Below are 115343 nucleotides of genomic sequence, written 5' to 3'. Positions count from 1 at the left end.
TCCCTGCGCATCGCCGGCGGCAAGCAGCATATCACCGCGCAGCAAAGGCGCGCGCACGTTCGCGGGATTGACGTCGAGCGCGGCATCCAGCTCTTGCGTCACCGAAGCGATGTCCTTGCGTTGCAGCGCTTCCTGCGCCAGTTCGCAGTGGAACTGAGCAATCTCCTTGCGGTACGACACGGCGGGATCGAGATCACCGAGCATCTCGGCCTCGGTCAGCGCCTTACGCCACTCTTTCTCGATCTGATAAATCGTGAGCTTCGCATGTTGCGCGGCTTTGGCGTACGCGCCCGTATGCAAACGGCCGAACGCCTCTTCGGCACGGTCAAGCAGACCCGCCTTGAGAAAGTCGTGGCCCAACTCGTAGAGCGCATGCTCCTGATCGGCTTGCGGCAAATCGTCACGAGAAAGCAGGTTCTGATGCACGCGAATAGCGCGCTCCGTCTCGCCGCGACGGCGGAACAGGCTGCCAAGCGCAAAGTGCAGTTCGGTGGTTTCGGGGTCGAGCTTCGCGACTTCAATGAAGGCGTCGATCGCCTTGTCGGGCTGCTCGTTGAGCAGGAAGTTCAGACCGCGAAAATAGGATGCCGGCAGATTGCGGCTCTCAGAGAGCAGGCTGCGCAAATCCAGGCGTGCGGCCACCCAGCCGCAGCCGAAAATCACGGGGATGGCTAATAGCCACCAGACCTCGAATTCCATGAATGCGTGTTGTCGTTGAAACAGTCGATGAGGATGGCGAGAATCGTACGCCGCGCCGCCGTCGCCTTAGACCGGCGGCAGCATCGGTGGTTGATCGCTTGCTTCGGTATCACGTTGCGCACGCGCAAGATCGCGGCGCGTGCGGCGCAGTTCAAGGCGTTGGCGCATCAGGCTCGGTAACGTGGCGAGTACACCGATCACGCCACCGACCACGAAAAACGCCAGACCGATCATGATGAGCGGTGCTGTCCACGTATGGCCCAGGAACAGGTTCAACGTGACCGCGCCCGTGTTGGCGAGCGCGAGACACAACAACACCACGAACACGATAAGACGAACGATCCAAACAATCAGCTTCATGCCGAAAGGCTCCTGCGGCAGGCTTGCCGTATGTTTTGCGACTTGAGCGGCCTCGCGCGCACGGTATTGACACCGTCCATGCACCGGGCCGTCACGTGGGCGTATTGTACCGGATGTGCTCCATGAGGCGTCGGTACTGCCGCGCGCTTCACATTTGCGTCACTTGTGCGCACTCGCGTCCGCCAGACGCAAAAAAAGCGCCCGAAGGCGCTTTTTTTGCGTAGTAGATCCCAAAGGGCCTTATTGGTCCGACGCCTTGTGATCAACCCGCTCTCGCAATTCCTTGCCCGGCTTGAAGTGCGGCACGAATTTCTCCGGCACCAACACTTTCTCGCCCGACTTCGGGTTGCGGCCGACGCGCGGTGGCCGACGGTTGAGCCCAAAACTACCGAAACCGCGGATCTCGATTCGATGACCGCGCGCAAGCGCATCAGCCATCGCGTCGAGAATCGTCTTCACCGCGAAATCGGCATCCTTGAGCACCAACTGGGGAAACCGCGCCGCCAACTGGTTGACCAATTCAGACTTGGTCATAGGCCTTGGACCTTACTGATTCTGGCTGTCCAGCTTGGCTTTGAGCAGGGCACCCAGGTTCGTGGTGCCGCTCGCTGCCGAGCTATCCGACGACAGCTTGCTCATCGCTTCTTGCTGTTCAGCCGAATCCTTGGCCTTGATCGACAGGTTGATGTTGCGCGACTTGCGATCGATGTTGACGATCATTGCATTGACGGCTTCACCTTCCTTGAGCACATTGCGGGCATCTTCCACACGGTCGTGTGAGATTTCCGATGCGCGCAGGTAGCCTTCGACGTCATCACCCAGCGACACGACAGCACCCTTCGGATCGACAGCCTTGATGGTGCCGTCAACGATCGAGCCCTTGTCGTGGATTGCCACGAAGGTGTTGAACGGATCGCCTTCGAGCTGCTTGATACCCAGCGAGATGCGTTCCTTCTCGACATCGATGCCCAGAACCACGGCTTCGACTTCGTCGCCCTTCTTGTACTTGCGCACGGCTTCTTCGCCAGCTTCGCTCCACGACAGGTCCGACAGGTGGACCAAGCCGTCGATGCCGCCCGGCAGACCAATGAACACGCCGAAGTCGGTGATCGACTTGATTGCGCCCTTGATCTTGTCGCCCTTCTTGAAGTTGCGCGAGAAATCATCCCACGGGTTCGGCTTGCACTGCTTCATGCCGAGGCTGATACGACGACGGTCTTCGTCGATCTCGAGCACCATGACTTCGACTTCGTCGCCCAGTTGGACAACCTTGGTCGGGGCCACGTTCTTGTTGGTCCAGTCCATTTCCGACACGTGAACCAGGCCTTCGATGCCCGATTCCACTTCGACGAATGCGCCGTAGTCGGTGATGTTGGTGACCTTGCCGAACAGGCGGGTGCCTTGCGGGTAACGGCGAGCGATGCCTTCCCACGGATCTTCGCCGAGTTGCTTGACGCCCAGCGAGACACGGCCCTTCTCTTGATCGAACTTGAGGATCTTGGCGGTGACTTCCTGGCCAACCGACAGAACTTCGCTCGGGTGACGCACACGACGCCATGCGATGTCGGTGATGTGCAGCAGGCCGTCGATACCGCCCAGGTCGACGAACGCACCGTAATCGGTGATGTTCTTGACCACGCCCTTGACGATCGCGCCTTCCTTGAGCGTCTCGAGCAGCTTGGCGCGCTCTTCACCCTGGGTGGCTTCGATCACGGCACGGCGCGACAGCACAACGTTGTTGCGCTTGCGGTCGAGCTTGATAACCTTGAATTCGAGGGTCTTGCCTTCGTACGGGGTCGTGTCCTTGACCGGACGCGTATCAACCAGCGAACCCGGCAGGAATGCACGGATGCCGTTGACCATCACGGTCAGGCCGCCCTTGACCTTGCCGGTGATCGTACCGGTCACGAGGTCGCCCGACTCGAGGGCCTTCTCCAGTTGCAGCCACGAGGCCAGACGCTTGGCCTTGTCGCGCGACAGCACGGTGTCGCCGTAGCCGTTTTCCAGGGCGTCGATCGCCACGGAAACAAAGTCGCCGGCCTGAACTTCGACCTCGCCCTGATCATTCAGGAATTCTTCGATGGGGATGTACGCTTCGGACTTGAGCCCGGCGTTGACGACCACGAAGTTGTGGTCAACCCGCACGACTTCAGCGCTGATGACTTCACCAGCACGCATGTCTTGGCGGGAGAGCGACTCTTCGAAAAGCGCCGCGAAAGATTCGTTGGTCGAGGTTTGCAGGTCGGACATAAATGTGGATTACGCCGCTGACGTCCGTCTCCCGAGGGGGCTGACGATGACGAACAACGGTTGGGTTAAAGGTTAGACAAAACCATGCCGGATGACTGCATGAAACATCCGGTCAGGCGCCTTGCGGGTACTGCACCTGCGCGAACCATTCGAGCACCTGAGCCACCGCCTGATCGACGTTGAGCCCCGACGTGTCGAGCACCCGCGCACCCTCTGCCGGCCTAAGCGGCGCCTCTGCACGGGTACGATCCCGCGCATCACGCGCCTCAAGATCCAGCATGAGACTGTCTATATTAGCAGAAAAACCTTTTTCTATCAATTGCTTATACCGTCTCTCGGCACGAGCCTGTGGCGAAGCTGTCAAAAAGACCTTCAATTCGGCTTCCGGGAAGATCACGGTCCCCATATCACGGCCGTCCGCGACGAGGCCTGGCGGGGTCTTGAACCCACGCTGGAGCGCCATCAACGCCTGCCGCACCGCCTTGTGCACGGCGATACTCGATGCCCGGTTACCGATGGCTTCGGCACGGATCGCGTCGGTAACATCTTCGCCGGCCAGCCAGATGCGCTGCTCCTTGAACCGCACGTCGAGTGTTTCGGCGAGCACCGACAGCGCCCCGGCGTCGTCAGGATCGATCCCGTGACGGGCGCTCGCCAGCGCCGTAAGTCGATAGAGCGCCCCACTGTCTAGATAGTGAAAGCCCAGTGCATCGGCAACACGGTGCGCCACCGTGCCTTTGCCGGATGCCGTCGGTCCATCTACCGTAATGACCGGAATCGAGTCGTCTACTACCGTCAAATCAGGCATCCCTTCGTCTCTGTCTATCCAACACATTAGAAAATAAAATCCCCCGTCCAAATAATAATGATTATCATTTAGATTAAAGCGCTACCGGCGCTACCGAAAGATATGACTGCCATGCAAAGCCGCGATTATCCCTTAGCCGGTCCCGAATGGGTGCCGCCACCCGCCCCGCAAGCTAATGCGCCGCGCCGTGCGCAGCGTTGGATGGGGTTCGCCGGCGCGGGCACCCTCATCGCCGTCGGGTATATGGATCCGGGCAACTGGGCCACGGCAATCGCCGGGGGCGCCCGTTACGGATACACGCTGCTGAGCGTTGTGCTGCTCTCGAGCGTGATGGCGTTGTTGTTGCAATGGTTGGCGGCACGCGTCGGTCTGGTAACCGGGCGCGATCTCGCGCAACTCTCACGTAGCCAGTATAGCCGCCGCACTTCGCTGGCGTTATGGGGGCTTTGCGAGATTGCCATCATCGCCTGCGATCTTGCCGAGATCATCGGCAGCGCGGTGGCGCTGCAATTGCTGTTCGGCCTCTCTCTGCCGGTGGGTGTGGTGCTCGCGGGCGCGCTCGCTTTCGCCATGCTCGGATTGCAAGGTTTCGGACAACGCCGGCTTGAAGGCGCCGTAGCCGCGCTGATTCTGCTCACGGCGGGTTGCTTTGCAGCCCAACTGGCGCTGGCCAACCCAGACTGGAGCGCCGCCGCCGCAGGCCTTCGCCCACGCAGCGAGATCGTCGCTCAGGCGGGCATGCTCTGGCTGGCGACCGGCATTCTCGGCGCGACGGTCATGCCCCACAACCTGTATCTGCACTCGGCGCTGCTACGTGTGCGCGGCGAGGCGATGCCCGAGCGCACCCCAGCGACACTGCGACGCGCACTGCGCGCCACGCACTGGGACACCACACTGTCGCTCGGCTTTGCCTTCCTGATCAACGCGGCGCTCCTGATTCTGGCGGCCTGCGTGTTCCATGCGAGCGGAAACACGTCGGTTGAATCGCTTGGCGACGCGCACAAGTTGCTCGCACCGCTGCTCGGTAACCAATGGGCAGGAGTGATGTTTGCCGCCGCGCTCCTCGCCTGCGGCCTGAATTCGACAGTGACCGCCACGCTCGCGGGACAAGTCACGATGGAAGGCTTCCTCGATTTGCGGATGAAGTCGTGGCAACGTGCGCTGATCACGCGCGCGCTGGCGCTCCTTCCCGCGCTGCTGATCGTCGGACACAACGGCGAAGCCCAGACAACGAACCTTCTGGTCTTCAGTCAGGTTGTGCTGAGCCTGCAACTGCCGTTTGCGGTCGTTCCGCTGGTCCGATTCGCTGGCGACGGAAAGCTGATGGGCGAATGGCGCGTGCGCGGCGCACTGCTGGCCGTCGCCTGGCTCATGGCAAGCGCCATCGTCGCGCTGAACGGCATTTTGCTTTGGCAAACACTGACCGGCTGACGGCACGCGTCCAGCGCTCACCATGCCGCACAGCCTCAATTCACACGATGAGACGATGGCGAATCGACAGGGCTGACAGACTTCTGCGGCAGTTCAGCCGCCGACTGCCCCCCATAAACTACGACGCGATGCGCGCGAACTCTGCGAAATACGTCGGGAACGTCTTGGCAACGCACTTCGGATCGTTGATCGTCACCGGAACACCACCAAGACTCACGAGCGAGAAACACATTGCCATACGATGATCGTCGTAGGTGTCGATCACTGCATTCGGCGTTAGCGAAGACGGCGGCGTGACGCGCAGATAATCCACCCCCTCTTCCACCGTCGCCCCCACCTTGCGCAATTCGATCGCCATGGCGCTCAGACGATCCGTCTCCTTGACACGCCAGCTCGCCACATTACGCAACGTCGTCGTACCGTCAGCGAAGAGTGCGGCAACGGCGATCGTCATCGCGGCATCGGGAATGTGATTGAAATCCATATCGACGGCACGCAGCTTGCCGCTCGGCGTGTCGATACCATGCACCTCGATGGCATCGTCGTGCAGCGTAACGCGTGCGCCCATCGCCGCAAGGGCGTCCACAAAACGCACGTCGCCCTGAATGCTGTCGCGGCCAACGCCCTCCACGCGCATCGGACCGCCGCCAATCGCACCGGCCGCGAGGAAATAGGACGCCGACGAGGCGTCGCCCTCGACCCGGATTTCGCCAGGGCTCCGATACTTCGCGCCATCGGCATCCGCCGCTGGCAGTATGAAGCGCGACCACCCATCCTGTCGCACATCGATGCCAAAGCGCCGGAGCAACCGCAGCGTAATGTCGATATACGGCTTGGAAATCAGCTCTCCCTCGACCTCGACAAGAATCTCACCCGTTGCCGAAGGCAGCAACGGCAATGTCAGCAATAGCGCCGTCAAGAACTGACTCGACACATCGCCTCGCACGCGAATCGGCGTGACGGGTGCCGCCACGTCGGCCGGTTTGATATGCAGCGGGGGATAGCCGGCGTTGCCGAGGTAATCGATCTGCGCACCGAGTTGGCGCAAGCCATCGACGAGATCACCGATCGGGCGCTCATGCATGCGTGCCACGCCCGAGACTTCATAGTCGCCATGGCTCAACGACAGCGCCGCCGTCAACGGACGAATGGCCGTGCCTGCATTCCCCATGAACAGCTTGGCGGTCTTCACGGGAAACACGCCACCGCAGCCTTCCACGAGGTAATCGCGCGAGTTACCGACCTGCGTGCATTTCACGCCGAGCGTCGCCAATGCGTCGAGCATCACCTGCGTGTCGTCCGATGCCAGCAGGTCGCGCACGCGGGTCGTTCCGTGAGACAGCGCAGCGAGCAGCAGCACCCGGTTCGAGATACTTTTCGAGCCGGGCAGGCGCAGCGTACCTTCGGCGTGGCCGTAAGGGCCGAGATCAAGCGTTTCCATTACTTTTCCTGTTGCTTGGCCCAATCCGTTCGCGCCCGACTGGCGCGAGCGAACACGGCCTCGAGACCGGCACCATCACCGGTGTCGATCAATTCACGCAGTGTGCCGAGCGTAGCCAGATAGCCATCGAGTTCGGCAAGCAATGCCTCGCGATTGGCCACACAGATATCGCGCCACATTTCCGGATTCGATGCAGCAATACGCGTGAAGTCACGGAAGCCACCGCCCGCGAAACCGAATTTCAGCGCAGCGTCGGGGGCCTCAAGAATCTGCGCAATGAGGGCGTACGACAGCACGTGCGGCAAGTGACTCACCGACGCAAAAACGCGATCATGTTGTGTCTCGGACATTTCCGAAACACGCGCGCCCGTCGCCTCCCACATCGCCCGCACTTGCGCGACATCCTCGCGGCGATTGTCCGGTTGCGGGCAAAGAACGACGCGCCGGTCGCGATACAAATCGACTTTCGCTGCGTCGACACCCGACAACTCCGCACCGGCAATCGGATGGCCGGGCACGAAGCGCCAAACTTCGTCACCCAATGCTTCCCTGGCGGCCGCCACGGCGTCCGTCTTGGTGCTGCCAGCATCGGTCACGATCGTATTGCCGCCAAGATGCGGACGAATTGCCGCGAGCAAGGCCGGCGTTTGTGCCACCGGTGCCGCGAGCACAACCACATCGGCTCCGGTCACGGCATCGGCCATCGACACGGCAGCGCGATCGATCACACCGAGTTCGCAAGCCCGCGCGAGCGACGCTTCGCTGCGTCCCACGCCGACGACTTCCTTCACCGTCCCCGTCGCCTTGAGCGCACGCGCGAGCGAACCCCCGATCAGGCCGACGCCGCAGATGACGAGTTTATTCAAACTCATGATGTATGGCCTGCCGCTCGTTATGCGCAGCGCGGGTATGACCCGAGCACTTTGCAATAGGCGGCGTTCTGACGCAGGACATCGAGCGCTTTGGCAACATTGGGATCTTCGCGATGACCCTCGAAGTCGACGTAGAAGTAATACTCCCACGCACCGCTCTTGGCCGGGCGCGACTCAAATCGCGTCATCGACACGCCGTTGTTCGCGAGCGGCTCGAGCAGCGCCACCACTGCTCCCGCCCGATTGGGTACCGAGAGAATCAGCGAGGTCTGATCGTGACCGCTCGGCGCCGGGTCCTGCGTGCCGATCACGACGAAACGCGTGCGGTTGTGCGGATCGTCCTGCACATGTGAGAACGCAATTTGCAGTCCATACTGAGCAGCCGCCGACTCGCCCGCGATGGCGGCAATCGCCGGATCGGCTGCCGCCATGCGCGCTGCCTCGGCATTGCTCGATACCGCCTGACGCTCCAGTTGCGGAAAATGCGCTGTCAGCCAGTGCTGGCACTGTGCGAGCGACTGGGCGTGCGAGCAAATACGCGTCACACCATCGAGCGTGCCCGATTGCGTCATCAAATTATGATGAATCGGCAAGGCGATTTCACCGCCGATCGTCAGCGGACTCTGCAGCAGCAGGTCCAGGGTGCGCGACACCACACCCTCGGTCGAGTTCTCGACCGGCACGACACCGAAGTCTGCGCTACCGGCCTCCACGGCCCGGAAAACCTCGTCGAGCGATGGGCACGGCAAACCCTTCACACTCTGACCAAAATAGGTGAAAGCCGCCTGCTCGCTATAAGTCCCTGCCGGGCCAAGATAGGCGACAGTCATGACCTTCTCGAGCGCGCGGCTGGCCGACATGATCTCGCGCCAGATCGACGCCAGATTGTCGCCATACAGCGGACCGTCGTTAGCCTGTTGCAGACGGGAAATCACCTGCAACTCGCGCTCGGGCCGGAACACCGGCGCACCAAAACGTTTCTTGACCTCGCCCACTTCCAGGGCGACGGCCGCACGTTGATTGAGCAGCTTCAAAAGCTGCACGTCGATAGCATCGATCTTCTCGCGCAGAGGGCGCAACGATGCGTTCAGATCATCATCCATGGAGCGTATTGTCTTCTTACGATGGGACATGGTCAGGCAGCTCGCGGTGCGATGTCCCGAAGGACGTCGGAAGGTTCCTGCCGCACCGGCTGTTCGCCCTCGTCAGCCGTGGCTGCGCTCGAATTCGCGCAGATAGTCCACCAGCGCCTCGACACCGGCAAGCGGCATCGCATTGTAGATCGAGGCACGCATGCCCCCCACGGACTTGTGGCCCTTGAGTTGCAGCAGACCGCGCTCGCGGGCGCCGGTCAGGAAGGTTTCGTTCAATGCATCGTCGTGCAGGAAAAACGGCACGTTCATCCGCGAACGGCAATCCTTCGCCACCGGTGTGCGGTAAAAGTCGCTGCCGTCCAGATAGCCGTACAGCAGCTCGGCTTTCGCCTTGTTCCGGGCTTCCATGGCAACCAGCCCCCCCTGACGTTTGAGCCACTGGAACACGAGTCCGGCAATGTAGATGGCGTACGTCGGCGGCGTGTTGAACATCGAGTCGTTTTCGGCAACGATCTTCCAGTCGAATGCGCTGGGTGTGATCGGCAGCGAACGGCCGAGCAGATCATCACGCACGATGACGAGCGTGAGACCCGACGGCCCGATATTCTTTTGCGCACCGCCATACATCACGCCAAACTTCGACACGTCCATCGGGCGCGAAAGAATGTGCGACGAGACATCCGCCACGAGCGGCACATTCGGCAAGCCGGCAGCGGCCAGATCGGGGGTCCAGAAATACTCGACGCCGTGAATGGTCTCGTTCGTGCAGATGTGCACGTACGCCGGGTCCTTCGACAACTGCCATTCGTCCATCTTCGGCAGCCGGGTAAACTTGTCAGCCTCGGTGGTCGCGGCGATGTTGACGTCGCAATACTTGCGCGCTTCCTTCCGCGACTTCTCAGACCACGAGCCCGTGACGACATAATCCGCCGTACGGCGCTCGCCCGCACGCTCCCCGCCCAGCAAGTTCATCGGAACGATAGCGTTCTCCGCCAGCCCCCCTCCTTGCATGAACAAGGTCCGGTAGTTGTCGGGCACGGCCAGCAGCTCACGCAGGTCGGCCTGCGCCTGCGCCAGAATGCTCATGAACTCGCGGCCGCGATGGCTCATCTCCATCACGCCCATGCCGGCCCCATGCCAGTCAAGCATTTCCTCGGCTGCCTGGGCGAGTACTTCGGCAGGCAGCGCCGCCGGACCGGCGGAAAAATTGAAAGCGCGCGTCATTATCGTTTTGCAGCAGTAAAAGTGAAACGCAAGCCGGCGGAGACTGGCCCGTGCGGCTTGCGTTTCACGTCTGACGATCATTCGGCGGTGCGGCAGCAGCAGAGGTCAACTATACCGCCAGATGACCGCCGCGTGCGGCTGCCCGCCGCAATTCGGGCGCAGGACGACTGCATTCCGGAAAATGCTGAGCAGAACCTGCCGATTTCGCCCCTCAATGCAAAATGGCCGTTTGCGATCACTCGCAAACGGCCATTATCGGTCAATCCCGTCGGGACCGGCCGAAATTTACTTCTTGGCCGGCGCCTTCACCGACTTGGCAGCGGCGGCAATCTCGGCGTCAGCTTGCTTCTTCGACGCGTCGATCGATTGCGGCATGTACTTCTGCATCAGGCCACCAACAACTTCTTGACCGACCTGATCCTGGACCTTGATGTACTTCTGACCGACCGGGCTCTTGTAGAACGCCGTCAGGCCCTTGATTTCGTCGGTGGTGTAGTACTTGCCGTAGGCGCTGTACTGTGCCTGAACCGCGTCGTTCTTGAATGCGTCGGAAGCGAAAACCTTACCGGCGTTGTCCACCAGCTTTTGCACGGAGTTCTGCTGCAGAACCGGCACGATCGCCTGCTTCTGCGCATCGCTCAACGTCTTGTTCTCGACCAGTTGCTCCTGCAGTGCACCGATGGCCATTTGCTTGGCCTGCGCCTGCGCGCCTTCGCCGATGGCGGCAACGAGCTTGTTCGAGTCGATAGCGTCGAGCAGATCCTTGATCGCTGCCTTCTTGTCGGCGTCGAGCGGGGCGCTCTGCTGGGCCATTGCCATTGCCGGTGCTGCGAGCAGCAGCCACATCCACTTCTTGACGTTGCGTTGCATAGTAATAGTCACTCCAAAGTTCGTCGGCTTTCGACGACGATAAATAGATGCATCCTCGCCTGGGCACTTCACTGCATCGGGCCAGATTCTACTGACTTTTCGGGGCAATGCACCCGTAGATTACATCGAGTTACGTCAGTATTACTCCGTGACATCCGCTTCCGGCGCCTCGTCGTCGCCCTGTGCTTCGCCATTCTCGGCAACCTCGGCGTCGGACTCAACGATGCGTTGCAGGCCTGAGAGCGTCGTGCCTTCATCCAGGCTGATCAGCGTCACCCCCTGCGTGGCCCGGCCCATTTCGCGAATTTCCGACACGCGCGTACGGATCAGCACCCCGCCAGTGGTGATCAGCATGATCTCGTCATCCGGCTCAACCAGCGTCGCCGCGACCACCCGGCCGTTGCGCTCGCTCGTCTGGATCGCAATCATACCCTTAGTGCCACGGCCATGGCGCGTATATTCGGTGATCGAAGTGCGCTTGCCGTAGCCGTTTTCGGTCGCTGTCAGCACCGACTGCTGCTCGTTTTCTGCGACCAGCAGCGCGATGACCGTTTGACCGTCTTCGAGTTGCATGCCGCGAACACCGCGCGCCTCACGCCCCATCGGACGCACGTCGTTTTCGTCGAAGCGCACGGCCTTGCCGCTGTCCGAGAACAACATGACGTCGTGCGCACCGTCGGTGATGGCCGCGCCGATCAGCACGTCGCCGTCGTCCAGGTTCACGGCGATGATGCCTTTCTTGAGCGGACGGCTGAAGGCCGCGAGCGGTGTTTTCTTGACCGTGCCCAAGCTCGTTGCCATGAACACGAAGCGATCTTCCGTGTACTCCTTGACCGGCAGCACGACGTTGATCTTCTCACCGTCCTGCAACGGGAACATATTGACGATCGGGCGCCCGCGCGAGTTCCGCGAACCCTGCGGCACTTCATAAACCTTGATCCAGTACACACGGCCGCGGTTCGAGAAGCAAAGGATCGTGTCATGCGTATTCGCGATGAACAGCGTGTCGATCCAGTCGTCGTCCTTCGTGGCTGCCGCCTGCTTGCCGCGTCCGCCGCGCTTCTGCGCGCGGTACTCGGACAACGGCATCGATTTGATGTAACCCGAGTGCGACAACGTCACCACCATATCCTGCGGGGTGATCAGGTCTTCCGTATCGAGTTCGGTGGCGTTGTGTTCAATGGTCGAGCGGCGGGCGTCGCCGAACTCGGCGCGCACAGCCGTCAGCTCTTCGCTGATGATGGCCGTCACACGTGCCGGACGCGCCAGAATGTCGAGCAAGTCGGCGATCTGCAACATCACTTCCTTGTACTCGGAAACGATCTTGTCCTGCTCCAGACCGGTCAGGCGTTGCAGACGCATCTGCAGAATTTCCTGCGCCTGCGTCTCCGACAGACGGTACATACCGTCTGCCTGCATGCCCACCGCCGGGTCGAGACCTTCCGGGCGGAAGGCTTCGCGCCCCCCCTGAGACTCGGTCTCCGCACGCGACAGCATGTCGCGCACCACCGACGAATCCCACGCCTTCTCCATCAACGCGGCCTTCGCGATCGGCGGCGTCGGCGCCGCCTTGATGATCGCGATGAAGTCGTCGATGTTAGCGAGCGCTACCGCCAGACCTTCGAGCACATGGCCACGCTCACGGGCACGACGCAGTTCATAGACCGTGCGGCGAGTAATCACTTCGCGACGATGCGCAAGGAAATGCACCAGCATTTCGCGCAGGTTCAACAACTTGGGCTGGCCGTCGACCAGCGCCACCATGTTCATGCCGAACGTGTCTTGCAGTTGTGTGTGCTTATAGAGATTGTTGAGAACAACCTCGGGCACCTCGCCGCGCTTGAGTTCGATTACCACGCGCATGCCGCTCTTGTCGGACTCGTCGCGAATGTCGGAAATCCCTTCGAGACGCTTCTCGTTGACCAGTTCGGCAATCCGCTCGAGTAGTGAGCGCTTATTTACCTGATACGGCAACTCATCGACGATGATCGCCACACGTTGACCGCGATCGATATCCTCGAAGTGAGTCTTTGCTCGCATCACCACACGGCCACGGCCGGTGCGATAGCCTTCGCGCACACCGGAGATGCCGTAGATGATGCCCGCAGTCGGGAAGTCCGGTGCCGGGATGATCTCGATGAGTTCGTCGACGGTGGCATCCGGGTTCTGAAGCACGTGCAGACAGGCGTCGACGACTTCGTTCAGATTATGCGGCGGAATGTTCGTGGCCATGCCAACCGCAATACCCGACGAACCGTTGAGCAGCAGGTTCGGGATACGGGCCGGCAGGATGAGCGGCTCTTTCTCGCTGCCGTCGTAGTTCGGACCGAAGTCGACGGTTTCCTTGTCAATGTCCGCAAGCAACTCATGACCGATCTTGGCCATGCGCACTTCGGTGTATCGCATTGCAGCGGCGTTGTCGCCGTCGACCGACCCGAAGTTGCCTTGGCCGTCGACCAACATATAGCGCAGCGAAAACGGCTGGGCCATACGAACGATCGTGTCGTATACAGAGGCGTCGCCGTGCGGGTGGTATTTACCGATGACGTCACCGACGATACGTGCCGATTTCTTGTACGCCCGGTTCCAGTCGTTGTTCAGCTCGTGCATGGCGAACAGTGCACGGCGGTGAACAGGCTTCAGGCCGTCACGCACGTCCGGCAAGGCGCGGCCGACGATCACGCTCATGGCGTAATCGAGATACGACCGCCGCATTTCTTCTTCGAGCGAAATCGGGAGAGTTTCTTTGGCGAACTGATCCATTATTCGTGTCTATCAAACCCTAATCGCGATAGGCGGCTGCCGGCGATATGATCCTGAGATTCTAACATGCCCGTCATAGGCATCCGAAACGAGCGTGATGCAATGCACAAGACATGTCTGGCATGCCAAAATGTCAGACAACGATCAGAAATGAAACGGTTGGCGAGGGCCCTCAAAAGGTGTTGCGCTCAAACCACAACTGCGCCACGACAGGCAGCAAACTTGGGGTTTTGCTCGCGGCCGGCTGAAGCGCTATGGCAAAATGCCGTGGCATAAGTTAGACATTATTCGAAGTGCATGGGCCATGCTTTCGCGCACTTGCCGATGTTATACTTCGAGCGATGTAAGACTTTGGTTCCGTCGTCTAGGCTCGCAGTAAACCTGCGGTAATCTCATTTCGAGAGGAGAAATATGAATAAATTCGCTAAGCTCGCGATCGTTGCAGCTACCGCAGTGATGGCTGCTTCGGCTATGGCCCAAAATTACGTCCAGACCGCTCCGGGTCCGATCGCGGCCTCGAAGCAAGCAGTCAACGACAACTGGGTGAACGGCAGCGGCGAGTGGGTTTGGAAGAACGGCTCGGACGAACTCTGCTGGCGCGATGCCTACTGGACCCCGGCCACGGCCAATGCCAAGTGCGATGGCTCGATCATCGCTCAGGCTGCAGCTCCGGCACCGGCTCCGGTGGCTCCGGTGGCTCCGGTCTCGCAAAAGGTGACCTATCAGGCCGACGCTCTGTTCGATTTCGACAAGGCCGTCCTGAAGCCGGAAGGCAAGGCTAAGCTCGACGACCTGGCTGGCAAGGTTCAAGCACTGAACCTCGAAGTCGTGGTTGCCACGGGCTACACCGACCGCATCGGTTCGGACAAGTACAACGACCGTCTGTCGCTGCGTCGTGCTCAAGCTGTGAAGGCCTACCTGGTCAGCAAGGGCGTCGAAGCCAACCGCGTGTACACCGAAGGCAAGGGCAAGCGTAACCCGGTTACGACTGGTTGCAACCAGAAGAACCGCGGTCAGCTGATCAAGTGCCTGGCACCGGATCGTCGCGTGGAAGTCGAAGTCGTCGGCACGAACAAGTAATACGGTTCGCCGACTACGAAAAACCCCGCCTCGGCGGGGTTTTTTTCGTCCGTTGCACAAGCGAACCGGTGGCGCCCGGCGATGATCAAGTGCGCCGCCGTCAGGCCTCGCTGCCCAACTGCGGGTACTGACGCTTCACCATAAAGGACAGCAGCGCCTTGACCGGACGGTCACGCCACCACGACCCGGTCTCGAGCGGCTTGAACATCATGCGCGCGGCCGCCTCCACTGGCATGTACTGCTTCATCACGTCGCCCGACATTGCCAGAAACGCATCCCAGGTCATCGGCTCGAACGGCGGCGGCGAGCGCCAGAAGTGATTGAGCGGCTCGAACGCGAACGCAATGTCCTCGTCGCGCACCAGCTCGCTGCGCGCCACCATGGTGCGCAACCGGCTGATGACGCCATGCTGCTCGACAGCGTTATACCTATCGAATGTCTTGCGGAAATAGCGATAGTGGCCGACCTCTTCGTTGCTCAGCTTGTGCATCATCTGCTTGAGTTCGTCGACAGGCATATAGGATTCCAGGCAGCGATAGATCATCGCCGTCTGCGTCTCCGTGACGCATCGTGACAGCGCCTCCAGCGCCAGCGAAGGCCGCATGTACTGCACCTCGCAACGCGGCTTGTAACGGGCCAGAAACGCATCGTAAGCGTTCGCCCAGTCGAACTCGGGCCAGACACGTGCGATATAGTCCTTGGCGAGACGCCCGTGTTCGACCTCTTCGGGCAGCCAGGTATCGCGCAGCCACGTTCTCATCTCATCGTCGTCGCCATACATCTGATTGAGGGTGGAGACGAATTCGGGGACGCTGGTCTCGATGAACGAGACCGTGGCGAGAGAATAGAAGATGAACGCATTGGTTCGGACAGACGGCTCTGCTGCCATGACACACTCTCCTATCGGCATAGGGAATCGAACATGTTTCGCTCAAGCCCGTACGTGCGACCGGGCCGAATGGGCAGACTGACGAACGCGTTGTGCACTGCAACTCGCAGCACCCACGTCATGGGCCCATGCGTCACGTGAAACGTCACACGAAGGTCACCAAGGCATAGTATAGGATTTGGCCAAATATCGCAGCGCGGCAAACAATCGATTACAAATGCACCGTCTTCGGGCGAGTTTGAGCGACGTTTGTCACTGTTGCATCCACTTGAACTCCGAAACGCCATGACGCAACGCTACTGGTTAATGAAGTCAGAACCCGAAGAGGCGAGCATCGACGATCTCGCCAGCGCCGAACATCAGACCCTTGCGTGGACCGGTGTGCGCAACTATCAGGCGCGCAACTTCATGCGCGACAACATGCGCGTGGGCGACGGGGTACTCTTCTATCACTCGAGCTGCGCCGTGCCCGGTATCGCGGGACTCGCCACGGTTGCCTCGACGCCCTACCCCGATCCCACGCAGTTTGACCCGAAGAGTCCATATTTCGATCCCAAGTCGAAGCCGGAATCTCCCCGCTGGTTGCTTGTCGACGTCAAACTCGATCGCAAGACGCGGCTAGTCCCGCTGACCGAACTGCGCCAGACGCCCGAACTGGATGGCATGCTTGTGCTCGCACGCGGCAACCGCCTCTCGATCACCCCTGTCTCCCCCGAACACTGGAAGTTCATCAGCAAGCACTTACTTAAGGCGTGAAGGATGCCGAAGGGAATCTGGGAACCAAAATTGGGGCGATAGCGTCTGTATAACGTTGCCGGCATACGCATAGTACGCGCCCACTTGCCTTTTCATTCGCAGCAGGGTTATGTCACGAAGGCGGTACCGGCGGTCTGTCAAGCGTTTGCCGTTCAGATGCGAACCAACATTCGAAAAAGGACAACACTATGCGCAAATCTCTCGCTGCAGCTCTTTTGATTGCCACTGCCGCCAATGCGGCCTACGCCCAGTCGGGTGACGAACTCAACCGTCAGGTCTCAGGCGTGTTGGGTCTCGAAGCGCATGCCACGAAGGAAGTCGAACAGGACACTGTTCACATCACGATGTCGGCTCAGGAGCAGGGCCCGGACGCCGCCACGGTGTCGCGCAACCTGACGCAAAAGGCGAACAGCGCGATGTCCATCGCCAAGGGGCAGAACGGCGTGCAGGTGCAGACCGGCAACGTCTCCCTCTACCCGACCACCAATCGCGACGGCAAGATCACGGCATGGCGCGGCCGCACCGAGTTGCAGATGACGTCGAAGGATTTCGGCGCAGCGTCGCGTCTCGCGAGCCAGATCTCGAATCAGATGCAGATGGACGGCGTGTCGTTCTCGCTCTCGCGTGAAGCGCAGGAGAAGACCCAGGCCGAACTGACCAATCAGGCCATCCAGGCGTTCCGCGATCAGGCGCAGAACAACACGAAGGCCTTCGGTTACAGCGGCTACACGATCCGTCAGGTGCAGGTCGGCTCGAATGCCCCGATGATGCCGCGCCCTTACGCGATGAAGGCAATGTCCATGGCCGCCAGCGCAGATGCCGCACCGCCGATGCAATTCGAAGGCGGCAAGACGCAAGTGACCGTGACGGTCTCGGGCACCGTGCAGATGAAGTAAGGCATGCCTGCCGAACGGGCGCTACCCCGGCAGCCCGGCTAGCGCACCAACGAAAATGCCGCCCCGGCAAGGGCGGCATTTTTCATGCTCGGGACAACGATGGCACGGGCGCGGCACATCGCCGCATCAAAGCCGGCGACAACGTGTCGCAAAGCGACTACTTGAACCGATCGCGCAGCAGGTTCTTCTGCACCTTGCCCATCGTGTTACGCGGCAATTCCGTGACGACATGCACGCGCTTGGGCACCTTGAAGTTCGCGATGCGCTGCTTGAGCGCGTCGATGACGGTTCGTTCGTCGGGTGCCGGCACACCGTCGCGGGGTACGATCACCGCCACCACCGCCTCTCCGAAGTCCGGATGCGGCACACCGATGACTGCCGACTCGGCCACGCCGTCCATTTCGTCGATGAAGCCCTCGATCTCCTTCGGATAGACGTTGTACCCGCCGGAGATGATGAGATCCTTCGAGCGGCCCACGATGTGCACGTAACCGTCCTCGTCGAACTTGCCCACGTCCCCCGTCTTGAAGAAGCCGTCGCTGGTGAACTCCTCCGCCGTCTTCTCCGGCATGCGCCAGTATCCGGCAAACACGTTCGGCCCCTTGACCTGAATATGGCCGATCTCGCCTTGCGCGCTCGGTTGGCCGTCATCGCCCGCCACGCGAACCGTCACCTCCGGCAGCGGCACGCCGACCGTACCGGCACGACGCACGCTGGGCGCATCGCCGTGATACGGATTCGAGACCAGCATGACCGTCTCCGACATGCCGTAGCGCTCCAGAATCGTATGCCCCGTGCGCTCGCGGAAAGCGTCGAACGTCTCGCGCAATAACGGCGCCGAGCCCGAGATGAACAGTCGCATGTTGCGGCACGCGTCGCGAGTGAGTCCCGGCTCCGCCAGCAGCCGGACGTAATACGTGGGCACGCCCATGAACACCGTGGCGCGCGCCAGTTGGTGCAGCACTTCACGCGCATCGAACTTCGCCAGCCAAATCATCTTGCTGCCCGAGTACAACGCCGCGTGACTCGCGACGAACAACCCGTGCACGTGGAAAATCGGCAGCGCATGCAGCAGCACGTCGCCCCCTTCGCGCTCGCCCCAGCCCCAGAACGTGTGCAGCACGCGTGTGTTGCTCGCGAGGTTGCCGTGCGAGAGCATGGCGCCCTTGCTGCGGCCCGTGGTGCCCGACGTGTAGAGAATCGCAGCGAGATCGTCGGGCGAGCGCGGCACGGTCTCGAAGGTATCGCCGAACCATGCCGCGCGCTCCAGCAGCGAGCCCGTGCGATCGTCCCCGAGCGTGTAGACGTGCTTCGCGCCATTGGTGAACGCAATCTTCGAGACCCAACCGAAATTCGCCGGGCTGCACACCACGACATCCGGCGCCGCGTTTTCGACGAAATACGCGATCTCGGCGTCGCGATACGCCGTGTTGAGCGGCAGATAGACGAACCCTGCACGCAGGGTCGCGAGGTAAAGCAGCAGCGCTTCGGGAGACTTCTCGACCTGCACGGCGATACGCGCGCCGGGCGACAGATCGAGACTCGCGAGCAGGTTCGCCATCCGCGCGCTCGCGTGCTCGAGGTCGTCCCAACTGTAGTAGAGCCCTTCGGGTGTCTCGATGGCACACGCCGATTTGTCGGCAGGAAAACGTTCGGAAAAAAGTCGATAGAGGTTGGCGTCTTGCATCATAAACAGAACCGGATTCGAAACAGTGGATACGTCGTTGCGTCAGTGAAATCGGAAATACTGGGGGTGCGCCGGCACTCAGCGTCCCCGGAAATCGGGCGGCCGTTTCTCAAGGAATGCCGCTACGCCTTCGCGGTGATCGTGCGAGTCCCAATAGGAGAAGGCCTTCTGCCATTCGGCCTCTGACAACGGCGGCAAGCTCGGCGCCAGGCGAGCGATCAGCCACTTGTTCAGTTGCGCCGCGAGCGGCGCACCGGCGGCGACGCGCCGGGCGCAAGTGTAGCCCGCTGCTTCGACGTCCTCGTCGGCAACCACCCGCGTGAGCAGCCCCTTCTCGCGGGCTTCCGCCGCACCGAAGACTCGCCCTTCGAGCAGGATCTCAAGCGTGGCCGCGCGCCCCGCCAGCGCCAGCACGCCGCGCAGTTCGCCGGGTGCCATCGGAAAACCGAGCTTGTTGATCGGCACGCCGAACCGTGCGCCCTCCCCGGCAATACGCAGGTCGCAATGCGCGGCGATCTCCAGACCGCCGCCCACGCATACCCCTTCAATCAGCGCCACGCTCGGATGCCGGCATCGCGCCAATGCGTCGAGCGTCGGCCCGATCACCTCGCCGTGATAGCGACGCAGCGTATCGTAACTGCCGCGCTCAACCGGAAACTCCTCGATATCGGCACCGGCCGCAAAGTTGCCCTGCGCCCCGCGAATGACGATGGCCCGCACACGTGCGTCCTCGTCGAGCGCCTGCAAATGCGCGCGCAACGCGCGCCACATCGCCACCGAAATGGCGTTGAGCTTGGCGGGGTTCGATAGCGTCAGGGTGACCCATCCCTCGTCAAGCGAACTGTCGTCGCGCAGAACTTCACTCACACGTGTCTCCATGATGTTGATGAGCGCTTGCGGCCGCCGCGGCATTCCTATGGCGCTCAGAGCAAGCGCGATACCGCGCGTCCGAGTGCCGGTTCGCCATCGATGAGGCGCTGCAGATTGGCGTCGAGTTCGTCGGGCTCGTAGAGGTAATTGACCATCATGCCGCACGATTGCTTCGCGCCCTTCTTCGAAAGGTCTGCATGCCAGTTGATCCGCTCCACACGCGCACCGTTGCCCAAATGGAACCGCGCCACCGGATCGCGCGGCTGTCCGCGCACGGTTTCGCGCGCCAGATAGTGCGCGGCCAGCGCCTCCCCCAGACTGCGCTGCAACGCTTGCACGCTCTTGCGCTCCGGCGAGGATTGCAGCCAGGTCATCATCTGCACCCCCGAGACGCCTGAGGCCAGCGGCGTTTCCTGTGTCAGCGACTTCACCCGCTTCGGACCGAGCGCCTCGGCAAGTGCCTGCGCCGACAGTTGTTTGAGCCAGTCGTTGAAGCCGGGGATAGGCGAGAGTGTCGCGAAGTTGCGCAGCTTCGGGAAATCGACTTGCAGTTCGTCGATCACGCGCTTGAGCAGGAAGTTGCCGAAGCTCACGCCGCGCAGCCCCGGCTGCGTGTTCGAAATCGAATAGAAGATGGCCCAGCGCACACGGCGCAAGTCTTCCAGCGGGGCCTTCTCGTCGAGCAGCGAATGCACGTCGGCTGCCATGTCGGGGACGAAGGCCACTTCGACGAAAATCAACGGTTCGCGCGGCATGCGCGGATGGAAAAAGGCGTAACACCGCCGGTCGGAGTCGAGCCGGTTGCGCAAGTCGGCCCACGACGAAATCTCGTGTACCGCCTCGTAGCGCATGAGTTTTTCGAGCAGCGACGCCGGCGAATCCCACGTAATCGGATGCAACTCCAGCAGGCCGACGTCGAACCATGTCGAGAAGAGGCTGCCGAGATCCTCTTCGAGGGCCGCGAGGCCCGGCAATGCTGCGCGATGGTGCAGCATGTCCGAGCGCCAGCGCACCAGAAACGGCAGACCGTCGGGCAACGCGTTGAAGCGTTTGAGGAACCGCACGCGCGCGCTGCCCAGTGCGCCCGCCAGTCCGCCGGCGGCGCGTTTGGCGCTGGCGCCGTCGCCGTCCTTGCCCGCGTCGGCGAGCGCATTGCCGTCGCTCGCACAGATATCGGCAACGACGGTGAGCAACGCTAACTGCTCTTCAGGCGACGCCGCGCCGTAGCGCGTCATGAACTCGCGTGCGGCTTCGTTGGCGGCGGAGTCGGTCTGTCGCGCCGACAGGCATTGCGTCAACTGCCGGCGCAGCGCCCCCTCTTCTCTGGGCGACAATTTCGCCGGGGCTATCTTGCCGTCCCCTTTGTCTCCCTTATCACCCTTATCCCCCTTGTCGCCTTTGCCATCCTTCGCCCCCCCCGTCTTGCCCGCGCCACGTCCGAACCACTGCCCGAGGCGCTCCCCCAGCGACGGCTTCGACGACGGCACCGGAGCGCTGAGGTCGGCCACACTCTCGGGGGCGCTCCGCCCCCCTGGCGAGGCCGCCGCCGGGGCCGACGAACTCGGCGATATGGGAACGGACGTGGCTGACATGATCGGCGCATCCTTCATGGCTTCCTCTCTCTCAGGGCTTGCTTTCAAAACAGGTACGACACATCGCCGGGCGATCGGTGCCCGCACGCCACCGCCCGTGCTCATCCCATCAGTTGGTCCGGCAGCCACAGCGACAAACCGGGCAGCAGACAGATGAGAACGACGGCCACCACCATCAACACCACGAACGGCATCACACCCCACACGATGTCGCGCAGTGCGATATCGGGCGCGGTGTTCTTGATGACGAATATGTTGAGACCCACCGGCGGATGAATCAACCCCAGTTCCATGACAATCGTCATGACCACGCCGAACCACACCAGATCGAAGCCCGCGGCCCGGAGCGGCGGCAGAATGATCGGCGCCGTCATCAGAATGATGCTGACCGGCGGCAGAAAGAAGCCGAGCACCACGACCATCAGCAAGATGGCGGCAAGCAGCACCCAGCGCGACAGATGCAGCCCCACGATCCATTGCGCGGCCGACTGGCTGATGTGCAGATAGCTCATCACGTAGGAATAGAGCAGCGACATGCCGATGATGAACATGAGCATGGTCGACTCGCGCAACGTGCCGGTGAGAATCGGGGCAAGCTGGCGCGGCTTCCACATCCGGTAGATCACCGCGATGAGCGCAAGCGCCAGCAATCCGCCAAGACCGGCCGTCTCCGACGGCGTGGCATACCCGCCGTAGAGCGCCGCCATCACGCCAATGAGCAGCGTCACGAACGGCAGCACGCGCGGCAGCAACGCCAGTTTCTCGCGCAGGGTGGCGGGCGGCTCGCTCGGGAACGGCGACGGCGTGCCATCGCGTGCGAGCGCCAGTTGCGCACGCCCGTACTCCTTGCGATAGCGCCAGGCCGCGTAGCACGAGAACAGCCCTACCAGCAGCAGCGCGGGCACGATCCCCGCGAGGAACAGACGCCCGAGCGACTGCTCCGCCGCCACCGCGTAGAGAATCATCGTGATCGACGGCGGAAGCAAAATGCCCAGCGTGCCGCCCGCCGCGATGATCCCGGCGGCGAAGCCCGGCGAATAACCGCGTTGGCGCATCTCCGGAATCCCGGCACTGCCGATGGCGGAACACGTTGCCGGACTCGACCCTGCCATCGCGGCGAACAGCCCGCATGCGAAAACATTCGCAATGCCGAGCCCTCCCGGAATCCGTCGCATCCAGGCGTGCAGCGCCAGATACAGATCCTGCCCCGCGCGCGACTTGCCGATGGCGGCGCCCTTCAGAATGAACAGCGGGATCGACAGCAGCGTAATGCTGGCCATTTCCTCATAGACGTTTTGCGTGATGGTGTCGAGCGACGACGCCGGCATGAAGCCGAACATGAACGCCACTGCCACTGCCCCAAGCGCGAACGCGATGGGCATGCCCGAGAACATGGCGACGAGCGTGGCGCCGCCATAGAGCAATCCGATGCCGAGTTCGCTCATGCGTGTCCTCCCGGGCGATTCGACGCGTTCGATGCGGGCGGTGTGTCGCGGCCCGGCGGGTTCCCCATCTCGCAAGCGCCGATAGCCACTTGCAGCAGCAGTTGCACGGTCAGCAACGTCATGCCGAACGCCATCAGTCCGTAGGGAATCGACAGCGGTGGGCCCCACGTCGAACTGCTGGTCTGACCCTCGGCATAGGCTTCCCAGAACAGCGTCCACGACTTCCAGGCGAAGAAGCCGCAGAACGCGAGCGTGACGATGTCCACGAGCCATCGCCGCACCCGGTTCACACGCGGCGAAAGCAACGTCGTCACGGCTTCGATGCCGATGTGCCCGCGCAAGTGCTGCACGTGCGCGGCAGACACGAAGGTCGCGCCGACCAGCAAGAACACGGCGGCTTCGTCTTGCCAGTCGGTGGCGAGCTTGAGCACGTGCCGCGCGAACACGCTGTAACTGAGCACCAGTGCGGCGCCGACCAGCGCCAGCATGCACACGATCATGAGCAGACGGCTCACGCCCTGCAACAGGGCGTCGAGCCGCCGCAACACGCGAGTGCGCGCCACCGCGGGCTCCGCGCTCACGATGGCCCCGCTCATGCAGGCACCTTCTCGGCAAGCGCGAGCAGTTTCGCGCAGGTGTCCGACTTGCTCGCGTAGTCCTTCCATGCGGTGCGCTTGGCAATGTCGCGCCACTTCATCACCGTCGCTTCGTCCAGGTCGTACACCTTCGCGCCGGCCTTGGTGTAGACGCTGGCAATCTGCGCATCGTCGGCCTTCGCGGCTTCGGTGCCGAACGCCTCCAGCTCCGCGCCCACTTGCAGAATCACCTGCTGCTGATCCTTGGGCAGCTTGTCGAAGATCTGCTTGGACATGAGCAGCGGCTCCAGCATGAACCAGTACGACTTGTTGCGCCCCGTCGTCAGGTGCTTCGACACCTCTTCCAGACGGAACGACATCAGGCTCGTCGACGACGTCATCGCCGCATCCATCGCGCCTGTCTGCATGGCGGCATAGAGTTCGTTCGACGGCAGCGAGATCACGGCCGCGCCGGCCTCCTTGAGCATCATGTCCATTTCGCGGCTGCCGCCGCGCACCTTGAGCCCCTTGGCATCTTCGGGGGTGACGAGCGGCTTGGTGCGGCTCGCGACACCGCCCGCCTGCCAGACCCAGCTCACGATCACGATGTTCTTCTCGGCGAGCACGTCAGTGAGTACCTTGCCGATTTCGCCGTTGCGCCAGGCAGTGCCCTGCGCGTAAGACGTCACGAGTCCCGGCATCAATCCGATATTGAGTTCGCGCACTTCCCCGCCGGCATAGGGCAGCGGATAGAGCGAAAGGTCGAGCGCCCCGCGGCGCAACGCCGAGAACTGTGCATTGGTCTTCATGAGCGAACTGCCCGGATAGACCTGAAACTTGAGCGCACCGTTGGTACGCTTCTCGACTTCCTGAGCGAACTTGCGGCACAGCCGGTCGCGGAAATCGCCCTCGGTGAGGGTGCCGCCGGGAAACTGATGGGAAATCTTGAGCGGACCGCTCTGCGCGAATGCGCCGCCCCAAGGGCTGGCCAGACCGCCGGTCACGAGTGCCGAAGCGGCACCCAGCATGAGTTGCCGCCGCAGCGGGGAAAGGGTTGTCTCCATGGCGTCTCCTGTCACTTCTGTCAGTGGTGAACCAGCGAAACCCGGTGTCTGACATCGCCCGGCCCGCGCGGGAAGACGCGCCCCGGGTGCACCACCGGTTCGCCGGCACTGCATGTACGGATGACTGCTTTAGTTTTAGGTGTTTCGAGTGCGCGAGTTGCCGCTCTCGGATTGAAATCGTATAGTCAATCCATTACGGTGTATACAAAATGGATCCGTAAAAATACATTTTTCGCGTTTACCCCGATCTTCAACGGGGAGTTCACGCGGTACTTTGGCAGCGATGGCCCCCCCCTTCAGCCCCGTTCGACGGGGTCGACACACGACCGAGCGAGAGCGTCATGACCGTAAAACCGAAGCGATCGGAAGCGCTGCGACAGGCAATCGAAGAGAAGATTGCCGTAGGCGAGTACCCGCCCGGCATGCGGCTCGACGAGGTCGAACTGGCGAGCGCATTCGGTGTGTCGCGCACGCCCCTGCGCGAAGCATTGATTCAGTTGGCGTCGTCGGGCGTGATCGACATACGCCCCCGGCGGGGCGCGGTGGTGGCACAAATCGATCCCCAGCGGCTATGCGAGATGTTCGAGGTCATGGCCGAACTGGAGTCGATGTGCGCACGGCTGGCCGCCCGTCGCATCACCGAAGACGAACTGGCGGCGTTGCGCGAGACGCACGAAGCCAGCCGGGCGGCCGCCGAGGCGAGAGACATCGACACGTACTACGAAGTCAACGCGCGCTTCCATGCCCTGATCTATCAGGCCAGTCACAACGCCTATCTGCAGGAAACTGCGCTGCAACTGCACCACCGGTTGCGCGTCTATCGCCGTCTGCAACTTCGTGTACGCGACCGGCCGCACCAATCGCTCGCGGAGCACGACGCCGTGTTTCGCGCCATCGAGGCGGGTGACGCCGACGCGGCGTCGGAACGCCTTCGCGGTCACGTCACGGTGCAGGGCGAGCGCTTCGCCGATCTGATGGCGTCGTTGCGAGCGCTCGAACGCAAGGCAAGCTGAGCGAACACCCGCCCCAAAACAAAAGGGCCGCCGGAGGAGTCTCCGGCGGCCCTTTGCGTTACGGGCTGCGGCGCAGCGTCTGCCGGTGCGTCAGACGTGAGACGCCACCGGCCCGCGGCGATACGACCACACGAGCATGATCACGCCTGCCACCACCATCGGCAGCGAGAGCCATTGGCCCATCGACAGACCGAACGAGAGCAAGCCGAGGAATGCGTCGGGCTCACGCGTGAATTCGGCGAGGAAGCGAAACGCCCCATAACCGACGAGGAACATGCCGGACACTGCGCCCGCCGGACGCGCGCGTCGTGCGAAGAACCACAGCAGCAGGAACAGCGCAACGCCCTCCAGCGCCACCTCGAACAACTGCGACGGGTAACGCGGCAGCCCGTGGAATTGGGCAAACACCGCCGCCATCGCCTGATCGGCCATGGCTTGCGGATGCGTCATCACCCATTGGGCATCTTCCGCCGCCGCTTGCGGGAAGAGCATCGCGAAGCGCGAATCGGGCGACGTCACACGTCCCCACAACTCACCGTTGATGAAATTGCCCAGACGGCCCGCAGCGAGCCCCAGCGGAATCATCGGCGCAATGAGGTCGGTGCCTTCGAGCAGCGAATGCCCGCGGCGGCGCGTGAACAGCCACATGGCGACGAGCACGCCGAGGAAGCCGCCGTGAAACGACATGCCGCCTTCCCACACCTTGAAGATATCGAGCGGATTCGCCAGGTAGAACGACAGCTTGTAGAAGATCACATAGCCCAGACGTCCGCCGAGAATCACGCCGAGCACGCCGTAGAACAGCATGTCGTCGAGATCCTGCGCCTTCCAGCCTTGCTTGGCGATGAAGGGCTGACGCACGCGCAACCGCCCTACGAGCAGGAACAGAATGAAGCCGACCAGATACATCAGGCCGTACCAGCGGATGGCGAGCGGGCCGAGATGAATCGCGACCGGGTCGAATTGAGGATGAATCAGCATGGATCAGAAGAATCGATTCGTGAACAAAAGTTCCGTCGGCGCAATGGCGGCACGCGCTACGCATGCAAAAACCTTGCCGCCATCGCGTGACACGCCAGTTCGTTGCCTTCTCATTGACGCCTGGCCCGGCACGCCTTGGGATGGGCAGCACAATACCACGAGCGCACCCCGTCGCGGCAGGCAGGCGAGCGCCGTCATTCGGACGATCAACTCGACAGCGTCGCCCCCGGCGGGGTGTGCGCCACGCCTCGCGCCGTCTCGAGAAAGCCTTCGAGCACCGGCGTGACTTCTGCGGTGCGCCAGAGCAAGCCCGTCTCGATCAGCGTGCTTGTCTCGCGCAGTGCGCGATAGGTCACGCCGGTGCGTCGCAGGTGACACAGCGACTGCGGCACCAGCGCCACGCCCATGCCCGCCGACACCAGGCTCACGATGGTCTGCATCTGAATCGCCTCCTGCCCCACGCGCGGCGTGAGGCCGAGCGCGGCATAGCAGCCCATGATGATGTCGTAGAACGCCGGTGCCACGCGCCGCGGAAAGATGACGAGCGGCTCGTCGGCAAAGTCGGCCAGACTCACCGGCTCGCCCTGTGGCGCGTCGGCAGCCACGTCGTCGCGCGCGGCGGGGAGCGCCAGCATCAGCGGCTCGCGCACGATGGGCAGATAGGAGAGTTCGTTGGCGTAACGCGCGGGCACCGGCGGAATGAAGAGCCCCGCGTCGATGCGGCCGTCCATGAGCGCCTCGACCTGCACGTCGCTCGTCGCTTCGAGCAGTTGCAGGCGCACGCGCGGATAACGCTCTCCGAACTCGCGCAACAGCGGTGGCAGGATGCCGTAGTCCGCCGTCGAGACGAATCCCAGCGACAGTGTTCCCACCTCGCCGTGCGCCAGTCCTTGCGCAAGCGCGGGCAGCGCGTCGGCGTCGGCCAGAATGCGCCGTACCTCGGGCAGCAGTTGCCGGCCGACGGCCGTCAGCTCTACCGACCGGTTGGTCCGCACAAACAGCGGCGCGCCCAGCGACGCCTCCAGTGCCCGAATCTGCTGCGAGAGCGGCGGCTGCGTCATCGACAGACGCTGGGCGGCGCGTCCGAAATGACGCTCTTCGGCCACCGCGACGAAGTACCTGAATTGCCTGAGATCCATGATATTTTTTTCGACTCAATCTGAGTCAAATAATATATTTGACAAGCATTCAAGGAAAGACGAATCTTGACATCCGGCCGACACCGGTGTGCCCCGTGGCGTGGGCGGCTTAGCCCGCAGACGCTCGAACTCAGTCGAAATAAAGCCTGGCGGCCCCGGTTTTCGTTCATCCCACAAGTACAGCGTTTCAGAGACGATCATGCCTCAATACCGTTCCCGCACCTCTACCCACGGCCGCAACATGGCCGGTGCCCGCGCCCTGTGGCGTGCCACCGGCATGAAAGACGACGACTTCGGCAAGCCGATCATCGCCGTGGTGAACTCCTTCACGCAGTTCGTGCCGGGTCACGTGCACCTGCGCGACCTGGGCGCCGTCGTGGCCAAGGAAATCGAGGCGGCCGGCGGCGTGGCCAAGGAATTCAACACCATCGCCGTCGACGACGGTATCGCCATGGGCCACGGCGGCATGCTGTACTCGCTGCCGTCGCGCGAACTGATCGCCGACTCGGTGGAATACATGGTCAATGCGCACTGCGCCGACGCCATGGTCTGCATCTCCAACTGCGACAAGATCACCCCGGGCATGCTCATGGCCGCGATGCGCCTGAACATTCCGGTCGTGTTCGTCTCGGGCGGCCCGATGGAAGCGGGCAAGGTCAAGTCGGGCGACACTCAGGTGATCACCAAGATCGACCTGATCGACGCCATGATCAAGGCGGCCGACCCGAAGGTGAGCGATGCCGAGGTCGCGGAAGTCGAGCGCAGCGCGTGCCCGACGTGCGGCTCGTGCTCGGGCATGTTCACCGCCAACTCGATGAACTGCCTGACCGAAGCCATCGGTCTCGCTCTGCCGGGCAACGGCACCATCGTCGCCACGCACGCCTGGCGCCGCGGGCTGTTCGAACAGGCCGGCCGTCTCGTGGTCGATCTGTGCCGCCGCTACTATCAGGAAGACGACGACTCGGTCCTGCCGCGTAACGTCGCCACCAAGGCCGCCTTCGAAAACGCCATGGCACTCGACGTCGCCATGGGCGGCTCGACCAACACGGTGCTGCACTTGCTCGCCGCCGCACAGGAAGCCGGTGTCGACTTCACGATGTCCGACATCGACCGTATCTCGCGCAAGGTGCCGTGCCTGTGCAAGGCCGCCCCGGCGACCGACAAGTACCACATCGAAGACGTGCATCGCGCGGGCGGGATCATCGGCATTCTGGGCGAACTCGCGCGCGGCGGTCTGCTCGACACCTCGTGCGGCAACGTGCACAGCGGCACGCTCGGCGAAGCCATCGCCAAGTGGGACGTGGCGGGCGGTGCAGGCACGACAGGGGATCGGGCGCACACGTTCTACAGCGCCGCCCCCGGTGGCGTGCCCACGACCATCGCGTTCAGCCAGTCGTCGACCTACCCGTCGCTCGACCTGAACCGCGAAACCGGTTGCATCCGCGACAAGGCGCATGCCTATACGAAGGATGGCGGTCTGGCCGTGCTGTACGGCAACCTCGCCGAGAAGGGCTGCATCGTGAAGACGGCCGGCGTGGACGAGTCGCAGTGGGTCTTCACCGGCCGTGCCCGCGTGTTCGAGAGCCAGGACGACGCCGTCGAAGGCATTCTGGGCGACAAGGTTCAGCCGGGCGACGTGGTCGTGATTCGCTACGAAGGCCCGAAGGGCGGCCCGGGCATGCAGGAAATGCTGTACCCGACGTCGTACCTGAAGTCGAAGGGGCTGGGCAAGACCTGCGCCCTGTTCACGGACGGCCGCTTCTCGGGCGGCTCGTCGGGTCTGGTGATTGGCCACGCTTCGCCGGAAGCCGCCGAAGGCGGCACCATCGGTCTGGTCGAAGACGGCGACGTGATCGAGATCGACATCACCCAGCGCAAGATGCATCTGGCCGTGCCGGATGAGGAACTGGCCCGCCGCCGCGCCGCCATGGAGGCCCGTGGCGACAAGGCATGGCAGCCGGTGGATCGTCAGCGCGTTGTCTCGCAAGCCTTGCAGGCGTATGCGGCATTGGCCACCTCGGCCGACCGCGGCGCCGTGCGCGACCTGTCGCAGTTGAAGCTGAGCAAGCGCGGCTGATCCGTTGATCGGCAACGACGGGTTCGCAAGGGAGCGGCGGTTCGGAAAGTGCAATGACCGGCCGCTCCCGCGCAAGCTTCGCCATGAAGGGACGTAAGGTGCCGCAGTAACGACACCCGGCGGCGTGGTCGGATTTTCGCCATGCCGCCAGCATGACAGCGTGATACAACAACGGTTGTGCGCAACGCTGCGGTAGCCGGTGGCGTGGCACATCCCCACAGGAGACCGTCATGGCATTCAACCGTCGTTCGCGAAATGTCACGCAAGGCGTGGCGCGCTCGCCCAACCGCTCGATGTACTACGCGCTGGGCTACAAGGAAGAAGACTTCGACAATCCGATGATCGGCGTGGCCAATGGCCACTCGACGATCACCCCGTGCAACGCGGGGCTGCAACGCCTCACCGACGCCGCCGTCGATGCCATCAAGACCCATCAGGCCAATCCGCAGACCTTCGGCACCCCGACCATTTCCGACGGCATGTCGATGGGCACGGAGGGCATGAAGTACTCGCTCGTCTCTCGCGAAGTCATTGCCGACTGTATCGAAACTGCCGTGCAGGGGCAGTGGATGGATGGCGTGGTCGTGATCGGCGGCTGCGACAAGAACATGCCGGGCGGGATGATTGCGCTGGCGCGCATCAACGTACCGGGCATCTACGTCTACGGCGGCACCATCAAGCCGGGCAACTGGAAGGGCAAGGATCTCACCATCGTCTCGTCGTTCGAGGCCGTGGGCGAATTCACGGCCGGTCGCATGACCGAGGCCGATTTCAAGGGCATCGAGAAGAACGCCTGTCCGTCGACCGGCTCCTGCGGCGGCATGTACACGGCCAACACGATGAGTTCGTCGTTCGAAGCGCTGGGCATGTCGTTGCTGTATTCGTCGACGATGGCCAACCCCGATCAGGAAAAGGTCGACTCTGCCGCCGAATCGGCACGGGTGCTGATCGAAGCCGTCAAGAAAGACATCAAGCCGCGCGACATCATCACCCGCAAGTCCATCGAGAACGCCGTGGCACTCATCATGGCCACGGGCGGCTCCACCAACGCCGTGCTGCACTATCTCGCCATCGCGCACGCCGCCGACGTCGAGTGGCGCATCGAGGACTTCGAGCGCATTCGTGCGCGCGTGCCGGTCATCTGCGATCTGAAGCCGTCGGGCAAGTATGTGGCGACGGATCTGCACAAGGCCGGCGGCATTCCGCAAGTGCTCAAGATCCTGCTCGACGCCGGTCTGCTGCACGGCGACTGCCTGACGATCACCGGCCAGACCCTTGCCGAAGCACTGAAGGACGTGCCGTCGGTGCCGCGCGCCGATCAACACGTGATCTTCCCCATCGACAAGGCACTCTATAAGGAAGGCCATCTCGCCATCCTCAAGGGCAATCTGGCCGAGCACGGCGCTGTCGCGAAGATCACCGGCCTGAAGCATCCGGTAATCACCGGTCCGGCGCGCGTGTTCGACGACGAGCAAAGCGCGATGGAAGCGATTCTCGGCGACAAGATCCGGGCGGGCGACATTCTCGTGCTGCGCTATCTCGGCCCGAAGGGGGGGCCGGGCATGCCGGAGATGCTCGCGCCGACCTCGGCCATCATCGGCAAGGGGCTCGGCGAGACGGTCGGTTTCGTCACCGACGGCCGGTTCTCGGGCGGAACGTGGGGCATGGTGGTCGGACACGTCGCACCGGAGGCATTCGTCGGCGGCACCATTGCCCTCGTGCACGAAGGCGACTCGATCACCATCGACGCGCACAAGCTGCTGCTGCAACTGAATGTGCCGGACGATGAACTCGCACGGCGGCGCGCGGCGTGGAAAGCACCGGCACCGCGATACACGCGAGGGGTTCTGGCGAAGTACGCGGCGCTGGCGCAACCGGCCAACAAGGGCGGCGCGACGGGCTGATTTCTTCGCGGCCTCGTGACGGCACACGAGGCCGCGAAGAAATTGCTGGCGGCGTCACTTGCGCTTGCGACGGGGCTATCGACTGGCTCGCTGGCGTCGTTCTGTCTCGCTTTGGCAGCGACGCTTAGGCGACCGGCAGACCAATGCTATATTGCTGCCAGACTTCCCCCCACCACTCTCCGGAAACGAGTATCAAATGAAGGAATTTGCCGGCAAGTCCGCCAGTGCGACGCTCGGGGCTTGGCTGATGATTGCGGCAGGCACCGCGCTCGCGCAGACGAGCGCGCAGGCCACCGACGCATCGGACGCGCACGCGATGGAGAAGTTCGCCCGCGAGCGCAATTGCATGACGTGTCATGCCACCGACCGCACGTTGCTCGCCCCGTCCTATCGGGCTATCGCCAAGCGCTACGCCGGGCAAACCGGTGCAGCCGAGGAGATCGCGCGTTCCATTGCAGACGGCAGTCACGGCAAATGGGGAAGCATTCCGATGCCCGCGAGCCCGCAGGTCGCCCCGGACGAGGCGGCCCGTCTGGCCCGCTGGATACTCGGCATGGCGCGTTAAGCGGTCAGTTCGAGGGCGTTGGCCGTGACCGTCGCGTCACGGCATCTCCGAAGCCCTACCCTTGCGAGCGGACCTGCTTCGCGATCTCTTCGATGACGGCTTGCCGGATACGGTCCGGCAGTTGTACCTGCAAAGCGTCGGCGACCTGTTTGCCGATCAGTTGCACCAGCCACGCGGTCTGGTCGATCAACGCGTCGTGACAGCGGCGCTCCACCATCGTTGTGATTTCATCGGCCAGTTGCAGCGTGAGCCGGGCGCTCACACGTTCCGCGAAGACCGCGACGTCGGCCGGCACGCCCTGCTCGATCGCCGCAGCCGTGGGTGCTGCGTGCTGCGGCGCTGCGGCCTCGCCGGGCGCGAGCACTTCGGTCAGCGTGGGAATGCCGGGATCGGTGCGCTCGGGCTCGTTCGACACGGTCAGCCTCTCTGGTCGTAGTTGTTCAGGGTGTAGCCGCGATCGCGGTAGAAGCGATAGCGCTCCCGGGCGCCGGACAATTCGTCCGGCGTGCCGCCCACGATCTCGACCACCCGTTCGAAACGCGCGAAGTGCGTGGGCACGCCGGCCGCCAGATTGAGCAGCACCTGGTGATGCTGGGCTTCCTCGTCGGGGGCGGCCAGCACTACGGGTGTCTGCGGGGCGAGCGGGTCGCGGGTGAAGCAATGCGGCACGAATTCCAGCGGCGAAAACGTCCACAGCGCCTGATCGAATGCTCGCAGCACGTCGGGTTCGCCGACGACCACGAGCGTCTGCCCGGCCCCATAGACCTTGCGCGCGAACCGGCAAGCGTATTCCAGCCGGTTCGCCACATGCGTGTGAAAGTCGACGCGGGTCACCGGGCCTCGCGATCGATCAGGAACTGCGTGAGCAACGGCACCGGACGGCCTGTTGCCCCCTTGGCCGCACCGCTCTTCCATGCCGTACCGGCGATGTCGAGGTGAGCCCAGTCGTACTTCTCGGTGAAGCGCGACAGGAAGCAGGCCGCCGTTACGCTACCCGCCGGACGCCCGCCGATGTTCGCCATGTCGGCAAAATTCGACTTGAGCTGCTCCTGATACTCCTCTTCGACTGGCAGACGCCACGCCGTATCGCCCGTCGTGCGGCCTGCGGCGAGCAGTTCATCGGCAAGGGTGTCGCTCTTCGAGAACAGCCCCGAGTTCACATGGCCAAGCGCGATGATGCAGGCACCGGTCAGCGTGGCCACATCGATCACGGCGGCCGGCTTGAAGCGTTCCGCGTAGGTGAGCGCGTCGCACAGGATCAGTCGGCCTTCGGCGTCGGTATTCAGCACTTCGATGGTCTGGCCGGACATGCTGGTGACCACGTCCCCGGGCTTCGTCGCCTGACCGTTCGGCATATTCTCCGTAGCCGGCACAATGGCGATGACATTGAGCTTGAGGCCCATCTCGGCGACCGCGCGGATCGTCCCGAGCACGGAGCCGGCACCGCACATGTCGTACTTCATCTCGTCCATGCCTTCGCCCGGCTTGAGCGAGATGCCGCCCGAGTCGAAGGTCACACCCTTGCCAACCAGCACGATCGGTGCCTGCTTGGCACCGCCGCCCTCATACTTGAGGACGATGAACCGCGGCGGTTGGTGCGAGCCACGCGAAACCGACAGGAACGATCCCATCTTGAGCGCTTCGATCTGCTTCGGCCCGAGGATTTCGGACTTGAGCTTGAATTCGCGCGCGAGCTTCTGCGCTTCGCCGGCCAGATAGGTCGGGGTGCACACATTGCCCGGCAGGTTGCCGAGGTCCTTGGTGAGCGCCATGCCGTTAGCGATGGCCGTGCCGCGCTTGGCCGCCAGTTTGGCGGCCTTCTCGTCTTCCCGGGCAACCGCGAAGTAGACCTTGCTCAGCACGGTGGTGGCCGGTTCGGCTTTGCTCTTCATCTGAACGAAACGGTAGGTGGCCTCGCGCAGCGCGAGCACCGAGGCGCGCACGGCCCAGGCGATGTCCTGCTTGGCGATCTTGACTTGCGCCAGCGTCCAGATGGCGTCGGTGGCGCGCGAGGCGAGCAACGTGCGCACGGCGGCGCGCGTGGCTTCGTTGAAACCCTTTTGCGTCAACTTGTCCTCGGGCCCCAGTCCGACGAACAGCACACGTGCCGGGCTCCATCCGGCAACCTCGTGCAGCATCAGCGTGCTGCCGAGCTTGCCGTTGAGTTCGCCGCGCTTGACCATGCGTGCCAGCAGGCCCTTGCTCGCGACGTCGAGCGCCTTGGCAAGCCCCGCGAGCGGCTGCTGCTCGAACACGCCGACCACCAGACACTCCGTTTTGGCGTTGGCAAGGTCGGCCTGTCCCGCCTTGGTCGAATCGAAGGCTTTTGTGCTAAAGTCCATCGCGCTTTCCTCGGGTAAAATTCGTACGAGCCGCAATTATCCGCTTTTTTCCGCGCTCACCCAACCGCAAGAGCACCCCAATCGTCATCACATGATCTTTCAGCGTTCCCTGCAGCGCGAGCTGAACTACACCGCCGGGGCCGTCTTCATGGTGCTGATCACCGTCATGCTCACCACCATGATGATCCGCATCCTGGGCTTCGCCGCGTCGGGGAAAGCCGATCCGCGCGACGTACTCGTGCTCATCGGCCTGGCCGTGATCGGCTACCTCGCGGTCATTCTGATCGTGACGTTGTTCGTCTCGATCCTGTTTGTCCTCACCCGTTGGTATCGCGACTCTGAGATGGTCGTGTGGTTTGCCTCGGGCCTGTCGATCACCAACTTCGTCAAGCCGGTGCTGCGCTTTGCCACGCCCTATCTGGCCGTGATCACGTTCTGCGCGCTGGTCGCGTGGCCGTGGGCAAATCTGCAGATCGCCACCCTTGAAGCCCGCTTTGCCCAGCGAGACGATGTCTCGATGATCTCACCGGGCCAGTTCCGCGAGAGCGCTGCGAGCCACCGGGTGTTCTTCGTGGAGACGGTCTCGCCCGACACCACCAAGGTCCACAACGTCTTCGTCTCCGGCACCGAGAACGGCAAGGTCAATGTGGTCGTCTCGAAAGACGGTCATATCGAGACGACCAAGGACGGCAACCGCTATATCGTGCTCGAGAAGGGCCGTCGCTACGACGGTGTGCCCGGTCAGCCCGATTACCGGGTCATGGAGTTCGAGCGCTACGGCGTGAAGATCGACAACCCGACAGCGGTCGACACCGACAACACCCCGACCAAGGGGGTGCCGACCATGCGCCTGTTCCGTGAGATTCAGAATCCGATCTTCCGCGGCGAAATCGTCTGGCGCATCGGCCTGCCCCTGCTCGCGCTCTCGCTCGTGCTGCTTGCCGTGCCGCTCGCCTATCAGAACCCGCGCCACGGCCGCACTGTCAATCTGGTCATGGCCGTGCTGATCTATCTCGGGTACACCAACTTGCTGAGCCTGTCGCAAGCGTATGTGGCGCAGGAGCGCTTGCCGCTGGCCCTCGGCGTATGGTTACTGCACGCGCTGGCCCTCGGTGTCATCGTGCTGCTTTATCTGCGCCGTGTGCGATTCCGCGGGCTGTTCGGCCGCCGTCGCAACCACGGCGCCGGTGGAGTGCGTGCATCGGGAGGCACTCGCTGATGCGCATCTACGAGAAATATTTCGCGCGCCAGATCTATCTCGCGTTCCTGTTCGTTTTGCTCGCGTTCGTCGGTCTGTTCGTCTTCTTCGATCTCGTGAGCGAACTGGGCGACGTCGGCCGCGGCGGTTACCGCTTCCAGCATGCCCTGGCTTATGTGCTGCTGTTCGCCCCGCAGCGGATGTACGAAATCATTCCGGTCGCCTCGCTCATTGCCGCCATCTATGTCTGCGCGCAACTGGCGGGTAATTCGGAATTCACGATCTTCCGCGTCTCGGGCCTCTCAACCGGTCAGGCGTTGCGTTCCCTGCTGAAAATCGGTTTCCCGATCGTGATGATCACCTTCGTCATCGGCGAGTACGTTGCGCCGAACGCCGAGCAGTTCGCACAGAAGATTCGTCTCGAGGCGCTGGGCAGTTCGGTCTCGGCCGGCTTTCGCTCCGGGGTCTGGGTCAAGGACACCGTCGATCAGGACGGTTCGCGTGTCACCCGCTTCATCAATGTGGGCACGCTCAACCCGGATAACACCATCGCCAACGTTCGCATCTACGAGTTCGATGACAAGCTGCGGCTCGACAGCGTACGGCTGGCGAAGCTCGGGAAGTTCGAGGCACCGAATTTCTGGAAGCTGACCGACGTGTCCGAAACGGTCTTCAGCGCAACGAGCGACGCCACGGCCAGCAACGACCCGTTGCGCGCCCTGGTGCAGAGCAAGCAGGTGCATATCGACACGGTGCAGATGCGCTCGGAACTCACGCCGCAGATTCTGTCCGTGCTGATGGTCTCGCCGGACAACATGGCCATCGGCAGTCTGTACCGGTACATTGGTCACCTGAAGGAGAATCAGCAGAACACCGACCGATACAACCTCGCGCTCTGGCAGAAGCTGCTATACCCGCTTGCCGTCTTCGTGATGATGGCGCTGGCGCTGCCATTCGCCTACCTGCATGCGCGGGCCGGGGCCATCGGTCTGAAGGTGTTCGGCGGGATCATGCTCGGCATGAGCTTCCAGTTGCTCAACAATCTGTTCTCGCATCTGGGCATGCTCAACACCTGGCCGGCGTGGTTCACGGCGGCGTTACCATCGTTGCTCTATCTGGTGCTCGCGATCGCGGCGTTGCGCTGGGTGGACAAGCATTGAGGTGCCGGCCATGCAAGGCAAGCCTGGCGTCATCCTGTTCGCTCACGGCTCTCGCGATCCGCGCTGGGCAGCGCCGTTCGAGCGGCTGCGAGACAAGCTGAGCGCGCAGCGCCCCGATGCCGACGTGCGGCTTGCCTTTCTCGAGCTGATGACGCCGAATCTTACCGACGCAGTGGCCGACATGGCATTGCAGGGCACATCCGAGATCACGCTGGTGCCGGTGTTTCTGGGTCAGGGCGGTCATGTGAGGCGCGATCTGCCCGCGCTCGCCGACGCATGCCGCGCCGCACACCCTGGCCTCGCGCTGCACGTGAGTGCAGCCATCGGGGAAGACGACAAGGTGCTCGACGCCCTCGCCGAGTACTGCGGCAGGATGATCGACGCTCACTGAGCGCGACACGGCGGCCTGCACGGCATCAAGGGATAAAAATACGGCGTCACAGACCACTGTGACGCCGTATTTGCATTGACGCTCGGAAAACGAGGTCCGAGACGATCTCGTTCAGGCGGCCATCGCCGCCTGCGCCGCCCAATCCTGCAACGAGGTGGCATCGGCATGTGCAAACGCCTCGCCGATGAGCAGGACGCTCGGCTGCGCCGCGTCGAACCACGAGGCCGCGCCCCCCTGCCGGACATCGTCCAGCGTGAGACGCACGCGCCGCTCGCGCGGTGTCGTTGCGGCTTCCACGATCGCTACGGGCGTCGATGCCGGTTTGCCTGCCGCGATCAATTCCGTCGCAATGCGCTGAGCGCTGTCACGTCCCATGTAATAGACGAGCGAATCGGCCGACGCCTGCGCCGCGATCTCCGCCGACTCGGGCGCGCGGCTTTGCGTCGCGAAGGCCACGCTGCGGGCCACGCCTCGCAGCGTCAGCGAACGCCCAAGCGCCGCCGCACTGGCCAACGCGGCCGTGATACCGGGTACGACTTCCACCGGGATACCCGCCGCCTCCAGCGCGCGCAGTTCTTCGTCTGCGCGGCCGAACAGCATCGGATCGCCGCCCTTCAAGCGCACCACCAGCGCGTGGGTGCGAGCGTGATCGATCAACTGCTTGTTGATGAAGTGCTGCGCGCTCGAGTGCTTGCCGCAACGCTTGCCGACGGCAATATGCTTGGCCTGCGCGCACAGCGCGAGCATCTCCGGCTCGACGAGCGCGTCGTGAAGCACCACGTCGGCCTGCGCCAGCAGTCGCGCGCCACGCACGGTAATCAGATCGGCCGCGCCGGGACCTGCCCCAACGAGATAGACCTTGCCCGGCGCCTGACCGGCTTGCGAAGAGGGCGTCATCATTACGCCGCCAGTGCGCGAATCATCCCCGCAGCCACCGTGTGGTGCGTGGCCTCGTCGATCAGCACGAACGCGCCCGTGGCGGGGTTTGCGTCGTACGTATCGGCAACCACCGGCTTTTGCAGACTCAACTGCACGCGACCGATGTCGTTCATGGCGAGCGTGGCCTTGTCCGTGCCGTGCGAGAGCGTGCTCACATCGAGTACCGTGTCCACGCTGCCGATCTTCACGTACACCGTGCTGGTCGCTTGCTTGAGCAAGTACTTGCGCTGCGGCGCGAGCGCGTCTTCGTCGAACCAGCAGACGTCGGCAGACAGTTTGCGCGACGGAGCGAGCGCCGACTCGGCGGCCACGAAGGTATCGCCGCGCGACACATCGACATCCTCGGTCAGACGGATCGTCACGCACTGCCCGGCGAAGGCTTCTTCGAGCAGGCCGCGCGGCCCGACGATCTCGGCGACGCTCGCCGAGCGGCCGGCCGGCAGCACGCGCAGTGCCTGACCGACACGCACCGAGCCCGACTCCACGCGTCCCATGTAACCGCGGAAGTCGTCGGCGTGCGAGCCGTCCTGACGCGCCACCAGTTGCACCGGGAAGCGCAGTTCGCCGCCCGACTGGGCGACCGGCAGCGATTCGAGCAGGTCGAGCAGTGGCTCGTCCTGATACCAGGGCATGCGCTCGCTCGCATACACAATGTTGTCGCCCTTGAGCGCGGAAACCGGCACGAAGCGCACGCCTTCGAGACCCAGAATTTGCGCCAGTTCGAGATAGGCGGCGCGAATCGCGTCGAACGTCGTCTCGCTGTAGTCGACCAGATCCATCTTGTTGATGGCCACAATCACGTGTTGCAAGCCCAGCAGCTTGACGATGGCGCTGTGACGTTTGGTCTGGGCGAGCAACTCGGTGCGGCCACCCGCTTCGGTCACGCGCGTGGCATCGATCAGCACGATGGCGGCGTGCGCCGTCGAAGCGCCCGTGACCATATTGCGGGTGTACTGCTCGTGACCCGGCGTATCGGCGATGATGAACTTGCGGCGCGCGGTGGTGAAGTAGCGATAGGCGACGTCGATGGTAATGCCCTGCTCCCGCTCGGCTTCGAGGCCGTCGGTGAGCAGCGAAAAGTCGATGTCTTCGCCGGCGGTGCGCTTGTGCTTGGCGCGAGCGAGCGCGCTGAGTTGATCGGTCAGCACCGACTTGCTGTCGTACAGCAGGCGGCCGATCAACGTGCTCTTGCCGTCGTCGACGCTGCCTGCCGTGATGAAACGCAGCACGCCGAGGTCTTCCTGATGCGGGGTGAGGCTCATGATCTCTTCAACTCGATTGCGTGGCCCTGAGTGCGGCGAATCTGCGCACCCGGCGGGCCGGTGTCTCTGAACGTAGGGAGAAAGGCGGCCGTTGGGCGCCTCAGAAATACCCTTGCTTCTTGCGCTGCTCCATCGCCGCCTCGGACGTCTGATCGTCCATGCGCGTGGCGCCACGCTCCGTAATGTCGGTCACGGCCGTCTCGGCAATGATCTCCACCGGGCTCCCGGCAACGCTGGCCACCGGGCAGGTGCAACTGATGTCGCCAACGGTACGGAAACGCACCGACGCCGTCTCGCTCGACTCGCCGTCCTGCTTGGGCGTGAGCGGCGTAACCGGCACGAGCAACCCGTTGCGGCGCACGATTTCGCGCTCGTGGGCGTAGTAGATCGACGGCAGGTCGAGGTTCTCGCGAGCGATGTATTGCCACACGTCCAACTCGGTCCAGTTCGAGATCGGGAACACACGCAGGTGCTCGTCGCCATGCAGCCGCGCGTTGAACAGGTGCCACAGTTCGGGGCGCTGCGCCTTCGGGTCCCACTGACCGAATTCGTCACGGAACGAGAAGATGCGCTCTTTTGCACGCGCCTTCTCTTCGTCGCGGCGAGCGCCGCCGATCATGGCGTCGAAGCCGTGCTCGGCGATCGTTTCGAGCAGTGTCACGGCCTGGGCTGCGTTGCGCGAATCGGTCTCTCGACGCAGACGAACCGTGCCGCGGCGGATCGAGTCTTCCACGTGCCCCACGATCAGTTCGGCCCCCAGAGCCTTGGCGTGACGGTCGCGGAATTCAATCACTTCCGGATAGTTGTGGCCGGTGTCGATGTGCACCAGCGGGAACGGCAGCACCGTCTTGCGGTTCGGGCCAAGGCCGAACGCCTTGAGCGCCAAATGCAGCACCACGACCGAGTCCTTCCCGCCCGAAAACAACAGCGCGGGCTTGCGGCACTCCGCCACGACCTCGCGCAGGATGTACATCGATTCGGCTTCGAGCCAGTCCAGATGATCCATTCGCGAGCCATTGGCCTGCGCGACTTCGTGCATCGCACCCATAGTGTTCCCTTCCTTAACGATTCCGAGATTCGAATTGCCACGATGTGCCGCCACTCAGGGGCGTCGCATCGTCATATGTCTTTGCCTGATCGCATGATCCGCGTGACGCGCGGGCGCTTTGCCCGCGGCACTCAGTTCGACTTCACCGAGACGGGGATCTTGCTCAGGTTGCCGGCGTGCAGACCACATTCCTTGCTGTCGCGCGACTCCCACCACCAGCGCCCTGCCCGGCTGTCTTCGCCCGGGCGGATGGCGCGGGTACACGGCTCGCAGCCGATGCTCGGGTAGCCGCGCGCGTGCAGCGGATTGACCGGGACGTCGCGAGCTGTCAGGTACGCCCACACCTGCGCTTGCGTCCAGTCGAAGAGCGGGTTGTACTTGGCGATACCGCGGGCGTCATCTTGTTCGGCGAACGCCAGTTCTTCGCGTGTGACCGACTGCTCGCGGCGCTGGCCGGTGAGCCAGGCGTCGGCGTCGGCGAGCGCGCGGCCGAGCGGTTCGACCTTGCGAATCTGGCAGCACGCCTTGCGAAGATCCACGCTCTCGTAGAAGGCGTTCGCGCCATGCTCGGTCACGTATTGCTCGACGGCATCCGCCTGCGGTGCATACTGCACAACGTCGTAACCGTAGCGCGATTTGATCCGGTCGATCATGCCCAGTGTCTCCGCATGCAAGCGACCGGTGTTGAGCGTGAAGACCGTGATCGGCAGTTGCTGTCGCAGAATCACGTGCGTGATGAGCATGTCTTCGGCGGCCAGGCTGCTGGCAAACTTCACGTTGCGATGCGAACCCGCAATGCGTGCCAGGCGCTCGGCCAGCACCGCTTCCATTTCGTCGAGCAGCGCCATGTCCTGATGCTCGGCATCGGTCGCATTCGACGGCACGGCGGCCGGGGTGGGTTCCCAGCGGGATTCGTTTCGCATTTCGCGAACTCCTTATTGTCTGTAGGGGGTGTCAGCCGACCAGCTTCACTGCCGCGAGCGTAAGCGTTGCCGCCAAGGCCCCGCGCACAATGCGCTCGGGCAGATGACGGGTAAGCTTTGCGCCCAGCCAGATCCCGGGCAGCGAGCCGATCAGCAGACTACCGAGCAGTGCCCAGTGCACTGTATCGAGCCAGATATGGCCCAGTGCGGCAATGGCGGTCAGCGGCACGGCGTAGGCAATATCGGTACCGGCGACTTCGGCCGGTTCCAATTGCGGGTACAACATCAGGATCAGCGTGGCGCCAACGGCACCGGCGCCAATCGAGGAAATCGTCACGAGCCCGCCGATCAGCGCGCCCACCATCACGGTGGCGACCGCTTGCGGGCGGCCCGTCAACTGCCAGTTCGGGTGCGCGCGCAACACGGCCAGCAGCTTCGCGCGGAACAGCAGGGAGAGCACGGTGAGCAGGACAGAAGCGGCAATCGTCAGCTTGATGACATGCAGCGCCGCATCGTCGATGCCACCCAGCCGTTTCAGGAAGAGAATCGTCACCAGCGCCGCCGGCAGCGCGCCGAGCGTGAGCCGGCGCACGATGTGCCACTTCACGTGCCCGTGCGAACGGTGCGCGACCGTGCCGAAGCTCTTGGTAACCGCGGCAAACGCCAGATCCGTGCCCACGGCGACCGGGGCGGCGTAGCCAAGCAAGAGCGTGAGCAGCGGCGTCATCAGCGAGCCCCCGCCTACACCGGTCAGGCCGACCAGCAGGCCGACGCCAAATCCGGAAAGGGGTTCGAGCCACAGCGACATGTACGACGCTCCTGATGGGTGCTAAATGCCTGACGGGAATAACGTTATCGAAACAGTGGCACCCACTGTAATGAAAACGCTATATACTTCAAACGAATTAAAAATTGTTTGTATATTTTCTAAAGTTATACAAATGAACTTGCACCAGTTCCGTTTTGTGCGCGAGGCCGTTCGTCAGAATTTCAACCTGACGGAAGCCGCCAAGGCGCTATTTACCTCCCAACCAGGCGTCTCCAAGGCCATCATCGAGCTGGAAGAAGAGCTTGGTGTCGACATCTTTGCCCGGCATGGCAAGCGCATCCGTAATTTGACGGAGCCCGGGCGCATCATCTTCGAGTCCGTCGAACGAATCCTTCTAGAGGTGGAAAGCCTCAAGCGGATCGGCAAGGATTACGCTGCGCAGGATCAGGGCAGCCTGACGATTGCCACGACGCACACGCAGGCCCGGTATTCGCTGCCGCATGCGGTGGCCGAATTCAAGAAGCGTTTCCCGAAGGTTCGCCTCTCGATCCTGCAGGGCAGCCCGACGCAGATTGCTGAGATGGTGTTGCACGATCAGGCCGATCTGGCCATCGCGACCGAGGCGATCGCCGGCTATAAGGATCTGGTATCGCTGCCTTGTTATCAGTGGCAGCACGTGGCCGTGGTGCCGCCGGATCATCCGCTATTGCAATTGCCGTCCGTCGGCATCGAGGATCTGGCGAAGTACCCCCTGATTACCTATGATCCGCAGTTCGCCGGACGCGCCAAGATCGATCAGGCGTTCGCACTGCGTCATATACAGCCGGACATCGTGCTCGAAGCTATCGACGCGGACGTCATCAAGACGTATGTGGAGCTGGGGCTGGGTGTGGGGATTCTGGCGGGGGTGGCATTCGACCCGGAGCGCGACCGCAATCTCCGGGCCATCCATGTGGGGCATCTGTTCGGCACGAACGTGACTCGCGTCGCGCTGAAACAGGGTGCCTATCTGCGCGGATACGTCTTCACGATGGTTGAACTACTGTCGCCGATTCTGACCCGCAAGCTGGTCGAGCAGGCACTGCGCGGCGAACACGAGAGTTACGAGCTTTGAAGTCTTGACGCGCCGCAAAGCGGCCGCCCATGCTGGCGAGCCCTTTCGGCGCGGTGAACGCCATCGAATTCCGCCGCGAAATTGACGCGCGCATCTTCTCTGAGCCCTCTCAAATAGTGAGTCACCGGCGCCCCCGCTCGGTTTGCGGGGCGTTTGCCCGGGTCTCCCCGCATCACCTCGTTGAATGCCTGCTGGATGCTCTCGACCTTGGCCCGCTTTTGCGGATGGTGAAGGTGCGTCGCTCTGAGGTCGTGCAGCGTCGAGCAGATGTAGGCGTATCGGAACTGCGTTTCCGGCGTGTTATCGGACGCGGAGAACGAGCGCATATTGAGATTCTTGATCGCCTTGAAAAGCTGCCGGAACGAACCCATTGTGACGCGACCTTGATTGTTTCGTGCACTCGGGCTGCAACGTGCCGCCACGGTTTCACTCAGGCTCACGAGTTGGGACGAGACAGGGGCACGGGAAAAGAACGTCATACTTGAAAAACTCCATCGAATTTCCAGGGGGATGCGCCTCCGCGAAACGCCGTCTCGGGCGATGTCCGCTAACGACGCGCGCTCCACGGCGACACGCAGGCAAAGACCGGGCCTGTGCCGGTGCGTTCCCGGCCTGACGCGGCCACGCGCGAATCGGGAAATCCCCTGCGTGCGCTCTCTGCGCGGTGCCGTCAGGCGCGGTGAGCCGGACACTATTTTTCTTCGCTGGCCTAACTCAACCTGTGCGGTATGCTTACGCGATTCGCTCAAAAGGAGACCCCATGCGCTCACCTCTTCGCGGCATCCGTTTGTCGGGCGTGCTGCTTGCCATGACCCTGACCGGTGTTGTATCGGCGGCCCACGCCGACATCACCGTCGGCATCGATCTTTCGTCGACCGGCCCGGCGGCCGCCATCGGCATTGCCAGCAAGAACGCCATGCAGCTTTGGCCTGCCCAGATCGGCGGGCAGAAGGCGCACTACCTCTTTCTCGACGACGGCTCCGACCCCGGCACGGCCGTGAAGAACGCGCGCAAGCTCATTAGCGAAAACAAGGTCGACGTGATCGTCGGCCCGAATATCACGCCGAGTGCGCTGGCCATGCTCGATCCGATTTCGGAGGCGCAGACGCCGATGATCACGTTGATCGGATCAGCCGTGGCCGTGGAGCCACAGGATGCCAAGCGCCGCTGGGCGTTCAAGATGGCGGCGAACGATTCCGCCATGGCCGATGTGATGACGCGCTACATGGCGAACCACGGCATCAAGACGGTGGGCTTTATCGGCTTCGCCGACGCGTACGGCGAGAGCTGGTGGAAGGAATTCTCGAAGTTTGCCGAACTGCGCAAGCTGAAGGTCGTAGCTCAGGAGCGCTTCAACCGGACGGACACGAGCGTCACGGGCCAGGTTCTGAAGCTGATGTCGAGCAAGCCTGACGCCATTCTGGTTGCCGGATCGGGCACCCCGGCCGCACTGCCACAGCGCACGTTGCAGGAGCGCGGCTACACCGGGAAGATCTATCAGACACACGGCATCGCAACCTACGACTTCGTGCGCGTGGGCGGCAAGGATGTGGAAGGCACGCTGTTCCCGACGCAGCCGGGCGTTGTCGCCAAGACGTTGCCGGCCGGGCATCCGGCGCGCACGGCAGCGTTGGCCTTCACGAAGAAGTACGAGACGAAGTACGGCGCCGACACTGTCACGCAGTTCGCCGCCGACGCCTATGGCGTATGGGATCTGCTCAACGATGCCGTGCCGCGCGCCGTGAAGGTGGCGGCGCCGGGCACCCCGGCATTCCGCGCGGCGCTTCGAGACGCCCTTGAGTCCACGCACAATCTTGCGATTCCGAACGGCATCATGAATCTGAGCCCGCAGGATCACGTGGGGCTGGATCAGCGCGCCGGCGTGATGGGTCAGATCAAGAACGGCAAGTTCGTCTATGTCTCGGACTGATCGCGGCATGGCGACATACACCGTAGCGTTTATCGGGCTAGGCGCGATGGGGGGTCAGATGGTTCGTCATCTGATGGCTGCGGGACATCGATTGCACTTGTATGCACGCCGGCCCGAGGCCGCCGCGCCTTTCGTCGAGCAAGGGGCGAAGGTGTTCGCCACGCCCGCGCAGGCGGCAGCACAGGCCGACTTTGTCGTCACCAACGTGACGACAACGCAAGACGTGGAAGAGGTACTGCTCGGCGCGCAGGGTGTGGTGCTTGAGGCGCGTCCGGGCACGATCTGCATTGATCACAGCACGATTTCGGCGGAGGCGACGCGGCGCATGGCGGCGCGTCTGGCGCGCCACGAGATCCAGTTCGTGGATGCGCCCGTGTCAGGCGGGCCGTCCCGGGCGGCAGACGCATCGCTGTCGATCATGGTCGGGGCATCGGGCGACGTCTTCGACAAGGTCAAGCCGCTGCTGTCGGTCCTGGGCACGACGATCACGCATGTGGGAGACGTTGGGGCGGGCCAGGTGGCAAAGGCCTGCAACCAGATCGTTCAGGTGATCAATATCCAGGGCATTGCGGAAGCGATGCTGTTCGCAGCGCGTAACGGCGTGGATCAGGACAAGGTCATCGAGGCGATTTCGAACGGACTGGCGGGCAGTCGAATGCTCGACATGATGGGCCCCAAGATGGCGCATCGGGATTTTGTGGCGGGGATCGAGGCACGTCTGCACGACAAGGATTTCTCGATGATTCTGGATGCAGTGGCTGACGCGGGGCTATCGCTGCCCGCGCTGACACTGGTGAAGAGGCAGTTGTCCGTGTTGATGGAGAACGGCTGGGGCCGTGACGACACCTCGTCGCTGCTGCGCGTTCTGGAGGGGCAGCAGCAAGTTCACTAAATCCCGGCGAGGCGGGCTTGTGGCCGGGAGAAATTTCGGTCATAATCTCGCCTTCGTCCGGTGAGCCCTCGGGTTCCTCGTACGAATCACGCTGCGACACTATTCGGTGAACGCACACCCGCCCAGGTGGTGAAATTGGTAGACGCAGGGGACTCAAAATCCCCCGCCGCAAGGCGTGCCGGTTCGATTCCGGCCCTGGGCACCACAAGATCTATATCGCGCAAGGCTTTCCCGGTTGTTTGGCGTAATTCTGGCGTAATGCCACCCCATCAGTCCGCGCAAGGTTTCGCGTCTTGCATGGATTTCATGACATGCAGACTTATATCGCGCCAGATGCGTCACAGTCGGCACAGCGCCCCCCCTTCATGCTCGTATGGCCGCAACGCTGGCGTGCTTGCGTGACAGCGCTCTTGCTCAAACATGCCGAGTCGGAAGGTGACAGGATCAGCCCTAGGTCATGCACAACCTCATCGATTGAAGTCGACCGATAGATGGCCATAGTCGGCCGGTTCAGACATTCCAACGAGACTGGTGAGGTGTTCTCCAAGCATGGAGCGTCACCTTACCGACGATGCCCCAGCGCCGCTTTCGACCATTAGCCCTCAGATATAAAAATGCCGTTCAGCGGCTAAATTGAACGGCATTAATCCCTTGCGGGGAGCCCTTTAAACATCTGTGGCGGAGACGTCGAGGCGAGATCTCCCCAAGTAAGAGCGCGCTCCTTCATCGCACAACCGCCGCATTTACGCCGCTTCGCCTTGGTCACCTGAGCTTCGCGGTTGCATGCCCGCGCCCCACTCAGCAGCGCCTTCTATACGGTTCTTGTCCATCAGTTCGCGATTTACGCTCCGCGCTTCCTCCCCGCACTCGGTCGCCCTCATGCAGTTGCACTTCGCTTCATTCGCCGTGACCAACTTATGGCGGGACTTCCGCCCGCAGGAGTGCGCCCATGCTGGGCGCACTCACAAAGGCCGGTTTCCCGGCCTCAACATGCTGTGTCACGTGTAATAACCACCAGTGACGCATGTGTTTTGCGGGTAGCCAGCCGGGCACCGCGGCAGAAATGTTGCCAGAGTTACAGTCTTGTCCGAACCAGAAGAATCCTATTTCGGTTCCTTGTCGCAGGACTCCGGTTTGCCGCAAGTGACGCTTTTGACCTTGCGGCCTTCCGTCACGTCGCGGAACCAGTCCACTACGCGGACGCCTTCCTCTTCATTGGTATAGAAACGGTCGAAAAGGAGCTGCGTGTGCTCCTTGCCCCGGCTCGTAAAGCCCGCGAAGCCGGGGATCCCTTTGGCCTGTTCCGCACGGTTCTGCAGCAGCAGCGGGTAAAGCCTGGAGGGAGTGCCGAAGGCCTTCTGGAACCTTTCCTGCGCCTGGTCATAGGCGGTGTCGAGTTCGACGACGCGTAGACGCGGCGCGTGTCTCACCGCCGCGCGGCCGAGGTCTTCGAACGTCGCGCTCCCGCGATCGACGCCGCCCGTCCATTCGGGCGCGCCATCCCAGAAGCCCCAGTTCTGGATCAATTCCGCAATCTTCGGGGACCGATAGCCGCCCGCGCCGTCCGAGACGGCGGTAATCTCAACGTCCGGATATTGATCCGCGACTTCCGCCGCATAGATCGGCGCGCCAATGGCGCCCGCGCTCGACCCGGCGACGACGATGCGCTCGGGTTTCTTCACGTTCTTATAGACCCAACTGAGCACCGATTCCACATTTGCACGGCCCCGGTGGCGCATCGCCACCTCCCGGCCGTCCGCCGTCTTGTAGGTCACATCGCGATTGCCGAGGTATACGTCGCCCGTGCAATAGGAGGCATAGACCTGCGTCCATTTGGCAACCGGGTTTTTCGGGTTGCCGAGGTCGAAGACGCCCCGCCAGTCGCGCGGGTCGCTTGGATCAACCCGTTCAGAGAGTCCAAGGCGACCCATGTATTCGCTCCGCCAGCGCGGTTCGTTTGGCTGAGGACGCGCGAAGGGAATGTAAACCGCCGAGCTGGGGTCGCATTGCTCGCCCGTCCAGCAGGCGCCGCCGCCACTGAGAAAGATCATGAGCTTTGCGGCGTCCGCGCCTTCGCCCGGCTTCACATGGAAGGCATAAGGCGTTCCTGTCGCGCAGGAGGTTTCGCCACCCGGCTCAATGGTCGTCCAGGGGGTCTTCGCTACCTGGCCTTGTGCCTGCGCCATGACGCCGACCGGAGCGAGCAAGAAGGCAAGGGTGACGGCGTGGCGGATCTGCATAGGGTTCCGCCCTCCCGGAGTAGTGCTTTGATTGGTGGCGAGTTTTTCCCGCCCGATGATGCAGAGGACTTTGCGGAACCGATTCTTATTCATGAGTGACCTGCCCTATAAATTGAGAGAAATATATGAGCAGTCTCTCGTGCCCCGGCGCATTGTCGCCCAGCACACACCTGCCCACTCATGCCGCCAAAATATGAGGAAGGCGAACAACGATCCTTTGAAGAAGAGGGGCTTTTGTTTGAATACCCGCCGAAACTCGACATCTGTCGGCAATCTCCCACACTCCGCCAAAGGCCGACGAGCTAAAAAGTGGAGTTTTCTTGATACTGAAGCCTTTGCGGGCCGGCAGGCTTCACGGCGAAAGCGAACGCGTTGGCGATGGCTGCGGAGATGCTCGACACGACGCCACCACCTGCGGCAAACTCAGGCAAGCCATGTCCCCCTCACATCAAAACAGCCGCTCGTGGCGGCCGTTGTTGTCGTGTTTCGGTCGTTACGTTCCGTTTGCCTATGTGGACGGCCACACCACCGCCTGCACTTCATCCGTACTGGTCGCCGCCTCGATCTGCGCCGTTAGCGAGATGCGCGTGCCAATCACCTCGCCTGCTGCCGCCTCCCAGGCGCTCGCGCGCTGCTGCACCATCGCAGCCAACGCCGCTACCGTCCGTCCGGCTGCCTGCGCGATCACGATGAGCAACGGTGTCGGCGCAGACGCCTCATCGGCGAAGGCCCGTGCTTCTTGACGTTGCCGCTCCCACGTGCCCACCTCGCTGGGTGGGTATGGCGCTTTCAACGTGGCTAGCACCGCCTCACACGCGGCGTTGATGCGTTCCCGTTTGCAGCGATTTCGCCGTTGCCAAGTCAACCGGCTGCGCCTGCACCGTGTACACCGAAACTCACGAACACCAGCCCTCACACGCTCCGCAACGCACGCTGCCACCTCGGTACTTCGTACTGAATTCCGCAGCCAAGTAAGCACCGACGTCGCCCTACGATACAAGGGCTCGTCTCGTAACAAGACCGTATAAGCCCGTTCTATCCCGCCTCCCCACTCTTTCGATTCTGCATAGTCTCCGCCTCTCGCTCGCCGAGGAACGCCACGACTTCCTGGGCTGTCGCGCGGGCGCTGCGTGTCACGCCGATCAGCGTCGCCGAGGCGTATCCCGTCCACTCCCCGTATCCGACGAGCCACAACCGGGGCTGCGCGACGGCACGCGTGCCCGACACGCGAATCCGTCCGTCGGCTTCCGTGATCCGCAGCGCATCCAAATGTGCCAGCGCCGGACGAAAACCCGTGCACCAGATAACGACATCGACCCGCGACTGCGTGCCGTCCGGCCACATCACGCCGTCTTCGACGAACCGCGCGAACGGACGTACCGCATGCAAGTCACCTCGCGCGCGGGCCGCCAACACCGGCGGCACCATCACGATATGCCCGAGCCCGTTGTCCGGATACGGATCGGGCAAGCCTCGCTGAGCGGCCTGCCAGCGCGCCGTAGCTCGCTCGAAAAGTATGCGGCCGTCTACGTCGTCCGGTAAGTAGGACGGCGGCGCGAGCGTGACCCAGGTTGCCTCGCTCACGCGCGACACCTCAGCGTAAATCTGCGCCCCTGAATTCCCTCCGCCAACCACCAGCACTCGCAACCCCTGCAACTCATGCGCGCCGCGATAGTCGGCCGAGTGCATCTGACGGCCGCGGAACGATGCATGTCCCTCATATGCCGGCACATACGGCGATCGCCACGATCCCGTCGCGCTGATCACCGTGCGCGCCAGCCAATCGCCGCTGTCGGTCTGCACCCTCAGCCCGTCGCTTTGCGCGAGAACCGCTGTGACCTTCACAGGGCGTTGCACCGGCACCCCATAACGCGCCTCGTACGCGCGCAGGTACGTCACGACTTCGTCGCGCGTCGGATAGTGCCGCTCACCACCCGGCATCGGCCACCCCGGCAGCGAACTCCATTGCGCGGGGGAAAAGAGTTGCAGCGACGGCCACGCGCGCTGCCACGCGCCCCCGGCAGAGGTCTGATCGTCCAGAACCACGTAGTCGACCTGCCAGCGACGCAGGAAATATGCCGTCGCCAACGCTGACTGCCCGCCGCCGATAACCAGCGTGTCAACGCTTCGCGGCGAACCCGTATGCGGCGCGCTCATGCCATCTCCGCCCGATCCGCCTCATCCGCCTCGTGCAGATGTTTGAGCGGCCCCACCTGCCGAAAATAACGTCCCGGCGACTTGCCGAACGCGCGACGGAACATGGCGATAAAGTTGCTGGGCGTGGAGTACCCGAGCGAATCGGCGATCGTGCCGACCGGTTCCCCCTTGGCCAGCCGGTCAAGGGCGCTCACCAGTCTCGCCTGCTGCCGCCACTGGGTGAAACCCATTCCCGTCTCCGCGACGAAAAGCCTTCTGGCGGTGCGCGACGAAACGCCTGCGCGCTGCGCCATCGCCTCGAGCGACGTATGTCCGCCCAGATCGTCGAGCACAGCGCGAGCCACGCGCAGCACACGTGCGTCGGTCGGCATTGGCAAACCGAGCGGCTCTGCCGGCGCGCGCTGAATCTCGTCGACCAGCACCTGCGCGAGCCGCATCTCGTCTTCCGTCAATACGTCGCGCAACGCCCACGACACCGCCCGCTTGACCAGCGCCTCCAGCAACTCCGATACCCCCACCACACAAGGTGCCGACGGCAACGCCGTCGCCGCGTAGGGCGCGACGAGCACGATCCATCCACTGACCACGCCGGTGAGCGACACACGATGCGTGACTTCCGGCGGAATCCACCCCGCTCGATAAGGGGGCAACACCCACGCGCCAAACGGCGTATGGACATGCACCAGACCCGAGTGGATGCAAAACAGCTGACCGCGCACATGGGAATGCCAGTCCAGCTCGCGCGTCCCGATCCGGAACAGACTGCGATCGTGTTCGTGCCCGCCAAACGCCCACACCGGCGGGCCGTCGGGCCGGTCATTCGGCCGATATTTGGCGAACGGCGACTCGGCAAGCGACATCAGAGGTGCATCGGGTTGGGGCTTCCGCGTATCGAGGCTCATCGCTTTGTCCGATTTACATTGTTTTATGACCAAACAATGTTATCAGGTCAACAAACAGCGCGCAGACAATGAGCGAAGTACCACTGCCAGCTGCCTCCGGGCGGCTCATTCGAAATCATGTCTGCCTTGCATGTCACCATCATCGGCGCGGGTCTGGGTGGCCTGTGCCTCGCTCAGGGGCTCCGCCGCGCGGGGATTTCGTTCGACGTCTACGAACGCGACGACGCGCCCGCAGCCCGTTTCCAGGGCTATCGCCTGCGCATCGACGCCGACGGCCTCGACGCCCTCACCCAATGCCTGCCCGATGGCCAAGTCGAACGGGTGCGCCAGCGTGCCGCCGTGGCACGTACCGGCGGGCGCTTCGTCACGCCGCAACTCGACGACGCCAACGTCGTCCTGCCACCGAGCTGGCACGATGCGCACACCGATACCGACGCCACTACGCGTCTGCGCAGCGCCCCCTCTGCCGCCGCTCGCCGAACGGCGCCGCCGGAGGGTATCCCCGGCGACCTCAGTCTGCATCGGCAGACGCTTCGCGAGATTCTGCTGGACGGCATTCTCGATCGCGTGCACTTCGGCAAGTCGTTTTCGCGTACGACGACCACGGACGACGGCTGTCGCATCGCCCACTTCGAAGACGGATCGTGCAGCGCACCGGGCCTCGTCGTTGCGGCCGATGGAAGCCACTCCCGCGTGCGCGAATACGTGCTGCCGGGCATGACACCGCGCGACACCGGCAATGTCTGCTGCTACGGCCTGACACCGCTATCCACGGCCCTGCTCGTACTGATGGACGGCCACGGCGAAGCCACGGTGATGGAAGGCAGCACCGTGGTATTTGCAGACGGCTTCGCCGTCGTCATCGAAGCCATGCTGTTTCGCCGCCAACCCGGTGGCAACACCCCCTCCGCATCCGCCATCGCCCCCGACCGGATGCCACTGTCTCCGGTATCCGATTACCTCTACTGGGCATTCATCGGCCCGTCGCAAAAGCTGCTGAGCACCCCGAGCGCAAACGACGAGTTGCACGGCCCCGCCCCGCTCGCCCGCATCGAGGCGCTTACCGAGTCCTGGCATCCGCACCTGCGTTCACTGTTTGCGCACGCGGTTCCCGACACTATCCGTACGATGTCCGTGCGCAGCACCACCACCCCACTGCCATGGCAGGTCGACGGGATCACCGGCCTGGGAGATGCCGTGCACACGATGAGTCCCGCGGGCGGACTCGGCGCGAACACGGCACTGCGCGACGCCGTGCGACTGGCCGAACATCTGCGCGCCGTGGCACTAGGACGCAGCACGTTGACGCAAGCCATCGCCGCGTACGAGCGCGACATGTGCGAGCGCGCGCGCGAAGCCGTTCGGCTGGCCGACGCAGGGGCCGCGCTGCTCAATGCCCGTCGCCCCCTGCCGAACGCGCCTGTGCAACCCGATGTCGACGCCATCCATTTATGAGACGGCGCCTCTCCCGTGTTACTTTTACGGCAACGTTACTGCGCGCGAGGAGTGACCATGTACACCGTAATGGGCATCACGGGGCGAGTTGGCGGCGTCATCGGGCACGATCTGCTCACGGCAGGTCTGCCACTGCGGGCTGTCGTTCAGGACCCGGTCAAATCCAGTCGATGGGCAACACTCGGCAGTGAAATCGCGGTTGCCGAAAACGGCGACGTCGGTGCGCTCATGAATGCCTTTCGCAACAGCGAAGCGGTATTCGTCATGCTTCCACCGAACGCCGACCCCGAGCCGGACTTCTCGCACGCGCGGCATCTGATCGACGCCATCCGCCAAGCGCTGGCGACTACGCGACCAAAGCGCGTGGTCTGCCTCTCGAGCATCGGCGCGGATTGCGAATCTCCCAGCCTGCTCACGGCACTGCACATGTTCGAGACGGCGATGGTGTCGCTCTCGTTGCCGGTAACGTTCCTGCGCCCCGCCTGGCTAATGGAGAACTTCGCATGGGACATCGCGCCCGCACGCGAGCGCGGCGAGTTACCGAGTTATCTGCAACCGGTGGATCGGACAATTCCGATGGTCTCGACGAGCGACGTCGGTCATTTCGCCGCGCGCGCCATGCAGGAGCATTTCACCGACGAACGCATCTGGGAAATCGAAGGACCGGATCGCTACTCGCCCGACGACATTGCGGCAGCACTCGCCCGTGCGCTGGCTCGAGACGTTCGTGCCGAGGCCGTGCCGCGGGCCGGTTGGGACCCGCTGTTCCGTGCGCAGGGCATGCGCAACCCGGCGGCGCGCATTCAAATGCTGGACGGCTTTAATAACGATGACTTCCGGTTTCGCGACGGTGGCCAACATACGCTACGCGGCGAGGTCACGCTCGTGCAAGCGATTGCCGCATTGGTGCGGGAAAGCTGACGAGGTCCCTCTCGCCACCCTCGCCACCTCATCGCGCCGTTACCGATGGCCGTCGCAAACCGGCGTTTGCGCGAGCAACTCGCGCCATCGCTGCGCCCAATCGCCGTCGTGGGCCAGGCCGCTCACAACGCGCGTCTTCACGCACGTCCCGCCTGCGGCCGACGCAAAGCGGCGCGCAACCTCCGGCGGCACGACCGCATCCTGCGTACCGCTGTAATGGATCTGCGCAATGCCGGCAACCTGCCGCGCGACATCGATGGGATTGCGCGACGCGGGCATCGGCGAGACCCGGTGCAATCGATTGACATACTCGACGTCGAGATTGCCCGCCACCGTGCGCAGGGTGGCGATGTCGTGCCGGCGGGCCGCCACTAGCACGGCAATGGCGCCGCCGCCCGAATAGCCGACAAGCTCCACAGGCTGCCCCGGCACACGCGCCGCCAACTGCCCTATGGCGGCGTCCATCGCATCGACAACTTCGGGCGCGAAGCGCTTGCCGGTCCAGTACGCGACCTGGCAGCGGGGATTGTCCGGCATCGGAGTGAACTGGCAGGGCCGTGCCAGATAGGCGACATTGGCCGATGGGTCAGCCGCAGCAAGCGCCAAACCGGTCGCGGCGACTGGTGTCGGATCGAGCGACGGCTCCGAGCGCGAGACCCAGGCAAGACCGTCGCCTTCGATGTAGATGCGCAGTGGTTTATCGGTGCGGTTGATGCGCGAGAACACGGTAAGGCGGAAGTCGCCGGCCGCGAGCACTTCCCGTTGCAGTCCGGCGGGGTTGGCAAGCGACTCGGCGTGCGCGTCGCGATCCAGACTGGCGCAGCCGGAAGCCAGCAACGCCAGCCCCAGCACGCTCCCGCAGAGCAGAACGCGCCACGATCCGGCGCCTCGCCCGTCACCGCCTCGATCAAGCCGCGTCATCGCGCCACTCGGCCACGAACTGCTTGAGCGCCTGCGCCATGCGCTCGACGACAGGCGCCCATTGCGCACGCGCCTCCTGACGGAACAAGCGCATGCCGGGGTACCAAGGCGTATCGTCCCGATCGAGCAGCCAGCGCCAATCGGGCACGAACGGCAGCAGCACCCACACCGCACGCCCCATCCCTCCCGCCAGATGTACCGGCGAGGAATCGACCGAAATCAGCAAATCGGCGAGATGCAGAATCGCGGCGGTGTCCTCAAAATCACGAATTTCATCGCTCAACGGCATTATCGACATGCCGTCGGGCGGCGTATTTGCCTGCGCCGATGCCGGCCCCTTCTGAATCGACAGGAACGTCGCCCCGCTCGCGCCCAGCGGGGCGAGTTGCTCGAGCGGCATGGAACGATTGCTGTCGTTGGCGTGCTCCGGGCGTCCGGCCCACACCATGGCGACCCACGGTCTCGGCACGTCTGCGAGCCTTTCGCGCCAATGGGCAACGCGCTGTGCATCGGGGCTGAGATAAGCCACGTCGCCGGGCAGATCGGCAAGCGTCAGGCCCATTGCCATTGGCAAGCTCATCAGTTCGCAATGCTGATCGAACGTCACCGGCAACGTCCCGCGAGCGACGATATCGTCATCGCCCCACATACGTTTTGCAATCGACAACGTCTCGGGATTGACCTCGAAGATCACGCGCGCCTGACTGCGCTCGCGTGCCCAACGGGCCATACGCATGAACTGGAATGTGTCGCCAAAGCCCTGCTCGTCGTGAATGAGGAGCGTCTGGCCGGGAATCGGACGACCGTCCCATCGCGGGCGTTGGACCTTGCGCTCGATGGACTGGGTATGTTCAAGGCTGTAGCGATAGCGATACTCACGCCAGCCGCGCTCGAAGTCTCCCAGCAAGAGCAACGCTTCGGCGAGGTCGAAGCGGTTCGACAGATCACCGGGCACCTGACGTGCGAGCCTATCGAGCAAGTCCCGCCCTTCCCGTGCCTTTCCCTGCGCACGCAGCACGACCGCGAGCAGTCGCCACAGGGACATGGGAGCGGCGTCCGTCGCCACGACGTCACGGAGCATCGCCTCGGCCCGCTCGTAGTCCTGTGCCTGCACGCGCGCCACGACCGCTTCGTAAATGGCGGTGAAGTCCGGCGACTCGGGCACATTGTTCGGTGGGAGGCTGGCGATGGAGGGCTGAGCGGCGCCCGTTGCCTCGCGCGCAGCGATGTCCGCCTCGACAATGCTGAGCGCTGCCCGCGCATCGGCGCTCTCGGGCAGGAGCACGAGTGCTTCACGGGCATTCGCCAGCGCTTCGTCCAGTCGCCCGACGAGACGCAGAATTCGCGCACGCGCCACGAGCGTCGAAGGATGCTTCGGCGCAAACGCCGACATTACCTCAACGGTCTGCAATGCCGCCGCCACGTTGCCTCGCGCGAGTTCGACGTTGGCGAGATTGCGGTAGGCGTCGACAAACTGCGGCGCCAGCTCAATGGCGCGGCGCGCCAGCGTCTCCGCCTCGGCAAAGCGCTGTTGCGCACTGAGCAGCGACGCCAGATTACTGTGCGCGTCGGCACGCTCCGGATCGCACTCAAGGGCGCGGCGATAGTGTGTCTCGGCGGCGGCCAGACGCCCCATCAGACGCGCGGTATTGCCGAGATTGTTCTGGGCGTCCGCCGACGCCGGCATCAGTTCGCTCACGCGCGTGAGACATGTCAGACTCTCTTCGAGTTGCCCGGTCTCCTGCAACACGATTCCCAGGTTGTTCCATCCGGCAACGAACGCCGGATCGACCTCGACGGCCCGGCGAGCCGCCGCCAGCGCCTCGTCGAGACGCCCCGCCTGTCGGCACATCTCGGCGAGATCCGACCAACTGGACGCAGGCGCATCCGGTGTCCGGCAAGTCACCCGAAGATGGTCGATGGCCATGGCAGGCTTGCCATAGGCATGCGCCATCAGGCCCAGCAGATAGTGCGCGTCGGGATGCTCGGGCGACACTTCCAGCACGCGTCGGCACAACACCTCTGCCTGCGGGGCCTGCCCCGCCTGCCAATGCGATTGCGCCAGCGCAACCGCCTGCGCGAAAGTCAACGTGCCGGGGGACGACGAAGGAGAAGACATCGGACAAGAATTGGGGGGAACGGTGGGCACTGCGCGATACTTTCACGGCGGTCGCAGCCCTGTCAATGACTGCGACCGCCGGCACTGTGCACTGTCCGAACGTGCCAGGCAATCAGAAACGCTGCTGCACGCGCACGATACCCGTGTGCGACACGAAGCCCGAGCCCGCTTGCAGGTCGTAGCGAATCGACGCGCCCTTTTGGACTGCGCACGCGAGATCTACCTGATGTGACTATGCATCGACGCGTTGCCGCCCTCGGCGCGCGTCACGGGCTTGCGCTACACTCGCCTGACCTATCAAAGACAGGAAATTCCCATGAGCACGAACATCGAAACCATTGCCGTCAATCGCAATGACGGCGCCACCGCAACGCTGGGCGATTACGCCGGCAAAGTGCGTCTGGTCGTCAACGTTGCGTCGAAGTGCGGCCTGACGCCGCAATACGAAGGCCTCGAGCGTCTGTACGAAGAGAAACGCGCCGCCGGCCTCGAAGTACTGGCCTTCCCCGCGAACAATTTCAAAGGTCAGGAGCCGGGTACCGACGCCGAAATCCTCGATTTCTGCACGACGCAATACAACGTCACGTTCCCGCTGTTCGCGAAGCTCTCAGCGTTGGGCGACGATCGCCACCCGCTCTACACGGCGCTCGTCGCGGCACAACCCGAGGCCATTGGCGAAGGCCCGTTCCGTGAGCGTCTGAAAGGATTTGGTGTCGAGCGGGAGAACCCCGCCGATGTGCTGTGGAACTTCGAGAAGTTCCTGATCGGCCGTAACGGTCAGGTCGTGGCCCGCTTCTCGCCGGACGTAAAGGCCGACGATCCGCGTCTCGTGGCTGCCATCGACGCCGAATTGGCCAAGTAAGCCCCGCACAGGGGACTCATCATCCCCTGAGTCGCACGCGCGTCTGGATTCGTGTCGTGACGGGTCAAGACCGCGCGATGGCCGATAGCTGGCGTTCACCCAGCGGCGTGACACGCAATACGCGCGGCTCACGCGTAGGTTCGAGCCACTTGGCTTGAAGGCATGTGCCGAGCAATGCCGCGCCCAGTGCGCCGCCGAGATGCGGTTTGCGCTCGCTCCAATCGGGGCAGGTGCAGGCGAAACGCCGGCGGCGGGCACGGGCGGAAGTCACGTCGACGCCAAGGGCCGTAAGGCCCGTGGTGCCCGCATCGGTCAGCGCAACATCGCTGCCGTCGATTCGAAGCCAGCGGTGCGCTCGCATCCGCTCGAAGAGCGCTACGGCGATCTCTCCGGCAAGATGGTCGTAACAAGTGCGCGCGTGACGTAGCGGGACGGGTGTGGCACGGCTGACCGGCACCGCACGCGGGCGCAGCTCTCTCGTTGCCAACACGGCGCTGGCCAGGGCTTCGATGGCGGCCGCCGTCTCCGGCGTAGCGATCCGGAAATATCGGTGCCGTCCGCGCGCTTCTTGCGCAAGCACGCCGCCATCCACAAGACGCGCCAGATGCCCGCTGGCGCTGGAGGGGGAAAGCCCGGCGATCAACGCCAGTTCTCCCGCCGGGCGAGCCGAACCATCCATCAACGCCCAGAGCATGGTCATGCGGCCCGCGTCCGCGAGCAGCGCCGCCAGCGAACTGACGCCGGGGGCATGATCTCTTGCGATGTCCACAGACAGACTCCCGTAAAGCACATGAGCCGCAGTATAGGCCCGCGAATGCGATCGACACTTCAGTGCGTCATGAAGCATGTCGGACCGATCACGCCTGAAGATAGGCGCCGTCGAGACCTTCCGTAGAGACGCCCTGCCATGTTCGCTGCCAACGTCGATGTCGCTACCGTACCGCCTCCGGCCAATGCGTTGGCTGCGGTCGTCCACCCGAATCCGTACCCATACTACGAGTCGCTCGCGCAGCAGCGTCCGTTCGACTTCGACGCCTCGCTGGGCATGTGGGTCGCCGCCGGGCCGCAAGCATTGGCGGCAGTGCTCGGTCACCCCGCCTGCGGCGTTCGGCCTGACGGAGCCACGGTGCCCGCAGCCTTGGCCGACGGTGCCGCCGGCGACTGGTTCGGTGCGCTCGTCCGCATGAACGACGGGGTCGCGCATGCCGCAATGAAACCGTGGTTGAAGACACGCCTCGCCGCGCTACACGCCGATCACGCCACGCTCGCCGCACTGCGAGAGGCGAGCCAGGCCGCCTGCTCGGACGCCTACCTCGTGTGCGGCGAAGCCCTCCCCGCCCGCCTCGACGACTTCGTCTTTCGTCAGCCGATTTACGCACTCGCCGCCTGGCTCGGTGTTCCTTCCCCGCAGTGGGCGGACGTTTATGACGACGTCCGAAAGCTGGTCGCCGCCATGGCCGAATCAGCGAAGCCCTCGCCGTGTGCCGACGTGTTGGCGCGCGGACATAGCGCCGCCACAACGATGCGAGGCCGTGCGATACGCTGGCTCGAGCACCACGCCGGCTCGAACACCTGGTTGCACGACACCGCCCGGCATGCCGCACGCGACGACGCCGTCGACTATGGCGTTCTCACGGCGAATATCGCCGGCCTCTTCACGCAAACGCACGACGCCTGCGCGGGACTCGTGGCCAACAGTTTGCGCAGGCTTGCGCGGCACACGTTGCCAATACCGCCGGCCGACGCCGCCCGCATAGCGCTTCCGGCCAATCTGCGTGTCGCCACCGCGGCTGTCGGCGACGTCATCCGGCTCGATCCACCGGTGCAGAACACCCGGCGTTTCCTGCACGCGAGTGCCATCGTCGGTGAGCGGACGCTGGCGCGCGACGACTCGATACTCGTCGTGCTTGCCGCAGGATCTGCCGTTGCCTCGCCTGAAAGCCCCGCGTGGACCTTCGGACACGGCACGCACACATGCCCCGGACGCTCGCCTGCCAGTACGATCGCAGCCGTCGGCGTACAAACGATGCTCGACAGCGATGTCGATCTCGTGTCGATCGCCAACGGCATCGCCTATCACCCGCTCGGCAATGTTCGCATCGCGCGTTTTCACGAGGACGGCCCGTCGTCGTGACACACGCCTTTCGCCTGATCGGCTTTAGTTTTATTTGATGGAACATAAATTCCACCAGACAAAACAAGCTTGACCGCCTGAAGCCCCTGTAAACACAAGGCTTTGCGCGACGATACGGCTCCATTCCGGGATTTCGGGCAGGATGGCGGTTTCCTTTCGCGCATCGGCGTCACGACGTCCGGACGCGCGACCGTTTCGACTTCCGCTGCTCTCATGTCCGACACACTCACTGACGGCATGCCCATGCCCGCCCGGCTCTGGGCCATTGCAACCGTCATGCTCGCCATCTCGCTCTCGGTGCTCGACAGCGCCATTGCGAACGTCGCGCTGCCCACCATCGCACGCGATCTGAACGCGAGTCCGGCCACGTCGATCTGGATCGTCAACGCCTACCAGCTCGCCATTACCATCTCACTGCTGCCGCTTGCCGCGTTGGGCGAGATCGTGGGCTATCGCCGCGTCTACACCGTCGGCCTGGCACTCTTCACGCTCGCCTCGCTGGCCTGCGCCCTCTCGGACTCACTCGTCACGCTCACGTTCGCACGCGTGGCGCAAGGCTTCGGTGCGGCCGGCATCATGAGCGTGAACACCGCACTCGTGAAAGCCATCTACCCGGCGCGCTGGCTCGGGCGCGGGGTCGCGCTCAACTCGCTCATCGTGGCGGTGTCGTCCGCCGCGGGTCCGACGATTGCCGCCGGGGTGCTGTCCATCGCGCACTGGCCGTGGCTCTTCGCCATCAATGTGCCGCTCGGCATCATCGCCTTAGCCATCGCCGTGCGCTCGCTGCCCGACACCGCCCGCGCCTCGCATCCGTTCGATTGGGCCGGCGCCGTGTTGAGCGCGCTCACCTTCGGGTTGCTCATCTCCGGCATCGACGCTTTCGGGCACGGGCAAGAATATTGGCTCGTGGCCGTCGAACTGGTTGCCGCCATCGCCATCGGCACGGTCTTCGTGCGACGCCAACGCACCCAACCCGTCCCGCTGCTCCCCGTCGACCTGCTGCGCATCCCGATTTTCGGGCTGTCGATCTGCACCTCGATGGCGTCGTTCTGCGCGCAAATGCTCGCATTCGTCTCACTGCCCTTTTTCCTTCAGGACACCCTCGGCTTCGATCACGTTCAGACCGGCTTGCTGATGACCGCGTGGCCGCTCACCATCGTTGTCGTCGCGCCGCTGGCCGGACGTCTGCTCGAGTACTACAAGCCAGGCCTGCTGGGCGGAATCGGTCTGGCCGCGCTCGCACTCGGCCTGCTCGCGCTCGCCCTGTTACCCGCACATCCGCATCCGATCGATATCGTCTGGCGCATGGCGCTGTGCGGTTTCGGCTTCGGCCTCTTCCAGTCGCCCAACAATTACGCGATGATCATGTCCGCCCCGCCCCATCGCAGCGGCGGCGCCAGCGGCATGCTGGGCACGGCACGCCTGACCGGACAGACGACCGGTGCCGCGCTCGTCGCCCTCGTTTTCAGCGTTTCGCCGGAAGGCTTCGGCACCCGGGCGTCGCTGTACCTCGCCGCCGCGTTCGCGGCGGTAGCCGCCGTGGTGAGCAGCCTGCGCACATTGCCGTCCGCCCAGCCGGACGCAAAATCGACCCGCGGATGACCGCCGCGCACGGGCGGTCCCGACAGGTTCACCCGGCCGTCCACCCGGCCGTGCTACACTGCCGACCTTTTACGGCTCGCCTGCGTGGGCCGCAAACGCCATGAGTTTTTGCGCCATCGATTTCGGCACTTCGAATTCCGCCGTCGCCGTGCAAGACGGCGCGACCATGCGTCTGGTCGAACTGGAAGCCGGCTACGGCACGCTGCCGACCGCCGTATTTTTCAACGCCGACGAAGGCGGCCGTGCCTCATTCGGCCGTCAAGCCGTCTCCGATTATGTCGATGGCTACGACGGGCGCCTGATGCGCTCGCTCAAAAGCCTGCTGGGCTCATCCCTGATCGAAAGCACCACCGATCTCGGCAACGGCTCGGCGATGCGCTACATCGATATCATCGCCACATTCCTGCGCCATCTGCGCACACACGCGCTCAAGACCGACGGCGGCGATCTGCGCCAGGTGGTCATGGGCCGCCCGGTGTTCTTCGTCGACGACGACCCGCGCGCCGACGCCGCAGCGCAGCGCTCGCTCGAACAAAGCGCGCGCGACGTGGGATTCCAGGACGTCCAGTTCCAGTTCGAGCCGATTGCGGCCGCATTCGATTACGAGTCGCGCCTGACCAGCGAGCAGCAAGTCCTTGTCGTCGACATCGGCGGCGGGACGTCGGACTTCTCGCTCGTTCGCGTCGGACCGGAGCGCGCTCGCCATCTGGAGCGCAAGGGCGACGTGCTCGCTCACCATGGCGTACACATCGCCGGCACCGACTTCGACCGGCGCATCGAGCTGGCCACGATCCTGCGCGAACTCGGCTACAAAGCGCTCGGCCCGGACGGTAAGGAAGTGCCCAACCGGATCTATTTCGATCTGGCGACGTGGCATCTCATCAATACCGTCTACACGCCCAAGCGCGTTGGCGAACTCGCGCTTACGGCGCATCTGTACGCCGATCCGGCGCATCACCGACGCCTCATGCGAACGGTGGAGCAACGCCTCGGGCATGCGCTCGTCGGTCATGCCGAAGACGCGAAGATCGAGGTGTCATCGGGCGGTGAGACGTGCATCGACCTGTCCCTGATCGAACGCGAGTTGGCCATTGCGTTCTCGGAAGCGGGACTGATCGAAGCGGTCAGCGACGAAATCGCGAGCATCGCCGCAGGCGCCGTGCACACGGCTGCGCTGGCGGGATTGCGCGCCGAGGATGTCGATGCCCTCTATTTCACGGGCGGCTCCACCGGGCTTCGCTGCCTGTCCAGCGCGATGTGCGCGGCCTTCCCGAAAGCCACGCCGGTCTTCGGCGATCGTCTCGCCAGCGTGGCGCTGGGTCTGGGCATTCACGCCAAACGCGTGTTTTCCTGAGCCTCTCCCCCCGCTGGCTCCAGCGCCGTCTGGCGATGGTGAAAAAAAGCGCGCGACCGAAAGGTCTGCGCGCTTTTTTCATGCCATGCGGCAAATCAGGTCGATCCTGTCAGACGAAGACCTGCCAGAGCAACAGCGTCATCGCCAACCCCACGACAGACACGATGGTCTGCAATACCGACCAGACCCACAGCGTCTCCTTCAGCTTGAGTCCGAAGTATTCGCGCACCATCCAGAAGCCGGCGTCGTTGACGTGGCAGAAGAACACCGATCCCGCCCCGATCGCCAGCGCGATGAGCGAGCCTTGCACCGGCGGCAGATGCATCACCAACGGCGCGACGATACCCGCCGTGGTAGTGGTCGCCACCGTTGCCGATCCCGTCGCCTGACGCAACGCCACGGCAATCAGCCAGGCCAGCAGAATGAGTGGCATATGCGTGCCGACGGCTACCTTGCCGATGGTCGTGGCAATGCCCGCTGTCACCAGCGCCTGCTTCAAGCCGCCACCTGCCCCGATCGTGAGCAGCAGCCCGGCAATCGGCGGCAGGGCGCGGCGCAGCGTCTCGCCCACCCGGGCGCGTGGCAATCCACGGCTCCAACCCAGCACGACGATAGCGACGACAACCGTCAGTGCCAGCGCAATGATCGGCTCGCCCAGAAAATTGAGCGCGTCGAACAACGGTGTCTCGGGCGTCAGCGTGATCTTCGCCAGCGTGCGCCCCAGCATCAGCACGACCGGCAACAGAATCACCAACAGCGCCGCCGCAAAGGGCGGTGGCGCTACATCGTCATCGCGCTTGGTGAACAGCTCGCCCAGTTGCTGTGGCGCTTCGACATGCAAACGCGGCGCGAGCCACATGCCATACAGCGGACCCGCCAGAATCACCGCAGGAATGGCGATGAGCAGGCCGAGTCCCATCGTCATGCCCAGATCCGCGTGCAACGCCGAGACGGCAATCAGCGGCCCTGGGTGCGGCGGCACCAGCGCGTGCAGCGTGGTCATGCCCGCGAGTGCCGGAATCGCCACGCGAAGGATTGGCGTATTGGCCCGGCGCGCCATCACGAAGATGATCGGGACCATCATCACCAGACCCACTTCGAAGAACAGCGGCAAGCCGATGATCATCGCGACCAGCGCCATCGTCCACGGTAGCGCCGATCCCTTCGCGAACGTGAGCAGAACCGTCACGATCCGGTCGGCCGCCCCGGTGTCGGCCATCAACGCCCCGAGCATGGCCCCCAGCGCGATGATCATGCCGGCGTCACCCAGCAGGCCGCCCGCCCCCTTGCTGAACGCGCCGGCCACCGCGTCGAGCGGCAATCCCGCGCCGAGACCGGCGATGAACGTGCCGATCAGGATCGACAGAAACGGCGACAGCTTGAGAGCGCTGATGAAGACGATGATGGCCACTAGGCCGACGAGACAGGACAGCAGAAGGCGAGTGTCGTGCGCTGCCCATGGCACGACGTGGTTGACTAGCTCCACGATGATCCTTGGTGACGGGAAACGAGAACACCGGCGCGCAACTTGCGGCCGGTGTGTGCGGGCATTGTGCTACCGGAGGCAACCGCGTGCACGCACGGGCTGCAAGGCCCCGTGACACGGGGCGCGAGGGGGATTGCGGCAAGTTTCGGTCGTCGAAACGTCGCGGCCGCCGGGCCGCGTTACTGGAACGCGACCTCGTTGAAACTGCGCAGCTTGCGACTGTGCAGACGATCCAGACCGTTATCGCGCAACAGTTCCATCGCCTTCACACCGATCTTCAAATGCTGATCGACGCGCTCGCGATAGAAACGGTCCGCCATGCCGGGCAACTTCAGCTCGCCATGCAGCGGCTTGTCGCTCACGCACAGCAGCGTGCCGTACGGCACCCGGAAACGAAAACCGTTCGCCGCGATGGTCGCGCTTTCCATGTCGAGCGCAATCGCACGGCTCTGGCTCATGCGCTGCACCGGCTCGCGGTGATCGCGCAACTCCCAGTTGCGATTGTCGACCGTGACCACCGTGCCCGTGCGCATCACGCGCTTGAGTTCGAAGTCGTCGAGTTGCGTGACGTCGGCCACCGCACGCTCGAGCGCGACCTGCACCTCTGCCAGCGGCGGCACCGGCACCCACAGCGGCAGATCGTCGTCGAGCACGTGATCCTCACGCACGTAGCCGTGCGCGAGGCAGTAGTCGCCCAGACGCTGCGAGTTACGCAGCCCGGCGCAGTGCCCCAGCATGACCCACGCATGCGGGCGCAGCACGGCAATGTGATCGGTGATGGTCTTCGCGTTGGACGGTCCCACGCCGATGTTCACCATCGTGATACCGGTGTTGTCCGGGCGCACGAGGTGATACGCCGGCATTTGCGGCAAACGCGGTGGCGGCGTGCCCTGCGAGTCGCGCGCGTCGATATTCTGATTCCAGTGCGTGACGTTGCCCGGCTCCACGAATGCCGTGTACTGGCTGCGGTACTCGCGCGTTGCAGCATCGTCCGTTGCGCTCATCAGTTCCCGGCCCAGTTCGACGAACTCGTCGATATAGAACTGGTAATTCGTGAAGAGCACGTAGTTCTGAAAATGCTCGGGCGACGTCGCCGTGTAATGACGCAGACGATGCAGCGAATAGTCGACGCGCGGCGCAGTGAACAACGCAAGCGGCAGGATCTCGTCAGGCAGCGGATCGCGCGTGCCGTTCACGATACTGTCATCCATCGTGGCGAGGTCGGGCACGTCGAAGACCGTGCGCATGGCACGCAAGTGCGTCTGATCGAGATCGCCTTCGAGGTACACGCCGTCCTGATAGGCGAAGTGCACGGGAATCGGCTCGTCTGAGACGCCGACTTCAAACGCCACGCCGTGATTGTGGGCCAGACGCCGGAGTTGCTCGATGTAGTAGCTCTCGAACAGATCCGGCCGCGTGACCGTCGTCTGATAACTGCCGGGGCCGGACACAAAGCCATAGGACAAGCGCTTGTCCAGTTGGGTGATGTCTTCCGTGGTGATGCGAATGAACGGGTAATGCGCGCTCACCCGCCGCGACTGATCTTTCTGCGTGGAAAATCGTTCGAAAGCGGCGCGAAGATACGCCGTGTTGGCATCGTAAATCGTCTTCAGGTAGGCGACGGCTTCCACCGGATCTGCGATCGATCGGGTGGCATGAACCGGTTCTTGTTCGGACATGCGCAAACCTCTTCTGTCTTTTTCATGATGTCGAGTATGCGCCTATTGTGACACGACTGTATGACGTCCGCGGGGCCCCTGCGTCATGCGGAGCCTCGGGGACGAGGCGCCGCACGACGCGGGTAGCAAGGGACGCCGACAGTCGCTGGAAACGATGCCTGCGTCAGTCTTCGAGCCGCACGCCGACCTTGAGCGTGACCTGCCAGTGAGCGACCTTGCCGTCCTCGATATGGCCGCGTGTCTCGATGATTTCGAACCAGTTCAGATTGCGCAGCGTCTTGCTCGCGCGCTCGATGGCGCATTTGACGGCATCGTCGATGGACTTGGGCGACGAGCCGGTCAGCTCGATCTGCTTGTACACGTGATTCGTCATGACAGTCTCCGGGGTTGGTTTGGAGACTTCCCATGCTAGGCGTGTGCTACTGCGGGTGCAAGTCGGCGCATTCCGACAGACGGCCGCCCGGGCCTTCGATGGGATCGGACTCCGTGCTACCGTCATCGCGCTCGCACGCGGTCTGGTCGTGACGCAGCGTCGCCGGCACCACGGTATCGAGCGGCGTCGGCACGACGTTCATGAGATTGCGGCGCACCTTTTGCAGCAATTGCGTGAGCTGCACCGTCTCGAAGGCCGTCAGGCCATGAAGCGCCTCATTGCGCACTTTGTCGGAGAGTGCGCGGGCAACCTGCAACTGCTCGACAGCCGCGCGTGTGATAAACAGACGTTCGATACGAGGGTCTCGCGCGTCAGGACGGCGGCGTACCCAGCCCGCCTCTTCCATGCGATCGAGCATGCGGGCGAGCATCTGCGGCGGGGTTTCGAGAATGTCGCCCAACACTGTCCGACTCACGCCGCGATTGTCGGCGAGGTAGATAAGCAGGCGGCATTGGGCACGCGTCATCGGTAGCGTGCGTCGCGCAAACTGTTCTAAGCGGCGCCCGAACAGACGCTGGACGTCTGCCACGAGAAAGCCGAAACGTTGGGCGGAATCGGACACTTTCATACGTCAGCATTATGCTGAACATGTTAATTAATATCAAGCCGCCAAGGCTGCGGTACGGTGTTTCGCAAGCCGCTTCATGCACGAATGGCCACGGTGTCCGCCGTGGCCATTCGATTTGCCGCCTGGATCGCCCGAAACCCGAACGGCGTTCAGGCAACCGCCGGCGTGTCCGAATCCTGAGCGCTGCCATGCCTCAGCCAGTCGAGCGCGCCCTCGCCCGCCGTCTCCGCCCCCGGCCCGGCGCGGCGTATCGCAACGCCGACCGCCAGCACGTCGATGGCCGCGAGATGCAGAATCCGCGCGATCATCGTCACATGCGCCCCCATCGTCTCGACGTGGTCGTTTGGCAGGACAAGTGTCGCCTTGCGCGCGAGCGGCGAGTTGCGCGCGGTGAGCGCAATCACCTTCGCGCCGCGTGCCACGGCGATGTCGACGGCACGGTTCAGGTCCGCCGAGCGCCCCGATGCGGAAATCGCGACCACCACGTCACCGTCTCCGAGCAACCCCGCCGACGCCTGCAACAGATACGGATCGCCATAAGCGATGGTCGGCATGCCGAAACGGAAGAACTTGTAGTGGGCGTCCTGCGCAATCACGCCGGAATTGCCGAGCCCATAGAACTCGATGCGGTGCGCGCCGTCGAGCAGCGTGACGGCCGCCTCGACCGTGCGTGCGTCCAGATGCTCGCGCATCTGGAGAATCGACGACACGGTGTTGTCGAGCACCTTTGCACTGAACTCCGCCGCCGAGTCGCCCACATGCACCTGTCCGTGACGCACCGGCAGCGTGCCGGTCAACGCACTCGCGAGTTTGAGCTTGAAGTCAGACAGACCCTGGCAGCCGAGCTTGCGGCAAAAGCGGATGACGGTGGGCTGACTCACTCGTGCCAGACGGGCGATTTCCGATACCGGCTCCGCGAGCAATGCGCGCGGCTGCCTGAGCGTGAGTTCCGCGACACGCTGTTCGGCTGGACTCAGCCGGTCGCGCAACCGATGCAGACGGTCGATCAATCCACCCGCCCCCGCCGCATGCGTGCCGAGTTGCTCGGCAAGCATGGCGGAAGTGCCGAGAAACGCCGGGTGATCGGCCGTAATGACGTACGTCGGAATCTTCTTCAAATAGCCTTCGAAACGGCCCTTCGCCTCGAAGCGCTGGCGAAACGGCGAGTTCTCGAACAGCGTGCCGAGCTTCGGGATCACGCCGCCGCCCAGATACACGCCGCCAACCGCGCCTAACGTAACGGCGACGTTGCCTGCGAGCGTGCCGAGCATCGCACAGAAGCAGTCGACCGTCTCACGCGCGAGCGCATCGCCTCCTTGCGCGAGCTTCACGATGGCGGGTGTCTCCAGCGGCTCCACTTCACGCCCTTCACGCCCTTCACGCCGGGCCAACGCCTGATAGACCAGCGCCATGCCGGGCCCGGCAACCAGCCGTTCGAACGAGACATGCGGGAAGTGCTGCCATGCATAGCGCAACACATCGATTTCGCGCTCGTCCGCCGGGGCGAAGGTCGTGTGGCCGCCCTCACTGCCGAGCGCAATCCAGCGATCGCCCGCCGGAATAAGGCCGGACACGCCAACGCCAGTCCCCGGGCCGAGCAGGCCAATGACGCCGTTGGGCTGCGGCTCGCCCGCGCCCACCTGCCGCTTCTGCGTATCCGACAGGTAAGGCAGCGCCATGGCGAGCGCAGTGAAATCGTTGACGACCAGCAATGTCTCGAAGCCCAGCACGCGGCGCGTCGCCTCGATCGAGAAGTGCCAGTCGCGATTTGTCATGCGAATCTCATCGCCTTCGATGGGATTGGCGATGGCAATCGCCGCGTGCAGCACCGGCTCGGCATGATCGGCCTCGTCGAGATAGGCGCGGATGACTTCGGGAACACCGGGATAGTCGTCGCAGGCATAGTCCCGGATCTCGACGAGATCGCCGGGTGCAATTTCCAGTGCGAAACGGGCGTTGGTGCCGCCGATGTCGGCCAGCAGTCGCGGACCGCTCATGTGCGGCGAATTATTCCTCACTCCAGAAGACATCGATCTTGACTCCTTCTCTGTGAATCAGCCGGGAGATGGCGTTGTCCTGTTCCTCGGTTTGCGCGGCTTCCAGCACTTCGCGTTTGGCGGCGCCCTGAATCTGCAGAATGAGGCGCTCGCAAGCCGCCAGTGCCGTGAGCGACCACGACACGCGCAGATGCGGCGCGTGCTGCGGCTGTACGAGGACGAACTTGCGGTGAGTGGTAATCGCCTCGCGCCATTGCGGTGCGTCGGCGAAAAGCGATGCCGTATGCCCGTCCTCGCCCATGCCGAGCACGCACACTTGCGGCACGCCATGCGTCCAGGTGTCGTTGAGGGTTTGCACTTGCAGCGCGGCATCGGTCGCCGTGTCGACAAGCGGCAACCATTGCGCGCCCGTTACGCCGGGCAGCAGTGTCTCGGCGACCAGACGCGCATTGCTATCGGCATGCACAGGCGGCACCCAGCGGTCGTCGACGAGGGTGATGGCAATGTCTCTCCACGCCACGGGCAACCGCGCCAATTGCGAGAGAAATGCCTTGGGACTTGTGCCGCCCGACACGGCCAACAGCGCGCGCGGACGAATGGTCAGCGCTTCGTCGAGCCGTGCGGCAACGGCATTGGCCAGAGCCAGCGCCTGGGCTTCACGTGTAGGGAATATGCGCCAGTGAATCATGTGTGTCTGCCTCCGGTGTCCTTGGCTGCGGACTGGCCGCGCCGAACGATGACCGTGCCCCGCCCGGCGATCCGTCTCAAATATCTTCCTCGACCCAGCTCGCGCCGTACTGCGCCAGTAGCGCACTCGCGGCCGGCGGCCCCCACGTTCCGGCGGCGTAGCGCTTCGGCCCCTTGTGCTGACGCGACCAATATGCCTGGATCGGCGCGACCCAGCGCCACGCCTGCTCCTGCTCGTCTCGCCGGACGAAGAGCGCAAGACGGCCGTTGATGACGTCGAGCAGCAAACGCTCGTAGGCATCCATCCTGTGTCCCTTGAAGAACTGGTCGAACGCCAGATCGAGGTGGACCGATTGCAGATTCATCCCCTCGCCCGGTTGCTTCGCCAGACAGTAAAGGCGGATGGATTCGTTCGGCTGAAGGCGGATCACGAGACGATTGGCGCCAGGGTGCGCCGTGGCCTCGCCCAACAGCGGATACGGCGTCGCGCGATAGTTGACGACGATCTCGGCCACGCGCTCGCCGAGTCGCTTGCCGGTGCGCAGGAAGAACGGCACGCCCGCCCAGCGCCAGTTGTCGATCTCGGCTTTCAGGGCGACAAACGTCTCGGTCTGGCTGTCGGCCGGCACCCCCGGCTCGTCGGCATAGGCCGGCACCGCAGACTTGTCGATGGCACCGCCACCGTACTGGCCGCGCACCACATTGCGGGCGACCGTTTCGTCGTTAAGCGGGCGCAGCGAACGCAATACGCGCAGCTTCTCGTCACGCACGGCGTCGGCATCCATCGACAGCGGCGGCTCCATCGCCACGATGGCCAGCAGTTGCAGCAAGTGGTTCTGCACCATATCGCGCAGCGCGCCGGTCTGTTCGTAGAACTCACCGCGCCCCTCGACACCGATGGCCTCGGCAATCGTGATCTGAATGCTCTCGATCAACTCGCGCCGCCACAAGGGCTCGAAGATGGCATTGCCGAAGCGCAGCGCCAGCAGGTTCTGCACGGCCTCTTTCCCAAGGTAGTGGTCGATACGATAGATCTGGTCTTCACGGAAGATGGCGCCCACGGCGTCGTTGATCGCCACCGACGAGGCCAGGTCATGCCCCAGCGGTTTCTCCAGCACGATGCGGCCGTTTTCGTTGAGCCCGGCGCTACGCAGCCCTTCGCAAATAGGGATGAATAACGAGGGACCGGTCGCCAGATAGAAGATGCGCACGCCCCTGCGCTGTGTCAGACGCTCGGCCAGCGCACCGAACTTCTCCTCGCGGCCGAGATCGAGCGGCATATAGTCGATGGTGGCGAGAAAGCGCTTCCAGGCGTCCTCGTCCCACACGTCGGCCTTGATGTGCTCGCGCACATGCGCCTCACACCACGCACGGTACGAAGCGGCATCCATCGGCTTGCGGGAAATGGCCAGAATGTGGCCGGTATCGGTGGCGGCGTCCGAGCCCAACTGGCCCGTGCGGAACGCCCGGAATAGTGCCGGCAGCACTTTGCGCAGCGACAAATCGCCGGTGGCGCCGAACAACACAAAGGTATAGGGTGAAGGCGTGTTCATAGCGAGCGTGGACTCCGTGCGACCTGACGACGACCGAACTTGGCAGACGGTCGGATGTCACTGAAGAAGCGCAACTTTGACACTGCATTGTAGTTTAACTACACTTCGAATCAACAAAATCTCGTGCTTTGACTACATCATCCGCCGATGATTTAGGACAGGGCATCACGTCGAGCCGGCATGCGAACGGTGTCGCAGGCGTCTAACGCGCCGGTTGCGCCGCCCCGCATCGGACGCCCCACAACGTCACGGAATCACCATGACTCAGTCTTCGCACAACGTGTCGCTGCATCCGGTGGTAGAACGCGTGACCGAGCGCCTCATCGAGCGCAGCCGGTCGTCTCGTCAGGCTTATCTGGAAGGCGTCGCCCGCGCCACGCAGGGGCAACCCGGGCGCGAGACGCTGGGGTGTGCCAACCTCGCGCACGCGCTGGCAGCCGCCCCCGCCGACGACCGTCTCAAGATCCGCGCCGAGCGCACACCCAACATCGGCATCGTCACCGCTTACAACGATATGCTTTCGGCGCATGCACCGTTCGCCGAGTTCCCCGACATCATCAAGTCCGCTGCACGGGCCCACGGCGCGAGCGCGCAGGTGGCCGGCGGCGTGCCCGCGATGTGCGATGGCGTGACGCAGGGGTACGCCGGGATGGAGCTCTCGCTGTTCTCGCGCGACGTGATCGCCATGGCCTCGGTCATTGCGCTCTCGCACCAGATGTTCGATGCCGCGATGTTCCTCGGTGTGTGTGACAAGATCGTGCCGGGGCTCGTGATCGCCGCGCAGGCGTTCGGTCATTTGCCCGCCGTGTTCGCCCCGGCCGGCCCGATGCCCTCGGGGTTGCCCAACGACGAGAAGTCGCGCATCCGGCAGGAATACGCCGCCGGCCGCATCACGCGCGCGGCGCTGCTCGACGCCGAACTGGCCGCGTATCACACGGAAGGCACCTGCACGTTCTACGGCACGGCCAACAGCAATCAGATGCTCATGGAGTTCATGGGGCTGCATCTGCCGGGCGCGTCGTTCGTCAATCCGCACACGCCGCTGCGTCATGCGCTCACACAAGCGGCGACCGCACGCGCCGTGGCGCTGGCGAAGTCGGGCATCAATACGTCTCACATTCTCGATGAACGCGCGTTCATCAACGGCGTTGTCGGTTTGCTCGCCACGGGCGGTTCGACCAACCATACGCTGCACCTTGTCGCCATGGCCCATGCGGGCGGCATTCTGCTCGACTGGCAGGACTTCGCCGATTTGTCGGACGTCACGCCGTTGCTCGCTCATGTCTATCCGAGCGGCAAGGCCGATGTGAATCAGTTCCACGCCGCTGGCGGCCTGAATTTCCTCATTCGCGAACTGCTCGACGCCGGCTTCCTGCACAACGACGTGACCACGGTCATGGGACACGGTCTGCGCGCGTATACGCAGGAAGCGCTTCTGCACGACGACGTGCTCTCGTGGCACGACGCCCCCAGCGACAGCCTCGACGAGACCATCGTGCGTCCGGCATCCCGGCCCTTCGCCCGCGAAGGCGGGTTGCGCATGCTCGAGGGCAATCTGGGACGCGCGGTCATCAAGTCGTCTGCCGTCAAACCGGAACATCAGACGGTGCGCGCCCCGGCGCGCGTGTTCTCCGATCAGGAATCGGCACAGGCCGCGTTCAAGGCGGGCGAATTGACGCGCGACGTCATCGTCGTGGTGCGCTTCCAGGGGCCGCGCGCGAACGGTATGCCCGAGTTGCACAAGCTCATGCCGATGCTCGGTCTGCTTCAGGACGAAGGCCACCATGTGGCGCTTGTGACTGACGGGCGAATGTCGGGAGCATCGGGCAAAGTGCCGGCGGCCATCCATCTCTCGCCCGAAGCGGAGCAAGGCGGCATGCTCGCACGCGTGCAGGACGGCGACATCATCACCATCGACTGTGAAAAGAACCTGCTGCATTGCGAAGTCGACGACGCCACGCTCGCCGCTCGCACGCCGGAGCCCATGCCGCAACGGCCATTCGACCCGTGGCGCAATGTGTTCCGGCTCTTCCGCGACAATGTCGGCACCGCACCGCACGGCGCATGCGTGCTGTTTAACGACGCGCAATATCCGTCGCAGCGCTGAGGCGTAGCGCCGCCGCACGCACCTCTGCCCCTTGTCTGTACGGCGTCAAAATCTTGACGCCGTTTTTATCTGCGCCTCCCTAGACTGGCCCCGTTGTCACTCTTGTCGTGAATCGACACGTTGCCATGCCTACCATCGCTCAGCGCGCCAGACTCGAACCTCCTGGTGCGAACGCCACGCCGGCCGACGCTTTCCACGCCTACGGCACAACGCCCGCCCCTGCGGCGCGCGCGTCGGCCACCGCCACCGGCACTGCCATCGCCGCCACGCCGGCGAGCACGCAAACCCTCCCCCCGACCGACGTTTTCGCAACACCGCGGCAACGCAATCGACACACCCCTCGCGTTCGCCTCGACGCAACGCTCGACATCACGCTCAGCCGCGCTGCCGTCTCGACGCTTGCCATCACGTTGGCGATGAGTCTGCCGCTGCCATGGCGCGTCGAGACGATTCGTCCGATCCGGCGCGATACCGCGGCCGTGGTGTCGATTGCGTTGCCGCGCATCGAAGCCTCACGGGCCATGCACGTCGTCATGCAATCGTTACCGGAAGCCGAGTTCGGCGCGTTGCGTCTGCGCGCTGCGGCCTAAGCCACCGACATTCCGGCGTCGCTTCGATGCGTCTCTCGCTCTGCGCACAACCCTGCTCCCCTGATATGAACACAGCCATCTTCGAAGGCGTGTGGATTCCACTCGTCACGCCCATGACCGGCGCCAATGGCGCTCAGATCGATCGCAACGCCTTCGCGCGTCTGGTCGACTACTACCTTGCTGCGGGAGTGAACGGCCTGGTCGTGGCCGGCACGACGGGCGAAGGCACATTGCTGGACGACGACGAGCGCCGCTGGCTCGTCGAGACGGCTTGCCATCTCGCGCACGGACATGCGCCGGTGGTGGCCGGTGTCGGCGCGGCCGATACGGCCAACGCCGCGCAGCAAATTCGCAACATCGAAGACCTGCCGCTTGCCGGATATCTCGTGCCTCCGCCGTACTATCTGCGCCCGTCGCAGGAGGGCATTCTCTGGCACTACCGAACGCTGGCGGCGGGCACGCGCAAACCGCTCGTGCTCTATAACGTGCCGCTGCGCACCGGGGTGACACTTGGGGTGGAGACGATCCGTGAGCTGGCGTCGCACGACGCGTTCGCGGCAATCAAGGAATGCGACGCGCATCCGCTCCTGCATTTGCCGTCGCAGGTCACCATGCGCGTGCTGTGCGGCGACGACATGCAGTTGCTGCCTGCCCTGCAAGCGGGCGCCGTCGGATGCATCTCGGCGGCGGCTCACGTTCGGCCCGACCTCTATCTGAAGCTGTTCCGCTACGTGCGTGAGGGCGACATGGCCCACGCGACGACGCTCTTCAACGGGATGAAGCCGCTCATTCGCCGGCTGTTTTCCGAGCCGAACCCAGTGGCGATCAAAGCCGCACTCGCTTCACTGGGGCTGTGTCCGGAAACGGTTCGCCGGCCCCTCATGCCTTGCACGCCCGCGCTTCGCAGAGAGATCGACACCCAACTCGAAGTGACGATGGCGTTCTGACTCCGCACACGCTCCGTCACCGCGCGCCAAGCACGTCGCCTGAATGCCCTTACGACAGGACACCCGTTATGGATGACATCGAACAGCGTCACCGCACCGTCGCCCGTCTGCTCATCAAGCTCTCGGGAATCACGTTGGCCCGGCTCGCTTACGCGACCGGCATCACCGGCAACACGATTTCGCGCTGGGTACATGGCGATCACTGTGCGCTGGGACCGCAAGGCCGGGAAAAACTGTTCGCGGCGCTCGGGACCTACAGCGACGGCACTCACGTACGGCTCGCGCCGCGCGCCACCGGTGCCGCGCAGCCGGTGTTCCAGATCAACGGCCTGGTGCAGGCGGAGCGCTTCGCCACACTCGCCGCGCTGACGTCGACGCAGTTCGTCGCGGCGCGCGAAACGTGTCAGGGAAAAACGCTCGTGAGCGTTGTCACCGACATCAGCGGGCAAACCACAGCATTGCTCGTCGGCACGCGCGAGGCCCTCGACGAGTTGTATGCGGAGTTGGGCATCGCCGTCTCGCCGAAACGCCGTTTGGAGGCGGGACTCCGCAGTTACGCTTCAGGCAGCGAAGCGGTGCGTCTACACTCGAACTGACTGCACTTTGCGTAACGAAGCACCAGCACCCGCCAATCCGTTCTCGGCCCCCCGTCAACGATGGAGCGTGTCATGACGACAGATCGCATCAACAAGCGCATGAAGGTGTACGCCTCGGAAGGCTGGCAGGACACGGGATACAGGATCGGTGCACAGTCTGCACCGAAAGTGATCCTGCGGGCGTCGGGCGAATGGTGCACGCGTACGGACGACCGCAAGTTCGGACGCCGCGACGCCGACGGGCGCACGCCGAATTCCGGCGCAACGTATCTGCACAATGTCTCGGGCGATGACGGGTATCCGTATCACGGCCCCGACGCGCTGATGGGGCAATTGATCGGACGATTCGGCAAGGACGGGCAGCCGTTTCTCATCGGCAAGCACAAGTCATTCCGCGTCGATGGGATGCCCTCGGACGTGTCGCTGTGGCTATGCTGCAACGATCCGTTGGGAAGCGCTAAACGCGACAACGATGGTGCGCTCGACGTGACACTCGAACTGGACGATGCCAGCGACGTCTTCGCGCCCCGCAGCCAGCACTTCGACCGGCCGTCAGGGACCTGGGTTGATGATTGACAGGCTAGGTAAATCATTGATGTCATGACGACCGGTGGCGGCACGCTCGCCGCCGTGATCCACGTGGTGGAGTCCCGTCTCGCACGTAATCAAAAACCATCCCCGGCGACGCGACGTCCGATTTTCGCGATCCATACAAGCCCCGGCGAAATGAACACTTCCTTGAAGCTCAGGGGTTCAAGGCATCGCCAGCGAAGTCCGTGACCCCGTATGAAAGCTCCCCTCTATCTGGTTGTGGGCCACGCCTTCTAGCGCGTGAGTAACACCGAGCGTCGCTCGCGCTTTGCCGCGCGCCAAAGGTCAGACTATCCCGAAACCACTTCAGATCATTCACCACGGACCTCGCGCCCGACTGAATTTTCCCAAATAGCCGAATATATTCATTCATCACACTTTAGTTATATCGTAGTCCAAATACTACTGACAAAATCCAAAAGACATTAAAAGAAAATGGAACGATTATTCGAGCGCCCTCCGGGCAAGAAACAAACGAGCCACAAGCTTTTCAACAGGAGAAATTCCATGAAGCAAGTCAAGATCGAATCATCCTTATCCAACCAGTCGAACGACGCATATAACACGCCTCACACGAGCCCGATGTCCAGCAATTAATTACTACGCAACTTGGCGCTCGGAGTCACTGACCCTGAGCGCCCATTAGTGAGAAACAATGACCCCCACAGCATTTCTTAAGATACTGAATGGAAAATTAATTCTTTGGAATTACCTGCAACATAAACAATACGAAATCGACCCAGATCATATCGCAAGACTTCTCGAACTTCTTAGGGGAACTCCCAAAAGTGAAATGGGGGTGGACAAAGATCTAGCAGAAGCAGGCTTGCTTACGCAAGGCGACCCCGCCGATTGGGGATGGGACTGCTTATCGAGGATTTTTCATGTTGGAACTCAAGTTCCACGGACGGACGTCCCCGCTGAGGAAGTTCCGTACCTCGGCTACATTGAGCATTGCACATCGCTCGCGAACTCCATCCCTCCCGTCGAGATCATTCGCCCCGGACCCATCACCCCTTTACCGCCGCCCCAGACGATAAACACCTGTGATCTCGGCACGGCGCTGATGCAACGAGCAACTTGCCGCGCATTCGATGGCAAAGCAATCTCATTGCAAGAGGTCGCGAATTCACTCTGGGCAACATTTGGCGCAATTCACGGCGGTTCCCGCTCAGACCTCGAAGAAGCCGGATTGATGCCGATCGGGTACCGTAGGACCTCGCCATCAGGTGGGTCAATGCAGGCAAGCGAACCATATTTGATTGCGTTCAACGTGACCGGGCTACGCCCGGGAACGTATCACTATCGATCAATACGGCACGAACTCTCCTATATATCTGAAGCACCCAGCAGGGAGAATATATGTCACGTTCTCTGCAATCAGACAGTCGCAGACGGCCTGTCTTATGGGGTATTCATCACGTCACGCTTCGATAAACTCTGGTGGAAATACCCCCACTCAAGAGCGTACCGTGTCGCACTAATGGACGTGGGATGTCTGATCCAGACGTTTCAACTAGTCTCCGCCGCCCAGGGAATCCAGTCATGGCCCACAGGATATTTTGTAGACGCTGAGGCGAACTCGCTGCTTCAGGTCGACGGAGTGACCGAATCGACGCTCTTCTTTCTCGGGGCGGGTTACGGCACGGGCGCCGTTGCTAAAGACGCGCTAACGGCCTTACAGAACTTTCAAAAGCAGAAGGTGCGTCATTGAAAATCTTGTCATTTAAACCGGGGCACGATGGATCATCGGTCTACGTCAGCGATGAATTCCTAAAATTCTCGCACGAGGCGGAGAAAGATTCCGCTTCTCGTTTTTCTCCATTAGATGTCACTAGCATAATTGATTCCTTTGAATTCTCCCGAGCCCAACCTGATGCGATTGCAATTAGCGGCTGGGACGAAATTCGGGGAGGCGCAAGGCGTAAGATTGGCAGCGGCTACTTAGGACTTGAAGCCCCGGAAATCAGACAGGTGGAAATTTTTGGTCGACATATCAAACTAATTTCCTCATCGCATGAGCGATCTCACATTCTCTGTTCTTACGCGTTATCACCATTCCCCCAAGGGGTTCCGTGTTACGCATTGGTATGGGAGGGACATATAGGACGCTTTTATGAGATTGACGATGCGATGAACATCAGTCTTCTGTGCGACGTTATGTGGGGTCCTGGTATTAGATATGCGTTCGCCTATGGGCTAATGGACCCATCATTTGATCTCTCTCCCGGGGCAATACGATTGTCCGATGCAGGAAAGCTCATGGCGTTGGCCGCCTACGAAGATGAGCTTTCTCCGACTCAAGAAGAGCAATATCTCGTCAGCGCTTTACTCTCGAATCCCGAGAAAATCCCGAAATTCTCGAAATCCGATTTCCGAGCGTTCTCTCAGTTTAACTGCGGCGTAACGTCTACAACAGGAAAACGATTTTCTCGCCTGATATCCGACGCAATTCTTCAGCGTTTTATCACTCGTATCAGCCCGTGCATTACGCGAAAGTCCCCCTTACTCATATCCGGAGGGTGCGGGCTAAATTGCGAATGGAACTCGTCCCTCTCCGCCACGGGGCTTTTTTCTGACGTTTTTGTTCCGCCTTGCGCCAACGATAGTGGCTCCGCCATAGGCACCGCAGCAGATGCTCAATTTGTGCTCACTGGCTCAGCGAAACTCAATTGGTCCGTGTACTCAGGCCAGCCGTTTGTGGTTGACGAAATTGAGTATCGAGATTTTGTCTGCACAAAAGCGACACCAGCAGATATAGCAAAGTACCTTCACGACGGAGCAATTCTGGGTTGGGCGAGAGGAAACGCGGAAATCGGACCGCGCGCACTTGGTAATCGCTCAATTTTGGCGAGCCCATTTAGCAAACAGACACTTCTTCGATTGAATCAACTAAAGCGGCGAGAGTCATTTCGACCAATCGCCCCAGTTTGCAGTGCAGAGGAGGTCGGTGAGCATTTTTCCCCGGCCAAATCTAGCCCCTACATGCTCTTCTTCCATCAGGTTCTAAACCCGCATCTCCAAGCTATCACTCATGTGGATGGATCTGCGCGAGTTCAGACAGTGACTTATGAGCAAAATGCTGCGCTTCATTCAGTTCTTTCCGAATTTCGAAAACTCTGCGGCGTTGGCGTGCTTTGTAATACGTCGTTGAATTTCAACGGTACGGACTTCATCAACCGAGGTTCCGATCTGGCCAACTATGCGCGCGAGGTCCATCTGGATGGATTTGTCATTGAGGATAGGCTCTATATGCGAAAAAACAGCCCCGCCGAAATACTTGGAGAGACGTCGTGACCCCATCCCCCCACATCGGAAACTACCCACGCCTTCTCGCCTCCCGTTCCGTGGGGGCCGCCATCTTGTGGATCGACTTCACGTTGATCTTCGAGAATCTGGCATTCCGCTGGAACGCAGACGCTGTTTCGGTCGGTTTAGCCATGATGCTGTATGGCTTACCCGGCGTACTATTCGGGCCATGGCTGGGCGCCTATGCAGATAGAGTCTGCCCATGGCGTCTCTTGCGTTGGAGCTATGTCGTGAGAGTGCTCTCCGCCATCGCGCTCTGGCAAGCACCGACGCTCGACATATTCCTAGCATGCGTCGCACTCAAGGGGCTCTCCAACATCGCGCCAGCCCCTGCCGAACAACAACTCTTCCGGCATCTTCTCGACGACAACGCACTTCCCGCGAACGCAGGGCGAGTAACGCTCATTGATCAAATCACCAAACTCGTTGCGCCTCTCGTTGCAGCCTTCACCGCTTATGCCGGCTTTTCCGGCTTCACTATTTCCGCAGCGCTTGGTGTAGCTGGTTTCTTGCTCGTGTCGGGATCGAGAACACCTATCAACACCGGCGTCCATCACTCCACCCAACGAACCCGCCCGCTCTGGACGGTATTCCACTCGATATTGCGTGATCACGCCGTGTTAAGGCGCGTGTTTATCGTGACGCTTTGCCAAGCGTTCATCCTTGGTTTTTACGATGCACTGTTATCCCTCTTCCTGAAGGCGCGCGGTTATCCGGACGGTACCTTCGGCAGCATCGTCGGCTGTACGGCGGCGGGTGCGATGATCGGTGCCTTTGTCTTCCGGCACGCCGTCAGGCTATGCAAATCAACGACATTGCTCGCAACATCCTGTTCACTGTTCGGGCTAACGATTTTGATACCGGCCGTCATGGTGTACGCGGATGTCACCGTACCGTTGCCCCTCATGCTCTGCCTATGGATCGGCAACGGGCTCGGGTATGGACTCGGTGTCATGTTGATGATGGTGACGTTTCAACGCGAGTGCCCTCGCGAAACGCTAGGCACAGTGACCTCGACCGGCAGAAGCCTTCAACTGCTGGTTTTGATCACCGCACCATTGGCCGGTGGAGCGCTCTCAAGCGTCACAAGCATCGAACTCGTGTTCCTGGTTGCGGGCGTGTCGGCAGTGGGACTTGGCCTCTTCGCCCGAAGCCCACTGCGCTCAACCACCTCTCGCCTGCCCCGTCCGCAATAGCTACTTCACTGCCACCCAAACCGTCGTGCAAACATGCCTTTCATCAACTGCGTCAACACGGCGTAGGCGAGGAGGATGGCGGCGAGCATCGGGAAGTACGCGAGCGGCAGCGCCTGCATCTTGAACGTGTCCGCAAACGGCGACATCGGCAGCATCAGGCCGATCAGCATCACCGCGCCCGTCATCAGCAGCAATGGCCACGCGGCGCGGCTCTGCACGAACGGAATACGGCGCGTGCGGATCAGATGCACGATCAGCGTCTGCGACAACAGCCCTTCGACGAACCAGCCGGACTGGAACAGCGTCTGGTGCTCGGCGCTGTTCGCGCCGAACAGGTGCCACATCGCCAGGAACGTCAGCACGTCGAAAATCGAGCTGATCGGGCCGAAGAACACCATAAAGCGCGACAGATCCGCCGGGTTCCAGCGCTGCGGCCGCGTCAGTTGCTCGTCGTCGACGTTGTCGAACGGAATCGTCGTTTGCGACAGGTCGTAAAGCAGATTCTGCGTGAGCAACTGCAACGGCAGCATCGGCAGGAACGGCAAGAACGCACTCGCAATCAGCACCGAGAAGACATTGCCGAAGTTCGAGCTGGCCGTCATCTTGATGTACTTGAGCATGTTCGCAAACGTGCGACGCCCTTCGATCACCCCCTGCTCAAGCACCATCAGGCTCTTCTCGAGCAGGATCATATCGGCCGCCTCCTTGGCGATGTCCACCGCCGTATCCACCGAGATGCCGATATCCGCAGCACGCAACGCCGGCGCATCGTTGATGCCGTCGCCCATGAAGCCCACCACATGACCGTTCGCACGCAGCATCCGCACGAGCCGTTCCTTGTGCGCCGGCGTGAGCTTCGCGAACACGTTGGCACGCTCGACGGTCTGCGCCAGTTCCGCATCGCTCATCGCCTCGATGTCATCGCCCAACACGCAGCCGTTCACCTTCAGGCCGACCTCGCGGCAGACCTTCGCCGTCACGAGATCGTTATCGCCCGTGAGCACCTTGACGTCGACGCCTGCCGCCGCGAGCGCCGTCAACGCGGGCGCCGTCGACTCCTTGGGCGGATCGAGAAACGCAATGTAGCCGACGAGCACGAGTTCGCTTTCGTCCGCAACCCCATAGCGCTCGCGCACGGGCGGCAAATGACGCGTCGCCACCGCCACCACGCGCAGCCCTTCGGCGTTCAGATCGGCCGTCACGCGACGCAGGCGAGCCAGCACGTCGGGCGTCAGCGGTTCGACATTCGCGCCGTGCTGCACACGGTCGCACACCGCCATCACCTCTTCCACCGCGCCCTTGCAGATCAACTCGTGATGCGCACCGTTCTCGCTGACCACCACCGACATGCGACGGCGCTGGAAATCGAACGGAATCTCATCGATCTTGCGGTAGCGGTTCACCACGTCCAGACGCTGGTGCAACTCCGCATGATCGAGCACCGCCACATCGAGCAGGTTCTTCAGTCCGGTCTGGTAGAAGCTGTTGAGATAGGCGTACTCGAGCACGTCTTCGGAGCCATGGCCCCAGACATCGGTGTGACGCTCAAGACAAATCTTGTCCTGTGTGAGCGTGCCGGTCTTGTCCGTGCACAGCACATCCATCGCGCCGAAGTTCTGAATCGCATCGAGCCGCTTGACGATCACCTTCTTGCGCGAGAGCACGACCGCACCCTTCGCCAGCGTAGCCGTCACGATCATCGGCAGCATTTCAGGTGTCAGACCGACCGCCACCGACAGCGCAAACAACGAGGCTTCGAGCCAGTCGTGCTTGGTAAAGCCGTTGATGAGCAACACGATGGGGGTCATGACCATCATGAAGCGGATCAGCACCCACGACACGCGATTCACGCCTTGCTGGAACGACGTGACCGTCGGTTGCAGCGCCGTGACGCGCTGCGCGAGCGAGCCGAAGAAGGTGCGCGCACCGGTTGCCACGACCACCGCCGTGGCCGAGCCGCTGACAACGTTCGTGCCCATGAAGGCGAGATTGTCGTAAGCGAGCGGATTGCTCCCGCCGGACTCGCACGCGTGCGCAAATTTCTCGACAGGCAGCGCCTCGCCGGTGAGGGCCGATTGCGAGACGAACAAGTCCTTGGCCGCGAGAATGCGTACATCCGCCGGAATCATGTCACCGGCCGCGAGCAACACGATGTCGCCCGGCACGAGTTCCGCCAACGGAATTTCGCGGCCCATGCGGCCCAGACGGCGCACGTTGTCGGGCTCTGCGCCACCGTCGCCCAGCGCCTCGCGGCGCAGCACCGTGGCCGTGGTGCTCACCATCGCTTTGAGCTTCTCCGCAGCCTTGTTCGAACGCGCTTCCTGCACAAATCGCAACACCGTGGAAATGATCACCATCGACGCGATGATGATCGTTCCCTCGGTGTCGTCGGTCGCAAATGACACAGCGGCCAGTGCCGAGAGCAGCAGATTGAACGGATTGCGGTAGCAGTTGAACAGGTGCCGCCACCAGGGCAACGGCTTTTCGTGCTCGACTTCGTTGGCACCGACATGTGCCCGCACGGTGGCGGCTTCGTCGTCGGACAGCCCGTCGCGGGTGGTGCTCAGCCGTGCGAGCAGATCCGGGCCGGCGTCGCGGGCGGCGTCGACGAGACCCGGCGGTGCCTCATGGCCGTGCGCTGGTGCGTCGAGGGTTTCGAGCATGTCGCGGCGACGGAAGAAGCGCAGCCCAAGGCGCGCGCCAAGCACCGCAATCAGTCGCTCGCTGAGCGTGAGAGCTTGTTGCATCGGATACATCCTGAAAATGTCCGGGGCACCGGTGAACCGCCTGCGCCCCCGAAAGTCGTAAGGCAGGCTCAGCCCGCCGTTTTTTCGCGGCGCACGAACGCCCGCAGCCACTGCCCGAGACGCGCCCCTGCGCCCGGACGCACCGTTTCGGTGGCTTCCGGATGCGGATCGACGTGATAGTGATGCAGGCACTCGCTCGGCAGCATCAGGGCTTGCGGATTACCGCTGCGAAGGGTCATTGAGTAACGGAACACGATGAATCTCCCGGCCGCGCGGCAATCCGCCCGGCGCAGGCGATGAGATCGAGTCCGGCGACCGGTGCACAACGGCAAACGGCCCGAAAACGAACACACGCGCACGGCGGGACAGCCCGAACGGCAGATGTAAAGCTAATTAGGGAGCGTGCTACGAAAGACGGACGCTATCGGTATGACCCAATAAAACCCTTTGGCATGCGGGCCAAGGGGACAGGGCAATCGAGACGTACATCAGAGGTGCGCGCCAACCCGACTATGCGAGTCAGCGGCGGGGAAGATCCCGGGGACTAACTCGCGGTGATGGTGTCGACCTGTGTCGACCGGCAACTACCACTAGAACCACTGTCCACGGAAGGACCTCCTGAAAGCTATAACGGCGCAATCTTACCCCCAAGTGCGTCGAAAGAAAAGTGACAATTCAACGCGTTACAAAATGATGACAAATGCAACTTTCCAACGGAAAGCGGCTCAGTCAGAATTCGTCATGTTTTCGTCACAAACCGCCTGCCGGCGGCTGTCGATGCGCCGGCACTGCGTGTGCAGCCCGGTAGCGCCGCTGACCACCGGCAGTCACCTCTGGCCTCCCGGACTTCATGGATTCACTCAACCGCGCCCTCTTTCTGGCCATCAACGCCTCGCCCAATGTGAGCGAAGGTGAATTGGCCGTCGCCGTCTTCCTCGCCAAGTATCTGATCGTCCTGCTCCCGGTGGGGCTGGTCACCCTGTGGCTTGCAGGCGGACGTGACCGCGAAGGTGCCGTTCACGGTCTGCTGGGCGTGGGGCTCGTGCTGCTGATCAACTTCGTCATCGGGCTGGCCTGGGCCGAGCCGCGGCCGTTCGTCGCCGGTGTCGGCACGAACCTGCTCCCCCATGCCCCCACCAGCGCATTTCCCAGCAATCACGCGTCGCTCATGTTCACGTCGGCATTCGTCCTGATGGGGATGGCCGCACGCACGCCGCGCCTGCTCGGCCGCTTGCTGTTGATTTGCGCGCTGCCGGTGTGCTGGGCACGCATTTATCTCGGCGTTCACTGGCCGGTCGACATGCTTGGCGGACTGGTCGTGTCGATTGCGGCCGCACTCATCATGCGCACGGCGAGCGCACGGGAAACGAGCCGTATCGTCTCGGCCATCCTCGAAGGCATCTATCGCCGCCTGATGGCATGGCCAATCGCGCGCGGCTGGCTGCGTCGCTGAAATAAGAAAACGTGGGAACTGCCGGAGGGACTGCGAGGAACTTCGGAGATGCTGGGAGGGTTGGGAGACTCGGGAGATCCGAATCTCCCAGTGATGATGCGCAGAGGGAAATCAGCGGTGGTATTCGCCAGCGGCTTCGGGCTGGTAATCGATGCCGAGCAATTCCAGCTCGATCAGGTGGCCACCCGGCACTTGCCAGTGAATCGACTGGCCGACGCGCAGACCAAGCAGCGCACTGCCCACGGGCGCCAGTACCGAAATGCCGCTTTGCGTGCTCGCCAGATGCTGCGGGTACACGAGCGTCGCACGGTGCTCCTGCTGCGTGGCGAGATCACGATAGCGCACCACCGAATTCATCGTGGCGACATCGGCCGGGATTTGCTCCGGTTCGACGACGCTCGCCCGGGCAAGCTCTGTTTCGAGTGCCTCCACATACGGCAATGCCGCACGCGGCGCCTGCGCCATAAGCGCTTCCAGGCGTTCGAGGTCGAGAGTCGAGACAGTGATCGAGGGACGTTGGGAGTGAACGGTGGACATGTCGACGGGCCTGTTTTTCCTTGACGTTGAGAGAGTGGCCTTCAATCTAACAGAAGCCCCGCGCGGCGAGAAGTCCCGGACTTGACCGCCATCCGCTAGAATCGACGCATCAAGACGTCTCCAAAAGCCGAATTCATGTCCGAAACTACGACGAACGCCGCTCTCTTCGAGCGTGCCCAGCAAACCATTCCCGGCGGCGTGAACTCGCCGGTCCGCGCCTTCCGCTCGGTCGGCGGTACCCCCCGCTTCATTGCCCGTGCACAAGGCCCCTACATGTGGGACGCCGAAGGCACCCGTTATATCGACTACATCGGCTCGTGGGGTCCGATGATCGTCGGCCACCTGCATCCGGACGTCGTGGCTGCCGTGCAAACGGCCATGTCGCAAGGCTTCAGCTTCGGAGCCCCCACCGAGGCCGAAGTGGTGATGGCCGAGGAAATCTGCCGTCTCGTGCCGTCCATCGAACAGGTGCGTCTGGTGTCCTCCGGCACCGAGGCCACGATGAGCGCGCTGCGCCTGGCGCGCGGCTTTACGGGTCGCAACAAGATCGTCAAATTCGAAGGCTGCTATCACGGTCACGCGGACAGCCTGCTGGTCAAGGCCGGTTCGGGTCTGCTGACGTTCGCCGATTCGACGCGCAACGCGCCGTCGTCGGCCGGCGTGCCGCCCGAAGTCACGCGCGACACGCTCGTGCTCGAGTACAACAACGTCGAGCAGCTTCGCGAGCTGTTCGCCGGGCAAGGCGGTGAGATTGCCGCCGTGATCGTCGAGCCGGTGGCCGGCAACATGAATCTCGTGCGCGGCTCACGCCACTTCCTGCAAACGCTGCGCGAGCTGTGCACTGCGCACGGCACCGTGCTGATCTTCGACGAAGTGATGTGCGGGTTCCGCGTCGGTCTGGGCGGTGCGCAAGCGCTCTACGGCATTGCGGCCGACCTCACCTGCCTTGGCAAGGTCATCGGCGGCGGCATGCCCGCTGCGGCGTTCGGCGGCCGGCGCGACATCATGTCGCACCTCGCGCCGCTGGGCGGCGTCTATCAGGCAGGCACGCTCTCCGGAAACCCGCTGGCGGTCGCCGCCGGCCTCGCCACGCTCAAGCTGATTCAGGCGCCGGGCTTCTACGAGGATCTGGCCAAGCGCACGTCCAAGCTCGTCACCGGGCTCGTCGACGCAGCACAGGCAGCCGGTGTGCCGTTCTCGGGCGACAGCGTCGGCGGCATGTTCGGCCTGTACTTCCGCGCCAACGTGCCGCAGAGCTTTGCCGAAGTCACGACGTCCGACGTTGCCCGTTTCAACAAATTTTTCCACGCGATGCTCGATCGCGGCGTCTATCTCGCGCCGAGCGCCTTCGAAGCCGGCTTTGTCTCGGCAACGCACGACGACACGATCATCGACGCCACGCTCGACGCCGCCCGCGATGCCTTCCGGGCCGTCGCCTGAACGTCTCGCATCCCGCGCGCGTCACCGGCACCGAGTCACCGACTTTATTCGCTCACATATCGAACCGGGGCTGCGGGCAGGTCCCGCCCGCCCCAACAGGGAGAAACACCATGCAAATGCTGCTGCCGACCAAGCTCCGTCAGTCGTTTGTTCGCTGGCTCGCACTGGGACTGCTCACGTCCTTGCTGTCTGCCTGCGGATACAACCAGATTCAGGTCAAGGATGAAGCCGTCAAGGCCGCCTGGAGCGAGGTCGTCAACCAGTACCAGCGCCGCGCCGATCTGGTGCCGAACCTGGTGAATACGGTCAAGGGCTACGCCTCGCACGAGCAATCGACGCTCACCGAAGTGATCAATGCCCGTGCCAAGGCCACAAGCATCACCGTCACGCCCGAGACGCTGAACGACCCGGAGGCGTTCAAGCGATTCCAGCAAGCACAAGGGGAACTGTCCGGCGCACTTTCGCGACTGATGGCCGTCTCGGAGAACTATCCGAATCTGAAGGCCGACGGCCTGTTCCGCGACTTGCAGTCGCAACTCGAAGGCACGGAAAACCGCATCACCGTGGCGCGCAATCGCTACATTCAGGCGGTTCAGGACTACAACGTGTACGTGCGTCAGTTCCCGAACAACCTGACGGCCAAGATGTTCGGCTACGCGGCGAAGCCGAACTTCACGGTGGAAAACGAGAAGGCCATTTCGACCGCGCCGACCGTCAAGTTCTGAGGATCACGTCATGGCTGCCGTCTCTGCTGTCTTCTCCCCGGTCATGCCGGACGGCGGCGGGTTGCCTGCGCGCCATCCGGTGACGAACGCCGCACACGGCAACGCCGCCGGCGCTCGACGACACGCGGCACCGGCGCGCCTGCTTTGGGGCCTCTGGGCACTGGCGCTGGCCTGTCTGTGCTGGCTGGCGTTGCCGGCCGGCGCAGAAACGCTGGTGGCCGTGCCCGCACTCACCGCGCGCGTGACCGACCTGACGGGAACGCTCACGCCTGAGCAACGCAACGCTCTCGAGACACAACTCGCGCAATACGAGCAAGAGCGCGGCAGTCAGATCTTTATTCTGATGGTGCCGAGCACGGCGCCCGAGACCATCGACCAGTACAGTATCCGCGTGGCGGATGCCTGGAAAGCCGGCCGCAAGGGAGTGGACGACGGCGTCATCATGCTCATCGCGAAGAACAATCCGAACGATCTGCGCAAGATGCGCATCGAAGTCGGACGCGGTGTGCAAGGCTCACTCACCGACGCGGTCTCCGGGCGTATCCTGCGCGACGTGATGGCGCCGTATTTCCGCAACGGCGACTTCTTCGGCGGGCTGGCGGCGGGCGTCGCGGCGGTACAGGCCGCCATGAACAACGAGGCGCTGCCCGCGCCGAATCTCCCCTCGACACGCGCTCCGCACTCAGATCTATCCGATTTCCTGCCGCTGCTCTTCATCGTCTTCATCATTGCGATGGTCGTCATCATGGAGAGCCGCCGGCGCTTCCGCGGTCCGGGACTGCCGGGTGGAGATCCCAACGACCCGCGCTCACGCGTATTCACCGGCCAACGCGGACGCATCGGTACGGGCGGGTTCGGCGCCGGCCTCGGTGGCGGACTGGGGGGCGGCTGGGGACGTAACGACGGCGGTGGCTTCGGCGGCGGCGGTGGTGGCGGCTTCGGCGGTGGCGGGGGTGGCGGATTTGACGGCGGCGGCTCGTCGGGGAACTGGTAATGGCGATGACACACGAACCGATCACGGCGCAACAAAGGCCGCACGACATCTCACGCTGGCTGCGGCACCTCGGCACTTGGCGCGCGCACGCCCGATGGATTTTTCCCGACAAGGCGCTGGATACGCTCGAAGCCACCATCCGGGAATCGGAAACCGAACACCGCTGCGAGATCCGTCTGGTCATCGAAGCGGCCATGCCGCTGGCTGCGGTGTGGCACGGCCACACGTGCCGTCAACGCGCCGTTCAACTGTTTCACCAACTCGGCATCGCCCATACGGGCGAGCGCACGGGCATACTGCTGTACATCAACATCGCCGATCACGATATCGAGCTGATCGCCGACAAAGGCGTCCATGCGCGGGTGCCTGCCCATACATGGGACACCGTGGTTAGCGAAATGAGTGCGGGATTCCATGACGAACGTTATGTCCAGAGCGTGCTCGACGCGCTGAACACCCTGCGCGGCATTGCGCGCGAATCCCTGCCGGCCCACGCCGGCGCAGCGCCGGACAATGCGTTGACCGACCGGCCGCTGATGATCTGACGTCTCATGTTTTCCGAACAGGATTTTGCTTACATGCGCCGCGCGCTGACACTTGCCGAGCGCGGAATGTTCACCACGGCGCCGAATCCGCGCGTCGGCTGCGTGATCGTGCAGGACGGCCGCGTCATCGGTGAAGGTTTCACGCAGCCCGCCGGTCAGGATCACGCCGAAGTGCAGGCCATGAAAGACGCACGCACGCGCGGCGAGTCGTTGCGCGGCGCGACGGCCTACGTCACGCTCGAGCCGTGCAGCCACTACGGCCGCACGCCGCCCTGTGCGAAGGGGCTTATCGAAGCCGGTGTGAAACGCGTGATCGCCGCGATGGAAGATCCGAACCCGCTCGTGGCGGGGCGCGGCCTGGCGATGCTGCGCGACGCGGGCATTGAAGTTCGTTGCGGACTGCTGGAGCAGGAAGCGCGCGAAATGAACATCGGCTTCGTCGCGCGCATGGTGCGCGGCACGCCGTGGGTACGTCTGAAGGTGGCCGCGAGCCTCGATGGCAAGACTGCGCTGAACAACGGCGTGAGCCAGTGGCTCACCGGCCCGGCGGCGCGCGCCGATGGGCACGCGTGGCGCGCTCGGGCATGCGCCATTCTCACCGGTATCGGCACCGTGCGCGAAGACGATCCGGCACTCACCGTGCGCGAGGTCGAGACCACGCGTGCACCGCTGCGCATCGTGGTCGACTCCCGTCTGGAGATTTCCCCAACCGCCAAGGTCCTTGCGAACGGCAACGCACTCGTGGTCTGTGCGAACGGCGATCCGGGCCGGGCGTCGCGTCTGCGCGATCTGGGTGTGGAGGTGCTCGACCTGCCCAATCCGAACGGCAAGGTCGAGTTGTCTGCACTGCTGCGCACGCTAGGGGAGCGTCAGCTCAACGAAATTCACGTGGAAGCCGGCTACAAGCTTAATGGCTCGTTGCTGCGCGAACGCTGTGTGGATGAGTTGCTGACGTATCTCGCGCCTTGCATCGTCGGCGATGCGCAGGGCATGTTCAATCTGCCCGCGCTCACGTCGCTCGACGACAAGCTCGCCCTCAGCTTCACGGACGTGCGCATGATCGAAAGCGATCTGCGCATCATGGCTCGCTTCAAACGCGACTGAGCCGGCCTTTCGATCACAGCAAGAAGCCAGAAAACGCGGGGTGTACCGGCTGGTGCACCCCGTTCTTCTTTGCGGGCCCGGAAGGGCTCGTGCTGCCTGCCGCGCGCTCGCTCAGACGTGGAAGCCCACGCGACCGAGCGACTCCATTTCGACCGACACGTACTGCCCCGGCTGAATGTATTCGGCCGGCGTAGCGCCGCCCGCCATCACGATCCAGCCCGCCTGCAGCGGCTCACCGGCGGCCGCCGACAGACGCGCCGCAGCCACCAGCGAGCGCAGCGGATGGCCTAGCAGCGCCGCCGTCGAGCCCACCTGCACGGTACGGCCGTTGATCGTCATGGCCAACCCCAGATTCGAGAAGTCGACATGCGGATCGTGCCAAGCACCGATCACGAAGCCGCTCGACGATGCGTTGTCCGCAATCACTTCCGGCAGCGTGAACTTGAAGTCCTTGTAGCGCGAATCGATGATCTCGATGGCCGGTGCAATCGCTTCGACTGCCGCGAGCGCCTGCGGACCCGTGACGTTGCCCTCAAGCGGTTTCTTCAGAATGAAGGCGATCTCCGGTTCGACACGCGGATGCACGTAGCGCTTGAAGTCGATGGACGTGCCCTCTTCGACCTGCATGCCGGACGTGAGACGTCCCCAGATCACGTCGGACAGCCCCATCTGAATCATCTTCGCGCGGCTGGTGAAGCCCATCTTCACACCAACGCGCGTCTCACCGCGCTGTGCGCGCCGGGCGAGCGATGCGGCCTGAATGGCGTAGGCGTCGTCGAGCGACAGACGATTGTCGGTATCGAACTGCTCGACCTCGTGCGCGAAATGCGCCGCGTCGTCGAGCAACTTGGCGTAGTCGTGAATGTGGCTCATCGCGCAGCCTCGCTGGCAGGGTCGAACACGGCGCGGACCGAGCCCAGGCCGTTGATACGGGTTTCGAAAATGTCACCGGGCGTCACTGCGGCCATCGGGCCGAGGGCGCCGGAGAGCACCAGGTCGCCGGCCTTGAGCGGCGTGCCTACGGCCGCCATCGTCCGAGCCAGCCACACCACGGCGTTGATCGGACTCCCCAGACAGGCCGCGCCGGCCCCCACGGACACCGGCTCGCCGCGCCGCTCCATCACCATGCCGCACATGCGCACATCGAATTCGGAGAGCCGCTTCGGCGTATTGCCGATCACGTACGCCGACGACGACGCATTATCGGCAATCGTGTCGGTAATGCGGATGTTCCAGTCGGCCACACGGCTACCGACGATCTCCAGCGCAGGCAGCGCATATTCGATGGCGTTGATGACATCGAGCTGGCCCGGGTGATCGACGCGCAGATCCCGGCCGATGACGAAGGCGATCTCGGCTTCGATCTTCGGTTGCGTGAGGATCGATGCGGGGATCGGTTCACCGTCGCCGTAGCCCATGTCGTCGAACAGCATGCCGAAATCGGGCTGGTCAACGCCAAGCTGCTTCTGCACGGCAACCGACGTCAGGCCGATCTTGCAGCCGACGATACGGCGCCCGGCAGCCAGACGCCGCTCGGTGTTGATGCGCTGAATGGCATAGGCGTCTTCGATGCTCAGCGGCGCATACGTGTCGCGCAAAGGCGCGATGAAGCGATGCGAGCGTTCGGCTTCGAGAAGCGCGTCGGCCGCCTGCTGCAGGCGCGCCTGCGTAGCGGCGTCGCGTTGCGTGCTCACCGTCATCACGCGCCTGCCTTGGCCGGCGCCGCCGGCTCGTCCTTGGTGCGCTCGCCCACGGCCCAGTGCGCGGCCGGCACCTGTGTGGCATAGACGCGGATCGATTCGAGCGGTGCGCCGAGCGTTTCATGCACGGTGCGGGCCACGGCCTTCACGCAAGCCTTCACGGTGGCTTCGTCGCGGCCTTCTATCAGATTGATATGTACGATTGGCATGATGCTGTCTCCTGAAAATGCGGCATAGAGAGCGTTCTGGCCCAATGATGCGCGCCCCGGAAGGATACCGTCCAATACCAAATTTCCGGATTCCGATACCATTTCGGTATTGAGCAACGGCACCGGTCGTTGCACCGGGACGGGATTTCCATGGACATCAAGCAGATGCGGTACTTTCTTGCCGTCGCGCAGGAAGGCCATTTCGGGCGGGCGGCAGCGCGGTTGAACATGGCGCAGCCGCCGCTCACCCGTCACATTCACGCGCTCGAAGCCCAGTTGGGCACCGCGCTTTTCGTGCGCACCCCCAAGGGCGCCACACTGACCGCCGCCGGGCAGACGCTGCTCGCCGAGGTGCCGAATATCCTGTCGCTGGCGCGCCGTGCGGAAGAGCAGACTCGCCTTGCGGGCGAAGGCTATATCGGACGCCTCGATGTCGGCATCTTCAGTTCGGGCATTCTCGATGTCATTCCGCGGTTGCTGGCGGGCTTTCATACCGAGCGTCCCGAAGTGAAGATCGGTCTGCACAACCTGTCGAAGACAGAGCAGATCGCGGCGTTGCGCGAGCGGCGCATCGCCATCGGCTTCAATCGCCTGATACCCGACGAACCGGACCTCGTCGTCGACTGGATTCATCGGGAGCCGTTTCTGGTGGCGCTCTACGAAGGCCATCCGCTATGCGAGCGTGCCTCGTTAACGCTGGCCGATCTCGACAACGAGCGGATGATTCTTTATCCGAACGCGCCGGTGCCCGGCCTCGCCGAGGAAGTCGCAGCCGCGTTCCGTGCCGAGGGCGTCACGCTGCGGGTCGAGCAGGAAGTGGAGGACGTCGTAACGTCGATTGCGCTGGTGGCAAGCCGCTTCGGCGTTTGCGTGACGACGGAGTCGGCGGCGAACCTGCGCCTGCCCGGCGTGGTGTACCGGCCGTTGACATCCCGGCACCTGCGGGATATCGAGCTGAACTGCATGTACCGGCGAGACGACGATTCTCCGATTCTCGCGGCCTTTCTCGCGCTCATCCGGCGCTCGCGCAATCAACGTCACACGCTGACCATGTAGCCGGCGCGCATATCCATCGATATACGGCATCGGATGCAAAACTTCACGATTGGATTCCAATGAATCGCGGATTGTATCCAAAATGTCCTTTTCAATAATCCGCGCAGTCGATTCAACATGGCCCCGATTTATCGATTTGAATCGGTTTCAATGGATTTCCTATCTGCGTAGTACTACGGAGTATCGCTGTGAGGACTCTTATTTTTCTCTTCCGACCCTTTTGAAAGCCTTTATTCATGCGGGTTTCGAGGGCACCCCGGATACCTGTTTCAATTGGGCTGCGTATTACGCTACTATGGCGCATCGTTCGTGCCGCCAACGGCGCGAATGATCCAAATACCGACAGGTTCAGCAGTCGATCAAGACCACCGCATGCCTGGGTAGTCAAAAAATACAAATCAAGGAGATGTCCACAATGCAGTTCCGTCACAAATCCCTGTTCGTCGCCGCTGCTCTCGCCTTCATTGGAACGGCCGCCAATGCCGAGACCGTCAAAATCGCCATCGCCGGCCCGTTCAGTGGCTCGGTTGCCCAATACGGCGACATGGTCAAGGCCGGCGCGCTGACCGCCATCGAAGAAATCAATGCGGCAGGCGGTGCTAACGGTAACAAGCTGGAAGCCGTGATGATGGACGATGCATGCGAGCCGAAGCAGGCCGTCGCCGTCGCCAACAAGATCGTCAGCCAGAAGATCAAGTACGTGATCGGTCACGTGTGCTCGGGTTCGACGATCCCGGCATCGGACATCTATGAAAACGAAGGCGTGGTGATGATTACGCCGTCGGCGACTGCCCCGCAGCTGACCGAAGGCAAGAAGCGCCACTTCATCTTCCGCACCATCGGCCGTGACGACCAGCAAGGCCCGGCGGCTGCCCAGTACATCATCAACAAGGTCAAGCCGAAGAAGGTTGCCGTGCTGCACGACAAGCAGTCGTACGGCCAGGGCATCGCCACCTCGGTGAAGAAGGACCTCGACGCCGCCAAGATCCCGGTGGTGCTGTTCGAAGGGATCAACGCCGGCGACTCGGACTACTCGGCTGTCATCACCAAGCTCAAGTCGCAAGGCGTGGACTTCGTGTACTTCGGCGGCTATCACCCGGAAATGGGTCTGCTGCTGCGTCAGGCGCGTGAACAAGGTGTGAAGGCCACGTTCATGGGCCCGGAAGGTGTGGGTAACAAGGACGTGACGGCCATCGCCGGCCCGTCCTCGGAAGGCATGCTCGTGACGCTGCCGGCCGACTTCGCCGCCGATCCGGCCAACGCCAAACTGGTGAAGGCTTTCGCCAACGCCAAGCGCGATCCGAATGGTCCGTTCCAGATGCCGGCCTACACGGGCGTGCAACTGATCGCCAAGAGCATCGCCGGCGCGAAGAGCACCGACTCGGAAAAGGTGGCCAAGTACCTCCACGCCAACACGTTCGACACGCCGATCGGCAAGGTTGCGTATGACGCGGCCGGCGATCTGAAGTCGTTCAAGTTCGTGGTGTTCACCTGGCACAAAGACGCCACCAAGACCGCCGCTAACTGATTCCCTGACGCTTTACCCGCCAGCGAATCACCCCTGCCGCCCGCCGACTCCGGCGGGCGGCGCGCATTCGCGCTCGGCCCCCTCGTCGCGAGGCTTCCCGCATGAACGATTTTTTCCCACAGTTCGCCCAGCAACTGGTCAATGGCCTGACGCTGGGTGCGATCTACGCGCTGATTGCCATTGGCTACACAATGGTCTACGGCATCATCGGCATGATCAACTTTGCCCACGGCGAGATCTACATGATCGGCGCCTATGTCGGGCTTGTCACACTGACTGCCATCGGTACAGCGGCGGGTTACCCCTTGCCTCTCGTGCTGGGGGCAGCACTGCTGGTATCGGTGCTGATCACGGGCCTGTACGGCTTCGCGATCGAGCGGGTGGCGTATCGCCCGCTGCGCGGCGGACCTCGTCTTGGACCGCTGATCTCCGCGATCGGCATGTCCATCTTCCTGCAGAACTACGTGCAGATCGGTCAGGGCGCGCGTGATGTATCCGTGCCGATGCTGATCTCGGGCGCCATCGATATTCCGATGGGCGACTTCACCGTGACCATTCCCTACGCTCGTATGCTGATCGTGGGTGTGACGGTCGCGCTGATGATCCTGCTCACGCTGTTCATCGCCAACTCGCGCATGGGCCGCGCCTGCCGCGCCTGCGCCGAGGACATGCGCATGGCCAACCTGCTCGGCATCGACACGAACCGTGTGATCTCGTTCACGTTCGTGCTCGGCGCCATGCTCGCTGCCGTTGGCGGTGTGCTGATCGGCCTGACCATCGGCAAGCTCAATCCATACATCGGCTTCATCGCCGGCATCAAGGCCTTCACGGCGGCAGTGCTGGGCGGTATCGGCAGCGTTCCCGGCGCCATGCTGGGCGGCGTGCTGCTGGGGCTGGCGGAGACGCTCGCCTCGGGCTATATGCCCTCCGAGTACAAGGACATCGTGGCGTTCTGCCTGCTGGTGCTGGTGCTGTTGTTCCGCCCGACCGGCCTGCTGGGCAAGCCCGACGTCGAGAAAGTCTGAGGTCGACCATGACACAACAACTCACACTCAAGTCCGGCGCCGCCAACCGCGCGCCGGCAGGCGACACGCTCAAGGGTGCGGTCATCGCCGCGCTCGTGACGATCGTCCTCACGGCCCCCATCCTGGGCCTGCAACTGAAGCTCGAAGGCTATCAGGTCGTGCTTGAGCAGCACTGGCGCCCGGTCTGGATCGCCACGGCCATCGTCTTCGTGTTCCAGTTGATCAAGCCCCTGTTGCTTCGCTCGAAGCGTGCGGTGAAGCTGCCGGCCATGCCTGCCATGGGGCGTCGTCAACAACTGACTGCGATGTGGGTGCTGCTCGCCGTCGGGCTCGTGTGGCCCTTCATCGGCTCGCGCGGCGCGGTGGACGTGGCCACGCTTGCGCTCATCTACTGCGTGCTCGGCCTCGGCCTGAACATCGTTGTCGGCTTCGCCGGTCTGCTCGATCTGGGCTACGTCGGCTTCTACGCGGTTGGCGGCTATACGTATGCCCTGCTCAACCAGTACTTCGGCCTGACCTTCTGGGAATGCCTGCCGCTCGCCGCCCTCATGTCGGCCACGTTCGGCTTCCTGCTCGGCTTCCCGGTGTTGCGTCTGCGTGGCGACTATCTCGCTATCGTGACGCTGGGCTTCGGTGAGATCATCCGTCTGCTGCTGAACAACCTGACGAGCCTCACCGGCGGTCCGGACGGCGTGTCGGGCATTCCGAAACCCAGCGTGTTCGGCTTCGAAATGGTGCGTTCGTCGAGTGTCGAAGGCGCGAAGACATTCCATGAGCTGATCGGCCTGCCCTACAGCGGCTCGCACATGGTGATCTTTTTGTACCTGCTCGCGTTTGCACTGGTGGGCTTCACGCTGTTCGTCACGAGCCGCCTGATTCGCATGCCGATCGGCCGGGCGTGGGAAGCCCTGCGTGAAGATGAAATCGCGTGCCGCTCGCTTGGTCTGAACCCGACGCGCATCAAGCTCTCCGCATTCACGCTGGGGGCGTCGTTTGCGGGTCTCGCCGGGGCGTTCTTTGCGGCGCGTCAGGGGCTGGTCACGCCCGAATCGTTCACGTTCATCGAATCGGCACTCATCCTCGCCGTGGTGGTGCTCGGCGGCATGGGCTCGCAGATCGGCGTGATTCTCGCGGCCATCCTGCTCACGATCCTGCCCGAAGTCGCCCGCGACTTTGCGGAATACCGCATGCTGATTTTCGGTCTGGTGATGGTGCTGATGATGATGTGGCGTCCGCAGGGTCTGCTGCCCGCCACCCGCCCGCATGTGGAGTTGCCGCAATGAGTGCAGAACTGTTGAAACTCTCCGGCCTGCAGATGCGCTTCGGCGGTCTGCTCGCCGTCGACGGCGTCGAATTCGACGTCCGCAAGAACGAAGTCTTCGCGATCATCGGCCCGAACGGCGCAGGCAAGACAACCGTCTTCAATTGCGTCGGCGGTTTCTATCGCCCCACGGGCGGTTCGATCATGCTCGACGGCGACAACATCACCGGTCTGCCGAGCCACATGGTGGCCCGGCGCGGTCTGGTCCGCACATTCCAGAACATTCGCCTGTTCCGTCAATTGACGGTCGTGGAGAACCTGCTCGTCGCCCAGCACATGCGTGTGCACAGCGGCTTCCTGCAAGGGTTGCTCTCGACGGGGGCGTTCCGTCGTGCCGAGCGCACAGCGCTCGAGCGCGCCAAGTGGTGGCTCGACCGCCTGGGCCTGACCGCCGTCGCCAATCGCGAAGCGGGCACGCTGTCTTACGGACATCAGCGACGTCTCGAAATCGCACGTTGCATGATTACCGAGCCGCGTCTGCTCATGCTCGACGAACCGGCCGCCGGCCTGAACCCGCAGGAGAAAGTCGAGTTGCAACAACTCGTCGACAACCTGCGTCACGAATTCGGCATCTCGGTGCTGCTCATCGAACACGACATGAGTCTGGTGATGGGCGTTTCGGACCGGATTCTCGTGATGGAACACGGCAAGCCGATCATGACCGGCAAGCCCGACGAGGTGCGCAACGACCCGCGCGTCATCAAGGCCTACCTCGGGGAGGAATAATGCTGAAGCTGGAAAAGATCCATACCCACTACGGGGCCGTCGAAGCACTCTGCGGCGTGTCGATCGAAGTGAAGAAGGGCGAGATCGTCACGCTCATCGGCAGTAACGGCGCAGGCAAGACCACGCTGATGATGACGGTGTGCGGCACCCCGCGCGCATCGAGCGGACGAGTGATGTTCGAAGGCAACGACATCACCGCGTGTCCCACCCATGAAATCATGCGTATGGGACTCGCGATTTCACCGGAAGGGCGCCGGGTGTTTCCGAGTCTGACCGTGATCGAGAACCTGAAGATGGGCGGCTTCTTCGCGTCCAAGAATGAAATCGAGGCCGGCATGGACCACGTTTTCAAGTTGTTTCCGAGACTCGCACAGCGCGGCAAGCAACGCGCCGGCACGATGTCGGGCGGCGAACAGCAGATGCTGGCCATCGGGCGGGCACTGATGAGCCGTCCACGCCTGCTGTTGCTCGACGAGCCGACGCTCGGTCTGGCCCCGCTCGTGATCGCACAGATCTTCGACATCATTCGTGCGATCCGCGAAGAAGGTGTCACGGTGTTTCTGGTCGAGCAAAACGCGAACAAGGCACTGCATGTGGCCGATCGTGGCTATGTGCTCGAAACCGGTCGCGTCGTGCTTGCCGACTCAGCCGCCAACCTGCTCGCGAACGACGACATCAAGCGCGCTTATCTCGGGGCGTGATGTTGCTGCCTGCGACATGAGCCGCCGACGGTGAATGTCGAAAGCAAAAAGGGACGCGTCGTCGGGCGCGTCCCTTTTTTCATGCGGCGGCGTGGAGGTCATGTGCCTCGCATCGCCCGCACGTCACTTCATCAGGTCGACCAACTGATCGAGCGCCTTGCCCCAGCCGTCATGGAAGCCCATGGCCTCGTGCTGCGCACGCGTGGCTTCGTCACCATGAATGGCAATGGCGGTATAGCGCGTGCCCTTACCTTGCGTCTCCATCAATACGGCCGCAGTGAAATGAAAGCCACCGTGTTCCTTCACGGGCGCAGGAGCCGGACGAAAGCCCGGCAGGACGGCATTCGTCCAGACCAGCCGCGAGTTCTCGACGACCTCCAGATAGCACCCGTCATTGGGGAACTGCTGCCCCTCGGGCGAGCGCATCACCGTGCGGAACAGTCCGCCCGGACGCAGATCGATTTCGCATTCCACGGTCTGCCACGGTGCGGGCGTGAACCACTTCTTGATGTGCTCGGGCTTTGTCCACGCCGCCCAAACACGCTCGCACGGCACGTCGACGTAACGCTCAAGCACCAGATCCAGCTTCGGGTCGATCGAGAAAAGATTCGCACGGCTCATGCTCATGTCTCCGTCATCTGTAGCAGATAGCTATCGAGTTGGTCGAGGCGGCGCGTCCACTTGTCGCGCTGCAATTGGAGCCAATCCTGCGCACCGGCCAGCGTCTCGGTTTCCAACGCATAGGTGCGCACACGCCCGCTTTTCCGGGACACGACCAGACCGCTCTCCTCCAGCACATTCAAGTGCTGCGAAAACGACGGTAATGCCATCGAAAACGGGCGCGCCAGTTCACTCACCGAGGCGGGGCCAAGCGTCAGACGCTCGACGACCGCGCGTCGCGTGGGGTCGGACAACGCCTGAAAGATCCGGTCGAGAGGGATGGATTGGTTAGCCATGCGCCTAACTATATTGACGCCGCTTACTTAGGTCAATACCTTTGTATCTGGAATTTGCCGACCGGCAACAAGCTGGCCATCGATTCCTTGAGGCGATTCTTCCGAGATCCGATTCGGACGCTACCGAAATTGCCTGCGTCGGCCGATTTTCCGGGGGGTACAGCACGAGATTCGGCCGCAGCCGTGCACCGGCTTGGCGTAGAATAGAGCCTTTCCAAATTCAGCCCCCGCGTTGTCCGCTATGCCGTTGGCCACTACAGAAGAAATTATTGCCGAGCTGAAGGCCGGCCGCATGGTTGTCCTCGTTGACGAGGAAGATCGTGAAAACGAGGGCGATCTGGTCATGGCGGCCGAGTTCGCGACGCCCGAAGCCATCAACTTCATGGCCAAGTACGGCCGTGGGCTGATTTGCCTCACCCTCACACAGGCGCGCTGCAAGCAGCTCAACCTGCCGCTCATGACGTACCGCAACGGCACGCAGTACGGCACCGCGTTCACGCTGTCGATCGAAGCGGCCGAGGGTGTCACCACCGGCATCTCCGCGGCAGATCGTGCACATACGGTGAAGACGGCCATTGCGCATGAGGCGCGTCCCGAAGATATCGTGCAGCCCGGCCATGTATTCCCGATCATGGCGCAGCCTGGCGGCGTGCTGGTGCGCGCGGGTCACACGGAAGCCGGTTGCGATCTGACGGCAATGGCGGGTCTCACACCTGCGGCCGTGATCTGCGAGATCATGAACGACGACGGCACGATGGCGCGCCTGCCGCAGTTGCTGGAGTTCGCGGAGCAGCACAACATCAAGATCGGCACGATCGTCGATCTGATTCATTACCGCAGCCGCACCGAATCGATGATCGAGACGGTCGCCACGCGCGAAATGCAGACGGCCTGGGGCACCTTCCAGGCAACCCTGTACCGTGACAAGCCGAGCGGCAATCCGCATCTGGCACTGGTACGCGGTACGCCCACGCCGGCTGACGAGACACTTGTGCGCGTCCACGAGCCGCTTTCCGTGCTCGACTTGCTCGAAACCGGCGTGTCGACCCACTCCTGGACGCTTGCTGGCGCCATGCAAGCGATTGCCGAGGCAGGCAAGGGCGTGGTCGTGCTGCTCAATTGCGTGGAAACGCCGGATCACCTGTTCAACCAGTTCGAAGCGCTGGACGAGTCCGAGAAGGCCGCGCGCGCCAAGCGCCGCCCGGTGGACTTCCGTACCCACGGCGTGGGGGCGCAAATCCTGCGCGAGCTGGGCGTCGGTAAAATGCGCGTGCTCTCGAGCCCGCGCAAGATCCCCAACATGGCAGGTTATGGCCTCGAGGTCACCGGTTTCCAACCGATGCCCGGCGCCAGCACCGCCTGAGCATTTCCGTATCGATTCTCCGCCGGCAAACGGCAGAGAATCATCTCGCCGAGCATTGCCCGTCTCGGGCATGTCGGCACAACGTTGGCTGCACCGCCTGGACGGTACTTTTTTAGAGGAAGCCCATTATGGACATCGGACAATACCAGCCGGAACTCGACGGTGAAGGCCTGCGCGTGGGCATCGTGCAAGCACGATTCAACGACGCCGTTTGCACGGCACTGCGCACTGCCGCTGTGGCTGAACTCGATCGCCTCGGCGTTGACGGCGAAGACGTGCTGCTCGTGACGGTGCCCGGCGCACTGGAAATTCCACTGGCATTGCAGAAGATGGCCGAGAGCGGCCAGTTCGACGCACTCATCGCGCTCGGCGCGGTGATCCGCGGCGAGACGTATCACTTTGAGCTTGTCTCGAACGAAAGCGGTGCCGGTATTACGCGCATCGGTCTCGATTTCGGTATCCCCATCGCCAACGCGGTGCTCACGACCGAAAATGACGAACAGGCCGAAGTGCGTGCCGCCGAAAAGGGCCGCGATGCGGCCCGCGTGGCGGTGGAAATGGCCAATCTGCTCGAAGCTATCGACATGCTCAGTGGCGACGACGGATCGGATGAAGACGAAGACGAAGAAGAGGAAGACCGGTAATGAAGAGTGCTCGCCGCCGCGCGCGCGAATTTGCGCTGCAAGGGTTGTATCAATGGCTGCTCTCGCGCGACCACGCGGGTGAGATCGATGCGCATCTGCGCACCACCCCCGGCTACGACAAGGCTGACCGTACTCACCTGGATGCGCTGCTGCACGGCAGCATCCGGGAAGCGGACGCCTTGTCGCAGCAACTCCAGCCGTACCTGGACCGCCCGGCCGCCGAATTGTCGCCGGTCGAACATGCCGTGCTCGTCATTGGTGCCTACGAACTGATTCACCACCTGGACATTCCGTACCGCGTGGTCATCAACGAGGCCGTCGAGCTGGCCAAGACCTTCGGCGGTGTCGAAGGCTTCCGCTACGTGAACGGTGTCCTCGACAAGTTCTCGGCAGAAGTGCGTCCGGATGAAGTTGCCGCCAATCGCAACGGCGGTCGCGGTAAAAGCGCCTGACGCCCGGCAAGGCATTTCGGGCCAGAGGCCCGAAGCGGCCTGCCGCCGGATGAGCCAGACGGTGGGGTGCCTGCCCCGAGGTGCCCCACCCGGCCTTTCCCGCCAGCCCCCTTCAGCCTCGCCTGCCCTTACCCACTCGCTCCTGCCCCCCCGACATCATGGACCGCACGCTCGACCTCTCCCCAGCCTCGTTCAAACTCGCGCAACGTGTCGACAACATCGCCCCGTTCCACGTGATGGAGCTAGCCAAGCAAGCCGCACTGCGGGAAAAGGCGGGACATCGTGTGATTCACATGGGCATCGGCGAACCGGATTTCACGGCACCCGACGCAGTGATCGAGGCGGCGGCGAAGGCCATGCGCGATGGACGGACACAGTACACGGGCGCCATGGGCATTCCCGCCCTGCGCGAAGCCATCGCCGCGTATTACCGTAGTTACTACGGTGTTGACGTCGATCCGTCGCGCATTGTCGTGACAGCCGGTGCCTCGGCTGCTCTGGTGCTGGCCTGCGCAGCGCTCGTTGGTGTGGACGATGAAGTCCTGATGCCGGACCCCTGCTATCCGTGCAATCGCCATTTCGTGTCGACGTTCGACGGCAAACCGGTCTTGATCCCCTCGGGCCCGGAAGACCGCTTCCAGCTCACGGCCGAGCACATTGAATCGCATTGGGGGCCGGCAACGAAGGGGGTGCTGCTTGCCTCACCGTCGAACCCGACAGGCACATCCATCGAGACGGAAGCGTTGTCCCGCATCGTGAAGACGGTACGCGCGCGCGGCGGCTTCACGCTGGTCGACGAGATCTATCAGGGCCTCACCTACGATGGCAAGCCGACCACCGCGCTGTCCTTCGGCGACGATGTCCTGGTCGTGAGCAGCTTCTCGAAGTACTTCAACATGACGGGATGGCGCCTCGGCTGGCTGGTCGTGCCGCCGTCGATGGTGCCGACGTTCGAAAAGCTCGCGCAGAATCTGTTCATCTGCCCGTCTGCCGTGGCGCAACATGCCGCGACGGCCTGCTTCCTTCCGGAAACCCTGGCGATTTACGAATCCCGCAAGGAAGCGTTCCGCAAACGCCGCGATTACATCGTGCCGGCGCTCGAACGCCTTGGCTTCAAGGTGCCCGTAATGCCTGACGGTGCGTTTTACGTCTACGCAGACTGCACCGGCGTATCGCATCCGCACGCCGCCGACAGCGATCGCCTCACGCAGTCGCTGCTTCAGCAGGCAGACGTCGTGCTCGTGCCAGGACTGGACTTCGGTTTCGCCGAACCACACCGATACATCCGTTTGTCGTATGCCACGTCGCTCGAGCAGTTGCACGAGGCCATGGACCGGATCGGAAAGGTCTTTACCGCAGGTTGATGATGCGCGCAGATGCCCGTCGTTACTGCGCCCCGCCCTCAGGAAAACAAAAAACCCATCGAAGCGATTCGATGGGTTTTTTGTTTGCTGCGCATCGCCTCTCTATATAGATAGGCATCGCACTTGCCGAAGGTGACTTTCCCGGACGGCGATACGCCGGCCATGGCGCATCATCCGAGGTCATCCGAGAGGTCGATCAGGCCGATCAGGCAGCGGTGCTGTCGTCCGCTTCGAGCGGCTTGGCCGCCGCAGCGGCCTTGCCCGTCGATGTCGACGCGGCCGGCGTAGGTGCCGATTCGTCCGACTTGCCCGCCGAGACCGGCTTCACGGCCGGCTTGGCCGAAGCCGAACTGACGATCACCGGCGCTTGCGGCGCATTCGGCGAGACCTTGTGGCCCATGGTCACACCACGCAGACGATCGCGCTCGGCAAGCACCTTGGCGCCATAACCGCCGTCACCTGCGCTGGTCGAACCAACGTAGAGGCGCAAACCACCGGCAAGCGAACCGCCGCGCGCAATGCATTCCTTCAGGATCAACGCACCCACCTTGATATTCGCGAGCGGATGCAGTGCTGCCTCGGGACCGCCGAAGTATTCGAGCTTGTCCTGATGCACCTTCGACATGACCTGCATGAGGCCCTGTGCGCCGACGGTGCTCTCGGCATACGGGTTGAAGCCCGATTCGATTGCCATCACCGCAAGCAGCAGCAGCGGATCGAGGCCGACTTCCTTGCCCGTCGAATAGGCTGCGCGCACGAGATTGCCCGTCACGTCACCTGCCACGCGATAGCGTCGTGCCAGATAGTCGGCCACGGCGATCTGCTCACGCGTGTCCAGCGCCTTGGGGGCACGCGCATCGGCGGCCACACGCTGGTTCGGAATATAAGCGGCGAGAACGGCGGCCGACGGCACGTGTTGTGCCGCTTGCGCCATCAACGACGAGTCGGACGGGGAACCCTGAACGACGATGCTGCCGTTGGTGCCCTGGCTGGCCGCATTGGCCGTACCGGTGGCCGCCTCGAGCAGCGGACCCACGCGCGACGCCAGATCGGCGCGCCACGTCGGTTGGGCCCACAACGCCAGCGTGCCGACCACGGCAACCAGACCAACCGCGCTAGACGTATACAGTCCAACACGACCGCCGTGCCAGGCAAGACGACGCCAATCGCGGCGAGCCGCGGCTACCGTTGCCGCACCGCGTGCGCCAAACGCACGGACAGCGGCCAGTAGCCAGGGTGATAAACCAGACTTCTTCATACTACGTACTCCGGTTACGCCGTCACCACGGGGTGGCCCCGGGGCGTAAGGAAACGAGCCAGCATGCCCGCCAGGCATCCCGTTAATTGCTCATCTACGGCATATGGAACGGGGCGGCGCATCGCGTTTGTCATTGACGATGCCGCTACCGCCGCAGCGCGCCGACCTGTTCAGGTCCCCGGCGCTGACGAGCTATCGCTCGCGCTGCTTCCTAAAACACTGGTTTCCCGACCTCGGTGAGAAAACCAGCCACTGAAAATCCACGTCGATGTTGTAGTTGTCGCTAAGCTCGAGCGGGTTGGCCTACCCGTCATCGAAGCCGCCTTTCTGGATTCAACGGGCGGATTGTAGCAGCCACATATAAACCGTCAATACTATTATTATCAAAAATCATTACTAAAAGTAATTTGTAACAGCTGTTTTGCCGTGACGTTCGGGAGCCTTGACCGGTAAAATGCCCTGCCTCACCCCGCGTTTACAAGGGTGCCACCCCGACATTCTTCGAATTCAAACGACCGTTTACACCGGGCGTAGGAAATTCGTAAAAATTTTTGGTAACGGTTTGTTTCATGAAATATCTCGATCTTCGTGACTTCACCGCGCAACTGGAGCGATCCGGCCAGCTTCGTCGCGTAGACGTGCCGGTTTCGCCGGTGCTGGAGATGACGGCACTCGCCGACCGTGTACTCAAGGCGGCGGGTCCTGCGCTGTGGTTTGAGCGGCCGACAGGCTACGCCATGCCGGTGCTTGCCAACTTATTTGGCACCCCTGAACGAGTGGCGCTCGGCATGGGCGTCGACAATGGCGAAAACGCCTTGGGTTCGCTGCGCGACATCGGCCGCCTTCTCTCGGCACTCAAGGAACCCGAACCCCCTCGCGGACTCAAGGATGCGGGCAAACTGCTCGGCATGGCCAAGGCGGTTTGGGACATGGCGCCCAAGGAAGTCAGCAGCCCGGTGTGTCAGGAGATCGTCTGGGAAGGCGATGACGTCGACCTCGCGCGCCTGCCGATTCAGACTTGCTGGCCTGGCGACGCCGCCCCGCTCATCACGTGGGGCCTCGTGATTACCAAGGGCCCCCATCGCAAACGTCAGAACCTGGGCATCTACCGCCAGCAGGTCATCAGCCGCAATCAGGTCATCATGCGCTGGCTCGCCCACCGGGGCGGCGCGCTCGATTTCCGCGAGTTCGCGCTGGTGAACCCCGGCAAGCCGTTCCCGATTGCTGTCGCGCTCGGCGCCGATCCGGCCACCATGCTTGGCGCCGTGACGCCCGTACCCGATACGTTGTCCGAGTATCAGTTTGCCGGTTTGCTGCGCGGCAGTCGCACCGAGTTGGCCAAATGCGTGACGCCGGGACTGGAATCGTTGCGTGTTCCAGCACGCGCCGAGATCGTGCTCGAGGGCTTCATTTATCCGTCCGGGCAAGCGCGGGCCATCCCCGATGGCGCCCCGCCGCCGCCGTCGCGCGGTGCGACGGCAGGTTACGATCACGCGCTGGAAGGCCCTTACGGCGACCACACCGGCTACTACAACGAGCAGGAGTGGTTCCCGGTGTTCACGATCGAGCGCATCACCCTGCGCCGCAACGCCGTCTACCACTCGACGTACACGGGCAAACCGCCCGATGAGCCGGCCGTGCTCGGCGTGGCGCTCAACGAAGTGTTCGTCCCGCTGCTGCAGAAGCAATTCCCCGAGATCACCGATTTCTATCTGCCGCCGGAAGGTTGCAGCTATCGGATGGCCATCGTGCAGATGAAGAAGGCCTATCCGGGGCATGCCAAGCGCGTGATGTTCGGCGTGTGGAGTTTTCTGCGCCAGTTCATGTATACGAAGTTCATCGTCGTGGTGGACGAGGACGTCGATATCCGCGACTGGAAGGAAGTCATCTGGGCGATCACCACGCGCGTCGATCCGATCCGCGACACCACGCTCGTCGACCAGACCCCCATCGACTATCTTGACTTCGCCTCGCCCAAAGCGGGACTGGGCTCCAAGATGGGCATCGACGCGACCAACAAGTGGGCCGGGGAGACATCGCGCGAGTGGGGGCGCCCCATCGAAATGAGCGCCGACGTCGAGGCTCGCATGGCGGTTCTGTATAAGGATCTCGGCTTGTAAAACCGGCCACGCCAGCCGAATCGCGAGACGCCGGCGGCCACCGGGCTGCCGGTATCGCGCGCGCAGCGCCGTTCGACACCGCATCCCTCCATCCGATGCGCACGCGTCACAAACGGCGCACGGCATTGGAGTAAGCTGACACCCGACGCACGACGCACCGACAAGCCGTATCCGTTTCCGCCCCCGAGCGGCGCGCAGCCCCCGCCGACCGCGCCGCCCGGTCATCGAGAGGAGAGCTGATCGTGTCATCCCCCCGCCAATCCGCGCATTCGCGCACAACGGCCAGCGTCCATCCGGCACTGGCCCGTCTGAAAGATCCGGACCTGCTCAAGTCCGACGCCTATATTGACGGCGACTGGACGCCCGCCGATTCCCACGCGACGTTCGTCGTCAACGACCCGGCCACCGGCGCGCAGATCGCCCATGTCGCCGATCTGGGCGCCAAAGAAACCGAGCGCGCCCTGATTGCCGCCGAAATCGCGCTGCCCGAGTGGCGCCGCAAGACCGGCAAAGAGCGCGCCCGCATCATGCGTCACTGGTTCGACCTCATCATGCAGGCACAGGACGACCTCGGCGCCATCATGACCGCCGAGCAAGGCAAGCCCCTGGCCGAAGCCAAAGGGGAAGTCGCCTACGGGGCATCGTTCATCGAGTGGTTCGCCGAAGAGGCCAAACGCATCGACGGCGACGTGCTCAGTTCCCCGGAAAACGGCAAGCGCCTGCTGGTGCTCAAGCAGCCCATCGGGGTATGCGCGTCGATCACGCCCTGGAACTTCCCCATCGCGATGATCACCCGCAAGATCGCCCCGGCAATTGCGGCAGGCTGCACGATCGTGGTCAAACCCGCTCGCCTCACCCCACTCTCGGCCCTGGCGCTCGCCGAACTCGCTCACCGCGCCGGGTTACCCAAGGGCGTCTTCAATGTCGTGACGTCGAAAAACTCGTCGGACGTGGGTAACGTGCTCACGTCGAGCCCGCGCGTGCGTCACCTGTCCTTCACCGGCTCGACACCGGTCGGCGCGAAGCTCATGGCGCAATGCGCGCCGACGATCAAGAAAGTGGCACTCGAACTGGGCGGCCTCGCGCCATTCCTCGTCTTCGACGATGCCGACGTGGACGCCGCCGTTGAAGGCTGCATCGCGTCCAAATTCCGCAATGCCGGGCAGACGTGCGTCTGCGCGAACCGCATCTACGCGCAAGACGGCATCTACGACACGTTCGTCGAGAAACTCACCGCCGCCGTGAGCAAGCTGCGCGTGGGCAACGGCTTCGAGCCGGGCGTCGCGATCGGCCCGCTCATCGAGGACGCCGCTGTCGCGAAGGTCGAGCGCCACGTCGAAGACGCCCTCGCCAAGGGCGGCCGTGTCACGGTCGGCGGCAAGGTGCTGCATGGCCGCTTTTTCGAGCCGACCGTCGTCGCCGATGCCAGCGCCGACATGCTCGTCGCGCAGGAGGAAACGTTTGGCCCCTTGGCACCGGTCTTCCGCTTCAAGGACGAAGCAGACGGCATTCGTCTGGCCAACGCCACCGACTTCGGCCTCGCCTCATATTTCTTCGCCCGTGACGTCGGACGCGTCTGGCGCGTCGCCGAAGGCATCGAAGCCGGCATGGTCGGCATCAACACCGGCCTGATCTCGAACGAGGTGGCTCCCTTCGGCGGGGTCAAGCAGTCGGGTCTGGGTCGGGAAGGGTCTAAATACGGCATCGACGAGTACCTTGAAATGAAGTATCTCTGTCTTGCCGGGATGTGATTTTTATCTGACCCTTTAACAATTTGTAATAGGCACATTCCCACTCCGAGATCCGCGCCCCGACTGGCTTGCACGCATTTTGCCTTAACGTCGCCGAACCGGATGCCATTGGGAATGTGTTACAAAGTCCCACAGATGCGGGTCGCCTCGGGTAGAATCGCGCTTTTTTTCGCGAACGGCGACCCCGACCCCAATTCTGGCAGTGCACGCTCCCCCGTGCGCCACGACACGGGAACGGTCGATATTCGCGAAGCCGATCAACAGAAGTCGCGTCCGTCAGCGCCGTCCCCCCCGCCGTCATTCCCCTTGTGACTGCGACCGGCCTGGCCGGCAGTTTGTCCGCCCCTCGCGCAGCGTGCCGCCCCGCCCTCACCGGGTCAGGTGCCTGCTCCCCCGGGCGTGGAGAAGACATCGAATGGATAACAATCAATCCCTCATGCGCAACATCGGGCCGTTCGCCCTGATGTTGACCGGTCTTGGCTCGATCATCGGCTCCGGCTGGCTGTTTGGTGCCTGGAAGGCTGCCAAGATCGCCGGCCCTGCCGCCCTTTTCGCCTGGATTATCGGCGCTGTGGTCATTCTGGCCATTGCGCTCACCTACGCCGAACTGGGTGCGATGTTCCCCGAGTCGGGCGGCATGGTGCGCTATTCCCGCTATTCGCACGGCAGTCTGGTCGGCTTCATCGCCGCCTGGGCCAACTGGATCGCCATCGTGTCGGTGATTCCGATCGAGGCCGAAGCATCGATTCAGTACATGAGCACGTGGCCGTACGACTGGGCACATAACCTGTTCGTGGACGGCACGCTCACCGCTGGCGGCCTTGCCCTCTCCGCACTGCTCGTCATCGTCTACTTCATGCTGAACTATTGGGGCGTGAAGCTCTTTGCGCGCGCCAATACGGCGATCACACTGTTCAAGTTTGCGATTCCGGCCCTGACGATTGCGGGTCTGATGATGGCGGGCTTCCATCCGGGCAACTTCACTCTGGCGGAGCACGGCGGTTTCGCGCCGAACGGTATGTCGGCCGTGCTGACGGCGGTCGCCACGTCGGGCATCGTATTTGCGTTCAACGGCTTTCAGAGTCCGGTGAACCTCGCGGGCGAAGCGCGCGATCCGGGCCGCAGCATCCCGTTTGCGGTGGTCGGCTCGATTCTGCTCGCGACCGTCATCTATTTGCTGCTGGAAGTGGCCTTCGTCGGTGCGCTCTCGCCCGAGCAACTGACGGGGGGCTGGCAAATGGTGAGCTTCAGCTCGCCGTTCGCCGAACTAGCGATTGCGCTCGGCCTGAACTGGCTCGCGATCGTGCTGTACTTCGACGCGTTCCTGAGCCCGAGTGGCACCGGCACCACTTATATGGCCACCACGAGCCGCATGATCTACGCCATGGAGCGAAATCGCACCTTGCCCGAGATCTTCGGCCGCGTGCATCCGCTGTACGGCGTGCCGCGTCAGGCAATGTGGTTCAACCTGGCGATCTCGTTCGTCTTCATGTTCTTCTTCCGTGGCTGGGACTCGCTAGCCGCCGTGATCTCGGTAGCCACCGTGATCTCGTACCTGACGGGCCCGATCAGCGTGATGGCTCTGCGTCACTCGGTGCCCGAAATGCATCGCCCGTTGCGCCTGCCCGGCCTGTCTCTGATTGCACCGTTCGCCTTCGTTTGCGCGTCGCTGATTCTGTACTGGGCGCGCTGGCCGCTTACCGGCCAGATCATCGTGCTGGTGGTCGTGGCGCTGCCGGTCTACTTCTACTATCAGGCGAAAGACCAGTGGCAGGGTTTCCGCCGCGACCTCAAGGCATCGTGGTGGCTGATCGGTTACCTGCCGATAATGGCACTGTGCTCGTATGCCGGCAGCAAGGAATTCGGCGGTATCGGCCTGCTGCCGTATGGCTGGGACATGCTGATCGTGGCGTCGTTGGCGCTCGCCTTCTATCACTGGGGCGTAAAGGCCGGCTGGCGCACCCCGTACCTCGCCCAGGAACGTGAGCGTGATGCAGCCGACATGGAGGGCATGCCTGCGCTCGCGCATTAAGCGCCCCGGCGTCACACCATCTTCCAACGAAGAATTCGCGGCGGGAGGGATGCCCTCAACACCTCCCCCAGATGGACCGGGGCCCCTTTCCGCCTCTCAGACATAAACCCAACTCGCTGCAGAAAGGCGCCCCGGTCCATCCCCCTCCACGCTCTCAGCACTTCCACCGACACCTTCCCCGCTTCTCAACTCTCCACTCCATACTCCGCGCCGCGCTAATCGCGAGATCGTCCGGCGGCTCGTTTTCATTTTGTTTTTTTCAGGGCTCAGTCCTGCGCTCACCGGTGCGCTCGCCGGCGCTCGATGAACAGGCTGTTGCCAAGCGCGCGCTTGGCCATCTTCTTGGCATCGGCCGCCGCAGCCGAAACCTCCACATGCGAGGGAAAGCTCTCGGGCGTGACAGCCACCACGCCAATCGACAAGCTCGTGATCGGGTGGAAGATGACCATGCCCCGGCGATCCTCCGCCTCGAACCCGCCGGCCGCAATCTGGTCCGGATGGAAATACTCCGTCACCGCCTCGCCGAAACGCGTGAGCGCTTCACGGCAACGCGCCTCCCAGTCAGGACTGCGGAACAGAATCAGGAAGTCGTCGCCCCCAATGTGCCCAAGGAAGTCGCGCTCGGGATTGCGCACGGCCATGAGCACGCGCGCGACGAGTTGAATCAGATCGTCGCCGCGACGGTAGCCGAACATGTCGTTAAAGGGCTTGAAGTTGTCAAGATCGACATAGCAGGCGTGAAACGATTGGCGCTCACCAATCATTCGATCCATGTAGTCGTCGATCGGCACATTGCCCGGCAACAGCGTGAGCGGGTTCGCATAACGCGCCGCATCGAGCTGCATATCGGTAATGTGACGCATGAGGGCATGCCCCTGCGCCACGCCGAAATAGCGCCCCTGATCCGTTACGATGAAACCAGCCGTAATCTGCCGGCTCGCCCCTTCGGCAATCATGCGGCTCAGGTCTTCCATCCGCGCACTCTTGTCGAACGTGAGGGGGCGCGGCTCCATGACGGCCGAGCACGGCTTGCGACCATAAAGCTCGCGCGTGAAGGGCCGGGCAAATCGGCCGATGAGCGAGGCCCGTCCGATCAATCCCACCGCGCGATCACGCTCGACTACCGGCAATACCTCCAACGCCGGGTCGCTCTCGAAGCGCGCCACCACGTCTTCGCTACGGGTATCGGGCGAAACAGGTTCGACATGGGCAGCGATGCGCTCGAGCGTCACGTTTCCCGAGCCCAGTTGACTCGGCTGCTGGTGGACGTAGGCACGGCGCTCGTTCACAACGTCTTGCACGTTGGCCGTGATCGCGCGTTGCGGCTGCGCTTCGGGGCGTGCAATAAAGTACCCCTGCCCCAGGAAGATGCCGAGATCGCGCACCACCTGCAGTTCTTCGGCATGCTCGATGCCTTCTGCAATAACCCGCGTGCCGCTGGTTTCCGCAATCTGACGCATCGAGCGCACGAACTGGAGCTTGAGGGTATCGGTGTCGATACCGTCCACGAAATGCCGGTCGATCTTGATGTAATCGGGCCGCAGCTCGGACCACAGTCTCAGGCTGGCGTACCCTTCGCCCATGTCGTCGAGGGCGACTTCGAAACCCAGCGCGCGATAGGCCGTGAGCGATGCCCGCGTGCTCGCAAGATCGAGGGTGGGGGCATGCTCCGTGAGTTCGAGCACCACGCGCTCAGGCGCGAGGCGCAACGACTGGAGCATGGCAAACGTCTCGTCGAGCCCCAGCGATTCGATCACACCGCCACCAGGTTGCGCACGGGTGACAGGACCGATGTTCAGGAACAGACGCTCCGGCAGATTCTGCTCGACGAACCCCCGCAGCACCGCACGGCGGCAGGCCAGTTCAAGCGGACCGATGAGGCCGTGACGGCGCCCGGCGGCAAACAGCGCCATCGGCGAGTGAATCGACGTGCCGGCGGGCCCTCGCACCAGCCCCTCATAACCGGCGATTTCCGAAGTCCGGAAATCGAGAATCGGCTGAAACACGCAGGTCAGACCGATACCCTCGCACAGCTCGGCGAGCAATACGCTCTCGTCAGGCTCGGCATAAGGCGCGGAAGAATTGGCAGACGGGGATTTCGCATCGCGTAAAGCGCCAGGGATGTCAAAGCGCTCCGACGGACGTATCGCGACAGGCGGGGGAGGGTTCAACTGAGACTCCGTAAGTCGGTGCGGTGCGCCGCCATCATGCAAACCGCAATGCGTTGTGCGGGCATATGTCGGGCGCGAATAGGCGCGCCGAAGGCAAGTGCGCTCCGATGAAGTGTCTCACCCGTGTTCCCCGTGCTTCGCGTGCGGCAGCTGCTCTGTGGCCCATATCCGCGTCTTGTGACGGCGCCCGCAGGCACCCTCTTTTAGTTGACACTCAGGCTATCGCCGTTATTTGACAGAACCGTGACAGTGCTGGAATTGCCACACTCCTCGCCCCCACACGTCCTCCGGCATCTCACCAGACGAGAATGCTCGCACCAGCGAGATGCACCGCTGGCTTGGGGACGAAAAAAAACGGCAACGCCGCAAAGCGTTGCCGTTTTTTGAGGACGACTCCATTGGCTGGAGCGACCGCCTGAAACTTACCAGGCCGTGACGACCGAGCCGCCGAACTTCTGCTCGATGAACGCCTTCACTTCCGGCGAGTGGTAAGCCTTGATCAGCTTGGCCACCCAGGGCTTGTTCTTGTCGGCCGTGCGAATGACCAGCACATTGGCGTACGGGCCGTTGGCGTCTTCGATCGCAAGCGAATCACGCTTCGGTTTCAGACCGGCTTCCATCGCGAAGTTGGTGTTGATGACGGCCACGGCCACGTCATCGAGCGAGCGCGGCAGTTGTGCGGCGTCCAACTCCACGAACTTCAGCTTCTTCGGGTTCTCCACCACGTCCAGCGGCGTTGCCTTCAGACCGGCGTCGGCGCGCAGCTTGAGCAGGCCCTGCTTTTGCAGCAACAGCAGCGCACGGCCGCCATTGGTCGGGTCGTTCGGCAGCGATACCTTGTCGCCCGACTTCAGATCGGCCAGCGACTTGAGCTTCTTCGAGTAGATGCCCATCGGGAAGATCACCGTCTTCGCGATCGACTCGAGCTTGTAGCCACGGTCCTTCACTTGAGCATCGAGGTACGGCTGATGCTGGTAGCTGTTCACGTCCAGATCGCCCGACGACAATGCGGCGTTCGGCTGCACGTAATCGCTGAATTCGATGACCTTGATGTTCAGGCCGTCCTTCGCTGCCACTTTCTTCACTTCATCGAAGATCTGGGCATGCGGACCGCCCGTGACGCCAACCTTCAGGTTGATGGCGTCGGCTGCGGCGGCGGGCGCTGCGAATTGCGTGGCGAAAACCGTGGCGGCACCCACACCAGCCAGCAGCTTGAAAATCGTACGACGTTGCATAGAAAACCTCGCGTGTAAGTGAAGTGCCGGCTCGCCGGCGACGTTGTTATATGGGGCGTGATTACTTATGGCTCAGACGGCGCACCAGCCAGTCGCCGAACGTCTGCACCAGTTGTACGAAGACGATCAGGATCAGCACGACGGTAATCATGACTTCCGGCAGGAAGCGCTGATAACCGTAGCGGATGCCGAGATCGCCCAAACCGCCGCCGCCGATGGCGCCGGCCATTGCGGAGTAGCCGACCAGGCTGACGAACGTGATCGTCAGGCCCGCCACGATGCCGGGCAGCGCCTCGGGCAGCAGCACCTTCATGACGATCTGACCGGTCGTCGCGCCCATCGACTGGGCCGCTTCGATCAAACCGCGATCGACCTCGCGCAGTGCGGTCTCCACCAGACGTGCCACGAACGGCGCGGCGGCGATGGTGAGCGGCACCACGGCGGCCATCGTGCCGATGGACGAGCCGACGATGAGCCGGGTGAACGGAATCACGGCAACGAGCAGGATGATGAACGGCGTCGAGCGCACGGCGTTGACGATGATGCCAACGATGCGGTTGGTCGGCAGGTTCTGCAACACGCCGTTGCGATCCGTCAGGTAGAGCAGCACGCCAAGCGGCACGCCGACGACGGCACCAATCAGGCCGGAAATCCCGACCATGATGAGCGTCTCCCAGAACGAAGAGACGAACAGATCGAACATTTCACTCCACATGGCTCAGCTCCTCAACGACAACGCCCTGACTGGCGAGGAACGCCATGGCTTCGGCCACACGGGCCGGGGTGCCGCCCGCCATCACGGCGAGCGATCCGAATGCCTGCCCCTGGATCTCGTCGATCTGGCCGTGCAGGATATTGAAATCGAGTTCGTAGCGGCGAATCGCCTCGGAGAGCAGCGGCTGATCCACGCCTGCGCCGGAGAACGCCAGACGATACAGATGGTCGTGGCCGTTACCGATGCGCGACGCGACACGCTCGCGAACGCCTGCGGGCAATTCCTGTGCAATCACATCGCCGATGAGCGCGCGCGTGACTTCGTGGTGCGGGCGCAGAAACACGTCGATCACGCGGCCCTGTTCGACCACGCGGCCGGCGTCGAGTACGGCAACTCGGTCGCACACCTGCTTGATGACTTCCATCTGGTGCGTAATCAGCACGATGGTCAGCCCCAGCTCGCGGTTGATACGCTTGAGCAATTCGAGAATCGAGCGCGTCGTCTCGGGATCGAGCGCCGACGTGGCTTCGTCTGACAGCAGCACCTGCGGCTCGCTCGCCAGCGCACGGGCGATACCCACACGCTGCTTCTGACCGCCGGAAATCTGCGCCGGATAGCGATCCTTCTGCGCCGTCAGGCCCACGAGTTCGAGCAGCGGCAGCACCTTCGCCTGAATCTCGGCGGCCGACATGCCCGCCAGCTCCAGCGGCAGCGCCACGTTATCGTAGACGGTGCGCGAGCTGAGCAAATTG

104 protein-coding genes, 1 tRNA gene and 1 pseudogene (2 of these 106 only partly in view) are annotated in these 115343 nt (G+C 63.0%); 48 read left to right on the top strand and 58 right to left on the bottom strand.

The window, feature by feature from the left end:
- The 5 genes from lapB to cmk form a co-directional block, all read right to left on the bottom strand.
- Nucleotides 1–699, bottom strand: partial view of a lipopolysaccharide assembly protein LapB gene (gene lapB / locus PCO31110_RS25030; RefSeq protein WP_150691704.1) — the 5' portion only. 477 nt of this gene lie to the left of the window's left edge; 699 of the gene's 1176 nt are visible here — the first part of the coding sequence; it begins with the start codon at nt 697–699; its stop codon lies beyond the left edge, outside the window.
- Between the two features lie 66 nt (nt 700–765).
- Nucleotides 766–1059, bottom strand: a complete 294-nt coding sequence (locus PCO31110_RS25025) for a LapA family protein (protein WP_010804340.1) — start codon at nt 1057–1059, stop codon at nt 766–768.
- Between the two features lie 240 nt (nt 1060–1299).
- Nucleotides 1300–1593, bottom strand: coding sequence for an integration host factor subunit beta (locus PCO31110_RS25020; RefSeq protein WP_010804341.1), 294 nt, complete (start codon nt 1591–1593; stop codon nt 1300–1302).
- 12 nt (nt 1594–1605) lie between these two features.
- A complete protein-coding gene (gene rpsA, locus PCO31110_RS25015) occupies nt 1606–3309 on the bottom strand; it encodes a 30S ribosomal protein S1 (RefSeq protein ID WP_010804342.1) in 1704 nt (567 codons plus the stop codon).
- A gap of 112 nt (nt 3310–3421) precedes the next feature.
- On the bottom strand, nt 3422–4117 hold the full coding sequence (gene cmk, locus PCO31110_RS25010; RefSeq protein ID WP_010804343.1) for a (d)CMP kinase: 696 nt from the start codon (nt 4115–4117) through the stop codon (nt 3422–3424).
- 111 nt (nt 4118–4228) lie between these two features.
- Between cmk and PCO31110_RS25005 the strand changes: the two genes are divergently transcribed.
- On the top strand, nt 4229–5548 hold the full coding sequence (locus PCO31110_RS25005) for an Nramp family divalent metal transporter (protein WP_150691719.1): 1320 nt from the start codon (nt 4229–4231) through the stop codon (nt 5546–5548).
- A 118-nt stretch (nt 5549–5666) separates the two neighbouring features.
- Here PCO31110_RS25005 and aroA read toward each other — a convergent pair whose 3' ends face one another.
- The 6 genes from aroA to gyrA form a co-directional block, all read right to left on the bottom strand.
- The gene (gene aroA / locus PCO31110_RS25000; protein WP_150691703.1) at nt 5667–6989 is read right to left on the bottom strand and encodes a 3-phosphoshikimate 1-carboxyvinyltransferase; all 1323 of its coding nucleotides are present in this window, start codon (nt 6987–6989) and stop codon (nt 5667–5669) included.
- Nucleotides 6989–7861, bottom strand: coding sequence for a prephenate dehydrogenase (locus PCO31110_RS24995; RefSeq protein WP_010804346.1), 873 nt, complete (start codon nt 7859–7861; stop codon nt 6989–6991). Before PCO31110_RS24995 ends, aroA begins: the two co-directional genes overlap by 1 nt.
- Nucleotides 7862–7881: 20 nt before the next feature.
- A complete protein-coding gene (gene pheA / locus PCO31110_RS24990) occupies nt 7882–8964 on the bottom strand; it encodes a prephenate dehydratase (RefSeq protein WP_150691702.1) in 1083 nt (360 codons plus the stop codon).
- Nucleotides 8965–9066: 102 nt separating this feature from the next.
- Complete coding sequence (serC, locus tag PCO31110_RS24985) at nt 9067–10179, bottom strand: 3-phosphoserine/phosphohydroxythreonine transaminase (RefSeq protein WP_010804348.1); 1113 nt, start codon at nt 10177–10179, stop codon at nt 9067–9069.
- 285 nt (nt 10180–10464) lie between these two features.
- The gene (locus PCO31110_RS24980; RefSeq protein ID WP_010804349.1) at nt 10465–11049 is read right to left on the bottom strand and encodes a DUF2059 domain-containing protein; all 585 of its coding nucleotides are present in this window, start codon (nt 11047–11049) and stop codon (nt 10465–10467) included.
- Between the two features lie 141 nt (nt 11050–11190).
- Complete coding sequence (gene gyrA / locus PCO31110_RS24975; protein WP_010804350.1) at nt 11191–13812, bottom strand: DNA gyrase subunit A; 2622 nt, start codon at nt 13810–13812, stop codon at nt 11191–11193.
- Nucleotides 13813–14223: 411 nt separating this feature from the next.
- Between gyrA and ompA the strand changes: the two genes are divergently transcribed.
- Entirely contained in the window at nt 14224–14892 is a 669-nt protein-coding gene (ompA, locus tag PCO31110_RS24970; protein WP_010804351.1) for an outer membrane protein OmpA, read from the top strand.
- 100 nt (nt 14893–14992) lie between these two features.
- Here ompA and PCO31110_RS24965 read toward each other — a convergent pair whose 3' ends face one another.
- Complete coding sequence (locus PCO31110_RS24965; RefSeq protein ID WP_010804352.1) at nt 14993–15781, bottom strand: hypothetical protein; 789 nt, start codon at nt 15779–15781, stop codon at nt 14993–14995.
- A 285-nt stretch (nt 15782–16066) separates the two neighbouring features.
- Between PCO31110_RS24965 and PCO31110_RS24960 the strand changes: the two genes are divergently transcribed.
- Complete coding sequence (locus PCO31110_RS24960) at nt 16067–16537, top strand: EVE domain-containing protein (protein WP_010804353.1); 471 nt, start codon at nt 16067–16069, stop codon at nt 16535–16537.
- 188 nt (nt 16538–16725) lie between these two features.
- Nucleotides 16726–17433 (top strand): SIMPL domain-containing protein, encoded by a 708-nt coding sequence (locus PCO31110_RS24955; RefSeq protein ID WP_150691701.1) that lies wholly within the window; start codon nt 16726–16728, stop codon nt 17431–17433.
- 157 nt (nt 17434–17590) lie between these two features.
- Here the strand turns inward: PCO31110_RS24955 and PCO31110_RS24950 are convergent, their stop codons facing one another.
- From PCO31110_RS24950 to dctP, 6 genes are all read right to left on the bottom strand, one after another.
- Nucleotides 17591–19123: a malonate--CoA ligase gene (locus PCO31110_RS24950; RefSeq protein WP_150691700.1), complete on the bottom strand. Its 1533-nt coding sequence runs from the start codon at nt 19121–19123 to the stop codon at nt 17591–17593.
- 75 nt (nt 19124–19198) lie between these two features.
- Nucleotides 19199–19999: an enoyl-CoA hydratase/isomerase family protein gene (locus tag PCO31110_RS24945; protein WP_150691718.1), complete on the bottom strand. Its 801-nt coding sequence runs from the start codon at nt 19997–19999 to the stop codon at nt 19199–19201.
- A 44-nt stretch (nt 20000–20043) separates the two neighbouring features.
- Nucleotides 20044–21582, bottom strand: a complete 1539-nt coding sequence (locus PCO31110_RS24940) for a malonyl-CoA decarboxylase domain-containing protein (RefSeq protein ID WP_150691699.1) — start codon at nt 21580–21582, stop codon at nt 20044–20046.
- 101 nt (nt 21583–21683) lie between these two features.
- Nucleotides 21684–23027 carry a TRAP transporter large permease gene (locus tag PCO31110_RS24935; protein ID WP_010804358.1) on the bottom strand — a complete coding sequence of 448 codons (1344 nt, stop codon included), beginning with the start codon at nt 23025–23027 and terminating at the stop codon, nt 21684–21686.
- Complete coding sequence (locus PCO31110_RS24930; protein WP_010804359.1) at nt 23024–23623, bottom strand: TRAP transporter small permease; 600 nt, start codon at nt 23621–23623, stop codon at nt 23024–23026. The genes PCO31110_RS24935 and PCO31110_RS24930 overlap by 4 nt, the downstream gene beginning before the upstream one ends.
- On the bottom strand, nt 23620–24666 hold the full coding sequence (gene dctP, locus PCO31110_RS24925) for a TRAP transporter substrate-binding protein DctP (RefSeq protein ID WP_010804360.1): 1047 nt from the start codon (nt 24664–24666) through the stop codon (nt 23620–23622). Before dctP ends, PCO31110_RS24930 begins: the two co-directional genes overlap by 4 nt.
- Nucleotides 24667–25007: 341 nt before the next feature.
- Here dctP and PCO31110_RS24920 point away from each other — a divergent pair, with 341 nt between their 5' ends.
- Nucleotides 25008–25679 carry a GntR family transcriptional regulator gene (locus PCO31110_RS24920; RefSeq protein WP_150691698.1) on the top strand — a complete coding sequence of 224 codons (672 nt, stop codon included), beginning with the start codon at nt 25008–25010 and terminating at the stop codon, nt 25677–25679.
- Between the two features lie 90 nt (nt 25680–25769).
- Here PCO31110_RS24920 and lgt read toward each other — a convergent pair whose 3' ends face one another.
- Nucleotides 25770–26660 (bottom strand): prolipoprotein diacylglyceryl transferase, encoded by an 891-nt coding sequence (gene lgt, locus PCO31110_RS24915; protein WP_150586945.1) that lies wholly within the window; start codon nt 26658–26660, stop codon nt 25770–25772.
- Nucleotides 26661–26866: 206 nt separating this feature from the next.
- Nucleotides 26867–27799, bottom strand: a complete 933-nt coding sequence (locus tag PCO31110_RS24910) for a LysR family transcriptional regulator (protein ID WP_010804363.1) — start codon at nt 27797–27799, stop codon at nt 26867–26869.
- A gap of 199 nt (nt 27800–27998) precedes the next feature.
- Here PCO31110_RS24910 and ilvD (PCO31110_RS24905) point away from each other — a divergent pair, with 199 nt between their 5' ends.
- From ilvD (PCO31110_RS24905) to PCO31110_RS24895, 3 genes are all read left to right on the top strand, one after another.
- Complete coding sequence (gene ilvD, locus PCO31110_RS24905; RefSeq protein WP_150691697.1) at nt 27999–29876, top strand: dihydroxy-acid dehydratase; 1878 nt, start codon at nt 27999–28001, stop codon at nt 29874–29876.
- 230 nt (nt 29877–30106) lie between these two features.
- Nucleotides 30107–31780, top strand: coding sequence for a dihydroxy-acid dehydratase (ilvD, locus tag PCO31110_RS24900; RefSeq protein ID WP_150691696.1), 1674 nt, complete (start codon nt 30107–30109; stop codon nt 31778–31780).
- Nucleotides 31781–31976: 196 nt separating this feature from the next.
- Nucleotides 31977–32345, top strand: coding sequence for a c-type cytochrome (locus tag PCO31110_RS24895; RefSeq protein ID WP_010804366.1), 369 nt, complete (start codon nt 31977–31979; stop codon nt 32343–32345).
- 55 nt (nt 32346–32400) lie between these two features.
- Here PCO31110_RS24895 and PCO31110_RS25835 read toward each other — a convergent pair whose 3' ends face one another.
- Genes PCO31110_RS25835 through PCO31110_RS24880 form a run of 3 tightly spaced genes read right to left on the bottom strand, consistent with a single transcriptional unit; the run spans nt 32401 to nt 34687 of the window.
- Nucleotides 32401–32760, bottom strand: coding sequence for a DUF2486 family protein (locus PCO31110_RS25835; protein ID WP_174979773.1), 360 nt, complete (start codon nt 32758–32760; stop codon nt 32401–32403).
- Between the two features lie 2 nt (nt 32761–32762).
- A complete protein-coding gene (locus PCO31110_RS24885; protein WP_150586950.1) occupies nt 32763–33179 on the bottom strand; it encodes a DNA polymerase III subunit chi in 417 nt (138 codons plus the stop codon).
- Nucleotides 33176–34687, bottom strand: coding sequence for a leucyl aminopeptidase (locus PCO31110_RS24880; protein WP_010804369.1), 1512 nt, complete (start codon nt 34685–34687; stop codon nt 33176–33178). Before PCO31110_RS24880 ends, PCO31110_RS24885 begins: the two co-directional genes overlap by 4 nt.
- A 91-nt stretch (nt 34688–34778) precedes the next feature.
- Here PCO31110_RS24880 and lptF point away from each other — a divergent pair, with 91 nt between their 5' ends.
- Genes lptF through PCO31110_RS24865 form a run of 3 tightly spaced genes read left to right on the top strand, consistent with a single transcriptional unit; the run spans nt 34779 to nt 37436 of the window.
- The gene (gene lptF, locus PCO31110_RS24875; RefSeq protein ID WP_010804370.1) at nt 34779–35906 is read left to right on the top strand and encodes an LPS export ABC transporter permease LptF; all 1128 of its coding nucleotides are present in this window, start codon (nt 34779–34781) and stop codon (nt 35904–35906) included.
- Complete coding sequence (lptG, locus tag PCO31110_RS24870; protein ID WP_010804371.1) at nt 35906–37045, top strand: LPS export ABC transporter permease LptG; 1140 nt, start codon at nt 35906–35908, stop codon at nt 37043–37045. The genes lptF and lptG overlap by 1 nt, the downstream gene beginning before the upstream one ends.
- Before the next feature lie 10 nt (nt 37046–37055).
- Entirely contained in the window at nt 37056–37436 is a 381-nt protein-coding gene (locus tag PCO31110_RS24865) for a sirohydrochlorin chelatase (RefSeq protein ID WP_010804372.1), read from the top strand.
- A 111-nt stretch (nt 37437–37547) separates the two neighbouring features.
- On the opposite strand, the gene cobA is transcribed toward PCO31110_RS24865, so the two are convergent.
- The 5 genes from cobA to PCO31110_RS24840 form a co-directional block, all read right to left on the bottom strand.
- Complete coding sequence (cobA, locus tag PCO31110_RS24860; protein ID WP_150691717.1) at nt 37548–38333, bottom strand: uroporphyrinogen-III C-methyltransferase; 786 nt, start codon at nt 38331–38333, stop codon at nt 37548–37550.
- 2 nt (nt 38334–38335) lie between these two features.
- The gene (locus PCO31110_RS24855; RefSeq protein WP_150691694.1) at nt 38336–39637 is read right to left on the bottom strand and encodes a sulfate adenylyltransferase subunit 1; all 1302 of its coding nucleotides are present in this window, start codon (nt 39635–39637) and stop codon (nt 38336–38338) included.
- Between the two features lie 100 nt (nt 39638–39737).
- A complete protein-coding gene (gene cysD / locus PCO31110_RS24850) occupies nt 39738–40685 on the bottom strand; it encodes a sulfate adenylyltransferase subunit CysD (protein WP_010804375.1) in 948 nt (315 codons plus the stop codon).
- 131 nt (nt 40686–40816) lie between these two features.
- Nucleotides 40817–41533, bottom strand: a complete 717-nt coding sequence (locus PCO31110_RS24845; protein WP_051126131.1) for a phosphoadenylyl-sulfate reductase — start codon at nt 41531–41533, stop codon at nt 40817–40819.
- Nucleotides 41534–41639: 106 nt separating this feature from the next.
- On the bottom strand, nt 41640–42416 hold the full coding sequence (locus PCO31110_RS24840) for a sulfite exporter TauE/SafE family protein (protein WP_150691693.1): 777 nt from the start codon (nt 42414–42416) through the stop codon (nt 41640–41642).
- A 133-nt stretch (nt 42417–42549) separates the two neighbouring features.
- Here PCO31110_RS24840 and PCO31110_RS24835 point away from each other — a divergent pair, with 133 nt between their 5' ends.
- On the top strand, nt 42550–43491 hold the full coding sequence (locus PCO31110_RS24835; protein WP_010804378.1) for a CysB family HTH-type transcriptional regulator: 942 nt from the start codon (nt 42550–42552) through the stop codon (nt 43489–43491).
- Here the strand turns inward: PCO31110_RS24835 and PCO31110_RS24830 are convergent.
- Nucleotides 43479–43970, bottom strand: coding sequence for a hypothetical protein (locus PCO31110_RS24830; RefSeq protein WP_150691692.1), 492 nt, complete (start codon nt 43968–43970; stop codon nt 43479–43481). The two genes, PCO31110_RS24835 and PCO31110_RS24830, sit on opposite strands and share 13 nt — an antisense overlap.
- Before the next feature lie 281 nt (nt 43971–44251).
- Between PCO31110_RS24830 and PCO31110_RS24825 the strand changes: the two genes are divergently transcribed.
- From PCO31110_RS24825 to PCO31110_RS24815, 3 genes are all read left to right on the top strand, one after another.
- On the top strand, nt 44252–45421 hold the full coding sequence (locus tag PCO31110_RS24825) for an ABC transporter substrate-binding protein (protein WP_010804380.1): 1170 nt from the start codon (nt 44252–44254) through the stop codon (nt 45419–45421).
- A gap of 7 nt (nt 45422–45428) precedes the next feature.
- On the top strand, nt 45429–46313 hold the full coding sequence (locus tag PCO31110_RS24820) for an NAD(P)-dependent oxidoreductase (RefSeq protein WP_246189974.1): 885 nt from the start codon (nt 45429–45431) through the stop codon (nt 46311–46313).
- 120 nt (nt 46314–46433) lie between these two features.
- Nucleotides 46434–46518 (top strand) — tRNA-Leu (locus tag PCO31110_RS24815).
- 114 nt (nt 46519–46632) lie between these two features.
- On the opposite strand, the gene PCO31110_RS24810 is transcribed toward PCO31110_RS24815, so the two are convergent.
- From PCO31110_RS24810 to PCO31110_RS24785, 5 genes are all read right to left on the bottom strand, one after another.
- Complete coding sequence (locus PCO31110_RS24810) at nt 46633–46812, bottom strand: transposase domain-containing protein (RefSeq protein WP_150691690.1); 180 nt, start codon at nt 46810–46812, stop codon at nt 46633–46635.
- 604 nt (nt 46813–47416) lie between these two features.
- On the bottom strand, nt 47417–48646 hold the full coding sequence (locus tag PCO31110_RS24800; protein WP_150691689.1) for a pectin acetylesterase-family hydrolase: 1230 nt from the start codon (nt 48644–48646) through the stop codon (nt 47417–47419).
- 415 nt (nt 48647–49061) lie between these two features.
- A complete protein-coding gene (locus tag PCO31110_RS24795; RefSeq protein WP_150691688.1) occupies nt 49062–49346 on the bottom strand; it encodes a hypothetical protein in 285 nt (94 codons plus the stop codon).
- A 242-nt stretch (nt 49347–49588) separates the two neighbouring features.
- A complete protein-coding gene (locus PCO31110_RS24790; RefSeq protein WP_150691687.1) occupies nt 49589–50710 on the bottom strand; it encodes an ArsO family NAD(P)H-dependent flavin-containing monooxygenase in 1122 nt (373 codons plus the stop codon).
- Complete coding sequence (locus PCO31110_RS24785; RefSeq protein ID WP_010804395.1) at nt 50707–51612, bottom strand: AraC family transcriptional regulator; 906 nt, start codon at nt 51610–51612, stop codon at nt 50707–50709. The genes PCO31110_RS24790 and PCO31110_RS24785 overlap by 4 nt, the downstream gene beginning before the upstream one ends.
- Before the next feature lie 117 nt (nt 51613–51729).
- On the opposite strand from PCO31110_RS24785, the gene PCO31110_RS24780 reads away from it, so the two are divergent.
- Nucleotides 51730–53067, top strand: a complete 1338-nt coding sequence (locus tag PCO31110_RS24780; RefSeq protein WP_150691686.1) for an FAD-dependent oxidoreductase — start codon at nt 51730–51732, stop codon at nt 53065–53067.
- A gap of 57 nt (nt 53068–53124) precedes the next feature.
- Entirely contained in the window at nt 53125–53988 is an 864-nt protein-coding gene (locus PCO31110_RS24775; RefSeq protein ID WP_036661396.1) for an NmrA family NAD(P)-binding protein, read from the top strand.
- Between the two features lie 39 nt (nt 53989–54027).
- Here the strand turns inward: PCO31110_RS24775 and PCO31110_RS24770 are convergent, their stop codons facing one another.
- The 3 genes and pseudogenes from PCO31110_RS24770 to PCO31110_RS26320 all read right to left on the bottom strand — a co-directional run.
- Nucleotides 54028–54909 (bottom strand): alpha/beta fold hydrolase, encoded by an 882-nt coding sequence (locus tag PCO31110_RS24770; protein WP_150691685.1) that lies wholly within the window; start codon nt 54907–54909, stop codon nt 54028–54030.
- On the bottom strand, nt 54896–56074 hold the full coding sequence (locus PCO31110_RS26325; protein ID WP_036661460.1) for a glycosyl transferase family 8: 1179 nt from the start codon (nt 56072–56074) through the stop codon (nt 54896–54898). Before PCO31110_RS26325 ends, PCO31110_RS24770 begins: the two co-directional genes overlap by 14 nt.
- A gap of 261 nt (nt 56075–56335) precedes the next feature.
- Nucleotides 56336–57028, bottom strand: a pseudogene (locus tag PCO31110_RS26320) (tetratricopeptide repeat protein); the annotation flags it as partial.
- A gap of 316 nt (nt 57029–57344) precedes the next feature.
- Here PCO31110_RS26320 and PCO31110_RS24760 point away from each other — a divergent pair.
- Nucleotides 57345–57890: a glutathione peroxidase gene (locus PCO31110_RS24760; protein ID WP_010804401.1), complete on the top strand. Its 546-nt coding sequence runs from the start codon at nt 57345–57347 to the stop codon at nt 57888–57890.
- Between the two features lie 64 nt (nt 57891–57954).
- Here PCO31110_RS24760 and PCO31110_RS24755 read toward each other — a convergent pair whose 3' ends face one another.
- Nucleotides 57955–58590 carry an ArsR/SmtB family transcription factor gene (locus tag PCO31110_RS24755; protein WP_051126133.1) on the bottom strand — a complete coding sequence of 212 codons (636 nt, stop codon included), beginning with the start codon at nt 58588–58590 and terminating at the stop codon, nt 57955–57957.
- Nucleotides 58591–58797: 207 nt separating this feature from the next.
- On the opposite strand from PCO31110_RS24755, the gene PCO31110_RS24750 reads away from it, so the two are divergent.
- From PCO31110_RS24750 to PCO31110_RS24740, 3 genes are all read left to right on the top strand, one after another.
- Entirely contained in the window at nt 58798–60024 is a 1227-nt protein-coding gene (locus PCO31110_RS24750; protein WP_150691684.1) for a cytochrome P450 family protein, read from the top strand.
- Between the two features lie 213 nt (nt 60025–60237).
- Nucleotides 60238–61626: an MFS transporter gene (locus tag PCO31110_RS24745; RefSeq protein ID WP_010804404.1), complete on the top strand. Its 1389-nt coding sequence runs from the start codon at nt 60238–60240 to the stop codon at nt 61624–61626.
- 100 nt (nt 61627–61726) lie between these two features.
- Nucleotides 61727–62980: an Hsp70 family protein gene (locus PCO31110_RS24740; RefSeq protein ID WP_010804405.1), complete on the top strand. Its 1254-nt coding sequence runs from the start codon at nt 61727–61729 to the stop codon at nt 62978–62980.
- Between the two features lie 109 nt (nt 62981–63089).
- On the opposite strand, the gene PCO31110_RS24735 is transcribed toward PCO31110_RS24740, so the two are convergent.
- The 7 genes from PCO31110_RS24735 to zwf all read right to left on the bottom strand — a co-directional run bounded on the left by PCO31110_RS24735 (nt 63090) and on the right by zwf (nt 71383).
- Complete coding sequence (locus PCO31110_RS24735; protein WP_150691683.1) at nt 63090–64466, bottom strand: GntT/GntP/DsdX family permease; 1377 nt, start codon at nt 64464–64466, stop codon at nt 63090–63092.
- Between the two features lie 179 nt (nt 64467–64645).
- Nucleotides 64646–66145 (bottom strand): AMP nucleosidase, encoded by a 1500-nt coding sequence (locus PCO31110_RS24730; protein WP_150691682.1) that lies wholly within the window; start codon nt 66143–66145, stop codon nt 64646–64648.
- A 163-nt stretch (nt 66146–66308) separates the two neighbouring features.
- A complete protein-coding gene (locus PCO31110_RS24725; protein ID WP_010804408.1) occupies nt 66309–66518 on the bottom strand; it encodes a dodecin in 210 nt (69 codons plus the stop codon).
- Between the two features lie 46 nt (nt 66519–66564).
- Complete coding sequence (locus PCO31110_RS24720; protein ID WP_150691681.1) at nt 66565–67146, bottom strand: MarR family winged helix-turn-helix transcriptional regulator; 582 nt, start codon at nt 67144–67146, stop codon at nt 66565–66567.
- A 149-nt stretch (nt 67147–67295) separates the two neighbouring features.
- Complete coding sequence (locus tag PCO31110_RS24715; protein WP_150691680.1) at nt 67296–69176, bottom strand: bifunctional transcriptional regulator/glucokinase; 1881 nt, start codon at nt 69174–69176, stop codon at nt 67296–67298.
- Complete coding sequence (gene pgl, locus PCO31110_RS24710; protein WP_150691679.1) at nt 69154–69831, bottom strand: 6-phosphogluconolactonase; 678 nt, start codon at nt 69829–69831, stop codon at nt 69154–69156. Before pgl ends, PCO31110_RS24715 begins: the two co-directional genes overlap by 23 nt.
- 76 nt (nt 69832–69907) lie before the next feature.
- Nucleotides 69908–71383, bottom strand: coding sequence for a glucose-6-phosphate dehydrogenase (gene zwf, locus PCO31110_RS24705; RefSeq protein ID WP_150691678.1), 1476 nt, complete (start codon nt 71381–71383; stop codon nt 69908–69910).
- Between the two features lie 259 nt (nt 71384–71642).
- Between zwf and edd the strand changes: the two genes are divergently transcribed.
- From edd to PCO31110_RS24670, 8 genes are all read left to right on the top strand, one after another.
- Entirely contained in the window at nt 71643–73490 is a 1848-nt protein-coding gene (edd, locus tag PCO31110_RS24700; RefSeq protein WP_174979771.1) for a phosphogluconate dehydratase, read from the top strand.
- 125 nt (nt 73491–73615) lie between these two features.
- The gene (locus tag PCO31110_RS25830) at nt 73616–74080 is read left to right on the top strand and encodes a hypothetical protein (protein ID WP_010804414.1); all 465 of its coding nucleotides are present in this window, start codon (nt 73616–73618) and stop codon (nt 74078–74080) included.
- A gap of 65 nt (nt 74081–74145) precedes the next feature.
- Nucleotides 74146–75027 carry a 4-hydroxy-tetrahydrodipicolinate synthase gene (gene dapA / locus PCO31110_RS24695; RefSeq protein WP_174979769.1) on the top strand — a complete coding sequence of 294 codons (882 nt, stop codon included), beginning with the start codon at nt 74146–74148 and terminating at the stop codon, nt 75025–75027.
- A gap of 68 nt (nt 75028–75095) precedes the next feature.
- Complete coding sequence (locus tag PCO31110_RS24690; protein ID WP_150691676.1) at nt 75096–75623, top strand: helix-turn-helix domain-containing protein; 528 nt, start codon at nt 75096–75098, stop codon at nt 75621–75623.
- Between the two features lie 72 nt (nt 75624–75695).
- Nucleotides 75696–76199, top strand: a complete 504-nt coding sequence (locus PCO31110_RS24685; RefSeq protein ID WP_150691675.1) for a DUF1120 domain-containing protein — start codon at nt 75696–75698, stop codon at nt 76197–76199.
- A gap of 670 nt (nt 76200–76869) precedes the next feature.
- A complete protein-coding gene (locus PCO31110_RS24680) occupies nt 76870–77928 on the top strand; it encodes a SagB/ThcOx family dehydrogenase (RefSeq protein ID WP_150691674.1) in 1059 nt (352 codons plus the stop codon).
- On the top strand, nt 77925–79511 hold the full coding sequence (locus tag PCO31110_RS24675; RefSeq protein ID WP_150691673.1) for a carbamoyltransferase C-terminal domain-containing protein: 1587 nt from the start codon (nt 77925–77927) through the stop codon (nt 79509–79511). The genes PCO31110_RS24680 and PCO31110_RS24675 overlap by 4 nt, the downstream gene beginning before the upstream one ends.
- A complete protein-coding gene (locus PCO31110_RS24670; RefSeq protein WP_150691672.1) occupies nt 79508–80719 on the top strand; it encodes an MFS transporter in 1212 nt (403 codons plus the stop codon). The genes PCO31110_RS24675 and PCO31110_RS24670 overlap by 4 nt, the downstream gene beginning before the upstream one ends.
- Nucleotides 80720–80724: 5 nt before the next feature.
- Here the strand turns inward: PCO31110_RS24670 and mgtA are convergent, their stop codons facing one another.
- Both mgtA and PCO31110_RS24660 read right to left on the bottom strand, forming a co-directional pair.
- A complete protein-coding gene (gene mgtA, locus PCO31110_RS24665) occupies nt 80725–83466 on the bottom strand; it encodes a magnesium-translocating P-type ATPase (RefSeq protein WP_150691671.1) in 2742 nt (913 codons plus the stop codon).
- 68 nt (nt 83467–83534) lie between these two features.
- A complete protein-coding gene (locus PCO31110_RS24660) occupies nt 83535–83720 on the bottom strand; it encodes a hypothetical protein (protein WP_144265700.1) in 186 nt (61 codons plus the stop codon).
- 596 nt (nt 83721–84316) lie between these two features.
- On the opposite strand from PCO31110_RS24660, the gene PCO31110_RS24655 reads away from it, so the two are divergent.
- Nucleotides 84317–84919, top strand: coding sequence for a phosphatase PAP2 family protein (locus tag PCO31110_RS24655; protein ID WP_150691670.1), 603 nt, complete (start codon nt 84317–84319; stop codon nt 84917–84919).
- A 111-nt stretch (nt 84920–85030) separates the two neighbouring features.
- Here the strand turns inward: PCO31110_RS24655 and rnk are convergent, their stop codons facing one another.
- Nucleotides 85031–85456 (bottom strand): nucleoside diphosphate kinase regulator, encoded by a 426-nt coding sequence (rnk, locus tag PCO31110_RS24650; RefSeq protein WP_010804422.1) that lies wholly within the window; start codon nt 85454–85456, stop codon nt 85031–85033.
- Between the two features lie 135 nt (nt 85457–85591).
- Here rnk and hemL point away from each other — a divergent pair, with 135 nt between their 5' ends.
- The 5 genes from hemL (at nt 85592) to ribD (ending at nt 90264) form a co-directional block, all read left to right on the top strand.
- The gene (gene hemL, locus PCO31110_RS24645; protein WP_010804423.1) at nt 85592–86896 is read left to right on the top strand and encodes a glutamate-1-semialdehyde 2,1-aminomutase; all 1305 of its coding nucleotides are present in this window, start codon (nt 85592–85594) and stop codon (nt 86894–86896) included.
- 110 nt (nt 86897–87006) lie between these two features.
- Nucleotides 87007–87621, top strand: coding sequence for a LemA family protein (locus PCO31110_RS24640; protein ID WP_010804424.1), 615 nt, complete (start codon nt 87007–87009; stop codon nt 87619–87621).
- 10 nt (nt 87622–87631) lie between these two features.
- A complete protein-coding gene (locus tag PCO31110_RS24635; protein WP_246189973.1) occupies nt 87632–88615 on the top strand; it encodes a TPM domain-containing protein in 984 nt (327 codons plus the stop codon).
- A complete protein-coding gene (locus PCO31110_RS24630; RefSeq protein ID WP_010804426.1) occupies nt 88615–89160 on the top strand; it encodes a TPM domain-containing protein in 546 nt (181 codons plus the stop codon). Before PCO31110_RS24635 ends, PCO31110_RS24630 begins: the two co-directional genes overlap by 1 nt.
- Nucleotides 89161–89166: 6 nt before the next feature.
- Entirely contained in the window at nt 89167–90264 is a 1098-nt protein-coding gene (gene ribD, locus PCO31110_RS24625) for a bifunctional diaminohydroxyphosphoribosylaminopyrimidine deaminase/5-amino-6-(5-phosphoribosylamino)uracil reductase RibD (RefSeq protein ID WP_150691669.1), read from the top strand.
- 111 nt (nt 90265–90375) lie between these two features.
- Here the strand turns inward: ribD and PCO31110_RS24620 are convergent, their stop codons facing one another.
- The 3 genes from PCO31110_RS24620 to PCO31110_RS24610 are packed head-to-tail and all read right to left on the bottom strand — an operon-like array spanning nt 90376 to nt 92173.
- A complete protein-coding gene (locus tag PCO31110_RS24620) occupies nt 90376–91137 on the bottom strand; it encodes a 2-keto-4-pentenoate hydratase (protein ID WP_010804428.1) in 762 nt (253 codons plus the stop codon).
- Nucleotides 91134–91958 (bottom strand): 2-keto-4-pentenoate hydratase, encoded by an 825-nt coding sequence (locus PCO31110_RS24615; RefSeq protein ID WP_246189972.1) that lies wholly within the window; start codon nt 91956–91958, stop codon nt 91134–91136. The genes PCO31110_RS24620 and PCO31110_RS24615 overlap by 4 nt, the downstream gene beginning before the upstream one ends.
- Nucleotides 91959–91963: 5 nt before the next feature.
- Nucleotides 91964–92173 carry a tautomerase family protein gene (locus PCO31110_RS24610; protein WP_010804430.1) on the bottom strand — a complete coding sequence of 70 codons (210 nt, stop codon included), beginning with the start codon at nt 92171–92173 and terminating at the stop codon, nt 91964–91966.
- A gap of 150 nt (nt 92174–92323) precedes the next feature.
- Between PCO31110_RS24610 and PCO31110_RS24605 the strand changes: the two genes are divergently transcribed.
- From PCO31110_RS24605 to PCO31110_RS24580, 6 genes are all read left to right on the top strand, one after another.
- Nucleotides 92324–93229, top strand: coding sequence for a LysR family transcriptional regulator (locus PCO31110_RS24605; protein ID WP_010804431.1), 906 nt, complete (start codon nt 92324–92326; stop codon nt 93227–93229).
- A gap of 415 nt (nt 93230–93644) precedes the next feature.
- Nucleotides 93645–94757 carry a branched-chain amino acid ABC transporter substrate-binding protein gene (locus PCO31110_RS24600; RefSeq protein ID WP_010804432.1) on the top strand — a complete coding sequence of 371 codons (1113 nt, stop codon included), beginning with the start codon at nt 93645–93647 and terminating at the stop codon, nt 94755–94757.
- Nucleotides 94758–94858: 101 nt separating this feature from the next.
- Nucleotides 94859–95782, top strand: a complete 924-nt coding sequence (livH, locus tag PCO31110_RS24595) for a high-affinity branched-chain amino acid ABC transporter permease LivH (RefSeq protein WP_010804433.1) — start codon at nt 94859–94861, stop codon at nt 95780–95782.
- An 8-nt stretch (nt 95783–95790) separates the two neighbouring features.
- Nucleotides 95791–97065 (top strand): high-affinity branched-chain amino acid ABC transporter permease LivM, encoded by a 1275-nt coding sequence (locus PCO31110_RS24590; RefSeq protein WP_010804434.1) that lies wholly within the window; start codon nt 95791–95793, stop codon nt 97063–97065.
- Nucleotides 97062–97829: a high-affinity branched-chain amino acid ABC transporter ATP-binding protein LivG gene (gene livG, locus PCO31110_RS24585; protein WP_010804435.1), complete on the top strand. Its 768-nt coding sequence runs from the start codon at nt 97062–97064 to the stop codon at nt 97827–97829. The genes PCO31110_RS24590 and livG overlap by 4 nt, the downstream gene beginning before the upstream one ends.
- The gene (locus PCO31110_RS24580; protein WP_010804436.1) at nt 97829–98530 is read left to right on the top strand and encodes an ABC transporter ATP-binding protein; all 702 of its coding nucleotides are present in this window, start codon (nt 97829–97831) and stop codon (nt 98528–98530) included. The genes livG and PCO31110_RS24580 overlap by 1 nt, the downstream gene beginning before the upstream one ends.
- Before the next feature lie 123 nt (nt 98531–98653).
- Here the strand turns inward: PCO31110_RS24580 and PCO31110_RS24575 are convergent, their stop codons facing one another.
- Both PCO31110_RS24575 and PCO31110_RS24570 read right to left on the bottom strand, forming a co-directional pair.
- Nucleotides 98654–99151, bottom strand: a complete 498-nt coding sequence (locus PCO31110_RS24575; RefSeq protein ID WP_150691667.1) for an SRPBCC family protein — start codon at nt 99149–99151, stop codon at nt 98654–98656.
- Between the two features lie 2 nt (nt 99152–99153).
- Nucleotides 99154–99486: an ArsR/SmtB family transcription factor gene (locus tag PCO31110_RS24570; RefSeq protein WP_010804438.1), complete on the bottom strand. Its 333-nt coding sequence runs from the start codon at nt 99484–99486 to the stop codon at nt 99154–99156.
- Nucleotides 99487–99727: 241 nt separating this feature from the next.
- Here PCO31110_RS24570 and ribBA point away from each other — a divergent pair, with 241 nt between their 5' ends.
- The 4 genes from ribBA to PCO31110_RS24550 all read left to right on the top strand — a co-directional run bounded on the left by ribBA (nt 99728) and on the right by PCO31110_RS24550 (nt 103309).
- Nucleotides 99728–100849 carry a bifunctional 3,4-dihydroxy-2-butanone-4-phosphate synthase/GTP cyclohydrolase II gene (ribBA, locus tag PCO31110_RS24565; protein ID WP_010804439.1) on the top strand — a complete coding sequence of 374 codons (1122 nt, stop codon included), beginning with the start codon at nt 99728–99730 and terminating at the stop codon, nt 100847–100849.
- 128 nt (nt 100850–100977) lie between these two features.
- Entirely contained in the window at nt 100978–101493 is a 516-nt protein-coding gene (gene ribH / locus PCO31110_RS24560) for a 6,7-dimethyl-8-ribityllumazine synthase (RefSeq protein WP_010804440.1), read from the top strand.
- Entirely contained in the window at nt 101493–101945 is a 453-nt protein-coding gene (gene nusB, locus PCO31110_RS24555) for a transcription antitermination factor NusB (protein ID WP_010804441.1), read from the top strand. The genes ribH and nusB overlap by 1 nt, the downstream gene beginning before the upstream one ends.
- A gap of 158 nt (nt 101946–102103) precedes the next feature.
- Nucleotides 102104–103309 carry a pyridoxal phosphate-dependent aminotransferase gene (locus PCO31110_RS24550; RefSeq protein ID WP_150691666.1) on the top strand — a complete coding sequence of 402 codons (1206 nt, stop codon included), beginning with the start codon at nt 102104–102106 and terminating at the stop codon, nt 103307–103309.
- A gap of 205 nt (nt 103310–103514) precedes the next feature.
- Here PCO31110_RS24550 and PCO31110_RS24545 read toward each other — a convergent pair whose 3' ends face one another.
- Nucleotides 103515–104567 (bottom strand): lytic transglycosylase domain-containing protein, encoded by a 1053-nt coding sequence (locus PCO31110_RS24545; RefSeq protein ID WP_010804443.1) that lies wholly within the window; start codon nt 104565–104567, stop codon nt 103515–103517.
- Between the two features lie 569 nt (nt 104568–105136).
- On the opposite strand from PCO31110_RS24545, the gene PCO31110_RS24540 reads away from it, so the two are divergent.
- The 3 genes from PCO31110_RS24540 (at nt 105137) to PCO31110_RS24530 (ending at nt 110470) form a co-directional block, all read left to right on the top strand.
- On the top strand, nt 105137–106687 hold the full coding sequence (locus PCO31110_RS24540; protein WP_150691665.1) for a UbiD family decarboxylase: 1551 nt from the start codon (nt 105137–105139) through the stop codon (nt 106685–106687).
- 242 nt (nt 106688–106929) lie between these two features.
- On the top strand, nt 106930–108438 hold the full coding sequence (locus PCO31110_RS24535) for an NAD-dependent succinate-semialdehyde dehydrogenase (protein ID WP_150691664.1): 1509 nt from the start codon (nt 106930–106932) through the stop codon (nt 108436–108438).
- A gap of 415 nt (nt 108439–108853) precedes the next feature.
- Nucleotides 108854–110470 carry an APC family permease gene (locus PCO31110_RS24530; protein WP_150691663.1) on the top strand — a complete coding sequence of 539 codons (1617 nt, stop codon included), beginning with the start codon at nt 108854–108856 and terminating at the stop codon, nt 110468–110470.
- 278 nt (nt 110471–110748) lie between these two features.
- Here the strand turns inward: PCO31110_RS24530 and PCO31110_RS24525 are convergent, their stop codons facing one another.
- From PCO31110_RS24525 to PCO31110_RS24510, 4 genes are all read right to left on the bottom strand, one after another.
- On the bottom strand, nt 110749–112515 hold the full coding sequence (locus tag PCO31110_RS24525) for an EAL domain-containing protein (protein ID WP_010804447.1): 1767 nt from the start codon (nt 112513–112515) through the stop codon (nt 110749–110751).
- A gap of 548 nt (nt 112516–113063) precedes the next feature.
- Complete coding sequence (locus tag PCO31110_RS24520) at nt 113064–113876, bottom strand: MetQ/NlpA family ABC transporter substrate-binding protein (protein WP_010804448.1); 813 nt, start codon at nt 113874–113876, stop codon at nt 113064–113066.
- A 61-nt stretch (nt 113877–113937) separates the two neighbouring features.
- Nucleotides 113938–114591, bottom strand: a complete 654-nt coding sequence (locus tag PCO31110_RS24515; protein ID WP_010804449.1) for a methionine ABC transporter permease — start codon at nt 114589–114591, stop codon at nt 113938–113940.
- On the bottom strand, nt 114581–115343 hold the 3' portion of the coding sequence (locus PCO31110_RS24510; RefSeq protein ID WP_010804450.1) for a methionine ABC transporter ATP-binding protein. The gene runs 272 nt beyond the window's last position; the window shows 763 of its 1035 coding nt (coding positions 273–1035); its start codon lies off the right edge, out of view — the gene reads right to left on this strand; it ends in the stop codon at nt 114581–114583. Before PCO31110_RS24510 ends, PCO31110_RS24515 begins: the two co-directional genes overlap by 11 nt.

The organism is Pandoraea communis, assembly GCF_902459745.1.
Lineage (GTDB): Bacteria > Pseudomonadota > Gammaproteobacteria > Burkholderiales > Burkholderiaceae > Pandoraea > Pandoraea communis.
Note: the sequence above shows the minus strand (reverse complement) of the source record. Positions and strands in the feature narration are given on the sequence as shown.

Coding starts and splice junctions, on each gene's coding strand:
- PCO31110_RS24570 (WP_010804438.1), bottom strand. CDS start 99,486: ATGGCTAACCAATCCATCCCTCTCGACCGGATCTTTCAGGCGTTGTCC.
- PCO31110_RS24965 (WP_010804352.1), bottom strand. CDS start 15,781: ATGGCAGCAGAGCCGTCTGTCCGAACCAATGCGTTCATCTTCTATTCT.
- PCO31110_RS24935 (WP_010804358.1), bottom strand. CDS start 23,027: ATGAGCGAACTCGGCATCGGATTGCTCTATGGCGGCGCCACGCTCGTC.
- PCO31110_RS24920 (WP_150691698.1), top strand. CDS start 25,008: ATGACCGTAAAACCGAAGCGATCGGAAGCGCTGCGACAGGCAATCGAA.
- PCO31110_RS24835 (WP_010804378.1), top strand. CDS start 42,550: ATGAACTTGCACCAGTTCCGTTTTGTGCGCGAGGCCGTTCGTCAGAAT.
- hemL (WP_010804423.1), top strand. CDS start 85,592: ATGTCCGAAACTACGACGAACGCCGCTCTCTTCGAGCGTGCCCAGCAA.
- PCO31110_RS25830 (WP_010804414.1), top strand. CDS start 73,616: ATGCCTACCATCGCTCAGCGCGCCAGACTCGAACCTCCTGGTGCGAAC.
- ribBA (WP_010804439.1), top strand. CDS start 99,728: ATGCCGTTGGCCACTACAGAAGAAATTATTGCCGAGCTGAAGGCCGGC.
- PCO31110_RS24750 (WP_150691684.1), top strand. CDS start 58,798: ATGTTCGCTGCCAACGTCGATGTCGCTACCGTACCGCCTCCGGCCAAT.
- livG (WP_010804435.1), top strand. CDS start 97,062: ATGAGTGCAGAACTGTTGAAACTCTCCGGCCTGCAGATGCGCTTCGGC.
- PCO31110_RS24600 (WP_010804432.1), top strand. CDS start 93,645: ATGCAGTTCCGTCACAAATCCCTGTTCGTCGCCGCTGCTCTCGCCTTC.
- PCO31110_RS24690 (WP_150691676.1), top strand. CDS start 75,096: ATGGATGACATCGAACAGCGTCACCGCACCGTCGCCCGTCTGCTCATC.
- PCO31110_RS24745 (WP_010804404.1), top strand. CDS start 60,238: ATGTCCGACACACTCACTGACGGCATGCCCATGCCCGCCCGGCTCTGG.
- PCO31110_RS24945 (WP_150691718.1), bottom strand. CDS start 19,999: ATGGAGACACGTGTGAGTGAAGTTCTGCGCGACGACAGTTCGCTTGAC.
- PCO31110_RS24635 (WP_246189973.1), top strand. CDS start 87,632: ATGGCTGCCGTCTCTGCTGTCTTCTCCCCGGTCATGCCGGACGGCGGC.
- PCO31110_RS24620 (WP_010804428.1), bottom strand. CDS start 91,137: ATGAGCCACATTCACGACTACGCCAAGTTGCTCGACGACGCGGCGCAT.
- PCO31110_RS24590 (WP_010804434.1), top strand. CDS start 95,791: ATGACACAACAACTCACACTCAAGTCCGGCGCCGCCAACCGCGCGCCG.
- PCO31110_RS24725 (WP_010804408.1), bottom strand. CDS start 66,518: ATGACGAATCACGTGTACAAGCAGATCGAGCTGACCGGCTCGTCGCCC.
- PCO31110_RS24685 (WP_150691675.1), top strand. CDS start 75,696: ATGACGACAGATCGCATCAACAAGCGCATGAAGGTGTACGCCTCGGAA.
- PCO31110_RS24865 (WP_010804372.1), top strand. CDS start 37,056: ATGCAAGGCAAGCCTGGCGTCATCCTGTTCGCTCACGGCTCTCGCGAT.
- lptG (WP_010804371.1), top strand. CDS start 35,906: ATGCGCATCTACGAGAAATATTTCGCGCGCCAGATCTATCTCGCGTTC.
- livH (WP_010804433.1), top strand. CDS start 94,859: ATGAACGATTTTTTCCCACAGTTCGCCCAGCAACTGGTCAATGGCCTG.
- PCO31110_RS24880 (WP_010804369.1), bottom strand. CDS start 34,687: ATGGACTTTAGCACAAAAGCCTTCGATTCGACCAAGGCGGGACAGGCC.
- PCO31110_RS24540 (WP_150691665.1), top strand. CDS start 105,137: ATGAAATATCTCGATCTTCGTGACTTCACCGCGCAACTGGAGCGATCC.
- cmk (WP_010804343.1), bottom strand. CDS start 4,117: ATGCCTGATTTGACGGTAGTAGACGACTCGATTCCGGTCATTACGGTA.
- PCO31110_RS24960 (WP_010804353.1), top strand. CDS start 16,067: ATGACGCAACGCTACTGGTTAATGAAGTCAGAACCCGAAGAGGCGAGC.
- PCO31110_RS24575 (WP_150691667.1), bottom strand. CDS start 99,151: ATGAGCCGTGCGAATCTTTTCTCGATCGACCCGAAGCTGGATCTGGTG.
- edd (WP_174979771.1), top strand. CDS start 71,643: ATGACTCAGTCTTCGCACAACGTGTCGCTGCATCCGGTGGTAGAACGC.
- dctP (WP_010804360.1), bottom strand. CDS start 24,666: ATGGAGACAACCCTTTCCCCGCTGCGGCGGCAACTCATGCTGGGTGCC.
- mgtA (WP_150691671.1), bottom strand. CDS start 83,466: ATGCAACAAGCTCTCACGCTCAGCGAGCGACTGATTGCGGTGCTTGGC.
- PCO31110_RS24550 (WP_150691666.1), top strand. CDS start 102,104: ATGGACCGCACGCTCGACCTCTCCCCAGCCTCGTTCAAACTCGCGCAA.
- ribD (WP_150691669.1), top strand. CDS start 89,167: ATGTTTTCCGAACAGGATTTTGCTTACATGCGCCGCGCGCTGACACTT.
- pgl (WP_150691679.1), bottom strand. CDS start 69,831: ATGATTCACTGGCGCATATTCCCTACACGTGAAGCCCAGGCGCTGGCT.
- PCO31110_RS24825 (WP_010804380.1), top strand. CDS start 44,252: ATGCGCTCACCTCTTCGCGGCATCCGTTTGTCGGGCGTGCTGCTTGCC.
- rnk (WP_010804422.1), bottom strand. CDS start 85,456: ATGTCCACCGTTCACTCCCAACGTCCCTCGATCACTGTCTCGACTCTC.
- pheA (WP_150691702.1), bottom strand. CDS start 8,964: ATGGATGATGATCTGAACGCATCGTTGCGCCCTCTGCGCGAGAAGATC.
- PCO31110_RS24730 (WP_150691682.1), bottom strand. CDS start 66,145: ATGTCCGAACAAGAACCGGTTCATGCCACCCGATCGATCGCAGATCCG.
- PCO31110_RS24820 (WP_246189974.1), top strand. CDS start 45,429: ATGGCGACATACACCGTAGCGTTTATCGGGCTAGGCGCGATGGGGGGT.
- PCO31110_RS24830 (WP_150691692.1), bottom strand. CDS start 43,970: ATGACGTTCTTTTCCCGTGCCCCTGTCTCGTCCCAACTCGTGAGCCTG.
- PCO31110_RS24680 (WP_150691674.1), top strand. CDS start 76,870: ATGACCCCCACAGCATTTCTTAAGATACTGAATGGAAAATTAATTCTT.
- PCO31110_RS24930 (WP_010804359.1), bottom strand. CDS start 23,623: ATGAGCGGGGCCATCGTGAGCGCGGAGCCCGCGGTGGCGCGCACTCGC.
- PCO31110_RS24790 (WP_150691687.1), bottom strand. CDS start 50,710: ATGAGCGCGCCGCATACGGGTTCGCCGCGAAGCGTTGACACGCTGGTT.
- PCO31110_RS24980 (WP_010804349.1), bottom strand. CDS start 11,049: ATGCAACGCAACGTCAAGAAGTGGATGTGGCTGCTGCTCGCAGCACCG.
- PCO31110_RS24520 (WP_010804448.1), bottom strand. CDS start 113,876: ATGCAACGTCGTACGATTTTCAAGCTGCTGGCTGGTGTGGGTGCCGCC.
- PCO31110_RS25025 (WP_010804340.1), bottom strand. CDS start 1,059: ATGAAGCTGATTGTTTGGATCGTTCGTCTTATCGTGTTCGTGGTGTTG.
- ilvD (WP_150691697.1), top strand. CDS start 27,999: ATGCCTCAATACCGTTCCCGCACCTCTACCCACGGCCGCAACATGGCC.
- ompA (WP_010804351.1), top strand. CDS start 14,224: ATGAATAAATTCGCTAAGCTCGCGATCGTTGCAGCTACCGCAGTGATG.
- ribH (WP_010804440.1), top strand. CDS start 100,978: ATGGACATCGGACAATACCAGCCGGAACTCGACGGTGAAGGCCTGCGC.
- PCO31110_RS24755 (WP_051126133.1), bottom strand. CDS start 58,590: ATGACCATGCTCTGGGCGTTGATGGATGGTTCGGCTCGCCCGGCGGGA.
- PCO31110_RS24845 (WP_051126131.1), bottom strand. CDS start 41,533: ATGGCGCTGCTCGACGAAATGGAAGCGGTGCTGGCCGAGCGCCTGGCA.
- PCO31110_RS24785 (WP_010804395.1), bottom strand. CDS start 51,612: ATGAGCCTCGATACGCGGAAGCCCCAACCCGATGCACCTCTGATGTCG.
- PCO31110_RS24770 (WP_150691685.1), bottom strand. CDS start 54,909: ATGACGCGGCTTGATCGAGGCGGTGACGGGCGAGGCGCCGGATCGTGG.
- cysD (WP_010804375.1), bottom strand. CDS start 40,685: ATGGGTGCGATGCACGAAGTCGCGCAGGCCAATGGCTCGCGAATGGAT.
- PCO31110_RS24655 (WP_150691670.1), top strand. CDS start 84,317: ATGGATTCACTCAACCGCGCCCTCTTTCTGGCCATCAACGCCTCGCCC.
- PCO31110_RS24605 (WP_010804431.1), top strand. CDS start 92,324: ATGGACATCAAGCAGATGCGGTACTTTCTTGCCGTCGCGCAGGAAGGC.
- ilvD (WP_150691696.1), top strand. CDS start 30,107: ATGGCATTCAACCGTCGTTCGCGAAATGTCACGCAAGGCGTGGCGCGC.
- PCO31110_RS24530 (WP_150691663.1), top strand. CDS start 108,854: ATGGATAACAATCAATCCCTCATGCGCAACATCGGGCCGTTCGCCCTG.
- PCO31110_RS24740 (WP_010804405.1), top strand. CDS start 61,727: ATGAGTTTTTGCGCCATCGATTTCGGCACTTCGAATTCCGCCGTCGCC.
- PCO31110_RS25005 (WP_150691719.1), top strand. CDS start 4,229: ATGCAAAGCCGCGATTATCCCTTAGCCGGTCCCGAATGGGTGCCGCCA.
- PCO31110_RS24775 (WP_036661396.1), top strand. CDS start 53,125: ATGTACACCGTAATGGGCATCACGGGGCGAGTTGGCGGCGTCATCGGG.
- PCO31110_RS24955 (WP_150691701.1), top strand. CDS start 16,726: ATGCGCAAATCTCTCGCTGCAGCTCTTTTGATTGCCACTGCCGCCAAT.
- PCO31110_RS24640 (WP_010804424.1), top strand. CDS start 87,007: ATGCAAATGCTGCTGCCGACCAAGCTCCGTCAGTCGTTTGTTCGCTGG.
- aroA (WP_150691703.1), bottom strand. CDS start 6,989: ATGGAAACGCTTGATCTCGGCCCTTACGGCCACGCCGAAGGTACGCTG.
- PCO31110_RS24950 (WP_150691700.1), bottom strand. CDS start 19,123: ATGATGCAAGACGCCAACCTCTATCGACTTTTTTCCGAACGTTTTCCT.
- PCO31110_RS24720 (WP_150691681.1), bottom strand. CDS start 67,146: ATGAAAGTGTCCGATTCCGCCCAACGTTTCGGCTTTCTCGTGGCAGAC.
- cobA (WP_150691717.1), bottom strand. CDS start 38,333: ATGACGCCCTCTTCGCAAGCCGGTCAGGCGCCGGGCAAGGTCTATCTC.
- PCO31110_RS24855 (WP_150691694.1), bottom strand. CDS start 39,637: ATGAGCCTCACCCCGCATCAGGAAGACCTCGGCGTGCTGCGTTTCATC.
- PCO31110_RS24810 (WP_150691690.1), bottom strand. CDS start 46,812: ATGGCCATCTATCGGTCGACTTCAATCGATGAGGTTGTGCATGACCTA.
- PCO31110_RS24545 (WP_010804443.1), bottom strand. CDS start 104,567: ATGAAGAAGTCTGGTTTATCACCCTGGCTACTGGCCGCTGTCCGTGCG.
- lgt (WP_150586945.1), bottom strand. CDS start 26,660: ATGCTGATTCATCCTCAATTCGACCCGGTCGCGATTCATCTCGGCCCG.
- PCO31110_RS25020 (WP_010804341.1), bottom strand. CDS start 1,593: ATGACCAAGTCTGAATTGGTCAACCAGTTGGCGGCGCGGTTTCCCCAG.
- rpsA (WP_010804342.1), bottom strand. CDS start 3,309: ATGTCCGACCTGCAAACCTCGACCAACGAATCTTTCGCGGCGCTTTTC.
- PCO31110_RS24910 (WP_010804363.1), bottom strand. CDS start 27,799: ATGGATCTCAGGCAATTCAGGTACTTCGTCGCGGTGGCCGAAGAGCGT.
- PCO31110_RS24760 (WP_010804401.1), top strand. CDS start 57,345: ATGAGCACGAACATCGAAACCATTGCCGTCAATCGCAATGACGGCGCC.
- lptF (WP_010804370.1), top strand. CDS start 34,779: ATGATCTTTCAGCGTTCCCTGCAGCGCGAGCTGAACTACACCGCCGGG.
- serC (WP_010804348.1), bottom strand. CDS start 10,179: ATGACGCGCGCTTTCAATTTTTCCGCCGGTCCGGCGGCGCTGCCTGCC.
- gyrA (WP_010804350.1), bottom strand. CDS start 13,812: ATGGATCAGTTCGCCAAAGAAACTCTCCCGATTTCGCTCGAAGAAGAA.
- zwf (WP_150691678.1), bottom strand. CDS start 71,383: ATGAACACGCCTTCACCCTATACCTTTGTGTTGTTCGGCGCCACCGGC.
- PCO31110_RS24580 (WP_010804436.1), top strand. CDS start 97,829: ATGCTGAAGCTGGAAAAGATCCATACCCACTACGGGGCCGTCGAAGCA.
- PCO31110_RS24995 (WP_010804346.1), bottom strand. CDS start 7,861: ATGAGTTTGAATAAACTCGTCATCTGCGGCGTCGGCCTGATCGGGGGT.
- PCO31110_RS24940 (WP_150691699.1), bottom strand. CDS start 21,582: ATGTCAGCCACGTCCGTTCCCATATCGCCGAGTTCGTCGGCCCCGGCG.
- PCO31110_RS24630 (WP_010804426.1), top strand. CDS start 88,615: ATGGCGATGACACACGAACCGATCACGGCGCAACAAAGGCCGCACGAC.
- PCO31110_RS24610 (WP_010804430.1), bottom strand. CDS start 92,173: ATGCCAATCGTACATATCAATCTGATAGAAGGCCGCGACGAAGCCACC.
- PCO31110_RS24800 (WP_150691689.1), bottom strand. CDS start 48,646: ATGAATAAGAATCGGTTCCGCAAAGTCCTCTGCATCATCGGGCGGGAA.
- PCO31110_RS24840 (WP_150691693.1), bottom strand. CDS start 42,416: ATGTCGCTGTGGCTCGAACCCCTTTCCGGATTTGGCGTCGGCCTGCTG.
- PCO31110_RS24715 (WP_150691680.1), bottom strand. CDS start 69,176: ATGTCTTCTGGAGTGAGGAATAATTCGCCGCACATGAGCGGTCCGCGA.
- PCO31110_RS24780 (WP_150691686.1), top strand. CDS start 51,730: ATGTCTGCCTTGCATGTCACCATCATCGGCGCGGGTCTGGGTGGCCTG.
- PCO31110_RS24895 (WP_010804366.1), top strand. CDS start 31,977: ATGAAGGAATTTGCCGGCAAGTCCGCCAGTGCGACGCTCGGGGCTTGG.
- nusB (WP_010804441.1), top strand. CDS start 101,493: ATGAAGAGTGCTCGCCGCCGCGCGCGCGAATTTGCGCTGCAAGGGTTG.
- dapA (WP_174979769.1), top strand. CDS start 74,146: ATGAACACAGCCATCTTCGAAGGCGTGTGGATTCCACTCGTCACGCCC.
- PCO31110_RS24515 (WP_010804449.1), bottom strand. CDS start 114,591: ATGTGGAGTGAAATGTTCGATCTGTTCGTCTCTTCGTTCTGGGAGACG.